The sequence below is a fragment of the Paraburkholderia bryophila genome, from assembly GCF_003269035.1.
GTDB lineage: Bacteria > Pseudomonadota > Gammaproteobacteria > Burkholderiales > Burkholderiaceae > Paraburkholderia > Paraburkholderia bryophila.
In genome coordinates this window covers 283,601-398,943 of sequence record NZ_QLTK01000003.1, presented here as the reverse complement: position 1 = coordinate 398,943, position 115,343 = coordinate 283,601, and the positions used below count along the sequence as shown (strand labels likewise).

The 115,343-nt window shown below is 63.0% G+C and carries 89 protein-coding genes and 4 pseudogenes (1 of these 93 cut by a window edge); 30 read left to right on the top strand and 63 right to left on the bottom strand.

Annotated elements, in window-relative coordinates; all coding sequences use genetic code 11:
- Nucleotides 1-1,167 precede the first annotated feature (1,167 nt).
- Nucleotides 1,168-2,163 carry a zinc-binding dehydrogenase gene (locus BX591_RS08550; RefSeq protein WP_111930212.1) on the bottom strand — a complete coding sequence of 332 codons (996 nt, stop codon included), beginning with the start codon at nt 2,161-2,163 and terminating at the stop codon, nt 1,168-1,170.
- A 64-nt stretch (nt 2,164-2,227) separates the two neighbouring features.
- Here BX591_RS08550 and BX591_RS08545 point away from each other — a divergent pair, with 64 nt between their 5' ends.
- Both BX591_RS08545 and BX591_RS08540 read left to right on the top strand, forming a co-directional pair.
- Entirely contained in the window at nt 2,228-3,181 is a 954-nt protein-coding gene (locus tag BX591_RS08545) for a LysR family transcriptional regulator (protein ID WP_244146878.1), read from the top strand.
- Between the two features lie 150 nt (nt 3,182-3,331).
- Nucleotides 3,332-4,063 carry a hypothetical protein gene (locus BX591_RS08540; protein ID WP_244146877.1) on the top strand — a complete coding sequence of 244 codons (732 nt, stop codon included), beginning with the start codon at nt 3,332-3,334 and terminating at the stop codon, nt 4,061-4,063.
- Between the two features lie 134 nt (nt 4,064-4,197).
- On the opposite strand, the gene xylB is transcribed toward BX591_RS08540, so the two are convergent.
- From xylB to BX591_RS08495, 9 genes are all read right to left on the bottom strand, one after another.
- Complete coding sequence (gene xylB / locus BX591_RS08535) at nt 4,198-5,658, bottom strand: xylulokinase (protein WP_111930210.1); 1,461 nt, start codon at nt 5,656-5,658, stop codon at nt 4,198-4,200.
- Between the two features lie 56 nt (nt 5,659-5,714).
- A complete protein-coding gene (locus BX591_RS08530) occupies nt 5,715-6,593 on the bottom strand; it encodes an AraC family transcriptional regulator (protein ID WP_111930209.1) in 879 nt (292 codons plus the stop codon).
- Nucleotides 6,594-6,634: 41 nt separating this feature from the next.
- On the bottom strand, nt 6,635-7,810 hold the full coding sequence (locus tag BX591_RS08525) for an ABC transporter ATP-binding protein (protein WP_111930208.1): 1,176 nt from the start codon (nt 7,808-7,810) through the stop codon (nt 6,635-6,637).
- A 3-nt stretch (nt 7,811-7,813) separates the two neighbouring features.
- Nucleotides 7,814-8,848: an NAD(P)-dependent alcohol dehydrogenase gene (locus BX591_RS08520; protein ID WP_111930207.1), complete on the bottom strand. Its 1,035-nt coding sequence runs from the start codon at nt 8,846-8,848 to the stop codon at nt 7,814-7,816.
- A gap of 10 nt (nt 8,849-8,858) precedes the next feature.
- Nucleotides 8,859-9,671 carry a carbohydrate ABC transporter permease gene (locus BX591_RS08515; protein WP_111930206.1) on the bottom strand — a complete coding sequence of 271 codons (813 nt, stop codon included), beginning with the start codon at nt 9,669-9,671 and terminating at the stop codon, nt 8,859-8,861.
- The gene (locus BX591_RS08510) at nt 9,659-10,537 is read right to left on the bottom strand and encodes a carbohydrate ABC transporter permease (protein WP_111930205.1); all 879 of its coding nucleotides are present in this window, start codon (nt 10,535-10,537) and stop codon (nt 9,659-9,661) included. The genes BX591_RS08515 and BX591_RS08510 overlap by 13 nt, the downstream gene beginning before the upstream one ends.
- A gap of 114 nt (nt 10,538-10,651) precedes the next feature.
- Entirely contained in the window at nt 10,652-11,959 is a 1,308-nt protein-coding gene (locus tag BX591_RS08505) for an ABC transporter substrate-binding protein (protein WP_111930204.1), read from the bottom strand.
- A 214-nt stretch (nt 11,960-12,173) separates the two neighbouring features.
- Complete coding sequence (locus tag BX591_RS08500; RefSeq protein WP_111930203.1) at nt 12,174-12,710, bottom strand: chromate transporter; 537 nt, start codon at nt 12,708-12,710, stop codon at nt 12,174-12,176.
- A 34-nt stretch (nt 12,711-12,744) separates the two neighbouring features.
- The gene (locus BX591_RS08495; RefSeq protein WP_176343029.1) at nt 12,745-13,287 is read right to left on the bottom strand and encodes a chromate transporter; all 543 of its coding nucleotides are present in this window, start codon (nt 13,285-13,287) and stop codon (nt 12,745-12,747) included.
- A gap of 337 nt (nt 13,288-13,624) precedes the next feature.
- Here BX591_RS08495 and BX591_RS08490 point away from each other — a divergent pair, with 337 nt between their 5' ends.
- Nucleotides 13,625-14,083 carry a zinc-finger-containing protein gene (locus tag BX591_RS08490; RefSeq protein ID WP_111930201.1) on the top strand — a complete coding sequence of 153 codons (459 nt, stop codon included), beginning with the start codon at nt 13,625-13,627 and terminating at the stop codon, nt 14,081-14,083.
- A 68-nt stretch (nt 14,084-14,151) separates the two neighbouring features.
- Here BX591_RS08490 and BX591_RS08485 read toward each other — a convergent pair whose 3' ends face one another.
- From BX591_RS08485 to BX591_RS08475, 3 genes are all read right to left on the bottom strand, one after another.
- Nucleotides 14,152-15,519: an MFS transporter gene (locus tag BX591_RS08485; protein WP_111930200.1), complete on the bottom strand. Its 1,368-nt coding sequence runs from the start codon at nt 15,517-15,519 to the stop codon at nt 14,152-14,154.
- A gap of 4 nt (nt 15,520-15,523) precedes the next feature.
- Nucleotides 15,524-16,276, bottom strand: coding sequence for an alpha/beta hydrolase (locus BX591_RS08480; protein ID WP_111930298.1), 753 nt, complete (start codon nt 16,274-16,276; stop codon nt 15,524-15,526).
- Between the two features lie 162 nt (nt 16,277-16,438).
- Nucleotides 16,439-17,575, bottom strand: coding sequence for a C45 family autoproteolytic acyltransferase/hydrolase (locus BX591_RS08475; protein ID WP_111930199.1), 1,137 nt, complete (start codon nt 17,573-17,575; stop codon nt 16,439-16,441).
- A gap of 239 nt (nt 17,576-17,814) precedes the next feature.
- On the opposite strand from BX591_RS08475, the gene BX591_RS08470 reads away from it, so the two are divergent.
- Entirely contained in the window at nt 17,815-18,693 is an 879-nt protein-coding gene (locus BX591_RS08470; RefSeq protein WP_244146876.1) for a LysR family transcriptional regulator, read from the top strand.
- A gap of 66 nt (nt 18,694-18,759) precedes the next feature.
- Here BX591_RS08470 and BX591_RS08465 read toward each other — a convergent pair whose 3' ends face one another.
- From BX591_RS08465 to BX591_RS08430, 8 genes and pseudogenes are all read right to left on the bottom strand, one after another.
- Nucleotides 18,760-19,515 carry an SDR family NAD(P)-dependent oxidoreductase gene (locus BX591_RS08465; protein ID WP_111930197.1) on the bottom strand — a complete coding sequence of 252 codons (756 nt, stop codon included), beginning with the start codon at nt 19,513-19,515 and terminating at the stop codon, nt 18,760-18,762.
- Between the two features lie 136 nt (nt 19,516-19,651).
- On the bottom strand, nt 19,652-20,695 hold the full coding sequence (locus tag BX591_RS08460; RefSeq protein ID WP_111930196.1) for a sulfonate ABC transporter substrate-binding protein: 1,044 nt from the start codon (nt 20,693-20,695) through the stop codon (nt 19,652-19,654).
- 224 nt (nt 20,696-20,919) lie between these two features.
- Nucleotides 20,920-22,992: a family 2A encapsulin nanocompartment cargo protein cysteine desulfurase gene (locus BX591_RS08455; RefSeq protein ID WP_111930195.1), complete on the bottom strand. Its 2,073-nt coding sequence runs from the start codon at nt 22,990-22,992 to the stop codon at nt 20,920-20,922.
- Nucleotides 22,967-23,899, bottom strand: a complete 933-nt coding sequence (locus BX591_RS08450; RefSeq protein ID WP_025495879.1) for a family 2A encapsulin nanocompartment shell protein — start codon at nt 23,897-23,899, stop codon at nt 22,967-22,969. Before BX591_RS08450 ends, BX591_RS08455 begins: the two co-directional genes overlap by 26 nt.
- Nucleotides 23,900-24,049: 150 nt before the next feature.
- Complete coding sequence (locus BX591_RS08445; protein ID WP_111930194.1) at nt 24,050-24,328, bottom strand: helix-turn-helix domain-containing protein; 279 nt, start codon at nt 24,326-24,328, stop codon at nt 24,050-24,052.
- Nucleotides 24,325-25,305, bottom strand: a complete 981-nt coding sequence (gene epsC, locus BX591_RS08440) for a serine O-acetyltransferase EpsC (RefSeq protein ID WP_111930193.1) — start codon at nt 25,303-25,305, stop codon at nt 24,325-24,327. Before epsC ends, BX591_RS08445 begins: the two co-directional genes overlap by 4 nt.
- A 44-nt stretch (nt 25,306-25,349) precedes the next feature.
- Nucleotides 25,350-25,817 carry a rhodanese-like domain-containing protein gene (locus BX591_RS08435; protein ID WP_111930192.1) on the bottom strand — a complete coding sequence of 156 codons (468 nt, stop codon included), beginning with the start codon at nt 25,815-25,817 and terminating at the stop codon, nt 25,350-25,352.
- Between the two features lie 252 nt (nt 25,818-26,069).
- Nucleotides 26,070-27,011 (bottom strand): annotated as a pseudogene (locus BX591_RS08430) (aliphatic sulfonate ABC transporter substrate-binding protein); the annotation flags it as partial.
- Between the two features lie 330 nt (nt 27,012-27,341).
- On the opposite strand from BX591_RS08430, the pseudogene BX591_RS08425 reads away from it, so the two are divergent.
- Both BX591_RS08425 and BX591_RS08420 read left to right on the top strand, forming a co-directional pair.
- Nucleotides 27,342-28,589 (top strand): annotated as a pseudogene (locus BX591_RS08425) (acyl-CoA dehydrogenase family protein); the annotation flags it as partial.
- A gap of 39 nt (nt 28,590-28,628) precedes the next feature.
- Entirely contained in the window at nt 28,629-29,486 is an 858-nt protein-coding gene (locus tag BX591_RS08420; RefSeq protein WP_111930296.1) for a TauD/TfdA dioxygenase family protein, read from the top strand.
- A gap of 126 nt (nt 29,487-29,612) precedes the next feature.
- On the opposite strand, the gene BX591_RS08415 is transcribed toward BX591_RS08420, so the two are convergent.
- From BX591_RS08415 to BX591_RS08370, 11 genes and pseudogenes are all read right to left on the bottom strand, one after another.
- Nucleotides 29,613-30,695 carry a substrate-binding domain-containing protein gene (locus BX591_RS08415; protein ID WP_111930191.1) on the bottom strand — a complete coding sequence of 361 codons (1,083 nt, stop codon included), beginning with the start codon at nt 30,693-30,695 and terminating at the stop codon, nt 29,613-29,615.
- 51 nt (nt 30,696-30,746) lie between these two features.
- On the bottom strand, nt 30,747-32,129 hold the full coding sequence (locus BX591_RS08410; protein WP_111930190.1) for an LLM class flavin-dependent oxidoreductase: 1,383 nt from the start codon (nt 32,127-32,129) through the stop codon (nt 30,747-30,749).
- 37 nt (nt 32,130-32,166) lie between these two features.
- Nucleotides 32,167-33,405: an SfnB family sulfur acquisition oxidoreductase gene (locus BX591_RS08405; protein WP_111930189.1), complete on the bottom strand. Its 1,239-nt coding sequence runs from the start codon at nt 33,403-33,405 to the stop codon at nt 32,167-32,169.
- A 125-nt stretch (nt 33,406-33,530) separates the two neighbouring features.
- Nucleotides 33,531-34,595 (bottom strand): ABC transporter permease, encoded by a 1,065-nt coding sequence (locus BX591_RS08400; protein WP_111930188.1) that lies wholly within the window; start codon nt 34,593-34,595, stop codon nt 33,531-33,533.
- Nucleotides 34,592-36,064, bottom strand: a complete 1,473-nt coding sequence (locus tag BX591_RS08395; protein ID WP_244146886.1) for a sugar ABC transporter ATP-binding protein — start codon at nt 36,062-36,064, stop codon at nt 34,592-34,594. The genes BX591_RS08400 and BX591_RS08395 overlap by 4 nt, the downstream gene beginning before the upstream one ends.
- Before the next feature lie 126 nt (nt 36,065-36,190).
- Nucleotides 36,191-37,780, bottom strand: a complete 1,590-nt coding sequence (locus tag BX591_RS08390) for an ABC transporter substrate-binding protein (RefSeq protein ID WP_111930186.1) — start codon at nt 37,778-37,780, stop codon at nt 36,191-36,193.
- A 141-nt stretch (nt 37,781-37,921) separates the two neighbouring features.
- The gene (locus BX591_RS36395; RefSeq protein ID WP_167444510.1) at nt 37,922-38,086 is read right to left on the bottom strand and encodes a hypothetical protein; all 165 of its coding nucleotides are present in this window, start codon (nt 38,084-38,086) and stop codon (nt 37,922-37,924) included.
- Nucleotides 38,079-38,886: pseudogene (locus BX591_RS08385) on the bottom strand (phosphate acetyltransferase); the annotation flags it as partial. The pseudogene BX591_RS08385 and the gene BX591_RS36395, both read right to left, overlap by 8 nt.
- Nucleotides 38,887-38,992: 106 nt before the next feature.
- Complete coding sequence (locus BX591_RS08380; protein ID WP_111930185.1) at nt 38,993-39,502, bottom strand: hypothetical protein; 510 nt, start codon at nt 39,500-39,502, stop codon at nt 38,993-38,995.
- A 57-nt stretch (nt 39,503-39,559) separates the two neighbouring features.
- Complete coding sequence (locus tag BX591_RS08375; RefSeq protein ID WP_111930184.1) at nt 39,560-40,915, bottom strand: sigma-54-dependent transcriptional regulator; 1,356 nt, start codon at nt 40,913-40,915, stop codon at nt 39,560-39,562.
- On the bottom strand, nt 40,900-42,369 hold the full coding sequence (locus tag BX591_RS08370) for a sensor histidine kinase (protein ID WP_111930183.1): 1,470 nt from the start codon (nt 42,367-42,369) through the stop codon (nt 40,900-40,902). Before BX591_RS08370 ends, BX591_RS08375 begins: the two co-directional genes overlap by 16 nt.
- Before the next feature lie 457 nt (nt 42,370-42,826).
- Between BX591_RS08370 and BX591_RS08365 the strand changes: the two genes are divergently transcribed.
- From BX591_RS08365 to BX591_RS08335, 7 genes are all read left to right on the top strand, one after another.
- Entirely contained in the window at nt 42,827-44,089 is a 1,263-nt protein-coding gene (locus tag BX591_RS08365; RefSeq protein WP_244146875.1) for an efflux RND transporter periplasmic adaptor subunit, read from the top strand.
- 12 nt (nt 44,090-44,101) lie between these two features.
- Entirely contained in the window at nt 44,102-47,173 is a 3,072-nt protein-coding gene (locus tag BX591_RS08360) for an efflux RND transporter permease subunit (RefSeq protein WP_111930181.1), read from the top strand.
- A gap of 4 nt (nt 47,174-47,177) precedes the next feature.
- Nucleotides 47,178-50,426, top strand: coding sequence for an efflux RND transporter permease subunit (locus tag BX591_RS08355; RefSeq protein WP_111930180.1), 3,249 nt, complete (start codon nt 47,178-47,180; stop codon nt 50,424-50,426).
- A complete protein-coding gene (locus BX591_RS08350; RefSeq protein ID WP_111930179.1) occupies nt 50,423-51,937 on the top strand; it encodes an efflux transporter outer membrane subunit in 1,515 nt (504 codons plus the stop codon). The genes BX591_RS08355 and BX591_RS08350 overlap by 4 nt, the downstream gene beginning before the upstream one ends.
- Nucleotides 51,938-52,323: 386 nt before the next feature.
- Complete coding sequence (locus BX591_RS08345; protein ID WP_111930178.1) at nt 52,324-53,385, top strand: SagB/ThcOx family dehydrogenase; 1,062 nt, start codon at nt 52,324-52,326, stop codon at nt 53,383-53,385.
- Between the two features lie 10 nt (nt 53,386-53,395).
- Entirely contained in the window at nt 53,396-54,988 is a 1,593-nt protein-coding gene (locus tag BX591_RS08340) for a carbamoyltransferase C-terminal domain-containing protein (RefSeq protein ID WP_111930177.1), read from the top strand.
- Complete coding sequence (locus BX591_RS08335; protein WP_111930176.1) at nt 54,985-56,214, top strand: MFS transporter; 1,230 nt, start codon at nt 54,985-54,987, stop codon at nt 56,212-56,214. The genes BX591_RS08340 and BX591_RS08335 overlap by 4 nt, the downstream gene beginning before the upstream one ends.
- Before the next feature lie 83 nt (nt 56,215-56,297).
- On the opposite strand, the gene BX591_RS08330 is transcribed toward BX591_RS08335, so the two are convergent.
- Complete coding sequence (locus tag BX591_RS08330; protein WP_111930175.1) at nt 56,298-56,501, bottom strand: hypothetical protein; 204 nt, start codon at nt 56,499-56,501, stop codon at nt 56,298-56,300.
- A 420-nt stretch (nt 56,502-56,921) separates the two neighbouring features.
- Between BX591_RS08330 and BX591_RS08325 the strand changes: the two genes are divergently transcribed.
- Nucleotides 56,922-57,815, top strand: a complete 894-nt coding sequence (locus tag BX591_RS08325) for a glutamate/aspartate ABC transporter substrate-binding protein (protein WP_111930174.1) — start codon at nt 56,922-56,924, stop codon at nt 57,813-57,815.
- Between the two features lie 80 nt (nt 57,816-57,895).
- Here the strand turns inward: BX591_RS08325 and BX591_RS08320 are convergent, their stop codons facing one another.
- The 4 genes from BX591_RS08320 to BX591_RS08305 form a co-directional block, all read right to left on the bottom strand.
- Nucleotides 57,896-58,342, bottom strand: coding sequence for a hypothetical protein (locus BX591_RS08320; RefSeq protein ID WP_111930173.1), 447 nt, complete (start codon nt 58,340-58,342; stop codon nt 57,896-57,898).
- A complete protein-coding gene (locus BX591_RS08315) occupies nt 58,339-59,919 on the bottom strand; it encodes a phosphatase PAP2/dual specificity phosphatase family protein (protein WP_111930172.1) in 1,581 nt (526 codons plus the stop codon). Before BX591_RS08315 ends, BX591_RS08320 begins: the two co-directional genes overlap by 4 nt.
- Nucleotides 59,916-61,679: a bifunctional alpha/beta hydrolase/class I SAM-dependent methyltransferase gene (locus BX591_RS08310; protein ID WP_111930171.1), complete on the bottom strand. Its 1,764-nt coding sequence runs from the start codon at nt 61,677-61,679 to the stop codon at nt 59,916-59,918. The genes BX591_RS08315 and BX591_RS08310 overlap by 4 nt, the downstream gene beginning before the upstream one ends.
- A 65-nt stretch (nt 61,680-61,744) precedes the next feature.
- Nucleotides 61,745-62,341, bottom strand: a complete 597-nt coding sequence (locus BX591_RS08305) for a CDP-alcohol phosphatidyltransferase family protein (protein WP_111930170.1) — start codon at nt 62,339-62,341, stop codon at nt 61,745-61,747.
- Between the two features lie 266 nt (nt 62,342-62,607).
- On the opposite strand from BX591_RS08305, the gene BX591_RS08300 reads away from it, so the two are divergent.
- Both BX591_RS08300 and BX591_RS08295 read left to right on the top strand, forming a co-directional pair.
- Nucleotides 62,608-63,237 (top strand): lysophospholipid acyltransferase family protein, encoded by a 630-nt coding sequence (locus BX591_RS08300; protein ID WP_111930169.1) that lies wholly within the window; start codon nt 62,608-62,610, stop codon nt 63,235-63,237.
- A 36-nt stretch (nt 63,238-63,273) separates the two neighbouring features.
- Nucleotides 63,274-64,206, top strand: coding sequence for a phosphatidate cytidylyltransferase (locus tag BX591_RS08295; protein WP_111930168.1), 933 nt, complete (start codon nt 63,274-63,276; stop codon nt 64,204-64,206).
- A gap of 46 nt (nt 64,207-64,252) precedes the next feature.
- Here BX591_RS08295 and BX591_RS08290 read toward each other — a convergent pair whose 3' ends face one another.
- The 3 genes from BX591_RS08290 to BX591_RS08280 form a co-directional block, all read right to left on the bottom strand.
- On the bottom strand, nt 64,253-65,875 hold the full coding sequence (locus tag BX591_RS08290; protein WP_244146874.1) for a TIGR04222 domain-containing membrane protein: 1,623 nt from the start codon (nt 65,873-65,875) through the stop codon (nt 64,253-64,255).
- A 380-nt stretch (nt 65,876-66,255) separates the two neighbouring features.
- Entirely contained in the window at nt 66,256-67,347 is a 1,092-nt protein-coding gene (locus BX591_RS08285; RefSeq protein ID WP_111930166.1) for a zinc ribbon domain-containing protein, read from the bottom strand.
- Between the two features lie 261 nt (nt 67,348-67,608).
- A complete protein-coding gene (locus BX591_RS08280; protein ID WP_244146873.1) occupies nt 67,609-67,938 on the bottom strand; it encodes a hypothetical protein in 330 nt (109 codons plus the stop codon).
- 238 nt (nt 67,939-68,176) lie between these two features.
- Between BX591_RS08280 and BX591_RS08275 the strand changes: the two genes are divergently transcribed.
- A complete protein-coding gene (locus BX591_RS08275; protein WP_111930292.1) occupies nt 68,177-70,045 on the top strand; it encodes a glycoside hydrolase family 15 protein in 1,869 nt (622 codons plus the stop codon).
- 19 nt (nt 70,046-70,064) lie between these two features.
- Here BX591_RS08275 and BX591_RS08270 read toward each other — a convergent pair whose 3' ends face one another.
- Nucleotides 70,065-72,617, bottom strand: coding sequence for a penicillin-binding protein 1A (locus BX591_RS08270; protein ID WP_111930164.1), 2,553 nt, complete (start codon nt 72,615-72,617; stop codon nt 70,065-70,067).
- Between the two features lie 248 nt (nt 72,618-72,865).
- Between BX591_RS08270 and fabV the strand changes: the two genes are divergently transcribed.
- Nucleotides 72,866-74,062 carry an enoyl-ACP reductase FabV gene (gene fabV, locus BX591_RS08265; protein ID WP_111930290.1) on the top strand — a complete coding sequence of 399 codons (1,197 nt, stop codon included), beginning with the start codon at nt 72,866-72,868 and terminating at the stop codon, nt 74,060-74,062.
- 106 nt (nt 74,063-74,168) lie between these two features.
- Here the strand turns inward: fabV and BX591_RS08260 are convergent, their stop codons facing one another.
- From BX591_RS08260 to tssB, 14 genes and pseudogenes are all read right to left on the bottom strand, one after another.
- Nucleotides 74,169-74,651: a hypothetical protein gene (locus tag BX591_RS08260; protein WP_111930163.1), complete on the bottom strand. Its 483-nt coding sequence runs from the start codon at nt 74,649-74,651 to the stop codon at nt 74,169-74,171.
- Nucleotides 74,652-74,655: 4 nt separating this feature from the next.
- Nucleotides 74,656-77,349, bottom strand: a complete 2,694-nt coding sequence (locus BX591_RS08255; protein ID WP_111930162.1) for a glycoside hydrolase family 19 protein — start codon at nt 77,347-77,349, stop codon at nt 74,656-74,658.
- Nucleotides 77,350-77,615: 266 nt separating this feature from the next.
- A complete protein-coding gene (locus tag BX591_RS08250) occupies nt 77,616-78,257 on the bottom strand; it encodes a TetR/AcrR family transcriptional regulator (protein ID WP_111930161.1) in 642 nt (213 codons plus the stop codon).
- 249 nt (nt 78,258-78,506) lie between these two features.
- Complete coding sequence (tssJ, locus tag BX591_RS08245) at nt 78,507-79,037, bottom strand: type VI secretion system lipoprotein TssJ (RefSeq protein WP_111930288.1); 531 nt, start codon at nt 79,035-79,037, stop codon at nt 78,507-78,509.
- A gap of 13 nt (nt 79,038-79,050) precedes the next feature.
- Entirely contained in the window at nt 79,051-80,151 is a 1,101-nt protein-coding gene (gene tssG, locus BX591_RS08240) for a type VI secretion system baseplate subunit TssG (protein ID WP_111930160.1), read from the bottom strand.
- Nucleotides 80,148-81,968: a type VI secretion system baseplate subunit TssF gene (gene tssF, locus BX591_RS08235; RefSeq protein WP_111930159.1), complete on the bottom strand. Its 1,821-nt coding sequence runs from the start codon at nt 81,966-81,968 to the stop codon at nt 80,148-80,150. Before tssF ends, tssG begins: the two co-directional genes overlap by 4 nt.
- Before the next feature lie 11 nt (nt 81,969-81,979).
- Nucleotides 81,980-83,667 (bottom strand): annotated as a pseudogene (tssA, locus tag BX591_RS36750) (type VI secretion system protein TssA).
- Entirely contained in the window at nt 83,667-86,507 is a 2,841-nt protein-coding gene (locus tag BX591_RS08220) for an ImcF-related family protein (RefSeq protein WP_338068884.1), read from the bottom strand. The pseudogene tssA and the gene BX591_RS08220 overlap by 1 nt, the downstream one beginning before the upstream one ends.
- A 300-nt stretch (nt 86,508-86,807) precedes the next feature.
- Entirely contained in the window at nt 86,808-87,215 is a 408-nt protein-coding gene (locus BX591_RS37225) for a hypothetical protein (protein WP_338068883.1), read from the bottom strand.
- Between the two features lie 35 nt (nt 87,216-87,250).
- Nucleotides 87,251-88,516 carry a hypothetical protein gene (locus tag BX591_RS08215; RefSeq protein WP_111930157.1) on the bottom strand — a complete coding sequence of 422 codons (1,266 nt, stop codon included), beginning with the start codon at nt 88,514-88,516 and terminating at the stop codon, nt 87,251-87,253.
- A gap of 10 nt (nt 88,517-88,526) precedes the next feature.
- Nucleotides 88,527-88,775, bottom strand: coding sequence for a PAAR domain-containing protein (locus BX591_RS08210; RefSeq protein ID WP_111930156.1), 249 nt, complete (start codon nt 88,773-88,775; stop codon nt 88,527-88,529).
- Nucleotides 88,776-88,833: 58 nt separating this feature from the next.
- On the bottom strand, nt 88,834-91,170 hold the full coding sequence (locus BX591_RS08205; protein ID WP_111930155.1) for a type VI secretion system Vgr family protein: 2,337 nt from the start codon (nt 91,168-91,170) through the stop codon (nt 88,834-88,836).
- A 114-nt stretch (nt 91,171-91,284) separates the two neighbouring features.
- Nucleotides 91,285-92,820 (bottom strand): type VI secretion system contractile sheath large subunit, encoded by a 1,536-nt coding sequence (gene tssC / locus BX591_RS08200; RefSeq protein WP_111930154.1) that lies wholly within the window; start codon nt 92,818-92,820, stop codon nt 91,285-91,287.
- A gap of 65 nt (nt 92,821-92,885) precedes the next feature.
- Nucleotides 92,886-93,398, bottom strand: a complete 513-nt coding sequence (gene tssB, locus BX591_RS08195; RefSeq protein ID WP_111930153.1) for a type VI secretion system contractile sheath small subunit — start codon at nt 93,396-93,398, stop codon at nt 92,886-92,888.
- Between the two features lie 551 nt (nt 93,399-93,949).
- On the opposite strand from tssB, the gene tssK reads away from it, so the two are divergent.
- The 5 genes from tssK to tssE all read left to right on the top strand — a co-directional run bounded on the left by tssK (nt 93,950) and on the right by tssE (nt 99,084).
- Nucleotides 93,950-95,299: a type VI secretion system baseplate subunit TssK gene (gene tssK / locus BX591_RS08190; protein ID WP_111930152.1), complete on the top strand. Its 1,350-nt coding sequence runs from the start codon at nt 93,950-93,952 to the stop codon at nt 95,297-95,299.
- Nucleotides 95,296-96,030 carry a DotU family type IV/VI secretion system protein gene (locus BX591_RS08185; RefSeq protein ID WP_244146872.1) on the top strand — a complete coding sequence of 245 codons (735 nt, stop codon included), beginning with the start codon at nt 95,296-95,298 and terminating at the stop codon, nt 96,028-96,030. Before tssK ends, BX591_RS08185 begins: the two co-directional genes overlap by 4 nt.
- A complete protein-coding gene (locus BX591_RS08180; protein WP_244146871.1) occupies nt 96,027-97,919 on the top strand; it encodes an OmpA family protein in 1,893 nt (630 codons plus the stop codon). The genes BX591_RS08185 and BX591_RS08180 overlap by 4 nt, the downstream gene beginning before the upstream one ends.
- 105 nt (nt 97,920-98,024) lie before the next feature.
- A complete protein-coding gene (locus tag BX591_RS08175; RefSeq protein WP_111930150.1) occupies nt 98,025-98,510 on the top strand; it encodes an Hcp family type VI secretion system effector in 486 nt (161 codons plus the stop codon).
- Nucleotides 98,511-98,628: 118 nt separating this feature from the next.
- Entirely contained in the window at nt 98,629-99,084 is a 456-nt protein-coding gene (gene tssE / locus BX591_RS08170; protein ID WP_111930149.1) for a type VI secretion system baseplate subunit TssE, read from the top strand.
- 48 nt (nt 99,085-99,132) lie between these two features.
- Here the strand turns inward: tssE and BX591_RS08165 are convergent, their stop codons facing one another.
- The 3 genes from BX591_RS08165 to BX591_RS36040 all read right to left on the bottom strand — a co-directional run bounded on the left by BX591_RS08165 (nt 99,133) and on the right by BX591_RS36040 (nt 100,633).
- Nucleotides 99,133-99,411, bottom strand: coding sequence for a hypothetical protein (locus BX591_RS08165; RefSeq protein WP_244146870.1), 279 nt, complete (start codon nt 99,409-99,411; stop codon nt 99,133-99,135).
- 309 nt (nt 99,412-99,720) lie between these two features.
- Nucleotides 99,721-100,344, bottom strand: coding sequence for a glutathione S-transferase family protein (locus BX591_RS08160; protein ID WP_111930148.1), 624 nt, complete (start codon nt 100,342-100,344; stop codon nt 99,721-99,723).
- Nucleotides 100,310-100,633, bottom strand: a complete 324-nt coding sequence (locus BX591_RS36040) for a hypothetical protein (protein ID WP_146749741.1) — start codon at nt 100,631-100,633, stop codon at nt 100,310-100,312. Before BX591_RS36040 ends, BX591_RS08160 begins: the two co-directional genes overlap by 35 nt.
- A 1-nt stretch (nt 100,634) precedes the next feature.
- Between BX591_RS36040 and BX591_RS08155 the strand changes: the two genes are divergently transcribed.
- The 3 genes from BX591_RS08155 (at nt 100,635) to BX591_RS08145 (ending at nt 104,237) form a co-directional block, all read left to right on the top strand.
- Nucleotides 100,635-101,984 (top strand): glutamine synthetase family protein, encoded by a 1,350-nt coding sequence (locus BX591_RS08155; RefSeq protein ID WP_111930147.1) that lies wholly within the window; start codon nt 100,635-100,637, stop codon nt 101,982-101,984.
- Between the two features lie 56 nt (nt 101,985-102,040).
- Nucleotides 102,041-103,399, top strand: coding sequence for an aspartate aminotransferase family protein (locus BX591_RS08150; RefSeq protein WP_111930146.1), 1,359 nt, complete (start codon nt 102,041-102,043; stop codon nt 103,397-103,399).
- Nucleotides 103,400-103,589: 190 nt separating this feature from the next.
- Entirely contained in the window at nt 103,590-104,237 is a 648-nt protein-coding gene (locus tag BX591_RS08145) for a GntR family transcriptional regulator (protein WP_111930145.1), read from the top strand.
- Nucleotides 104,238-104,261: 24 nt separating this feature from the next.
- Here BX591_RS08145 and BX591_RS08140 read toward each other — a convergent pair whose 3' ends face one another.
- A complete protein-coding gene (locus BX591_RS08140; protein ID WP_111930144.1) occupies nt 104,262-105,158 on the bottom strand; it encodes a LysR family transcriptional regulator in 897 nt (298 codons plus the stop codon).
- Between the two features lie 173 nt (nt 105,159-105,331).
- Here BX591_RS08140 and tam point away from each other — a divergent pair, with 173 nt between their 5' ends.
- The 3 genes from tam to BX591_RS08120 all read left to right on the top strand — a co-directional run bounded on the left by tam (nt 105,332) and on the right by BX591_RS08120 (nt 108,022).
- A complete protein-coding gene (gene tam / locus BX591_RS08135; RefSeq protein ID WP_111930143.1) occupies nt 105,332-106,108 on the top strand; it encodes a trans-aconitate 2-methyltransferase in 777 nt (258 codons plus the stop codon).
- Nucleotides 106,109-106,329: 221 nt separating this feature from the next.
- Entirely contained in the window at nt 106,330-106,695 is a 366-nt protein-coding gene (locus BX591_RS08130) for a hypothetical protein (protein WP_111930282.1), read from the top strand.
- 391 nt (nt 106,696-107,086) lie between these two features.
- On the top strand, nt 107,087-108,022 hold the full coding sequence (locus BX591_RS08120; RefSeq protein ID WP_111930142.1) for a LysR substrate-binding domain-containing protein: 936 nt from the start codon (nt 107,087-107,089) through the stop codon (nt 108,020-108,022).
- Between the two features lie 113 nt (nt 108,023-108,135).
- Here the strand turns inward: BX591_RS08120 and BX591_RS08115 are convergent, their stop codons facing one another.
- The 4 genes from BX591_RS08115 to aldA form a co-directional block, all read right to left on the bottom strand.
- Nucleotides 108,136-109,797 carry a GMC family oxidoreductase gene (locus BX591_RS08115; RefSeq protein ID WP_111930141.1) on the bottom strand — a complete coding sequence of 554 codons (1,662 nt, stop codon included), beginning with the start codon at nt 109,795-109,797 and terminating at the stop codon, nt 108,136-108,138.
- Between the two features lie 106 nt (nt 109,798-109,903).
- Nucleotides 109,904-111,121, bottom strand: a complete 1,218-nt coding sequence (locus BX591_RS08110; protein ID WP_111930140.1) for a mandelate racemase/muconate lactonizing enzyme family protein — start codon at nt 111,119-111,121, stop codon at nt 109,904-109,906.
- Nucleotides 111,122-112,444, bottom strand: a complete 1,323-nt coding sequence (locus BX591_RS08105) for an MFS transporter (protein WP_111930139.1) — start codon at nt 112,442-112,444, stop codon at nt 111,122-111,124.
- A gap of 133 nt (nt 112,445-112,577) precedes the next feature.
- On the bottom strand, nt 112,578-114,014 hold the full coding sequence (gene aldA / locus BX591_RS08100) for an aldehyde dehydrogenase (protein WP_111930138.1): 1,437 nt from the start codon (nt 114,012-114,014) through the stop codon (nt 112,578-112,580).
- 284 nt (nt 114,015-114,298) lie between these two features.
- Between aldA and BX591_RS08095 the strand changes: the two genes are divergently transcribed.
- Nucleotides 114,299-115,343, top strand: the 5' portion of a protein-coding gene (locus BX591_RS08095) for a porin (protein ID WP_111930137.1). Its footprint extends 131 nt past the window's final position; only the first 1,045 of its 1,176 coding nucleotides appear in the window; its start codon is at nt 114,299-114,301; the stop codon falls past the right edge of the window.

The following is a 115,343-nucleotide window of genomic DNA, read 5'->3' as shown; positions in this document are numbered from 1 at the left end:
AACACTGAGCCAACCGAGCCCGCTGAGATTGCCGCTACGGGAACCCATAAAGCCTCGATAAAAAATTTTTCGGATGTCCGTCGCCGTACCGACTGCACGGTAAGCGGGAGCCATGCTGACGCCATGGGACAAGTGCACCACACTCAATGCAATGCTTACGAAAACCATGTATCGACGGGTTTCAAAACGAGGTACACCATGAAACAATTCAAATACCCCCTGATCGCCGCCCTTCTGGCAATGGCCGTCATGAGTGGGCCCTCACGGGCGGCAAGTCGAAAAAACAGTTTCCGCACGCAGGTGATATTGGCCAGCTCACATCCCCGTACCACTCGGTGGAGACATTTACCGACTGGCTGCGTACCAGCTTTAACCGCCCCGGCACACCCCTCCGCATAGCTTTGATCCGGCCGCGCTCGCCGATGCGTGCATGGCCTCCAAGGCGTCGAAGCAGCTCTTCTTGTTGGATGCATGCCGCAGCACACCTCCAGAGCTGCGGAGCAAATACAAGACACCCACGCCCCCGGAGTTGCTTACGCCGAACGTGCATTCCAACCAAGGAAGTCACCAGCAAGCAGAATTGTGCGCAAGCGAGCTTGGCGCCAGCGCGTTTGGCGTAGACGACGACCCCTCGGTCTTTATGGCTTCGCTCCTGACTTCCATGAAAGGCACGGGCGCGCTCCAAAACGATGACGAAGATTGGGTCGTTGGAACTGCTTCGCTGCGTACAGGCTTGGATTGGCTTGTGAAGCGGGCATACGGCAAGGACCTTCAGAGGGTGGCATTCGGCAAGATGTCAGCCGACTTTGCGCTCCACACCGTTGTCGGCACTCCCTCTGTCGCGGTGACCGTAAAAACCAGGCCCCTGGCAAAACTTGCGGAGCTGCATTTGCAGACGGACTGTCCTCAGTACCGTCCAGTGCCCGACGGAAAGCCGTGGTATATAGACGTGCCGGCCGGCAATCGCTCGTTTTATGCCGCAGACGCCGCGAATCCAAAAGCAGTTCTCACACCACGAGCAACTCGCACCTCAGTTTCGGGTCATCTCGATTCTCTGCGGAGACGACCAATGACCACCGAACTCGTTCCCGACTTTGAAAAGGTCCGTGACTCTGATGAGCGCCGACTTGCACGCTGCTGGTGTTCATTGACGAGGCCGCAACCGATCTACCCAACCAGCACCGCCTTCGCCCCATCCACCGACTCATACGCCATCGCAAGTTCAATCTGATCGTAACGGAATTCCCTCCCGATTCGGGTCGTGAAAATAGCCCCGTCGATCACGCCCGCAAGTGCTTTCAGCGCGGCGATAAGTTTCGCCTGCTCCTTCACTGTCCGGCTTTCGAAATTGCTGAATCGCTTCATGCTCAGATTCTTCATCATGAACTGGACGGACTGAATGGACACGGGCACGGCGCCGCCCAGAAACCCGTAAAAATAGATTGTCGAATTCATCGGCAAGCTGGGGGCAATTCTCGTCAGCAAGTCGCCGCCCACGCCGTCGAATACCGCCGTCGTTCCCAGTTCGGCGGCCAGTTTGGCGAGCGTCCCGGTGAAGCCTTCGGTGGTGACGATCACGTGCTCGGCGCCCGAACGGAGCAGCGCGTCGCGCGCGGCAACGGTACGCACCAGCAAAATCGCGGGAATGTTCCGGCTGCGCGCGAGCGACGCCAGCGCCTGGCCGGTAGCCGAATTTCCGGCCGTGACGATAACGCCTTGGTGGCCCGCGTCGACGATCTCTTCAAGAAAGGCGTAAGCCGTCATGACGTTGACGAGCGAGCCGCAATAATCGCGCGCACGAACAGGGTCCGGCAAGATCAGGCAGGTCGTATAAGGCACATGTGCCCGTTCACACCAAAGTCCGACACTCTCGGGGCTTCTTTCGAGCGATCGATAGATCGCCACCTGCCTGCCCTCATACTCCACCGGAACGCCCTCGCCCACCACCACGACCCGCCCCGCTCCCGATGCCCCCCACACCGCATGCCGACCCGGCGCAGCCGCAGGACCGGCCGCGCTGGGCATCTTCAGGAACGTCTTGTCCCCATGGTTGATCGCCGAGGCATCCATGTCGATCAGCACGTGGCCGGGTGCAGGCGCATCCGGCGTCGGGACGTCGCGAACTTCGAGTTCCCGGTCAGGCGTTACACAAATTGCTTTCATCGTTCAGCTCCTTCGGTGTCGGTATGGGTGATGGCACAGCCCGTAACATAAGCAACTTCATCCATTGCCGAAACGCTGCATCAGGGCATACCATCCATTCCTCACTGGAATGAATGCCGATACCCATATGGACCGAGTGAACGCGATTCGCCTGTTTGTACGCCTTGTCGAATGCGGTAGTTTTTCCGCCGTGGCGCGCGAGGAAGGAATTGGGCAACCTGCCGTCAGCAAGCAGATCGGCGCGCTGGAACGGCATCTTGGCGCGCAGCTCGTTTTGCGGACTTCGCGACAGGTCGTGATCACCGACGCGGGACAAACCTTCTACGAGTCGGCCCGGCAACTGGTGGACGATTTCGATGCGCTGGAGTCATCCGTGGGAGAGCGTCAGCAATCGCCGCGCGGCGTGGTCCGGGTCAATACGGCTCCCGCGCATGGCCGGCTTTGCATCACGCCGCTGCTACCTGGGTTCTTCCAGCAGTACCCCGACGTCACGATCGAATTGTCGGTATCGGAGCGACAGGTCGACCTCGTTGGCGACGGAGTCGATCTGGCGGTCCGTCATGGGCGGCTGGTGGATTCGTCCCTCACCGCGAGGAAACTGTCCGAGACGGCTTTCGTGCTCGCGGCGAGCCCGCATTATCTTGAGGCTCACGGTGCGCCGACACGGCTCGAAGACCTCGACAAGCACATTTGCATCGTCTTCGCGAAAGGCCGCGAGCGTTACCCTTGGTCGTTCGAGGTCGGCAAGGAGCGGGTCGCTTACGTGCCGCACGGTTCGCTGATTACAGGCGACGCCGAGCATATTCGCGCGGCCGTGCTGTGCGGCCTCGGCATTACTCAGGCGCCGTACTGGTTAATCGCCGAAGAAATCCGCTCCGGCAAGATCGAGGTATTGCTACCCGATTTACAACCCGAGAATGTGCCGATTCACCTGGTCTATCCGGCGGGACGTCGGGTACCGATGCGGGTGAAAGTATTGATCGACTACCTCGTTTCGGCATTTACCCATTCGGAATAGAACCGCGACGCCGATGCAATGGGCAATCTAAAGTTCATGCCAGCAGCGCCGATAAACAGCTCACCCGTGTCTGAAATATCCGTGGGACGAACCTAACCGAGGGCACTGGGCAATAACGCGTCCGCGCATACAAACCACAAATAAAAGACCATGAATCAAATAAGACTTTCGAACTCAGCGCTTGCGGGTCTCACCATTGCAACACTGCTGGCGGGTTGTACTTCGCTTCCGAAAACCGATCTCGCCGCCGGCAATCGCGAAAAGCTTCACACGATCGCCATTCTCGATGTCAAGGAACCGCGCGGAGAGAGCGTGGTCAACTTCGGCGGCGCTGCCGGGGCGTTTGGCTTGATCGGCGGATTGGTGCAAGCCGGCGTCAACTCCAATCATACGAGTACGTACACGCAGCAGGTAGCGAGCCAGAAGATTTTCTTCGCCCCCGTTGTGAGCGACGGCCTGACCACTCGACTGGCCAGCAACGGCTACACGATCGTTGCGTTGCACGACCAGCACGTCAAGACATCGAGCGACGGCAAATCCGACGACTTTTCCGACATCAAGACCGACGCGGACGCCATCCTGAGCGTATGGATCACGTCGTTCGGTTATGCCTCGCCGCCTGAAACCAGCGATTTCATTCCGTGGGTGGTGGTCCGCGCTCGCCTGCTCGACTCGAAGTCCAAAGCGGACATGTACTACAAGACTTTTGCCTGCGGCTGGGACATCAAGGCCAACTCCATTCACCTCCAGGCGGAAGCCAAATATCACTATGGCAGTTTCGGTACGTTGATCGACCATTTCGACGACTCGGTCTCCGGCCTCAAGGATTGCGAGCAGGCCGTCGTCGCGGCAATCGGGCAGGATCTGACGAAGCAGCAGTAAGCGCCGTCATGAACGCGGCTACCCGCGACGATTCCGGCGTGCAGTATCGACCCGTCGGGATCGTCGCGGGCGGTCGTCGCGGGTGGTCGTCGTTAGGGTCGTCGTTACGGACGCTGGCGCAGCAAGCTCGCCCCCTACCGCGCAAACTCCCCCTTAAGCGCCGCATAAATCCGCCGATACCGCCCCAGCCGATCCTCGGCCAATGCTCGCTTCACCGCCTCGGGCTCACACACCTCGACCGTCGCCGGCGGCGTACACACCAGCCCGACACTTTCCTTCGTCACCGCCAACCGCGCCAGGCGCGCAGCGCCCAGCGCCGCCCCAACATCCCCACCGTGATGCCGTCGCATCGCGACCCCAGTCGCGGTCGCACATAGCGTCGCCCAAAACCGGCTACGCGAGCCACCGCCAATAAACGACGCCGTCTTCAGCGACGTCCCCGCGCCTTGCAATGCCGCGTACCCATCGGCCATCGCGAACGCCACGCCTTCCATCACGCTATACGCGAGATCGGCGTCGCCGTGAGCGCCCGTCAAACCCCAGAACACGCCCTTCGCATTCGCGTCGTTGTGCGGCGTGCGCTCGCCGCTCAGATACGGCAAGAACAACGGCGCCCTCTGCGCATCCGCCCTCTCCGCGCAAGCGGCCAACTCCGCCACGTCCTTCCCAAGCAGTTCCGACAACCACGCCAGACTCGACGCCGCCGACAGGATCACACTCATTTGATGCCAACGTTCCGGCAAGCAATGGCAAAACGCATGCACCGCCTGCGCGGGATTCGGCGCAAACCGGTCGGTCCCGGCGAACAACACGCCAGACGTTCCCAACGAAAGGAACGCGCTACCCGCATCGGCCACGCCCATCCCGATCGCGCTCGCCGCGTTGTCGCCCGCTCCACCGCACAGTGTCACGGGGCCCGCAATGCCCCACTCGCGCCGCAATCCGTCGTGCAACTGCGCCGCCGCGTCGCTGCCTTCAACGAGCCTCGGCATATGCTCGCGCGACAAGCCGGTCGCCGCGAGCATTCTGTCCGACCAGTCGCGCTTTGCGACATCGAGCCACAGCGTGCCCGACGCATCGGACATGTCGGACACGAACTCGCCGCTGAGCCGCCACGCCACGTAGTCCTTCGGCAGCAGCACCTTGTGCGCGGCACGAAACACGGCCGGCTCGTACTTCGACAGCCACAGCAGTTTCGGCGCCGTGAAACCCGGCATGGCGAGATTGCCGGTGATCGACCGCGATTCGGGCACCAGCGCTTCGAGTTCGACACATTCGGCAAACGCGCGGGTGTCGTTCCAGAGAATCGCCGGTCGCAACACCTGGCCCGCGCGATCGAGCAGGGTCGCGCCGTGCATCTGCCCGGACAGGCCGATGCCACGCAACGCGGCAAACGCGCCGGGATCGGCGGCCCGCACCTGCGCGATCGCGTCGAGCGTTGCATGCCACCACGCCTGCGGGCTCTGCTCGGACCAATGCGGATGAAGCTGCTCGACGTCGAGTCGCGCGCTACCGGTGGCGATCGGCGTCGACGCGTCGTCGGTGAGGAGTGTTTTTACCTCGGAGGTGCCGAGGTCGATGCCAAGGAAGGTCAAGAGTGTCGTCCTCGTGTGGGCGGCCCAACCGTCATGTCATGCAGACAGGCGCACGGTCAAGCCGCGATCATGTGTTCGTTGAGCTGATGCAGCGCGCGAAATTTCGACGGCGGCATCGCCTTCGTGGCCAGGAATTGACGATTGAAGTTCGACAGATTATTGAAGCCGACGCGATAGCAGATTTCCGTCACGCTAAGCGTGGAGCACATCAACAACTCACACGCCTCGTTGATGCGCAGCCGGTTCTGGTATTGCACAAAGGTGCAGCCAGTGTGCCGCCGGAAAAAGCGCGTGAACGTGCTGACGCTCATACCGGCGAGTTCGGCGACATCCGCTTCGCGCAATGTGCCAGGCAGGTTCTGTTGAATGTAGGAAAGCACCTGATTGATCGTCGACTGCATGTAGCGATGCGCGTTGACATCGTACGAAGGTCCCGCGAGCAATCTGCGCTCACTGCACGACGACAGACGGTCGAAGATCGACATCAACAGTTCGACGCGGCGGCAACCGTGCGAAACGGCCAGCTCCAGCATCTTCGGCGCAATCGCCAGACCCACCGCATCCGGAAACTGGATGCCGCGCGCGGCGTCGTCGATCAGGCCGACGAGGGCATGCAGTTCGGTGAACGCGGCCGCCATCCGTTCCATCGCGTCGCGCGAAAACTGCAGTACCACGTCGCGCGACGGCACGGTGTCGCCCTCGCCTACCTCGCTGATCCAGTTGTGCGGCAGATTCGGCCCGGTGATCACCAGGTTGCCCGGCGCAAAATCGCCGATGAAATCGCCGACAAAAAACTTGCCGGTCGACGCCCGGATCACGTGAATCTCATACTCCGGGTGAAAGTGCCATTTGGCCACCGTGTGCGGGTAATCGTGCGCCCACGCGCGAAACGACTCATCGTGCCGCGTGTGCACCAACTCCAGGTCTGGATTCATGCCGTGTCTCCTTCTCGCCCGTTTCGGCGCCGCGTTTTTTGTCAGTGCAAAGCCGCGCCCTGCACGCCTGTGTCCTGACGCGGTGCACTGCCGGACTTTTGCGCGGCGCGCCGTGCAACGGGCAAGGAAACGTTCTGCTCCGTGCCCGCATCGAAAACATGCAGGTCGGCGACCTTGAACTGGAACGTTACCACGCTATCGCGCTGCGGCAAGTCGCTCGCCGGTATCAGCGCGGCCATCCGTTCACCGGCGAAATCGAACGTGACAAGCGCCTCCGCGCCCAGCAGTTCGATCAGTTCGACGTTGCCGCTAAGTCTGAGCACGCCAGGTTCTTCTTCGGCAGACGCCAGCTTCAGATAGTTCGGCCGGATCCCCAGCTTCACCGCCTGACCCGGCTGCAATCCAGCGAACCGCGCACCGGCAAGCGGCCAACGCTCGCCCTGCACATCGACGAAACAGGTGTCGCCGACTCGTTCGACCACACCGGCGACGAGGTTCATCGCCGGTGTGCCGATGAAACCCGCCGCAAACAGCGTCTGCGGAAAATGGTAAAGATCGGACGGCGTACCGGCCTGTTCGATCCGCCCGCCGCGCATCAGGATCACCCGGTCGGCGAGCGTCATCGCCTCGAGTTGATCGTGCGTGACGTACACCGTGGTGGTTTTCAGGCGCTGATGCAAACGCTTGATATCGCCGCGCAGTTGCGCGCGCAACTTGGCGTCGAGATTGGACAGCGGCTCGTCGAACAGAAACACCTCGGGCGTTTTGATCATCGCGCGGGCGATCGCCGCGCGCTGCTGCTGGCCACCGGACATGGCGCGCGGTTTGCGGTCGAGCAACGCGTCGAGGTTCAGCATCGCGGCCACTTCCCGCACGCGACGATCGATCTCCGCAGCCGGCACCTTGAGACGGCGCAGACCGAACGCGACGTTGTCGTACACAGTCATGTGCGGATATAGCGCGTAGTTCTGGAACACCATCGCGACGTTGCGCTCGCGCGCCGGCAAGTCGTTCACGACCGTCGCGCCGATCGCCAGATCGCCGCCGCTGATCCCTTCGAGACCCGCGATCATGCGCAGCATGGTCGACTTGCCGCAACCGGACGGCCCGAGCAGGACGACGAACTCGCCGTCGTCGATTTCCAGATCGAGCGGATGCAGCACGGGCGGCCCGCCGTCGTAGTGTTTCGTCAGACCTTTGCAAACAATTCTGGCCATGGCTCAATCCATTTCGATCTGAATCTTGACGTCGTTGGGGTGCCCCGCCGCCGCCTCTTCGAATGCCTTGAGGCCGTCGGTGAACGCGAATTTGCGCGAGATAAACGGCTTCACGTCGATCATGCCCGAGCTGATCAGCGCCAGCGCGCGCGGGAACACGTTCGCGTAACGGAACACCGATTCGAGCCGTGCCTCTTTCGCCTGCATCGCGACGACGTCGAGCGGTACGCGATCCACCGGCATGCCGACCAGCACCGCGCAGCCACCAGGGCAAAGCAGATCGAACAGATCGTCATACACCTTCGCGTTGCCGCTCGCTTCGAACACGACGTCGGCACCCCACCCTGTGGTCACGTCCTGAACGACGTCGGTCAGCTTCCGCTCGCGGACGTTCACCGTCGTCACGGCCGGATTGCCGGCGAACAGCGCAAGCTTTTCCGCGATCACGTCCGCGAGAATGACGCGCGATGCGCCGCCCGCCAACGCGGCCAGCGCCGTCATCGCGCCGATCGTCCCCGCGCCGATCACGACCGCGACGTCGCCCGGTTTCATGGCCGCCTTCTTGGCGGCCTGCAAACCGATCGACAACGGCTCGACGATCGCGCCCTCCGCGAACGACACGTTGTCGGGCAAGCGGAACGTAAAAGCCGCCGGATGCACGACGTACGGCGTCAGGCAACCGTGAACCGGCGGCGTCGCCCAGAAACGCACGGCAGGGTCGAGGTTGTAGAGACCCCGCATCGTGGCCGGCGAATCGAATTGCGGCACACCCGGCTCCATGCATACGCGGTCGCCCACCCGCAGATGCGTGACCTCGCTGCCGGTTTCGACCACCGTTCCGGACGCTTCGTGGCCCAGCACCATCGGCGCTTCGACCTTGAAAGGACCGATGCGCCCATGCGTGTAGTAATGCACGTCGCTGCCGCACACGCCGACCGTATGAATCTTGATCCGGACATCGCGCGGCCCGACGTCGAGCGGCAGATCGATATCGCGCAGTGCGAGCTGGCGCGCTTCTTCGAGTACGAGGGCTTTCAAAACATTCTCCTTACTTGCCTTTGAGCATTGAGTTCAACAGCCGGCTCAGCACGCCGACGAAAATAATCGGCGGTAACGCGAGCAGCACCGTGGACGCGTTGATCACGCCCCACGGCACTTCCTGCCCAAGCGACGTGAACGCGGAAGCCACCACCGGCAGCGTCGCGCTTCGCGACGAGGTCAGCGCCAGCGCGATCATCAGTTCGTTCCAGACCAGCACGAAACTGAACACGATGCCGCCCATCAGCGTGGTCGCGCTGATCGGCAACGCGATGCGCCAGAACACGCCGTATGGGCCGTAGCCGTCCAGCGTGGCCGCCTCTTCGACTTCGCGTGGTAAGCGCTGGAACACCGGGATCGACAACCAGGTGATGGTGGACAGCGTGACCAGCAGATAGGTCACCACCATCGAAAGTTTGGTGTCGTACAAGCCCAGATCGACCCAGATCGCAATCAACGGAATCGCGACCGCCACCGGCGGCAAAAACCGCAACGACAGCAGAAAGAACTGAATGTCGCGCTTGCCCGGCACGTGATAACGCGCAATCACATACGCAGCCGGCACGCCGAACAACGCCCCCAGCAGCACCGCGAAGCCCACGATCGACAAACTATTGCCCAGGCCGATCAGCACCTCCGGGCTCGACACGACCTGGCGGTAGTTGTCGAGCGTCGGCGTGAAGATGAAGCGCGGCGTCGGCGTGACGATGTCGAGCAGATTTTTCAGCGAATTGAGGAACGCCCAGAAGATCGGAAACACGGCCACCAGCGCAAGCGCCACGCCGAACGACCAGGCGGCGCCGCGCGAAATCAGTCTTCCCATTTGTTCACCCGCTTCCAGATGAAAGTGAAAATCAGCGTGGTCGCCACCATCATCAGCACCGCCATACTCGACGCGTAGGACACTTTCCCGGACAAGCCGATTCCTTGCGAATACGCGTACATGTCGAGGGTTTCCGTGGTGATACCCGGTCCGCCTTTGGTCATCACGTAGACCAGATCGAACGAGCGCAGCGATTCGACCATCTTGATGAACACCAGACTCATGATCGGCACCTTCAGCATCGGCAACGCGATATACGCGTAGACCTGCCATGTGCGGGCGTAATCGAGCCGCGCCGCTTCGAGCGGTTCGGGCGGCAGCGTCTCCAGCAGCTTCAGCACGACGACCGCGAAGAACAATCCCCATTGCCAGATGTCGACGAGCGCCACCGCGTACAACGCGAGATGCGGGTCGGACAGAAAGGCCGTGTTGTCGACGCCGAGCAGCCCGAGCAACCAGCTCAGAATGCCGGTGAGCGGCGAATACATGAACTTCCAGATAAAGGCCGCCGACACGCGCGGCAACAGCACCGGCACGATCAGCAACAGCGAAATGACGCCGCGCATCCGGCCATGAATCTGTTCGAACAGGTAGATCGCGATCAGCACACCGACCGCGACGGCGCCCACCACGGTGACGATTTCCCAGATTGCCGAGACCTCGATCGAATTGACGAAGCGCCGGTCCGAGAACAGCCGCACGAAATTGCGGAACCACACGTACTCGCTGTCCGGATAGCGCAGCACGCGGTTCTTCAGCGCGAGATTGATGGCCGCGATGGTGGGCACGAGACCCAGCACCGCCATCACGGCAAGCGGCGGCCCAAGAAACACGAACGGCAGGCTGGTTTTGCCCCGATTGAACATTGATGCCTCCAACAGCGAGGTCACGCACGAAGCCTTGCTCGCGCGCCACCCCGATCCGATCTGCAGTGCCCCAGCGGCACGCGGCATGCAAGCCACGCTCAGGGGGCGGCCACGTTACTTCTTCGCGCCGTGCTCCATCGCGTCCTGCGCGTACTGCACGGCGTCGTTCAGGGTGGCCTGAACATCGGGCTGCGTGCCGGTGAATATCTCCTCGAGTGCAATGCCGAGGTTGTCGCCGATATCGGGCCACTGCGGGCTCGACCAGATCGTGACCTTGGTGACCGGATTGGTGTCGTTCAGCCCGGCGAGAATCTGCGGCTTGACGTGCTTCTGGAAGTAATCGCTCTTGATCGTGCTGGTGCGGTTGTAATCGCTAAACACGTTGTCGCGCAAGCGGGCCTGTTCCTGGTCCTTGCCGGTCGCCCAGGCAATGAATTTACCGGCGGCCTGGCGCGTGCATTCGTCCTTGGCGCCCACCGACGAAATCGCCAGACCGTGACCATAGGCTGCGGACGGCAACGGCGCAGGCGGTCTGACGTAGCCCACCTTGTCCGCCACGCTCGACTTGGTCGGGTCTTCCATCCAGTCGGCGAACGGCGTCGATTCGATCATGAACGCCACCTTGCCGGAACGGAACGCTTCGAGCGCGTTGCTCCAGTCGTAAGTGGCCGCGCCGGGAGGCGCGTATTTGAACAGGTCGCGATACAGCAACGTGGCCTTCACCGCGTCCGGCGAATTGAAGGCGGCCGCCTGATTCTTGTCGGTCCACGTGCCGCCTTCGGCGAGCATGAACGGCGCCCAGCGCCATACGTTCATGCCCGAGCCGCGTTGCCCGCGTGCCACCCAGCCGTACATGTTTGGCGGCGCATTGAGCTTCTTGATGTCGGCGACGAGTTCGTCGAGCGTTTTCGGCACCGGAAGATGCGCCTTCTCCAGCAGGTCGCGGCGATAGAACAGGAAGTCGCCGCCGCCGATCAGCGGCGCAAAATAAGCGACGCCTTTATAGCTCGCCACCGCGCGCCGGCCCGGCAGGAAGTCGTCGTAATCGGCGTCTTTCGGGTAGTACTTCAGCAGCGGGACGACCCAGCCGGCCGAGGCAAACTCGGCGACGTTCGCTTCGTCGACGTAGTAGATCTGATAGGAACCCGCGCCCGTGGACGCATCCAGGCGCGATTTGGAGCGCCGGTCGTTTTCGCCAAAGTAATTGATTTCGACTTTGGTGCCGCTGCGCTTTTCATAATCGGGCAGCGACTTCTCCATGACCGTCAGGCCGAGGCTCTTTTGCGCCAGCACCTTGAGCACGGGAACGTTGCAAGTCTGCGCCGTCGCCAGCACGGGAAGGCTCGCGCCCACCACCGCGCACGCTGTCAACCATTGAATGGATTTCACGCTTGTCTCCGCTTTTTGAATGTTCTTTGGCATCGCCGTACGGGTGCTGCATTGGGCAGCAGAGCCTGCGTACGGTGATGAGAACTGTAGTGGCCGGGGCCCACGGCCAGCCACTGCAAAAGGCGGAAAGCGCCGATACTTTTTGCGCGCACATTGGATGCGCTGCACAAAATGCGTCAGTGAGGGAAGCGGCTTTGGTGCGAGAGCGAGGCGTGGGTCTTTCGAACCACAACGAATACAGCGAGACCTACAGCAGACCCGCGTAATGCACCGCGACGAACAACGCGGCGCCGCCCGCGATCAGCACGATCGCGTTGATGCGCGTTTTCATCACGAGCACGGTGGCGCCCGCCGCAGTGAGCCAGGCGATCCAGCCGCCGTCGAGTTCCTTCATCAGCACGTAGACCGCCGCGAGTATCAGACCCGCCGCGACCGGCCGCAAACCGGCCTGCAACGCGTTCAGCCAGCGCGCGCCTTCATGCCGGTTCCACACATGCACCACGCCGTACATCAGGAACGCGGTCGGCCCGAACAGGGCCAGCGTCGCGACGAGTGCGCCACCGGAACCGCCGACCTGCCAGCCGATCAAGGTTGCCAGCAACGACGCCGGTCCCGGCGCGAGTCGCGCAATCGCGAAGTCGCTGAGGAACTGCGCGTGCGTCATCCAGTGATGCACGTCGACCACTTGCCGCTGAACCTCGGCGATGATGCCCTGCCCGCCGCCGACCGTGACGATGGAAAGCGGAGCGAAGACGGCGAACAGGGCGGCTAGATTTCTGGACACGGGATAGCGCTGAATGAAAGTGGACGGACGCCCGTTACTGCTGCTGCGCTGGTGACGAACGGAGATATTCGTAGCCGACGCTCAGCGCGCCGGCAATCAACACGGTCCATACGAGCGACACGCGGAACAACGCCGCCGCCGCGAAGGTAGCGATCAGCACGAGGTACGGAAACAGCCGGCGCGGCAGTCGGCGGGCCGCCGTGATCGCCATGCTCAGCGACAGACCGATGGCCGCTGCCGCCGCGCCGGCCAGCGCGATATGCGTGAGCGGCAGATAGGCGATCGCGGAAAAGAACACGCCGAGCAGCACGATCGTCACCGCCGGCGGGAACACGATGCCGCAAAAGCCGGCAACCGCGCCGCGCCAGCCCAGCAGGCGATAGCCGATCCAGATGGCCAGATTCTTGACGTTGACGCCCGGCAGCGCCTGCGACAACGCGAGGCCGTCGAGGAATTCCTCTTCGGTCAGCCACTGCCGATCCTGCACGAATTCGCGCATAAACCAGCCGCTCAGGCCGCCGCCGAAACTCGTCAGGCCGATGCGGGTAAAAATCAGGAAGAGCCCGAGCGTGCTCACCTCGCCGGACGATGGGCCTGTGCGTGACGCGAGACCGTTTCGCTTCGCGGCCGGGTTGTCCGTTTCATGCCGGTCTGTCTCGTCTGTGCCCTTGGCCAAGGTCTTCTCCCTACGCGCTGTGCAAGGCGGGTGAAAGTTAAAAAGACGTCGTTGCCTCCCAACGACGCGAATGGATTGAATCATATCCGCACATGCTCGCCCGCAGGGCTGCAAGCGCGCAAATTGGATTCTGGGCATGGGCGCCGCCAAGCCCGTTAAAATCGCGGGAATGCGAGTCTGAATCCACGGGGCCAAACCCGTGGGTGCAAACCCATCAACTCACCCGGAGATCGAAGTCTTGCGTGTAGGCCGCCCCGTCAAAGCCCTTCCCCAACCCGATTGCGATTACTGCGGCACGCGTGCCGTGCTCGCGCGCAGCGGGGACGAGAGCTATCCGTATCGCGACGATCACGGCCCGGTGTGGATCTGCGCCGCGTGTCAGGCGTGGATCGGCATTCACGCGCGCAGTACGCGCAACGTGCCGCTGGGGCGGCTCGCCGACGCCGCGCTGCGCGACGCCAAAAGCCGCCTGCACGATGTGCTCGAGCCGCTGGTCGCGGGCAAGATCCGGCGTGACCAGGTGAATCCGTTCGAAGCGCGCGCGAAGGCAATCCGCTGGGTGGCCGAACAACTCGGGTTCGATCCGCTGCCGGCGTCGATCCATCACCTGTCGCTGGAACAATGCGAGCAGGCGATCGCTCATGTCGAGGTTTTCATCGCGCAACGCCGCAGCGGGGCGCCGGACGAGCGCGGTTAAGCGGGCTAAAGCAGCGGGCTAAAGCAGCGAGCCAAAGCAGCAAGTCCAGACACCAGATCCACGCCGACTCAAACCGCGTCTCCCGTCGAATTCTCGCGCTGCATGCCCGCCTCGCGCGCCGTGCGTTGCCCGCGTTCCTCCCGGTCGGCCTGCAACACCCGCCGCCCGGTACGCGTACCGAGAACCAGCAGGATCGCCAGCACGCCGGTGCCGAACAGGTAGCTCGGCGGAATGAAGCGCGCGTCGGTGAAGTGCGCCACCAGCGAGATATAAAACGGCGCCAGCCCGCCGAACAGCATGACCGACGTGTTATACGAAATGGCCACGCCGGTAGAGCGCCCCTGCACGGTGAAAATCTTCACCAGCATCCCCGGATGCGCGGCGCCCTGCAGCGTCAGGAACAGAATGCCGATCAGTCGCACGACCATGAGACTGCTCTCGGTGGGCTCGGCCAGCAGGTACGCGAACAGTGGAAACACGCAGACCAGCCAGCCCGCGATAAAGAAGAAAAACAGCCGGTACGCGCCGACCCGATCCGCCAGCAGGCCGAACACCGGCGACAGCACGCACATCACGATGCTCGTGACGAACACCCCTTGCAGCGACGAACTCAACGACAGATGCAACTGCATCTGCGCATAGGTCGGCAAATACGCATTCCACACGTAGTTCAGCGAGGTGCCGGCGATCATCACGCCCATCGCGCACACCACGGCGTCGCCGTTATCACGCACAAAGTCGCGCATCCGTTCGCGCACCGGCGCCCGCGCCGCGGGGCGCGCCTGCATGCGATGAAACTCGTCCGACTCGTCGACGTGATGGCGGATATAGAAGCCGATCGGTCCGACCAGCGCGCCGATCAAGAACGGCACGCGCCAACCCCAGGCCGTCAGATCCGCATGCGACAGATGTTTCGACAGCAGGAAACTGCACCCTGACGACAGCATCGCCGCGACCCCGATCGACAGCATATTGAAGCTGCCGTAAAACATCTTGCGCCCGGGCGGCGCGACTTCGTAAATCGTCACCGACGACAGCGCGAACTGCGCACCCACCGCAAAGCCCTGCACCAGACGGCCGACCACCACCAGCAGCGGCGCGAGCAGCCCCAGGGTCGCATACCCCGGTGTCAGCCCCAGGATCAGCGAGCCCATCGACATCAGGACCATGATCCACGACAGCACCCGGACCCGTCCGACGCGATCCGCCGCCATGCCCATCAGCACACCGCCGAGCGGACGCACCAGGAAGCCGACCGCGAACGTCGCGAAGGTCAGCAGCAACGCCCCGCTGCGATCGACGGTAGGAAAAAACACCCGCGCGATCATGCTCGAAAAATACGAGTACACCATGAAGTCGAACCACTCGAACGTGCCGCCGATCACGGTCGATACGATGGTTTTCCAGAGCTTTCCGGCGTCGCTTGGGGTGGGCATGGGTCTAACCTCCGGCTCGCAGCATGCGCAACGCCTGCGCGAAGAAATCCTGAACCACGTCGACGACCTGCATGCCGTTGTGGGCGATATTGGCCAGCTCGTCGAAGCGCACGCGCACGCCGGCGGCTTCGAACGACGCCTTCAGCGTACGCAAGCGTTCCGGACGTGTGGCGCCCGCGTCGTTGATACCCGGCAGATACATCGCACTATCTTCGGGCACCGTGATTTCCCAGGTCTCCAGATCCGCCCGGCCGACGATCATCTGCACCGGCACACGCTGCAAGGCGGCCAGATCGAACGGCTTGCCGAAGTGGCGCTCGAAACCGCCCAGGCCTAACCACCAGTCTTTCGAATGATCCAGCACGGTCACATTGCCCGGCGCGCCGATCGACACCGCCCACAGCCGCTCCGGATGCGCGTACGCAAAGCGGTTCACGTACTGCCCGCCGCCCGAATAGCCGAACAGCGCGAACCGCTCGAAGCGTTTGCCATACCGCTCACCCACTTCGCCGACCATGTCGAGCAGCACCTGGTCGTAGCGGATATCGCCGTCGATCAAGCGCTTGAAGCCGTTCCGATCACCGTCGCCGCGCACGCCCACCGGAAACAGCGGGCACAGCACGATGCAGCGGTTCCAGCGGCCGAACGGCGCGAACGCGTCGCGGTATTGCGTGAACTGGCGGCCGGTGCCATGCATCGCGACCACCAGTTGCACGTCGTTGCCGGGCGTCATGACTTCAGGCGGCACGTACAGCACGTAGGGAAAGCGCGCGTCGTGACGGCTCGCGTAGACGGTGGTCGACCCCAGGTCGTAGAGCGCCTGCGCTTTTTCATGACCGGGTGCGGAGCGCTTTTCTGCATCGAACATCTGTCATTCCTTTTTAACTAATTCAGAACCTGCCGCGCGAACCGATACCGCTCAAGCCACCTCGGCGAGCGGCTCGTGGTGCAGGCTGTAACGCGTGAAAACGCGATTCAGCGCGGGCATCGGCGCGACATCCATTTCGCCCGCGGCGGGCTGCATGACGATCATCGCGACCGTCGCCGTCAGGTTGTGGCGCGTGCCCGGACGCGGCGGACGGCACACCGAATACGGCGTGCCGAAGGCGTCGAACAGCGCGGCCTTGACGGCGTCGCGGTCCACCTTCGGCGTGGCGTTCAGCAGTTGACGCACGCGCCAGTCGCGGTAGTAGCTGTCCGGCGAACTCTCGCAACCGGTGTCCAGCAACTTGGTGCGCGCCACCGGGCTGACCCAGTGGTTCGCGTGCACGATCAGTTGATCGTCGCCCGGATAGATCGGGAACGCCTCGTTCGGCGCGCATTCGAAGTCGATGCCGAAGCCCTCGGCCATCCCCAGCATGATGTTGTTCGAACACGATTTCGGCGTGGTGGCGATCACCCGCAACGCGTTCGAAAACACCGGTTCTTCCAGCACGCGGCGGCGCAGCAGCGACAACGGCACGCCCATCTGCATGAAGTCGCGCTCGGACTCCAGATAGTTCGCGGTGATCGACACGCCCGCCGCATTGAGCCCGCTGCGGGCGAGGCCACCCGCTTCGACGAAGGTCAGAAAGTCGGGGCCGTCGTCGTTACGCACCCGCAAGACGATGCCGGTGTCGACACAATCGGCCTTCCAGTCCCAGTTCTGCGCATGAATCAATTGCCCGTTCGACGAACGCGAGGGCAGCACCAGCACGCCCGTGCAACCGTCTTCGTCGTCGGCTTGCAGGGCCATTTCGGCGCGCGCTTTGGCCAGCACCTCGGTGCGGGCGTTGATCATCACGATGTCTTCGAACGGCACGTCCGCGCCTTCGGCGATGCCGCGCATTTCGTCCAGATAGGCCGGCTGGAATTCGCCGATCACCTGTTCGAGCGAGCGGATCAAGGCCGTTTGCGACGCCTCGCTATAGCCGAGATTGCGCAGCGTCTGACCGTAACGGGACGCGCTCAGGCGCACCCGCGCCGCAGCCGCGCGGCCGTATTGCACGCCGCGCGCGTGCGGCGTGCCGGACACGCTGATAAAGGGAAACTGCGAAAACTGCTGGTTTTGCGACATGTTGGGTTTCCTCGCCCTGGCTGCCAACGACGCCGCCACGCGGCTTGCGACCCCGCGCTGACGACATCGATTCGATTTATGACAGATCGATTCTCATGAGCCACAAATAAAATAAAAAGCGTTATTTTCTTTACCGAAAGGAAAGAATTTTTTTGTTTCGTGCGATCATCGGGCTTAGGCGAATGAAGAGAATTCGTGCTCCGCGCGCACGTCCCAAAGGCCTTTGAGGAGAATCCGGCATGAGTGAAATTCGAATGCTGCGCACGTTTCTCGCCATCGAGAAACACGGCACGATGGCGGCCGCCGCAGACCGCATCGCGCTGACGCATGCGGCGGTCGGCGCGCAAATGCGTACGCTGGAGCGGGTGTGCGAGCGGCAACTGTTCGACCGCAGCGGGCGCAGCATCCAGTTGAACGACGCCGGCCGCTCGATCATCGAACAGGCGCGCGCGGTGGTGGCCGCGTACGACTCGCTGTTGCGCGGCGTAGCGGACGAACTCAGCGTGGAAGGCTCGATCACGATCGGCTCGACGGTGTCGTCGATGGGCTTTCTGGCCGCCAACGTGATCCGGCTGAAGGTCTCGTATCCACGTCTGAAGGTACGCCTCGCGCACGGCGACAGCGCCCAACTGGCGCGCCAGGTGCGGGCGGGGGAAATCGACGCGGCGGTGATCGTCAGCGAACCGCGCGTGACCACCTTGCCCGAGTTATGGGAACGTCTTTACGACGAGCCGCTGGTGCTGCTGGTCAATCCCGCGAGCGCGCCGGACGACGCAACGGTGAGCACCTTGCTCAAGCGTCTGCCGTTTATCGGCTTCGAGACGTCGTCGCTGACCGGCACGCATGTCACGAGCCTGCTGCGGCGCTTGCGCGTCGACGTCAAGCCGATTCTGGAAATGAATTCGATCGCCGCGATTGCCGATCTGGTCCGGCAGAACGTGGGCGCGTCGATCGTGCCGCGTCTGCGGCATGCCGCGTGGGACGACGACCCGCTGTTGTCGGTCAGGCCGATTCCGGGCACGGCGTGGCGCCGGCACATCGGCTGGTATGAGTTTGGGCGGCAGCCGCTGGCGACCGCGATCGTGAAGAATCAGTTGCTCGCGGCGCTGGCGGAGTGAGTGTGAGGGCGTGTTTTTAGCGGTGTTTCGTAACGCGCACCGCTCCCCGCCCGGAAGCCCGTCGACTCAAAACGATTCGTTGAACGGCCGCAGATCGATTTCCTGCGACCACGCCGTGCGCCCCTGCTGATGCAAATGCCAATAAGCGTCGGCGATTTCGTCGGGGTTGAGCAGACCGTCCGGGCCACGCTCGGCAACCCGCTGCGGCGCGGACGTGCGCAGACGTTCGCCGTCGATCCCGCCATCCACCACCACATGCGCCACGTGAATATTGCGCGGACCGAATTCGCGCGCGAGACTTTGCGTGAGCGAACGCAAGCCGGCTTTGGCGGACGCGAATGCGGCAAACGGCGGACGGCCGCGCAGCGCCGCCGTCGCGCCGGTGAATAGCAGCGAGCCGCGACCGGCTGCGAGCAACGGCTCCAATGCCGCACGGGCAAACAGAAAGCCGCCTAGCGTCGTGACGCGCCAGGCCGCCTCGAATTGTTCCGCGCTGAGTTCGAGCGTCGGTGCACGGGTCGCGCCTGCCGCGTTGAAAATCGCAACTTCAAGCGTGCCGTGCTTTGCGAGTTGCCGTGCGATCGCATTCAGATCGCGCTCACTGGTGACGTCGCCGGGAAACGCCTGCGCTTGCCCGCCCGCCGCGCGAATCTCGTCGACGACGATCGCAAGACGCTCGTGCGAGCGGCCCGTCACCGCCACGCTGAAACCTTCGCGTGCAAATCGACGCGCCAGCGCCGCGCCGAGTCCGGCGCTCGCCCCCACACCCGCGATCCACGCAAGACGCGCGTGCGCCGGGTTCGATACGACCGTTTCACTCATGATGTTCTCCATTCAGGCGCGGTGATATAGAGACGCGTCAAAGCGACCAGACGAAGCTGACGCGACATCGGCACGCTTCAACGAATCGAGGCAGATCGCGCCAGTGTAATCGCGCTGCGCCGAGCTTGCTGTCACATCACGCCGCGCGCCATTTCGCATCCGACACGATCAGCTTCTTCGGAATCAGCTTCAACTCGCTGAACGTATCGGCGATCTGTTGCTGGTAATCGAGCGTGGCGGCGTTGATGGGTTGCACGCCGAAACTGGCGCGATTCAACGCGAGTTCGAGCGTCGGCGCGTCGAGTCCGACGAGCGGCGACAACTGGTTCGCGGCCGCCGGAATATGATCGCGGCTCCACTTGTCGACCTGATCGAGTTCGGCCAGCAGTTCGCGCAGCAACTGCGGCTGCGCGTCGGCGAATTTGCGCGCGGCGACGTAGTACTGCGTGTTGCGCACGAGCCCTTCGCCATCGACGATCACGCGCGCGTTGGCCTGCCGTTCGACCGCGGCGAGATACGGGTCCCAGATCACCCAGGCGTCGATACTGTTCTGCACGAAGGCGGCGCGCGCGTCGGCCGGCGTCAGATAGACCGGCTGGATGTCGGTGTACGACAGGCCCGCGTGCTGCAAGGCCTTGACCAGCAAATAATGAACGTTCGAACCGCGGTTCAGCGCGACCTTCTTGCCGCGCAGATCCGCGACCGAGCGAATCGGCGAGTCGTGCGGCACGACGATCGCTTCGCCCTTCGGCGCGGGCGCCTCGTTGGCGAGATAGACAAAGTCGACCCCGGCGGCCTGCGCGAAGATCGGCGGCGTTTCGCCCACCGTGCCCACGTCCACCGCGCCCGCGTTCAGACCTTCGAGAAGTTGCGGACCGGCGGGGAACTCAAGCCACTGCACCGACGCGCCCTGCGCGGCGAGACGCCTTTCCAGCGAGCCGCGTGCCTTGAGCACGACGAAGTTGCCGTATTTCTGAAAGCCGATGCGCAAGGTTTTACCGTTGGACGGCGTTTGCGCCCGCGCCTGTTGCGAGGGCAGCAGCGTGCCCGCGGCGAAACTCGCCACGCCGGCGGCGGCGGCTTTCAGAAGCGTGCGCCGGCGCGGGTCGCTAAGGTCACGCGGGTCGCTCAAGTCGATGAGAGCCGGGGTGTCGGTGTGAAACGGGTCGCGGGATGTCATACGCTGGCCAGTAGAGAGGTGGACGCTAAACCGCTGAAGTTAGCGGCTCGCACCGCGCCGGGCAACCAAGCAAAGTTCATAAGGTTATGCACCGTTGCCCCGCCTGCTGGCAAAACGTTCATGCCATGCAAAAAACGCCGTCAGGTGGCCACCAAAGCAGCCACCTGACGGCGTCGACACGGCCCCGTCAGAGCGAAGAACCGCGAAGCCTGAAACGCCAGCCGTCAGCGTCGCGACGAAAGCCGCCGCACCACCGACACCAGCGCATCGACCTCGTCGCAGGTGTTGTAGAACGCGAGCGAGGGCCGCACGGTCGCCTCCACGCCGAAGCGTCGCAGGATCGGCTGCGCGCAATGATGCCCCGAGCGCACGGCGATGCCCTCCTCGTTCAACGCCTGACCGACTTCTTCGGTCTCATAGCCCTTCAACACGAACGACAGCACGCTGGCCTTGTCGCGCGCCGTGCCGATCAGACGCACGCCCGGCACCGGTTGCAGCACGCTCGTCGCATACGCCAGCAGATCGTGTTCGTAGCGCGCGATATTCTCGATGCCCACCCGCAGCACGTAGTCGATCGCCGCGCCCAGACCGACCGCGTCGGCGATATTGCCGGTGCCGGCTTCGAAACGGTTCGGCGGCGGCTGGAACACCGTGCGCTCGAAGGTGACGTCGGCGATCATGTTGCCGCCGCCTTGCCACGGCGGCATGTCCTCCAGGATCGCGCGCTTGCCGTACACCACGCCGATACCGGTCGGACCGAACAGCTTGTGCCCCGAGAACACGAAAAAGTCCGCGTCCAGCGCCTGCACATCCACCCGCATATGCGACACCGACTGCGCGCCGTCGACCAGCGCCTTGGCCCCCGCGCGATGCGCGAGCTCGACGATTTCCTTCACCGGCACCACCGTGCCCAGCGCGTTCGACACCTGCGTGACCGAGACGATCCGGGTCCGGTCGTTGAGCAAACGCCGGTATTCGTCGAGCAGTACCTGGCCGTTGTCGTCGACCGGAATCACGCGCAGTTTCGCACCGGTTTGCGCGGCAAGCTGCTGCCACGGCACGATGTTCGCGTGATGCTCCAGATGCGAGACGATGATCTCGTCGCCCTCGCCCACGTGCTTCACGCCCCACGTTTTGGCGATCAGATTGATCGCCTCGGTGGTGCCGCGCACGAAGACGATTTCCTCCGGCGACGCCGCGCCGATGAAACGCTGCACCTTGCTGCGTGCCGCTTCGTACGCGTCGGTGGCGCGGCCGGCGAGCGCATGCGCCGCGCGGTGAATATTCGAGTTCTCGTGCGCATAAAAATACGCGAGCCGGTCGATCACCGCCTGCGGCTTGTGCGTGGTGGCGGCATTGTCGAACCACACCAACTGACGGCCGTTGACACGCTCCTGCAGAATCGGGAAGTCGCGCCGGATCGCATTCACGTCGAACGGCGGGTGGGCAGACAGTCCCGCATGCGGCACGTCGTCCGCGGCAGCCGGTCCACGCGAGGCTTCGCTCAGATCGAGAAAGTAATGCGAGCCACCCGCAGGCGACGTTGCCGTGCCGGCCGGCACTGACGGCGACGCCCCCGGCCGGTCGTACGGAAAACGCTGCCCGGCGAGCGGTTGATCGACGGCGGGCAGACCGAAGGCCTGCCCGCTGACCTCTTGCCAGCCCGGCACGACGATCTCCGGCGACGCGACATGCGAGCCGCGCGCCTGTTCAGCCTCGCCAACAAAATAAAACGGCGAGGCCGAAGCCGGCGAAGCAGACGCAGCCGACGAAGCTGACGAAAGCGGCGCACCGCCCACCGACGGCCGCTGCGCCCCGTGCCCTTCCGGCACGCCCAACGTGGCGCCGCCGAAGCGCGGATCGAGTGCGGGCGCAACCGTCACGACGCTATCGGGCAAGCCGTTCTGCGCCACCGCGTGCGGCGCGAGAGCCGGCGCGCGGTTACCCAGCGACAGCACCTGGGTCGGTGCCGAGGGCAGCAGGTTGCCGCCCGGCAGATGCCCCTGCGGCAACGCCGCGCCCGGCACCCCGGTGCCCGTGCCGCCCGGCCCCGCGAGCGGCGAACCGGCAGGCGCCGGATTGCCGATCTCGCTGGTGACCGGCGCCGTGAGCGGCAACGTGCCCGCCACGCCGGGCACACCGCCCGCCTGCGCGGACTGCCCCGGCAGCGCCGCGAAGAACGCATTGGCGAGCGAGGCCAGCACGGCCGGATCGGGCAAGCCCGCCGGCGGACCGCTCGGCACGTCGTGCGGCAGGACGCTCTCCATGGGCTTACTTGTAGGTGTCTGGGTAGTCATGGTACTTGCCGATCTCCACGTCATCGAGCACTGCCAGCGCGTCCGGCGAATGCACCGCCAGCGAGCAATAGAGCGAGATCAGATACGACGCGATCGCGTGGTTGTTGATGCCCATGAAGCGAACCGACAGCCCCGGACCCTGCTCGCCGGCGACACCCGGCTGGAACAGACCGACCACGCCCTGGCGCTTGTCGCCGACGCGCAGCAGCAGAATCTTGGTTTTGCCGTCGGCGACCGGCACCTTGTCCGACGGAATCAGCGGAATGCCGCGCCACGTCAGGAACTGCGAGCCGAACAGGCTCACGGTCGGCGGCGGCACGCCGCGGCGGGTGCATTCGCGGCCGAACGCGGCGATCGCGAGCGGATGCGTCAGGAAGAACGCCGGCTCTTTCCAGACCCGGGTCAGCAGTTCGTCGAGATCGTCGGGCGTCGGCGCGCCGGTCAGCGGAAACACGCGCTGTTCTTCCGCCACGTTGGCGAGCAGGCCGTAGTCCGGATTGTTGATCAACTGGCTTTCCTGCAACTCCTTGATCGTCTCGATCGTGAGGCGCAGTTGTTCCTTGATCTGATCGTGCGGGCTGCTGTACAGATCCGAGATGCGCGTATGCACGTCGAGCACCGTGCTGACCGCATTCAGGAAGTATTCGCGCGGCTGCTCTTCATACGGCACGAAGGTGCGCGGCAGGATGCTCTCGTCTTCGCGCGCGGTGCAGGCGGCTTTCACGGCTTCCGGATTCTTCACCTGATTCAGGCGATAGATACCGGCCTCGACCGGCAGCCATTGCAACAGATGCGTGAGCCAGCGCGGCGTGATCGTGGCGAGTTGCGGAACGGTTTTAGTGGCATTGGCTAGTTGCCTTGCTGCGGTATCGCCGAGCGCCGTCAGGCCGCCCACGGTTGCTGTCATCTGGAAGAGCTCCGGGTTTGATAGAAGAAAAACGGGAAAGCTTATGAACGAAAGCGATTATCGGGAGCGCGGCGTGGCCGTTCAACATGCTATAGACGGCAAACGAGGGCAAACAGCGGCGAGTCCGATCTAGCCGGCAGCGAGTCCGATCTAGCGAATTGCAGCGGGACCGGCAAGCGCGGCGTGGGTCAGCGCGGCGGCGTCGGGCGGCACGCTCGCATCGCCGAGCAGACGTTCCACCGGCACGCCGAAGGCTCGCGCTAGCTTGTCGAGCGTGACGATCGACGCGATCGCGGAACCCCGTTCGATCTCGCCGACATACGAGCGGTTGAGCCCGGCATATTCGGCCAGTTGCTCCTGCGACCAGCCGGACGCCTCGCGCAGGCGCCGCACCGCGGCGCCGAATTCCCGCACGAGCAGACCACTCATCGCGGCGCTCCGGCAGCCACGGCGTGCGCCACGCTACGTACCGAGGACGGCGTGAGTTCGTGGACCACGGCCGGACTCGTGCCTTCGTTGCGCGACACGGCCTGCGTGACATGCGAACCCGCCGCAACGTCCTGCGTGAGCCACACATTGCCGCCGATCACCGAGCCCCGGCCGAGCGTGACGCGGCCGAGAATCGTTGCGCCTGCATAGATCACGACGTCGTCCTCGACAATCGGATGGCGCGCGTGGCCTTTCTCCAGATGCCCTTGCGCGTCGCGTGGAAAATGCTTCGCGCCCAGCGTGACAGCCTGATAGACGCGCACCCGTTCGCCGATGACAGCCGTCTCGCCGATCACCACGCCGGTCCCGTGATCGATGAAGAAACCCGCGCCGATCCGCGCGCCCGGATGAATGTCGATGCCGGTCTGCGCATGCGCGTGTTCGGCCACGATGCGCGCCAGCAACGGTAGCCCGAGGCCATAGAGCTCATGCGCGAGCCGATGATGGATCATCGCCAGCACGCCGGGATAGCACAGCAGCACCTCGTCGACGCTGCCCGCGGCGGGGTCGCCGTGAAAGGCCGCCAGCACGTCGCTGTCGAGCAGGCCGCGGATCGCCGGCAGACGCGCCGCGAATGCGCGCACCACGATGCCGGCCTGCGCCTCGATCACCGCCGCGGGCGGCGGGTCGTGGCGGCTGCGGTAATGCAGCTCCAGCCGCGCCTGGCTCAACAGCCCATGCAGCGCGGCGTCGAGCGCGTGACCCACGTAGAAGTTCTCGCTCTCCTGACGCAGATCGGGCGGCCCGAGCCGCATCGGAAACAGCACGCCCTTGAGCGTATCGACGATTTGCGCGAGCGCTTCACGCCCCGGCAATTCGCGCCCGCCCGGTTCGAGCGAACGCTTCTGCACTTCACGCCATTGCTGGCGGACCGTCTGCAACGCGAGAACGATCTCGTCGACATCAAACACAGCCATAGCGATGACTCCCCGTAAAGTGCGACGTGGATCTCAAGGACGCTTCAGTCCTGAATCCACGGCAGCCCGTGAAAGCGCCAACCGTTGCTGGCGCCGCGCCGTTGCGCGTCGTCCAGCTCCCCTTCGAATCCTTCCAGTACATTGAAGACCTGCGTGAAGCCGGCCTTCGCCGCTGCTTCAGCGGCCTGCGCCGAGCGGTTGCCGCTGCGGCACAGCAACAGCACCAGCGCGTCCTTGCCGGTCTTCGCTTCCAGCTCGCGCACGAAGCGCGGATTGCGCGTCAGGCTCGTGCCGGTCGCCCAGGCCACGTGCACGCTGTCCGGCACGAGGCCGACGAATTTGCGTTCCTCGCCGCTGCGCACGTCGACCAGCACCGCGTCGCCGGCCTGTACCAGCGCCCACGCGTCCTGCGGCGACAGACCGCCGGCGTAGGGCAAACCCGCTTCGGCGGCACGGGAACGGGCGCTGTCGAGCAGCGCGTGGCTGGTTCGTTCTGCGAGTTCAAGCGTCATGACGTCTCCTTCGATATCGCGCGATTCATTACGCGCTGGTTCGAGCCGGCGGCGAAATCAACCGCCTATAGCCATCAGGAGACACTATGCGAGAGAGCCGGCCGCCGCCGAACCAATTTATTGTGATTTCCAAAGAAGCATCGGTTTGGTCGCTGCGGCCTAGTCGGTCGACGCCGTTGTCGATTTCGCTGTCGATTTCGCTGTCGATTTCGCTGTCGATGTCGCTGTCGATGTCGCTACCGACGCGGACGCGGCCCGCTTCGCGCTGAAATTCCAGCGCAACGCACTCGCCGTATCGACCGGCGCGGGCAGCAGACCCGCGCGATAGAACGTATCGGCGATCTTCTGCTGCTCGCCGAAATTCTGGGGTTCCACCGCGCGTACGGCATAGCTGCGGCGTGCGTTAGCGCGCTCGATGGTGGCCGCGTCGAGCCCCCAGATCGGCGCGAGCAGCTGCGCCGCGTCGGCCGGGTGCGCGCGCACCCAGTCGCCCGTCGCCGTCAGTTGCGCGAACACCGTACCGATCACGTCCGGATGCGCCGCCGCAAAGCTCGTGGACGCCAGGTAGTAGCGTTGATACGACGCGAGCCCTTCGCCGTTCGCGAGGATGCGCACGTCCGGCGCTTTGTCCACCGACGCGACATACGGGTCCCAGGTGATCCAGGCGTCCACGCTGCCGCGCTCGAACGCGGCACGTCCGTCGGCGGGAGTCAGATAGCTGATGCGCACGTCCGCCGGCGTGAGGCCGCCTTTGGCGAGCGCGGCGAGCAGCAGATAGTGGCTGCCCGCGGCTTTGGTCACGGCGATACGCTGGCCTTTCAGATCCGCCAGCGTATGCAGCGGCCCGTCGCGTTTCACGATGATGGCCTGCGCCCCGGGCGACGGCGCTTCCTGCGCGACATACACGAAGCTGGCATGCGCGGCCTGGGCAAACACCGGCACCGTATCGGCCACGTCGGCGCTGAAGTCGACCGCGTCGGCGTTGAGCGCTTCGGTCAACGGCAAGCCGCTGGCGAACTCGTTCCACGTGATGGTCACGCCGAGCGGCGCCAACGCCTGTTCGAGCGAGCCGCGCGCTTTGAGGATGGTGATGAGCGTGGAGGACTTCTGGTAGCCGATGCGCAGTTTTACCGGCGCCGGCACGGGTTTGGCGGTCTGCGCGTGCGCCGCGCTGATATTCAGGCTCAGGCCCAGGCTTGCGCTCACGCTCACGGCCAACAGGGAGCTCAACGTCGCGCGGGCGAGCGAACGATAGAGAGAACGAAAGAGCGAACGAAAAATGGAGAGGGTCACGGCCTGAATGTCCAGTCAATCAATACGACGAAGCTCCGATCCTAACAACGCCGGATCGCCGGGATAAACGAGCGTTTTAGCTATGCTTAGCAGGTACCCGGATAACGGCGAGAGTCGCTGCCGACGTCGATCTCCCGTCGCGGTTCGAGATATTCATATGGCGTTTCGTTGTTTGTTCATTGCGTTCGCCGTGCTTATGTTTACGCGTTGCCACGACCTCCCTCGCCCAGCATGACGACCCTTCCGCAGCAGCATCTCGACGCGCACATTCCTTCGTCGCACGCCGACGGCGACCGTGACGCCGCCTTGCAGGCACGTTTCGCCGACGTTTTCCAACGCATCGCGGTGGGTGCCGTGGCGCGTGAACAGAAGCGCGAACTCGCCCACGAAGCGGTGCAATGGTTGCGCGAAGCCGGCTTCCCCGCGCTGCGCGTGCCGCAGCGTTATGGCGGTGGCGGCGTCACGCTGCCGCAATTTTTCCGCCTGCTGATCGGTCTCGGCGAAGCCGATTCGAATCTGCCGCAAATTCTGCGGCTCAATGTCGGCTTCATCGAAAACCTTCTCGAAGGGGATGACGAGGCGACCCGCGAGCGCTGGCTCACGCGCGTGGCGAATGGCGAACTGGTTGGCGCGGCACTGTCGGAACGCACCGCGTCGACGCACAATTCCGTCACCCTCACCCGCGATCCGCACGACCCACGCCTCTGGCGCCTGAACGGCGAGAAGTACTACAGCACCGGCTCCCTGTACGCGGACTGGATCAACGTCAACGCGCACGACGGCGAACACGACGTCAACCTGATGGTGCGCGGCGACGCGCCCGGCGTGAACCGTATCGACGACTGGGATGGCTTCGGCCAACGCCTCACGGCGAGCGGCACGACGCGTTTCGATAACGTCGAAGTCACGGAAGAACAGATCCTGCTGCGCCATCGTTTATCGGAGCCGCAGCACGACACGTTCCAGATCGCGTTCTATCAGAACGTGCATCTCGCGACGCTGGCCGGCATTGCCCGTGCCGCGCTGCGCGATGCCACGGCGTTCGCGCGGGCGCATACCCGCACGTTCGGCGTGCCCGGCAAATCGAGTCCGCGCGACAACCCGCTGGTGCAACGTGTGATCGGCCGGCTGGCAAGCTTGAGTTATGCAGCGGACAGCCTGGTCAATGCGCTCGCGCAGAGTCTGGAGCGCGTGTCACAGGCACGCGCGGCTGGCCGCGCGACTGAAGCCACCTACATCGCGCTCGATATCGAAGCCTACCAGGCGCAACAGATCGTGATCGCGCAGGTGCTCGAGGCGACCACGCTGCTGTTCGAAGTGGGTGGCGCGTCGGCAACCAGCGAGCGATTGCGGCTCGATCGTCATTGGCGCAATGCCCGCGTGATCTCGTCGCATAACCCGGCGATTCAGCGCGAGCAGGCCATCGGCGCGTTTCATCTGAACGGCACGTCGCCCAGCGAACGCTTCAGCCTGGCGCATGGAAAGGACGCGAAGCCGGCCACCGTACAGGCGGGCTCAGTGAAGTTTTCCATCACGCGTCCCGACGGCGTCGCGCTCGGCGCGCAAGTGAGCGGACTGGATGCCGCACGCGAGCTCGACGCGCAACATATCCTCGCCCTCAAGCAAGGACTGCTCGACCATCGCATTCTGGTGTTTCGCGGCCAGCAACTGGACGACACACAATACCGCCGCCTTGCCGGCTATTTCGGCTCCATCTACACACCGCCGCGTAATGCGCCGGTGCTCGGTTCGGATGCGGCCGGCGCGGTGCCGGACATCGTCGTGGTATCGAACGTCGACGACGGCCTGCTCGGCAATCACGATCTGCCCGCGCATTCCGATCACCACTGGACGCCCGAGCCTTCGTCCGGCTCGCTGCTCTATGCGCTCGAAGTGCCGGAGCAAGGCGGCGACACGAGCTGGTACGACCTGGTCGCCGCGTACGAGGCACTCGATGAAGCCACCCGCGCACGGATCGACGGTCTGAAGCTGATCACCTATAACCCGTTCCTGCGCCGCAAGTTTCCGCTCGACGGCGGCGCTCCGCTCTACCGCACGCCGAATATCACGCCGCTGGAACCGTGGGTTGCGCATCCGCTGGTACGCACGCATCCGCAAAGCGGCAAGCGGCTGTTGTACCTGGGCCTGCGCACCGAAGTCGAAATCGTCGATTACGATCCGGTCGCGGGCGCCGCGCTGATCGAAAAGTTGCGCGCGCATCTGAGTTCGCCGCGGTTCTTTTACACGCACAAGTGGCAGGCCGGCGATATCGTCTACTGGGACAATCAGGCGACGTTGCATGCGCGCACGGAGTTCGAGCCGTCGCAGCGGCGGGTGCTCAAGCGCATCAGTCTGGCGGGCAGCCGGCCGTTCTGAGGAGGGGGGCCGGACGAAAGTCCGGCGCGACGAGCGTCGAGCCACGCCATTGCTTCAAGCTCAAACAAAAGCGGCCACGTGAGAACATCACGTGACCGCTTTTTGCATCGCGCTTACTCTTCCCTCCTACTCCGCCGCCGGAATCCACCCCGCCGTAGCCGCATCGCTCGAACGGAATGCTGGGAATTTCTCGCCCAGTTCGGCAATCGTCCGGATGTTGTTCTTCACCAGATCGTCGCGCGTGATCAGGGTCGGCTTGACGACGATCCGATGCGCGGGCGCCTGCCCGGCCAGCAACAAGGCGGCGGCGCGCACAGACACCGCGCCGACCACCGCCGAATTGGTCGCCGCCGTCGCCACCCAGGCGCTGTTCGGCGCGCGAATCGCTTCGATGTCGGAGGTCGAGATATCGGCGCTGTAAATGCGCAATTTTGACGACAGGTTCGCTTCGTCCGCCGCGAGCTTCGCGCCGCGCGCGAATTCGTCGTAAGGCGCGAACACCACGCGAATGTCAGGATGCGCGCGATACGCGGCAGCCGCCTGATTCGCCACCGATTGCGCGATCGGGTTGTCCACGGTGCCCCAACGCGCCTTTTCCTGCACCTTCGGGTGAGCCGCCTTGAAGTCGCGCCACACCGCATCGCGCCGGTCGAGCGGCGCGAAACCGGCCACGTAGACATAGCCTGCGGCAAAGCCGTCGCCATTGTCCTTGACGGCCTGATCGAGCAACAGCGAAGCCAGATCGCGATCGCTCTGTTCGATCTGCGGCACCTTCGGGTTGCCGAGATCGACGTCGAATGCGACGACCTTGATGCCCTTGTCCAACGCGCGCTGCACGACGTCCTTGAGCGACTCCGGCAAGCCATGATTCACGATGATCGCCGAGACACCCAGGCTGATCGCCTGCTGGATCTGCTCGCGCTGTTCGGCGGCATCCTGACGGCCTTCGTAGATGCGCAGATCGATGCCGAGCGCTTTCGCCTGCTTCTGCGCACCGGCTTCATAGGCCTGGAAGAAATCGCCGGTCGACAGATAGTTGACGAGCGCAACCTTCACGCCGCCTTTGTCGAACGGCGCGGGCGCGCCCTTGAGCGGCGCGGCCTGGGCGATGACGCTAACAGCAGTATTGGCCACCAGCGCCGCGGCCAGAACAGCGAGCGTCGCCGATTTGAGTTTCACATCCAGCTTGCGACGAAACAACGATCTCATCGATGATCTCCAACCTGTTGGTGAGTGACGTTCCAGATAAACCGGCAGGCGCTAGCCGGCATGCGCGGGCGTTCGCACGCGATACGCCGCGCCCGGATGCGGTTCGGCGAGCCGTGGCCCCTTGCCATGCAGCTTTTCGCGCAGCGAGCCGCTGGCGTAGTCGGTTTTGTAGACGCCGCGCCGTTGCAGTTCCGGCACGACCAGATCGACGAAGTCGCTAAAGCTCTCGTGCGTCAGTGCATAGGCGAGATTGAAACCGTCCACGTCGGTCTCCTCGACCCACGACTGCAATTCGTCGGCGATCTCTTGCGGGCTGCCCACCGAGAGCGGCCCGAGCCCGCCTATGCCGCCCCACTTCGCGATCTCGCGCACGGTCCAGACGCGTGTCGGGTCCGCGCTGGAGAGCGCCTCCACGGCAGACTGCACCGCATTGCTCTCGACATGGCGCAGCGGTTCATCGAGGTCATACTTCGACAGATCGATACCGGTCCAGCCGGACATCAGTGCGAGCGCGCCTTCGTCACTGGTATAGCAGCGATAGTCCGCGTGTTTCGCATGCGCCTGCGCCGAAGTCTTGCCGGTGATCACCGTGTGCAGATTGAAAATCAGCACGTCGTGCGGATCGCGGCCGAACGACTTCACGCGCGCCCGGATATCGGCTACAAAGCTCTTCAGAATCGTGCGCGACGGCGCGGCGATAAAAATGCATTCGGCGTGCTGTGCGGCGAAATTCTTGCCGCGCTTCGATGCGCCGGCCTGATAAATCACCGGCGTACGCTGTGGCGACGGCTCGCAGAGATGGATGCCGGGCACGTTGAAAAACGGTCCCCGGTGATTGATCGGATGCACCTTCGACGGTTCGGTGAAGACCTGGCGCGCCGTATCGCGCACCACCGCATCGTCTTCCCACGAGGTTTCCCACAGCTTGTAGCAAACCTCGAGATAATCCTCGGCAAGCGCATAGCGATCGTCGTGATTCGCCTGCGCCGGCAAGCCGACATTACGCGCGGCGCTATCCAGATACGACGTCACGATATTCCAGCCGACCCGGCCGTTGGTCAGATGATCGAGCGTCGACATGCGGCGCGCGAACGGATACGGGTGCTCGTACGACAGCGAGCAGGTCACGCCGAAGCCGAGATGCGTGGTCACGTTCGCCATTGCCGAGACCAGCAGGATCGGATCGTTGACCGGCACTTGCGCCGCCTGGCGGAGCGCGGCGTCGCCGTTGCCGTTGAAGACGTCGTAAATACCCAGCACGTCGGCGAGAAACAGCCCGTCGAACTTGCCGCGTTCGAGCAGCTTCGCGAGATCGGTCCAATAGTCGAGTTGCCGGTAACGCCACGACATGTCGCGCGGATGCGCCCATAAGCCCGGCGACTGATGGCCCACGCAGTTCATGTCGAACGCGTTCAGGCGAATTTCTCTGGCCATGATGGTGTCTGTTTGAGAATGTGGCGTGGAAACCGCGTCAATTCCACGGGTGACGCGCCGGCTTGACGCCGTTCAGGTAGTAGTTGCCCACCAGGTGATATTTCCAGCGCACGGGGTCATGCAACGTGTGAACGCGGGCGTTACGCCAATGGCGATCGAGGTTATGTTCGGCGAGCGTCGATTGGGTGCCCGCCAGCTCGAACAGTTTTTCACCGGCCAGCAGCGCGACTTCCGTGGTCAGTACCTTGGCCTCGCCGACCGCGACCGAGGCGCGCGCCACGTCGTCCTCGCTCGTTTCAGCTTGCGCGGCGATCGCGTCGATCACGCGCGCGGCCCGTTCGAGCAACGCCTCGGCGGCATGCAGTTGAATATGCAGATGGCCGATCTCGCGCACGGTCAGCGGATCGTCGCTCGCGCGCTCGACCCCACTGTCGAGCCACGGCCGCGAGCGCGAACGCACGAAGCCGAGCGTGTCGTCGATCGCGGCTTTGGCGATGCCGGCGTCGATGGCGGCCTGGATGATCTGCGAAACCGGCCCGTTGAGGGTCGGAAACTCGGACACGCGGTGCGCCGGCAAGACATGCGAAGCCGGTACACGCACGTTTTCCAGCACCACCGTGCCGCTCGCCGTGGTGCGTTGACCGAAACCCGACCAGTCGTCGATCACGGTGAGGCCCGGCGTGCCCTTCGGAATGTAGGCGAGCCAGCCTTTGCGTTCGGCGTCGAGTCCCAGCACCGGCACGAAGTCGGCGAACAGCGCGCCGGTCGAATAGAACTTGGTGCCCTGCACGACGTAATCGTCACCGTCGCGCGTCACGCTGGTTTTCAGGTCGAGCACGTTCTTCGTGCCCTTCTCCGAAAAACCGTTGCCAAAGCGCTTGCCGTTCAGCACCTGCGCGAAGAAATACTGTTTCTGCGCTTCCGAGCCGGTCAGCGCGATCACGTCGACCAGACCGAAATGATTCTGCGGCAACTGCCCGAGCGACGGATCGGCTGCCGCGACGATCTTCACGACCTCCGTCAACGTGACGAACGACACACCCGCGCCGCCATAGGCCTTCGGTACCGTGATCGCCCACAGCCCCGATTGCGAGAACCAGTCGATCTCTTCGTACGGCAAGCGGCGTTCGCTGTCGCGCGTGGCCGCGCCTGGCGCGAGGCGCGCGGCCAGTTCGTGCGCGACCGCGATGGCCTGCGCGTCGTCGACGATGATACGCACCGCCTGCCGGTTCACGTCGAGCGTGTTCGATGATGCCGCTTCGTCAACCTCTGCCATGGGAGTCTCCATATGAATGACCGTTCGCTCAATCTATCAGCGGGCGTCGCACGCGCAAACTGAACGATTCGGCAATCGATATTCCTTCGGATGGCAAACGATGGTTGCCGCGTGCGCAGCGCCATCTACCCACGCGAGTCGCCGCGCCGGCCGACGCTGAACGTGAACGCCAGCGCCAGCACCAGCAACACGCCCTTGATGAAATCCTGCATGTAGTACGGCGCGTTGAGCATGGTCAAGCCATTGAGCAACACGCCGACGAACACCGCGCCGACCACGGTGCCGAACACATTGGGCCGCTTTGCGCCCCACACCGCGTAGCCCATCAACGCGGCGGCAACCGCATCGAGCAGCAGCGAGTGCCCCGCGCTCACATCGCCGCGTCCGACGCGCGCGGCGATCAGCACGCCGCCCAGCGACGCGATTGCGCCCGAGGCGACATAGGCCGCGATCCGGTAGCGCGCGGTCGGCGCGCCGGCGAGTCGCGCCGCCGTTTCATTGCCGCCGATCGCATAGATCACGCGGCCCCAGCGGGTCGTTTCCATCGCGATGCAGGCCAGCACCGTGACGGCGACCAGAACCAGCACCGGCAGCGGCACCATGTCGAAAACACGCAGGCGGCCGAGCGCCAGAAACGCGTCGGAGAACAGGCCGCTCGCTTCCGTACCGTCGGGCAGCACGGTGCCGGTGGCGAGCGAGCGGCCGCCGGTCGGAATCAGTTGCAGACCGGCCAGCAGGAACAGCGTGCCGAGTGTCGCCAGTTGATCCGGCACGCGCAGGCGCGTGATCAGCAGGCCGTTGAACAGACCGGCCGCGACGCCGAGCGCCACGCATGCGGCGACCGCGCCGAGCGCGCTGCCATGCCAGACAATCAATACGTAGCTGGCCGCCATCTGCGCGGACGCGGCCACGCTGCCCACCGACAGATCGAAGCCGCCCGCGGCTAGCGTGATCGTCACGCCAATGCCGAGCAACGCGACGATCCACACTGCCTGCAGAATGCTGAGGAGGTTGTCGAGATTCAGAAACGCGGGTTCCTTGATGGCGAACACGGCGATCAGCAAGGCCAGCACGAGCAGGATGCCGGTGCGCTCCAACTGATCGCGCAAACCGCGTAAGCCACGCAATGCAGGACGGGCGTGTTGGGCGACCGAGGTCTCGCCGGCAACAGAAGGCGTGGCGGTTTTCATGACTGCCCTTCGGGACTCAGTTCGTGAGTGGGTAAACGTTCGAGCGTCGCGCGATCGAACCGGACGACGCGGTCGGCCACCTCCAGCGCTTCCTCGAGGTCGCTGACGAATACGAGCGTCGCGCGTTCCGGCGCGTGCCGCCGCAAGGTATCGACGATATCGGCGCGCGCGCCGGCATCGACGCCTTGAAACGGTTCGTCGAGCAGTAACAGCCGCGCGGGTTCGACATGCCAGCGGGCCAGCACGACTTTCTGCTGATTACCGCCCGATAACCGCGTCGGGCGATCGTCGGGACCGGTGCAGCGAATGCCGAAGGTTTCGATTGCTTCGCTTGCGGTAGCACGCTCCGCGGCTTCGCGAACCACGCCGCGCCGGAACCAGCGCGACAGGAACGGAAAACTGAGCGTGCCCGCAATCGACGCGAACGGCACGCTGTCGGGAAACAGCGAACTGCGCCAGCGATCCTCGCCCGCCAGAAAGACGCCGGCGCGAATCGCGTCGGCGGGAGAACGTGGACGCCAGGGTTTGCCGTCGAACGTCATTCGGCCGCCGCAACCATGGGCCGCGCCTAAGATCGTCCGTGCGAGCCGCGATTTGCCGCCGCCCACCGGCCCCGCGATCGCCACGATTTCGCCGCGCTGCAGGTCGAGGTCGAAAGGAACGCTGGTCGGCGTCAACTGAAGACCGCGCGCGCTGAAGCACGGTTCGAGCGACGCGGCCGGTTGTGTCGTTTGGGTGCGTGCGGACGGCAGCGGCCGGCCGATCATCGTCTCGACGGCAGCGTCGAAATCGATCGGTGCGCGCAGATCGGCGACAAGGCGCCCGTCGCGCACAATCGCCACACGGTCCGCCACGCGCCGCAAATCGCCGAGCCGATGCGACACCAGCAGGATCGCGACGCCCTCGTCGCGCAACGGCGCGAGCCGCGCGAACAGCCGGTCGGCTTCGGCAGCGGACAGGCTGGCGGTGGGCTCGTCGAGTATCAGCACTTTGGGACGCGACGCCAACGCGCGCGCCAGCGTCACGAGTTGCTGACTCGCGAGCGACAGCGAGTCGAGCGGCGCAGCCAGATCGACCGCCAGTCCAACGCGTTCGGCCAGCGGACGCGCCGCCTCGCGACGTGCCGCCGGCGGCACGCGCCATGGCGAGCCGGCATCGCACAAGCGGTCCAGCAGCAGGTTGTCCGCGATCGACAGCGACGGCACGACCGCGTCGGCAATCGACTGATGCACGGTGGCAATGCCGAGTTGCTTCGCCGCTTGTGGCGAAGCGGGTCGATACGCTTGCCCGGACAGCGTCAGCGTGCCGCCGTCCGGCGCGTACACGCCGCTGAGTATCTTGACGAGCGTCGATTTGCCCGCACCGTTGGCGCCCATCAGCGCGACGACCTCACCGGTGTGTATCGACAGATCGAGGTTCGACAACGCGAGCGTCGCGCCGAACTGCTTCGTGAGCCCGAAGGTCCTCAGAACCGGTTCGCCCGGCGCACGACGTGTGGCTTGCGGGCCACCGTTCGCGACACCGCCGTCGCATGCCTTTACTTCGATACCGTTATGATCCAACACGCCTGAGTTCATAAGACTCGTCACCCCGTGCTACGGTTGAAGGCTCAGATCGGCAAAATTGCCGCGCAAACCTTCGCCGGTCGGCGCATAGTCCCTCACCTTCTTCGACACGATGGTGATGTTGGGATTCGCACCGAACTCGATCGACGGAATGTCGTCATGCACCGCCTGCTGGAACTGGATGAAGAGTTGCTTGCGCTTTGCCTCGTCGGTTTCCACCGAAGCGGCTTCCAAGAGACGGTCGACCTCCAGGTTCGAGTAATGCGCGGCGTTGGAGAACGGCAAACCGATCTTGAAGTTCTTCGACCAGAACACCCGCTGTACGCCGACGGTCGGATCGAACGCGTTGGACAGCGCCTCCAGCGTGATATCGAAGGCGCGGTCGGTGTAGGCCTTCTTCACGTAGGTCGCAAAGTCGTAGCTCTGGATCTCGGCGTCGATGCCGATCCGCGCCAGCGACTGGCGCACGAAATCCGCCGCGCGCGGATCCTGGAACGGATTGAACAGCAGCCGCAGTTTGAAGCGTGTGCCGTCGGCGCCGCGCTTGAGACCGGCGGCGTCGAGTGCGGCATTCGCCTGCGCCAGGTCGTACGGAAAGTAATGAATGCCGGCGTCGTGATACTTCGTGTTGGCCGCGCCGATCGCCGCGGCCGATACCTGGCCATAGCCGTACCAGACCACCTTGTTCAACGCGTTGACGTCGACCGCCTGCGAAATCGCCTTGCGTACCGCCTTGTCTTTCAGAACCGGCGTGTCCAGGTTGAAGATCAGTTGCTGGTGATTGCTGACGTATGGCCAGTTGGTGGTGTCGACCGTGAAGTTCGGCAACGCGCTGAACCGCTTGACGTCCGCGAGAGGAATCGCCTGATCGGCGAGATCGGCCGCCCCCGATTCGAGCGCCGCGGCACGCGCCGCGCCGTCCGGCAGGAAGCGCACGACGATCTTGTCGACGTAGGGCTTGGGCTTGTCCCAGTAGTTCGGGTTGCGCTCCAGCAGAATGTAGTTGCCGCGCACGAACGACTTGAAGACGAACGGGCCGGTGCCGACCGGCGCGCTGTTGTACGGGCTCGACGCGATGTCGGTGCCCTCGTACAGATGCTTCGGGATGATCGGCGACTCGGAGCCCGACAGCGCGGTCAGCAGAAACGGTGCGGGCTTCGACAGTTCGATGATCGCGGTGTACGGGTCCGGCGTCTTCACGCCAGTTACGTTGGCGAACGTGCTGCGTCCGCGCGGATGCACCTGCTTGAGCGTCAGGATCGAAAACGCGACGTCGGCAGACGTAAAGGGCTTGCCGTCGTGCCATTTGACGCCTTGCCGCAACGTAAAGCGATATTGCAGACCGTCTTGACTGACCGACCATGCGGTGGCCAGCAGCGGTTTGGGATTCAGATCCTTGTCGTAGGTAAGCAGGCCTTCCACGACCTTCGGACCAATCTCCGCATTGCCGCCGGCGGTCGTGGTCAGCGGCACGATCGAAGCCGGCTCCGGCGCGACGATCCAGGTCAGGGTCCCGCCCTGGGCCGGCGCCGCTGAAGCGGACGCGATGCTGCCGGCGGTTAGCGCGGCGGTTAGCAGCGTCCCGGCGGCATAGCCGCGCAGCCTGTTTCGCAAGCTCATACGTATCCTGATCGTCATAAGAACTACGGATACTAAGGCGCTTCGAAAGGATCGAAAAACAAGCAAAAGTGATTAGCTATGCAGTGATCCGCGCTGATGTTGGCGCGCGCAAGCGGGCCGGGTCGGTGCGGAACCTGGCCGCTAATCTGACCGCAGCGTGCCGCGTTGCGCACCCCATATCGTTGTGTCGATCTGTTCGACCGCGCCATGCGCGCCGGCCACGAGCGAGCGATCCACACGCGTTTCATAGACGGAGAACGCGAGGCTCGACGATCCCGCGTTCAAAACCAGCAGCGACTCACGCATGCTGGATGTCCCAGATGGCGTCCTGCGCCTGCGTGACCACGCGATTGCGGTGCACATACAGCGCCGCGACCGCGCAACTCGCCAGGCGGGAACGCGGGTTGTCGGCGCGGCTCGTCAGGATGATCGGCACGCGCGCGCCGAGCACGATGCCGGCCGCGTCCGCCTTCGCCAGATAGATCAGCTCCTTGGCGAGCATGTTGCCGGCTTCCAGGTCCGGCACCAGCAGAATGTCCGCGTCGCCGGCCACGGGCGATCAGATGCTTGATCGCCGCCGCGTGCGCGCTGATCGCGTTGTCGAACGCCAGCGGACCGTCGATGATCGCGCCGCCGATCTGGCCGCGATCGGCCATTTTGCAGAGCGCGGCGGCGTCGAGCGTCGAGGGGATTTTCGAGGTGATGGTTTCCAGCGCGGACAGCACCGCCACTTTCGGCAACGCAATACCCAGCGCGTGCGCGAGTTCGACTGCGTTGCGCACGATATCGGCTTTCTGTTCCAGCGTCGGGAAAATATTGACGGCCGCGTCCGTGATGAACAGCGGCTTCGGATAGCTCGGCACATCCATGATGAAAACGTGACTCAGACGCCGTTCGGTGCGGATGCCGGTGTCCTTGCGGACCACTTCCTCCAGCAGTTCATCCGTGTGCAGGCTGCCTTTCATCAGCGCGTCCGCTGCGCCGGCGCGCACCAGTTCGACGGCTTTCGCGGCGGCCGCGTGACTATGCGGCGCGTCGATCACGCGGCAGGCAGCCAGATCGACTTCGAGCGACGCCGCCAGACGACGGATGCGGACTTCAGGCCCTCCTCGTGCCGCCCCTCAACCCCACGGAGAAGGAATGGGCGCATGCACAGCCGCGAAATCCGCTCGAAGATCCGCGGCGTGTCCGCGACCCGCGGTGTTCAGTGGTTCAGCCGTTCAACGAATCCAGATTCAGCGTAATGATCTTGACCGACACGTCCTTGCAGGTCTTGTCGCGGCAGATGCCGCTGAACCAGACTTCGCCGCCGCCGATCATCACGCCCTGATCGCGGGAGAACAACGTCGCATAGGTCTGATGCGCGACCAGATCGACCAGCTTGGGCGTGAAGATCGCGTCGTAATGCGCGACGAAGTCGCGCTTCGTGCGCAGCGTCACTTTCTTGCCGTGCAGCGCGACGGTGATCGGATATTTCACCATGCCCGCGACAGCCGGTTTGTCGGCACGCGCCACGGCCTGCTGCAACTGGTCGAAGAACTGGCGGTACGGCACGTGGGAGCCGAACAGAAAGTCCATTCGCGCGTCGACTGCCTGATCGGTCTGGGCATCGCTCTGCGCGACAGCGGAAGGTATGGAACCGAATGCGAGGGCGATGCCAAGCAGAGCGCCGGCGATCGATGCGATGCGAACCGGGCGACGGTGTGGCGTGATGCGTTTCATTGCGGCGTTCTCTCTTCTCGTCAAGTTATAAAAAGAACGCCATTATCGCCGCTCTCCTCACCCCGCCTCCATATCCCGCCCCGAATCCGCCACATCGATCCCGTAGCGCTTGAGCTTGGCATACAGCAATTGCCGGTTGACGTTCAGGCGCCGCGCGGCATCGGTGCGATTGTTGCCGCTATGGCGGAGCGCGCGGCGGATCAGCATCTCTTCGAGCCTCGCCAGCGCGGAAGGCAAGTCCTCATCCGGCCAGTCGAATTCGAGCGACGAATCTTGCGAGGAGCACGCGTCCTGCAAAAACGTCAGGTCCGTCGCGTGGATGTACTCGCCGCGCACCATCACGGCGGCACGTTCCATCGCGTTCTTCAGTTCGCGCACGTTGCCGGGCCACGCGAAGCGGATCAGCATCGCGGCGGCATCGGCGGACAGGCGCTTGCCCGCAGCCACGCGCGTCAGGAAGTACTCGGCGAGCGGCACGATATCGGCAATCCGTGCCGACAGCGGCGGCAGATGAATCGGCACCACGTGCAGCCGGTAAAACAGGTCCTCGCGAAAACTCCCGTCGCGCACGCTGCGCAGCAGGTCACGGTGAGTCGCGGCGATCACGCGCACGTCGACCGGCACCGGTTTGCCGCCGACCGGCACCACCACCCGCTCCTGCAACGCGCGCAGAATCTTGGCCTGCATCGCCATGTCCATGTCGCCGATCTCGTCGAGAAACAGCGTGCCGTGCGCGGCCTGACGAAACGCGCCGTCGCGGTCGGCGGTGGCGCCGGTGAAGGCGCCGCGCGCGTGACCGAACAACTCGCTCTCCAGCAGATCGACCGGGATCGCCGCGCAGTTCACCGCGACGAACGGTCGGTCGTGACGCAGCCCGTGTTCGTGGATCGCCCGCGCCACCACCTCCTTGCCGGTGCCGGTCTCGCCGGTGATCAGCACGGTGGCGTCGCTATCGGCGAGCACGCCGATGGTCTTCTGCACGGTCCGCATCGCCTCGCTCGAGCCGATGATCGCCTCGGCCTCCTGCGCCGGAAAACTCGCGCCCGGCTCGGCGACGCTCGACAGCATGCGCTGCAGCACCCGCGCGAGATCCGCGCGGCCAATCGGCTTGGTCAGGTGATCGAACGCGCCCAGGCGCATCGCCTCGATCGTATTGGACGCGGTGGCGTGCGCGGTCAACACCGTCACCACCGGCGCCCTGGGCCGCGCGCGCAGCCGGCGCAGCACCTCGAGTCCGTCGATGCCGGGCATGCGCAGATCGAGAAACATCGCGCTGACCGGCTCGGTGTCGAGCAGTTCGAGCGCGCTCAAGCCGTCGGCGGCGAGGCAGGCGGTGTGGCCGAGATCGATCACGACTTCGGCGAGCGCGTCGCGCATGGTGGCGTCGTCGTCGACGATCAGGATGTGGGGCATGGCAGCGTGATCTCGAAAGTAGTGCCGTGGTCGGTCGATACGAAACGTGCGGTGCCGCCGTGCGCCACCGCGACTTCGCGCACGATCGACAAACCCAGACCGGTGCCGTCGGGCCGTCCGGTCACGAACGGCTCGAACAGATGATCCTGAATATCGGCGGGCGGGCCGGAGCCGCCGTCGCGCACGGACAGCACGAGCGCTTCCGTGCGACGCAGCGCGGCGACCTCGATCCGGCTGCCGGCCGGCGCGGCGTTGATCGCGTTCAGAATCAGATTGTCGAGCGCGCGCTGCACCTGGTCCGGGTCGAAGCGCGCCTCCTGCCAGTCGGCCGTGCTCGATATCGTCAATTGTCTGGCGGCGGCGCGCTCCGTATGTTGCGCGACGCAGGCCTCCAGAAACGCGCTGACTTCGATCAGCTCGCGTTTCGGTTCGTCGTGTTCGGTGATGCTCAACAACCGGCGCACCAGCGCGTCGAGCCGTTCGATCTCGCCGAGAATCACGCGCAGCGCCTGCGGTTGACGCTCCGCGCCGCCCGCGACCGCGCTTTCCGCTTTCAGCCGCATCGCCGCGATCGGGTTGCGGATCTCATGCGCGACGCCGGCGGCCACCCGGCCGATCGCGGCGAGACGCTCGGCGGTCGCCATCTGCCGCGCGAGCGTGTCGCCCCGCTGTCGCGCGACCGATAGCCGCCGCCCGGCCTCGTTCAGCGCGAGGACGATCCGGTCCAGCTCACGCTCGCGGGTGGGCGGCAACACCGGCAGGTCGGCCACGTCGTACGAACTGAGCGCTGTCTCGATCTGCGACACATGCCGCGACCAGGTCATGGTCAGCTGCGTCAGCAACGCGGCCGCGATCAGCACCGTCACCAGCAGCACGGCTTGCCCGGCCATCAACTGATAGTAGCTGCGGCCCGCGAAGGTGAAGGTCCATGTCATGGTCCAGGCCGTCAGATGCGGGATCGGACCGGGCAACGGGCAGGCCGAGATCAGCAGGGTCTGCGAGCGCGCGCCGTAGCGGTGGCTGGCCGCGCGGTCGCTGCTGAGCGCGGCGGCATTGATCTCGCGGATGCGCGGCAGTTCGCCGCCCGGTGGGTCGGTGCGCGGCGCGGCGCCGTCGTAGGTCGGAAACGCGTAGGCGAGCGAGCCCGTGTCGCCGTGCCAGATGCCGCCCTGCACGCCCGGCCGGTTGCGCAACGCGTTCTGCACGACGGCGCTCAGACGGCCGCGCGCGGCGGTGTCGTCGGGCGCGGGCGGCGCGCTCCCCCAGTCGGCGCTGTGCAGACGGTAGGCCGACGCGATCGCGTCACAGGCGCGGGCGTTTTCCGCGGCGGCCTGGCCGACCTGCGCCGCCGCCGACTGATGGAACAGCCCCACCATCAGCCAGGCGGTCGCGCCCGCCGCGACGACCAGCAGTGCAAGCAGCACGATCAGCCGGCCGCGTAACGATCGAAGCATGGTGTTGTCCCGTGTTTTATCTCTGGCGGCGTCCCTCTGCCGCACTCCCTGATGCGAATGGTATGCCAGAGCGAAGCCATCCGGCATGGGAAGGCGCTTTCGCGGGCCATCCGTGGCCATTTCAAAGGCGGGGCGCGGGGTGCGGTCCGACGCAACGGCCGTTCAAGACTGCGCCGTCGCTTGTCCTGCGCGCGACGTTGTCGTGATTTGCGACACCTTGCGTCGTGAATCGCGACAAACGGCCTCGGCTTCAACGAGTGCGAACCAGACGGCATCGGCACCGCATCGTTGGCACGGCAGTTGCAGAGCATGGTCCACGAACCACCCGCCGCTCGCCTTTGATTCGCGCTCGCGCTCACGTCCGCGCTCACGTCCCCCTTGACACGGACCGATGCGGATCGACACACGAGATACGGCGGCCGGCCGCAACCATCCTGTCCGATCGAACGAGGCGTACGTGAAAAGAACCCACCTGAAATGGCCCGCGCTCATCGTCCTCGTGCTGCTGATCGTGCTGGCCGTCTGGTTGCTTTTCTTCCGGAATCCCGCGCGCAAGGCGCCGGCCGTGCCGCCGGGCACGCCGGTCTCGGCGGTCGCGGCGAAACTGGCCGACGTACCGGTCTATATCGATTCGCTCGGCACGGTCACGCCGACGCGCACCGTCACCGTCATCACCCAGGTCAACGGCATTCTCGATTCGGTCGATTTCAAGGAAGGCCAACGGGTGCATCGCGGCCAGGTGATCGCGCGGATCGATTCGCGTGCGCTCGAAGCGCAACTGGTGCAGGCCCAAGGCACGCTGACGCACGACAAGGCCGCGCTCGCCAACGCGCAGCTCGATCTGCAGCGCTACCGCCAGTTGATCAAGGTCGGCTCGATCACGCAGCAAACGCTCGACACCCAGCTCGCGACCGTCAACGAAGACCAGGGCACGGTGGTGTCCGACACCGGCAACGTGAAGAACCTGCAGGTGCAGGTCAGCTACTGCACGATCACCTCGCCGGTGGACGGCGTGGTCGGTCTGCGCCTGGTCGATCCGGGCAACTACATCACGACGACCAGCACGACCGGCGTCGCGGTCATCACGCAACTGCAGCCGGCGACCATCGTGTATGCGGTGCCGGAGGACTATCTCGGCCAGATTCATCGCGCCATGTCGCGTGGGGCGGTCGCCGTGCTCGCCTACGACCGCGACAAAAAAACGCTGCTGTCGCACGGCACCCTGCTGGCCGTGGACAACCAGGTGGACACCGCCACCGGCACGGTCAAGGTGAAGGCGGAGTTCCCGCAGTCCGGCGACGCACTGTTTCCGAACCAGTTCGTCAATGCACGGATGCAGGCGGACACGCTGAAGCAGATTCCGGTGATTCCGACCGCGGCGATCCAGCACGGCACCAACGGCGACTTCGTGTTCGTGGTCGGCGCGGGCAACAAGGTGGCGCTGCGCAATGTGAAGGCCGGGCCGGTTAGCGGCGACAACACGGCGATTCTCGACGGTGGTGTGAAAGCCGGCGAGCAGGTCGTGACGGATGGCGCCGACAAGCTCGACAACGGCTCGGCGGTGCGGGTGGTGGCAGCGACGCCGGCGGGGGCGTCGGGAGCGAGCGCGTCGGCGAGCGCTTCAGACGCGGCGGCATCCTCCGCGACTGGCGCCACCAGCGCGTCAAGTGCCTCGGGCGCCTCAAGCGCCTCAAGCGCCGCCGCTTCCGCCTCCCACTAACAGTCGGTCTCCATGAATATCTCGCGCCCCTTCATCGAGCGGCCGATCGCGACCACGCTGCTGATGATCGCCGTGCTGCTGGCCGGCCTGCTCGGCTATCACCTGCTGCCGGTCTCGGCGTTGCCCGAGGTCGACTACCCGACCATCCAGGTCTACACGCAGTATCCCGGCGCGAGCCCGGACGTGGTCAGCTCGTCGATCACCGCGCCGCTCGAAGTGCAGCTCGGCGAAATGGCCGGCCTGAAAACGATGAACTCCACGAGTTCGAACGGCGTCTCGGTCATCACGCTGGAATTCGACCTGTCGCTGTCGCTCGACGTCGCCGAACAGGAAGTGCAGGCGGCCATCAACGCGTCGGCCAGCTACCTGCCGGCCAACCTGCCCTACCCGCCGGTCTACAGCAAGGTCAATCCCGCCGACGCGCCGGTGCTGACCTTATCGCTAACTTCGAACACGCTGCCGCTGACGAAGATCGAAGACCTCGCCGACACCCGGCTCGCGCAGAAGATTTCGCAGATCTCCGGCGTCGGCCTCGTGACGATCAGCGGCGGCCAGCGCCCGGCGGTGCGCATCGAAGCGAATTCGGGCGCGCTGAATTCACTCGGCCTGTCGCTCGACGACGTGCGCACCGCGCTCGGCAACGCCAACGTCAACCAGGCCAAGGGCAATCTGGACGGCAAGTACCAGGCGTATTCGATCGGCGCGAACGACCAGTTGCAATCGGCCGATCAATACCCGGACGTGGTGCTCGCCTACAAGAACGGCGCGCCGATCCGCCTCGCGCAGATCGCCACCTCCGTGCAGGCCGCCGAGGACGTGCAGCAGGCCGCGTGGACCGACAGCACGCCCTCGATCGTGCTGAACATCCAGCGGCAGCCGGGCGCCAACGTGATCGACGTGGTGGACCGCGTGCAGAAGCTGCTGCCGCAATTGCGCGCGAGCCTGCCGGCCACGCTCAAGGTCGCGGTGCTGACCGACCGCACGCAGACCATCCGCGCGTCGGTCACGGACGTGGAATACGAACTCGCGGTGGCGGTCGCGCTGGTCGTGATGGTGATTTTTATCTTCCTGCGCAAGGTGGCCGCGACCGTGATCCCGGCGGTGACGGTGCCGTTGTCGCTGATCGGCACGCTCGCCGTCGCGTACGGCCTCGGCTTCTCGCTGAACAACCTGACGCTGATGTCGCTGACCATCGCGACCGGCTTCGTGGTGGACGACGCGATCGTGATGATCGAAAACATCACGCGCTACATCGAGGCCGGCGACACGCCGATGGAAGCCGCGCTGAAGGGCTCGAAACAGATCGGCTTCACCATCATTTCGCTGTCGGTATCGCTGATCGCGGTGATGATTCCGCTGCTGTTCATGGGCGACGTGGTCGGCCGGCTGTTTCGCGAATTCGCGCTGACGCTGGCCATCGCGATCGTGATCTCGGCATTCGTCTCGCTGACGCTCACGCCAATGATGTGTTCGCGCATGTTCAAGGCGCACGAGGAAGAACACCGGGTCGATTTCTTCGACCGCGTGAATCGGCGCTACGTACAGGGGCTCGGCTGGGTGCTGGAGCATCGCGGGCTGACGCTGCTCTCCGTGGCGCTGACCGCCGCGCTGACCTTCGCGATCCTGCTGCTGATGCCCAAGGGTTTCTTCCCCGAACAGGACACTGGCCTGATCGAAGGCATTTCGCAGGCGGCGCCGGGCATCTCGTTTCCGTACATGGTGCAGAAGCAGCAGCAACTGGTAAGCGATCTGCTGAAGGATCCGGCGGTGGCGAGTCTATCGTCGTTCGTCGGTATCAATCAGACGAGCCCGACGCTCAACCAGGGCACCGTGCTGATCAACCTGAAGGACAAAGGCGATCGCGACAGCAGCGCGGCCGTGATCCGGCGTCTGTCGGATGCGACCGGGGGTCTCGCCGGCATGCGCCTGTTCCTGCATCCGGTGCAGGATCTGACGCTCGACGACACGATCTCGACCACCAGCTACCGCGTCGGCCTGCAGGCCACCGACCCGGCCGTGCTCAACGAATGGACCGGCAAGCTGATCGACGCGCTGAAAAACGACCCGGCCTTCGCCGACGTGCAAAGCCAGGCATCGCAGCAAGGCAACCAGATTCAGTTGACGTTCGACCGCGCCACTGCCTCGCGCCTGGGCGTCACGCCGCAAGCCATCGACGACGTGCTGTACGACGCGTTCGGCCAGCGCCAGGTGTCGACCATTTACACGCAGCTGAATCAGTATCACGTCGTGCTGGTCGCCGACAAAACCTCGGGCAACCTGTCCGATCTGCTCTCCGGCCTCTACGTGGATACCTCGTCGGGCGGCGTCGCGCCGCTTGCCAGCATGGCGACGATGAAGCTGATCCATGCGCCCGTCACGATCGACCGTCAGGGGCAGTTCCCGTATGCCGATGTGTCGTTCAATCTGCAGCCCGGCTACACGCTCGGCACGGCCGTCACGCGGCTGGCCGACATCGAGAAGCAGATTGGCCTGCCGCTGACCGTGCAGGCGTCGCTGGAGGGCACGGCGGCGACCTTCCAGTCGTCGCTGTCGAACGAGGCGTTTCTGGTCGGCGCGGCGATCATCGTGGTGTATCTGATGCTCGGCGTGCTGTACGAAAGTTTCATTCACCCGGTGACGATTCTGTCGACGTTGCCGTCGGCTGCGCTCGGCGCGCTGCTCGCGCTGGTGATCACCGGCACGCAGTTCGACATCATCGGCCTGATCGGCATCGTGCTGCTGATCGGCATCGTCATGAAAAACGCCATCATGATGATCGACTTCGCGCTGGAGCTGGAGCGCAACGAAAAACTCCCCGCCGTGGAAGCGATCCGCCGCGCCGCCGAACTGCGGTTCCGGCCGATCCTGATGACCACCATGGCCTCGCTGTTCGGCGCGGTGCCACTCGCGTTCGGTACCGGCATGGGTTCGGAATTGCGGCATCCGCTCGGTATCGCGATTATCGGCGGCCTGGTGATCAGCCAGTTGCTGACGCTGTTCTCCACGCCGGTCATGTATCTCGCGATGCATCGTGTGGAAGAGCGCTTCAGCAAACGCGACCGACCCACGGCCGCGGCGGAGTGACGCGATGAACCTGTCCGAACCGTTCATCGCGCGCCCTGTCGCGACCGGTCTGCTGGCCATCGGCATCGCGCTATTCGGCGCGCTGGCGTTCAAGCTGTTGCCGGTGGCGCCCTTGCCCGAGGTCGATTTCCCGACCATTAGCGTGCAGGCTACCTTGCCGGGCGCCGATCCGAACACGGTGGCGACCTCGGTCGCCACGCCGCTGGAGCGCCAGTTCGGGCAGATCTCCGGCATCACGCAGATGACCTCGGTGAGCTCGCTCGGCGCGACCCGCATCACGATGCAGTTCGATCTGAATCGCGACATCAACGGCGCCGCGCGCGACGTGCAGGCCGCGATCAGCGCCGCGCGCACCAACCTGCCGGCCAATCTGGACGGCAATCCGACCTACCGTAAGGTCAATCCGGCCGATGCGCCGATCCTGATCGTCAGCCTCACGTCCGACTCGGCCACGCGCGGCCAGTTGTACGACGCAGCGTCGACCGTGCTGCAACAGAAGTTGCTGCAAACGCCGGGCGTCGGCGATGTCACGGTAGGCGGCGGCGCGCTGCCGGCGGTGCGGATCGAACTGAATCCGGACCGCGTGAACCACTACGGCGTGAGCCTCGAACAGATTCGCAGCGCGATCGCCACGGCCAACGTCGATCTGCCTAAAGGTTCGGCCGCCGTCGGGCCGCTGAAGTACAACCTCGGCGCGAACGACCAGCTCTACAACGCCTCCGACTACGCGCCGCTGATCGTCAAGCAGAGCGGTAACGACGTGGTGCACATCTCCGATCTCGGCTATGTGCGGCAGGACGTCGAGAATCTGGAGAACTACGGCCTGTCGAACGGCAAGCCGGCCGTGCTGCTGATCGTCTACAAGCAGCCGGGCGCGAACGTGATCGACACGGTCAACAACGTGAAAGCCGCGCTGCCGTTTCTGGAAGCGTCGATCCTGCCGACCATCAAGCTCGACATCCTGATGGACCGCACGTCGACGATCCGCGCGTCGCTGCTCGACGTCGAGATCACGCTGGCGATCTCGGTGCTGCTCGTGACTGCCGTGACCTTCGCGTTCTTCCGCAACTGGCGCACCACGCTGGTCCCGGCGATCGTCGTGCCGCTGTCGCTGCTCGGCACCTTCGGCGTGATGTACTTTCTCGGCTTCAGCCTGAACAACCTGTCGCTGATGGCGCTGACCATCTCGACCGGCTTCGTGGTGGACGATGCGATCGTGGTGGTCGAGAACATCATGCGTCACATGGAACGCGGCGAGCCACCCATGCAGGCGGCGCTGAACGGTGCGCGCGAAGTGGGCTTCACGGTCCTGACCATCAGCGTCTCGCTGATCGCGGTGTTCATTCCGCTGCTGCTGATGGGCGGGATCGTCGGGCGGCTGTTCCGCGAGTTTTCGGTGTCGCTCTCGGTGGCGATCATCATGTCGATGGTGATCTCGCTGACCGTCACACCGATGCTCGCCAGCATCGCGTTGCGCAGCACCGGCCACGCGCACGCTGAGAACGACGGGAACGAATACCCCGACTCGCGTTTTCACCGCTTTTATGCCCGCACGCTGGGCTGGGTGATCGGCCATCCGGTGCTGATGGGTCTCGTGACGATTCTGGTGCTGGCGCTCAACGTGCTGCTGTATATCGTGATTCCGAAGGGCTTCTTTCCGCAGGAAGACACCGGGCGGCTGATCGGCCAGGTACAGGCGTCGCAGAGCATTTCGTACCACGCGATGCAGCAGAAATTCCTCAAGATCAATCAACTGGTGCTGAAGAATCCGAACGTGCAGGCGGTGGGCGGTTTCGTGGGCGGCTCGAATTCGGTCAATACCGCCCTGATGTTCGTCACGCTCAAGCCGCTCGGGCCGCGCAAGGCAAGCGCCGATCAGGTGATCGCGCAGTTGCGCCGCTCGCTCGCCAATATACCCGGCGCGCGCCTGTTCCTGCAATCGGCCCAGGACATTACCGTGGGCGGCCGGCAAAGCGGCGCGCAATACCAGTTCACGATGACCGCCGACGAGCAGACCGATCTGGACAAATGGGTGCCCAAGGTCGTCGCCGCCATGCACAAGCTGCCGATGCTGCAGGACATCAACACCGACCAGCAGGACAACAGCATGCAGGCGAGCGTGGCCGTCGATCGCGATACGGCGGCACGGCTCGGCGTCAATTTCGCGTCGATCGATCAGGGGCTGTACGACGCATTCGGCCAGCGCCAGGTATCGACCATTTACAAGTCCGCGAACCAGTATCACGTGGTGATGGAACTCGCGCCCGAATACTGGACCGATCCGGCCGCGCTGAAGGCGATCTATGTGCCGGCCGGTGCGGCCGCCACCTCGGGCAGCGGCTCGACCGGCGGCGGCACGTCTGCTGCGCCGAGCGTCGCGACCTCGGCGCGCGCGGCCTCGACGGCGGCGGCAGCGGCGAGTGCGGCGGCCGTGGCCGGTCCGGGCAGCCGTACGGCGACGCCCTCGGCCGCCGTGCTGTCCAACGGCAACGCCCTCGTGCCGCTGGCCGCGATGGCGCATTTCTCGATCGCGCAAACGGCGATCTCGATCAACCATCAGGGCACCTTCCCGGCCGTCACGGCGTCGTTCAATCTCGGGCCGGGCGCGTCGATCGGTCAGGCCACGCAGCAGGTCGACGAGGCCGTCGCGCAACTGCGCATGCCGGCCAGCATTGTCGGCAGCTTCGCGGGCACGGCGCAGGTGTTTCAGCAGTCGGTGGCGAGCGAGCCGATCCTGATCGTCGCCGCGCTGCTCACCGTGTATATCGTGCTCGGCATGCTGTACGAGAACCTGATGCATCCGCTGACGATTCTGTCGACGCTGCCCTCGGCCGGGGTCGGCGCGCTGATCGCGCTGCTGGTCACCAACACGGAGTTGTCGATCATCGCGTTGGTCGGCGTGATCCTGCTGATCGGGATCGTCAAGAAGAACGCGATCATGATGATCGATTTCGCGATCACCGAGGAACGGCAATCCAGGCTGCCCGCCGAACAGGCCATCACGCGCGCCTGCCTGATCCGCTTTCGGCCGATCATGATGACCACCAGCGCCGCCATTCTCGGCGCGCTGCCGCTCGTGTTCGGCTCCGGCTACGGCTCGGAATTCCGCAAGCCGCTGGGTATTTCGATTATCGGTGGACTGATTTTCAGCCAGATGCTCACGCTTTATACGACGCCGGTCATCTATTTGTGGCTCGACCGCGCGTATCAGCGTCTGCGCCGTCGACGTCACGGGAAGGAAGCAACATCATGAAGAGCAGAGTGTTGAGCGCGGTTGCGGGCGTGGGGCTGGCGACGCTGTGCCTGACCGGCTGCGCGGTCGGCCCGGATTACACCCAACCCACGGTGGCGATTCCCGCGACCTTCAAGGAAGGCGTGGACTGGCAACGTGCGCAGGCCGATCCGCAAGCGGCGCTGTCGAGCACGTGGTGGCAGGTCTATCAGGACGACACGCTGACGGATCTGATCGGCCGCTCGCTCAAGGCGAATCAGTCGATCGCCGCGGCCGAAGCCGCCTACCGGCTCGCGCAGGCTACCGTCGACGCCAACCGCGCAAGCCTCTTCCCGGTGATTACGGCAGGTCTCTCGGCCACGCGCAGCGGCACCGGTAACGGGGCCGCAAGTTCGGGTATCAGCAGCACGACGGGCAGCACCGTGGCCGGCATCCGGAATTCGGTGAGCGCGACGGCCACGGCGAGCTGGGAACCGGACTTGTGGGGCGAAGTGCGGCGCGAGGTCGAGTCCGCGAAAGCCAGCGCGCAAGCTAGCGACGCGCAGTTAGCCGGCGAACGCCTGTCGATCGCGGCCACGCTCACCAATGATTATTTCGCACTACGCCAGGCCGATCTGGATATCGACTCGCTTAAACAGCAGCAACAGATCGACGCACGCATTCTCGACATCACGCGCACCGCGTTTCTGCAAGGCACCGCGTCGAACGACGACGTGCTGACCGCGCAGGACACGCTGGAAATCGTGGTGGCGCAGTTGCAGACCACCGAAACCTCGCGCGAACAGGACGAGCACGCGATCGCCGTGCTGATCGGCGTACCGCCCTCCGGCTTCTCGCTGCCGCCGAAGCACGACTACGCGTTCGCCAATCCAGCGGTGCCGCTGGCGTTGCCGTCGCAATTGCTCGAGCGGCGCTACGACGTGGTGAGCGCGGAACGCACCGCCGCCGCCGCGAACGCGAAAATCGGCGCGGCTGAAGCGGCGTTTTTCCCGGTGCTGGATCTGTCGGCGCAAGGCGGCTTCGAGCACAACGCGTTCGCGCACCTGTTCTCGCTGCCGAGCCGCGTGTGGACGCTGGGACCCGACCTGGCCGCGACGATTTTCGACGGCGGCGCACGCAGCGCCGCGGTGCGCGAAGCCCGCGCGACTTACGATGAAGACGTGGCGAACTATCGCGGCGCGGTGCTGACGGCGTTTCAGAGTGTCGAGGACAGCTTGTCGAACATCAATCATTTGCAGCAGCAGGCGGCAGCGTATGGCGAGATTTATCGGCGCAACCAGCAGTTGTTCGCGAGCCAGCGCGCGCAGTTGCTGGCGGGGACCGCGAGCGAGGAAAGCGTGTTGACGCAGCAACTGACGCTGTTGCAGGCGGCGCAGTCGTTGACGGATAGTCAGTCGCTGCTCGCGCAAGGGAGTGTGACGTTGATTAAGAATCTGGGGGGTGGCTGGCAGTGGGATGGGAGTGGGCGGACGGTGGCGGGTGAAGCCGGCGCGTCTGCGGTGAGGGCTACCTCCACGCCTGCGGCGGAATGACTCTGTACGTGCATCCATTCAAAATAATCAATATCCTGATGCGGAAACAGAAATAATCCATCCGACATTTAAATTATCCATTATTAATTACTTATATCGATAAAATAAATAAAACATCGAAATCTTGTATTGCCGCACGACGATGTGAGAGTATTTTCGTGCGGCGACGATTGATTGAATCTTGAGTTGGCCGCAATTTGTCAATCCTTCTGGAGAAACAAGATGAAGCAAATCAAACTCGAGCCAACACTCTCGTATCAGTCGAATGACGCCTACCAGTCGCCAATTGGTGCGTCGGGTAGACCGAAAACGGACTGATAACAGATAAAAACGCCGCGGCGGCCGACGCGGCGCATCCATCACCTACGGTAAATACAGGAGTGGTCGTGACACCATCCGTATTCTTGCGTATTGTAGATGGGCACCTGATCTTATGGGATTATCTCCATCATCGCCAGTTCGAGATTCAGACAGCGCACCTTAATAGGCTTATCGAAATTTCCGCAGGCGATTCACCGCGCGACTCCGAGATTGATTCAGATATCGCGGATTCAAGGGTGCTCGACAATCCTGAACCAGACGAATGGGGTTGGGACTATTTGTCCAGAATTTTTCATGTCGGAACACAGATTGGCAGAAACGAGCAGGAAAGCTTCGACAACGAAAATCCGTATCGCGGATATATCGAGTACTGCGCGTCGATCGCCGATAAAATACCCGATATGTTCCCCACCCCCGAAGGGAACATATCGCCGCTTCCCCACCCCGAGCTGGAAAAGCTGGAGTCGGTTTCCCTGAAGTCGGCTTTATGGAATCGTCGCACCCATCGCTGCTTTCGGCACGAAGCGCTCGATCTGACAACGGTATCCAATGCACTCTACGCGACATTCGGAGCCGTTCATGGCCGCGAACGCGGCGACCTGAAGGATCTCGGTTTAATGCCAGTAGGCTACCGGCGGACCTCGCCCTCCGGCGGCGGCCTTCACCCGAGCGAGCCCTATCTGGTCGCCGTGCGCGTGAACGGACTGGAGCCGGGCATCTACCATTACAGCTCTGGCGGCCATTACCTCACGGCCGTCGGGCCAGCACTGCGGCCGGGCCAGTTGGGCAAATTGTTGTGCGCGCAGAATTTCGCGGAAGATATCTCCTACGGCATCTTTGTCGCGTCGACCTTCAGCAAGATGTGGTGGAAGTATCCTCACTCGCGTGCCTATCGGGTTGCGTTACTCGACATCGGCTGCCTGACTCAGACGTTTCAACTTGTCTGCACGGCGCAGGGCGTCCAGTCCTGGCCGACCGGCTATTTCAACGATCACCAGATCAACGCGCTACTCGGACTTGATGGAAAGACGAGTTCGGTCATCTTTTTTCTGGGTGCCGGTCGCGGAGACGGAAGTGTCGCGCCCGAGGCGCTTGCGGCAATCCATGACATGCAGTCAGGCGACTGAAGGTTTCCCCATGCGAATTCTTGGACTCAAACCCGGACACGATGGTCATATCGCTCACCTCATCGATGGCGTGCTGGACTTTTCGATCGAGGCAGAAAAGGATTCCGGGTATCGATACGCGCAGGTGGACGGCTTGGGATTGGCCGACGCACTGGCAAGGTTGACCGCACCGCCGGACGTTTTCGCTGTCAGCGGATGGGCCTCCGGCATGGAGCCGAGAGGGCGGCCCATCGGAGCCGGCTATATGGGAATCTCCGGCAATGTGCAGGGATTGTCCCAGATGAACGGTTCGCCAATGCGCTACTTCTCGTCGTCTCACGAGCGATCCCATATTCTTTGCTCCTACGCCCTTTCCCCATTCCCGCAGGGCACGCCCTGCTATGCCCTGACGTGGGAAGGCCATATCGGCGCCTTCTACGAAATCGACCGTGGCGTCAAAGTCCGCCGGCTCGCGCACATCATGTACGGCCCCGGCATTCGGTACGCCTATGCCTATGCCATTTGCGATCCAACGTTCAACCTCCCTGGCGGACATATTCGTCTGAGCGACGCCGGCAAGCTGATGGCACTCGCGGCGTTCGAAGAAAACCCGACGGCCACTTCCGAAGAGCAGGATCTGCTGGCGCGCTTAATGGCCAATCCGCACGAAACGCCCAAGTTCGATAAAAACCACTTTCGCGCGTTTTCTGCCTATAACAGCGGCGTCGAGTCCATACCGTCCAAGCGTCTTGCCCGGCTCGTGTCAAATCGCCTGCTTGCCCATTTCATTGATGGCATGTCCCGGCTTGTCGAAGACAAGCGCCCGTTGCTGATCAGCGGAGGCTGCGGGCTGAATTGCGACTGGAACCGGGCGCTGCTCGATTCCGGTGTATTTTCCGACGTCTTTGTCCCTCCGTGTACTAACGACACGGGCTCCGCCATCGGCACCGCCGTGGACGCACAACTGGAATTGACCGGACATGCCAAGCTTGAGTGGAATGTCTATAGCGGCAGCCACTTCATCGACGACATGGCCCTTCAGTCGAATCGGCAAGCCGGTTCCTTTGCGCGTGTTGCAGGCAACACCGCAACCGCCGCACGGCTGCTGCAAGCCGGCGCAATATTGGCGTGGGTTTCAGGGCGAACAGAGATCGGTCCGAGAGCGCTCGGTAATCGCTCCCTTCTCGCCGAACCGTACCGACGCGAAACGCAGCAAAGATTAAACACCATCAAGCAACGAGAGCATTACCGCCCTATCGCGCCGCTCTGTCTGGAAGAAGATTTCGCCCTTCACTTCGACCTGACCAGAGCGAGTCCCCACATGCTTTACTTCGCCAGGGTCAGAAACGACCAGCTCAAGGCAATAACCCACGTCGACGGTTCGTCGCGCGTGCAAACTGTCAACCCGGAACAAAACGGGCTCATGTACAAGCTGCTTCGTGCATTCAAGGAAATCAGCGGCGCAGGCGTGCTTTGCAATACATCGCTTAATTTCAGCGGAAAAGGGTTTATCAACCGGGCATCCGATCTGGTCACGTATGCGGACACTACAGGGCTCGACGGCTTCGCTGTCGAAGGCGCGCTATTCCTTCGATCTCCAGAGAAATACACGGGCTGTCTATGAAACCATTCTCATCGCTGAAGGCGACTGCCGGTTACCCCTATCTCCTGCTTGCGAGAGCAACGAGTTCGATCATACTGTGGGTCGATTTCACGCTGATCTTCTCGAACCTCAGCTATTTCTGGCACGCCAGTGCGTCGACCATCGGCATTGCATCCGCGCTGTATGGCCTGCCCGGGCTGCTACTTGGGCCTTTTTTTGGACGTTTTGCCGACACACATCATCCGTTGTCCGTCTTGCGGAGCAGTTACGTCTGCCGCGGCGTGACCTCGCTGCTGCTGATGTTCGCGCCCAATCAGTTCGTCTTCGTGCTGTTCGTCTTTCTGAAAGGGCTCAGCAATCTCGGCGCAATGCCTGCCGAGCAAATCCTGGTCCGATCGATGCTAACTCCTAGTCAGTTGGTGGATAACGCGCGCTGGATGACCACCATCGATCAGCTCGTGAAAATAGCGGCGCCGCTTCTTGGTGCGGTCATGGCGAGCCTGTACGAACCTGTCGCGGGATTTGGCTTGTCCGCGACACTCTCGGTAGCCGGAATCGTGTTTCTGCTTCTGCTGCAGCGAGCCCATCCGTTTGAAAGCGCGGTATCCGGGCCCCGCAAATCGCCTCGCCTCGGCGCGCTCGCCGGTCTGCTACGGACGCACGCCGGGTTTCGACATGCGTTTATCGCGTCTCTCGTTCAAACCGCCGTGCTGGGGCTCTACGATCCTTTGCTCGCCCTGTTCCTGAGGGCGCAGGGATTTCCCGCCGCAACGTTCGGGGCGATCGTCAGTTGCACGGCAGCGGGAGGGATCGCTGGCGCCATGCTTTTCAAGCGCGCCTTCTCTTCAGGCAATACAACGCGAGTGCTGGCCATCGGGCTGATCGGTTTTGGCGTGACCGTGTTCGTACCTGGAACATTCGCCGCGCTGCATGTCCCGGTGTCGAAGTATGTACTGTTCGCATCGTGGCTTGCAAATGGTGCTTGCTACGGTGTCACGGCAATGAGCTTCGGTGTGGTGCTGCAAGCCGCCTCACCGGTTCATGCCCTGGGGACAATCAGTTCGACCGCGCGAAGCGTGCAGCTTGCGGCGCTCGTACTCGGGCCGCTGATCGGCTCCAACGCGGCGCGTTGGATCACCATCCCGATGGTCTTCATCGTCAGCGGTATCCTTGCCGTGCTGGCGGGACTACTACTCTGCGCCAGCCCCACCTCTTCGCGCTCGGCTCTCGAGGCGGAAACGCGGTAAGCCTCCCGATAGTGCGATTGAGACAACAAATATCGGCGCCAAACTTTGGGCGCCGAGCTCAGTCGACTATCCGCGCCTTCCGCTCACGCCTTCCCGCCCATCTGCAACCGCGCCAGCAACTCTCGCCCCTGACGGGTCAATTGCAAGGTCGTTTCATCCGCCTGACGCTGCCGCACTTCGACGAGCGCATAGCGGCGTAATGCCAGCACGTCGGGGTCCAACGGCTCGATACGTCTCTCCGTGTCGCGAAACAGCATCAGCGTCGCGAGTTCATGATGGCTGAGCATCCGGCACCTCCGTTCATCAATGCGTGGCGATGAAACGATAGTAGTCAGGTGCCGCGACGGTTTGGCTACAGACACGTTTCCGCGTCTTACGAGCACGCGGGCTTCGCGGCGGCCAATCCGCCCGCAGGCCCGGCGTAGTTCGCCCTACGCCCTCAAGCACGCGTAACCCGGCGTAACTCGCCGCTATTCCGGCGGCAAAAAGCTCACGACCGTGCGCAATCCGCGACGATCCGCGTCGCGATCCGTCGAAACCTGTCGACTCCCTGTCGAACTCGAACGTCACCCCGCCTGGCCACAACGGCTAAAAAACGTCGAACGTAGGGAGTTAACATATGTTGTTATTATTTTGTTTACTGCAACATATGAATCACGGCGCCGTGGCGTGCCGCTAACGATCGTTCGATAACACAGGGAAATGCGATGGTCCGGGAAAAACTGATGATGTTGCTGGTGCTGGCATCGGCCGCGCACGGTGTGCTCGCGCAAGATGCAACGCCGACCATGACGAAGATTCAAACCAACGGCCTGATTTCGATCGGCCATCGCGAGACGTCGGTGCCGTTTTCCTACGTGGACAGTGACAACCAGGTCATCGGCTTTTCTCAAGACCTGTGCAACAAGGTCATCGACGCGGTCAAGGCGAAGACGAAACGGCCGGATCTGCGTATCCGTTTCATTCCGGTGACGTCGCAAAACCGAATTTCGCTGGTTCAGAACGGCACCGTGGATCTGGAATGCGGCGTGACGACGAACCTTGCCGCGCGGCAAAACCAGGTCGCGTTTTCCGACACGTTCTTCGTGGCCACGACCCGGTTGCTGACGCGCAAAGACTCCGGCATCAAGGACTTTCCGGATCTCGCGGGCAAGACTGTGGTGACCAATCAGGGAACGACGTCCGAGCGCATCCTGAGAAAGATGAACGAAGAGAAGAAAATGAACATGCAGATCATCAGCGCCAAGGACTACGGCGAGGGACGTCTGACGCTGGAAACCGGCCGCGCCGTCGCCTACATGATGGATGACGTCTTGCTGGCCGGTGCGCGTTCGCTGACGGCGAAGCCCGCTGACTGGGTGCTGGTCGGCACGCCGCAATCGTCCGAGGCTTATGGCTTCATGCTGCGGAAAAACGACCCCGAGTTCAAGAAGGTCGTCGACGATGCGATGCAGCAGGTCATGAAGGGCAAGGAGATCAACGCGATGTACGACAAATGGTTCATGAAGCCGGTCCCGCCGAAGAACCTCACGTTCGACTTCCCGATGAGCGACTCGTTGAAAAAGGTCTACGCGAATCCGAACGATGCGGCGTTTGAATAAGGTTCGGGGCGTCGGCGTTGCGCGGTCGCGGGTGCGTGTTCGCGCGGTTACGACTGCGCGTCATGGCGTGCGCGGCCGGTTCAGAACGCGCCGGTCAGTGCCGCGAGGGCTATGACGAGTACTTGCACGACCGCGAGTATCGTCACCAGCCGAACGAGACGGGCGACGCCGCGCACACGCGCGTCGAGCGTGCGTCCGGTCTTCGTTTCATCGATCCAACCGAGTCGCTGCAACGCGTGGTCGAGTGCCGCGAGCGCATCGTCTTCGTTCGTCGACGCGGTTGAATGCGCGAGCATAGTGAACAGCCGGTGATCGATCGCGAGGCGAATCAGCAGCCATAGCGCGAGTACGGCCACCGCGCCGCTCGCGCACGCCATCGCCACGCACGGCCACGACGCCAATCCGAAAGCGAGCGCGAGTCCTACCCACGCTGCCAGATGCGCGCAGATCGCGAGGATCAGCCCAGCGTCGAGCAGTCCGCGCGCCGCGGCGATTTTGAATTGCACGCTGGCGGGTGTGTCGTTCATGGTCGAACCTCCGGGCCGGGGCGCGGGTCGCGTGGCGTTTCATCGTGCCGCGCTTCGAGGTGCGGCGCTTCGCCTCGCGCTCCATGCGGAGTGTCGCGCGGTGCTTCATCCGGCGTTTCATGCGATCCGTCATGCCCTGCTTCACGCACCACTTCCTGCCGCATCTGCACGCGCCAGTCGATATACCGCTGCAACAGCGCCACACCCGGCGCCCGCAACATCACCTGCGGACGCGCTTCCCGCAGCAACGCCAGCGCAGCCTGCGCATCGTCCAGGTGCAAATGCGCGGCGAGCCACGCGGCCACCGTCAACGCACTGCGCGAATAGCCGAGCGCACAGCACACCAGCACCGTATGCCCCTGCTCGCGCAGCCTCTCGATGGCGGCGACGGCCTGCTGTAACTGTGCGAGCGTCGGTGGCAGCAGGTCGAGTTGCGGCACGCACACGTAGCGAATCGTGGGATCGCGCCGGGCCCAGCCGGGCATTTCGGCGGTCAGATCGACAATCGCGGTGGCCCGCGCCAGCCTCGCCTCGCGACGCGTCGGCGTACGTCCCACCAGCACCGAGTGACCAAGCGGTGAAGACGCCGCGTGACGAAACGTCCATGCGCGCGAGTTGACGAACATACCGATCACAGTTGGCAGGAACAGCGCCGCAGTCGCCCACGCAAAACCGCCCGCTTCGTTCTTCTGATACAGCGCGGCATCCACGCGCCAATAGACAATCGCGACGCACAGCACGGCCAGCGCGATCCAGCCGAGCAGCAACGCTGCGAACGGTGAATGTGGAATCGCCACGCAAGCGGCAATCAGAAACACCACCGCCAGCGCCGCATAGCGCCGTGCAATGCGGCGGGCATGCGCCAGCACCGCGGGCGCGATCGGTTGGTCGGCGGCACGCGAGCGGGACGGTCCTACGCCTCGTCGCAGCGGAAACAGAAACAGCGCGAAACACCCCACCGCCGCGCCGGTCGGCACATCGATCAGATGATGCTGATAGGTGGTCAGCACGGAAATGCCGATCAGCGCGAACCAGCCGTGCAGCAACCAACGCCACGCGCCGCGTGCATACAACGCATACACGGCCCACAACACGACCAACAAACCGATATGCAGCGACGGCGCCTGATTGAACGGTTTGTCGAAGCCGGCAAGCAACGTGAACAGCGCTCCGCTCATGCCGCCGGCGGCCGGCCGCTCGAAGCTGAAACGCAGCGGCCATGCGATGAAACACACCACCGAAATAACCTGCACCGTCAGCAGCCGCTTGACGTGGTCGAGTAGTTCGTGACGCCAACGCCACAGAAAAAACGACAGCGCGTACAGCAGATCGATCGACCAGTACGGCACGATCGTCCACGGCCAGAAAGGAATGGCATGCTCCCAGCCGAACGCGAACGACGGCACCTGCGCGTGCCTGCCTGCCAGCCAGTTCGCGAAGCCATAGGTCGAGAAGAACACGAGGCCCATGCCCGCCAGCAGCACGCATTTCAACGCGAAAGTCGCCGGCCGCGCAGCGGCTGCGGCCGCGTCGTGGGGCCACGCGCTTGCATCGGTGCGCGCGCCGTTGCCGCTCATACGTCCGCGACCCGTTGCGCGACGCTGACGGTGAAGATGCCCCACTCGTCGATACGTTGCGCGATCTTGCGAAAGCCCGCGCTCGCCACCAGTTCATCGAGCTCGGCTTGCGAGCGACGACGCATCACCCACGCGGCCTCGCCGCGATGGTTTTTCAGCGTACGCGCGATGAATTCCAGCTGCGGATGCCACGGCTGCCCCGTATAAACCAGGTAACCGCCGGGTGCGACGGAACGCGCGAGGCCGCCGAGCGAAGCGCGGATCATCGTGTTGTCGCTGAACAGTTCGTATAGCCCCGACACGATGGCGAGATTCGGGCGCGGTTCCAGCGTCGCGAGCGCTTCGGCATCGAACGCGTCGCCCTGTTCGAAACGCGCCTTCGTGCCGAAGCCTTTCTGGATGATCAGCGCGCGGCCCGCTTCGACGTTCGGCGGACTGTAGTCGCGCAGCAGAATATGTTCGATGCCGGTCCGGCCGAGCGCGGCCGCGCCGATCGCGTCGAGCACATAGCGCCCGTGCCCTGCGGCGATATCGACGATCCGAACCGGCTGGCCCTGCTGCCGCAGCCGCGCGATGGCATCGGCGATCAGCGCTTCGATATGAATCTTGCGCTGCCGGATACCGCGCCAGCCAATCGAGTCGAGGTAGTTGCGGTCGATCAGCCGGCCGAGCGGCGAGCGCCCTTGCGCGCGGTTGCGGTACACATAATCGAGCGACGAGCCGGAATCGAAACCGCGCTGAAACCCGAGCGCGATCCCCGAGGAGAACCACGACGACAGCCGCAAGCCGCCGCGCACCATCGCCCAATAGGCCCCTTTCAGCGGCTGCGGCGGCTGCTTCAAACCCGCGAATTCGTCATAAAACGGCCCGCGTTCATGCGCGTCGAGCAACGAAACCGGCGCGCTCGGCGCATCGTATTCCTGCAGGACGAATGCGCGAATCGGCGCGATGGCGCGGCTGCGCTCCAGCTCGCCGAGCGTGTCGTGATGAAAACCGTCGAGCACGAGGCGCTCCTTGCGCGTCGAACTCAGGCGTTCGTAAAACCGATCCTGCGGCTGGCGATGCACGACCCAATCGGCGCCGGAGATCAGCACCTGCGTCGGCACCTTGATCGCGGCGGCGTCGGCCACCACGCGTTGGGCCATGTCGTGCAGATCGAGCAGCATGTTGACCGCGATCGCACGCGCGATCAGCGGATCGGTCCGATAGCTCGCGACGCGCTCGGGGTCGTGCGTCAGGAGCTTCGGCTTCACGTAGCTATTGACGAAAAAGCGCCCGCGCAGCCGGTACATGAGCCGCAACGCCGGCAACGCGAGCGGCACATACAGCTTGATGCTGAAGGCCGGTGCGGCCAGCACCAGCGCGCGCAGCGGCGGCGCGTAATCGTGCACCCACGCGGCGGCCAGCACGGCGCCGACACTCTGGCCGATCACCGTCATGTTTTCGATCGCGATGCCGTGGGTGTCGCGGATATGCTCGGCGAAGGTCTGAACGTCGCGCACCGAGGTCGCCGCGCTCGGGCTATAACCGCGTTCGCCCGGCGAGTGGCCATGACCGCGCGCGTCCCATGCGAAGAACGCATGCTCGGGCAGATCGAGCTCGTCGACCAGATGAGCCATGCGCGCCGAGTGTTCGTGCCCACGATGAAACAGCAGCACGGCGCCACGGCAACGCTCGCCGGCCACCGGCCAATGGCGATAGAACAGCGCCTCGCCGTCGTGCGTGACAAACGTGTGTTCGCCGGCAGTGCGGATCGTCATGGAAGTCCCCTCGAACGTTGGAATGGGTCTCGCGGCCCGGCTGCGTGCCCCGCCGGGTTTCCTGGTCAGCGCGTCTCGGCAACCCCGTTGCGCACCCGTTGGACTATCGTCACGAGCGCCAGCACGACCAGCGCGCGCCACCACCACGTGGCCCATGGCGCGACCGTCAGGCCGAGCCCGATCCACAGGCCGAACGCACCGATCGCCACCGCGCGATCGCTCTTGCCGAGCGGGCCGTCGTAGCGGCGCGTGGCGCCGGCCAGCGGCCCGATCAAGCCCGCGCATTCCACCACCGCGGCGGCCAGCGCGAACGCCCAGATATCCGCGGCGTTGAATGCGGGAATGACCAGAAACGGTAAAACGAGTGCAATGTCGGAAATCACATCGCCTAACTCGTTCAAATAGGCGCCGAGGGCGCTCTTCTGTCCGAATTCACGCGCCAGCATGCCGTCGATCGCATTGAGCGCCATCCGCAGGAACAGCCAGATCGGGATCAGCAGGAAGAACCGGTAAAAGCCCGTGGCCGCCAACGCGCCCACCACGATCGAGCCGAGCGCCGCGCTCAGCGTGACCTGATTGGCCGTCACGCCGGCACGCGCGAGTTGCCGCACCAAAGGCCGCAGCAGATTCTGGAACTTCGGTTTGAGTGCGTAGACGCTCATATTGATTTAACAGTTCAAGCGGGTTGACCGGCCGATACACCCGGCTGATATACCTATTACCCGGAAACGGAATTGTCGCGAGGCTATTTTTTCGAGCGATTAGATCGAACGATTAGAAACAGCGACATCGTCATTTAAATGGGAGGAAAGGTCAAGAATCGCCCCGCTCTTTAAATCGATGTGGTGATCGACGAAAAAAATCGTCATAATGCCGCGACCGAAACGCCACCGGCGTTCAGAATGGCGCAATCAATGAGTCGGATTCAATGAGTATCTGGCACGCATGGCAACGCGACTGTCTGCTGGGTGTGGTGCGTCTCGTCGCGGGCGCCTATCCGGTCTGGCATCACGGCACACCGAACGCAACGCAAAAGATCTACTTCTCCAATCACACCAGTCACGTCGACACGCTGGCGATCCTCGCCGCGCTGCCAGGCGAGTTGCGCTCGCAGGTGCGCCCCGTCGCGGCGCGCGACTATTGGGAGCGCGGCAGGGCCAAGGTGCATATCGCCACTCACCTGCTCAACGTGGTGCTGATCGACCGCAAGAAAGAAGGCGACGGCGATCCGCTGGAGCCGGTGCGCGAAGCGTTGCGGCTCGGCTATTCGATCATTATTTTTCCGGAAGGCACGCGCAGCGCCGAGGCCTTGCCGCAAGCGTTCAAGAGCGGCCTGTACCGGCTCGCCGGCGAATTTCCAGCGGTCGAGTTATGCCCGGTCTACCTGGAGAACCTGCAGCGCATCATGCCGAAAGGCGCGATCTGGCCGGTGCCGCTGATCTGCAAGGTGCATTTCGGCGCCACGATCACGCTGGCCGAGAACGAACCCAAGGCGGATTTTCTGCAGCGCGCGCGTGAGCGCATCGTCGAACTTTCGCCGGTGCGCCAGACGGATTGACGGGACTCGCATAACAACAACGGGGAAACACACACGATGAGAACCGCGTTCTGGGAACTCGTGGCCGGCCTGACCGGCTTTCTGGCGATCGCTTCGGTCATCGGCGGCCTGCTCGCCTGGCGCGACGGCGGCCGCAGCGCGACCATCGCCAATCTGAATCAGCGCATTCGCGCGTGGTGGGGAATGATCGCGATCATGGCGATCGCGATCGGGCTGGGGCCGAGCGCCACTTACATCGTGTTCGCCTTCGTGTCGTACATGGCGCTGCGCGAATTCATCACGCTGACGCCCACCTCGCCGAGCGATCACACCACACTGTTTATCTGTTTCTTCATTGCGATTCCGGTGCAGTACCTGCTGCTGTGGGTGAACTGGTACGGCATGTTCTCCATCTTCGTGCCGGTGCATCTGTTCATCACGTTGTCGCTGGTGTCGGCGCTGACGCAGGATACGCATGACTTCCTCAGCCGCAGTGCGAAGATTCATTGGGCGCTGATGGTGTGCGTCTACGGTCTGAGTCATGCGCCCGCGCTGCTGATTCTGGATATCCCCCGCTATCAGGGCGAAAACGCGCTGCTGCTGTTCTTCTTCCTGCTGGTGGTGCAGATCAGCGACGTATTCCAGTACGTGGTCGGCAAACTGTTCGGCAAGCGCAAGATCGCACCGAGGCTGAGTCCCTCGAAAACCGTCGAGGGGTTTATCGGCGGTGGGCTGCTGGCTACCCTATCGGGGGCCGCGCTTTACCGGATCACGCCATTCAGTTTCGGTGCGGCGTTTCTGATGTCGCTCGCTATCGTGCTGGCGGGGTTCGTCGGCGGACTGGTGCTGTCCGCGGTTAAACGCTCGCTCGGCGCGAAGGACTGGGGCGCGATGATCGCCGGGCACGGCGGTGCGCTCGACCGGGTCGATTCGATCTGCTTTGCCGCACCGGTGTTTTTTCATTTGGTGCGGTATCTGTATGTGAATTGAGGGATGGGGCGGCTTCGTGGCGCATTCGTGTCGGTTTCTTTGCGGCCTAGTTGTTCGAGCAACCGCCGCAACTGCTTGAACTGCAACTGCTGGAACTACAACTGCTCGAACTGCTGCAACTGCTCGAGCTGCACCCGCTGCCGTCGACGCCACTGCCGGAACCGCTGCTGCCGACAACCGCCGGGACGTTGAGCGCACGCCCATAACTGGCCCATGCCGTGCCCGACAGCGCGCCGACACCGAGGAGCGCCGTGCGCCATAGCAAGGCGTCGGATAAACCCGTGTCGTTCGATGCGTGCTTTTCGTGCGATTGGCGCGCCTGTTTTTGCAGGCCCTGTTGCTCCGACCGATCCCGCGCCGCCACAAAGCGCGCGCGGCACTCGGCGAGCGCCTGCTGACCGCCCTTCGTCGGCCCGCTGCGGCCGAGACCCGGCAGCCGCCTCATCACGATCACGTAGGCAAGCGCAAACAGGATCACGCCGATCATCAGCAGCATGACCGGCCGGTCCCGGCTCATGCCGACGCAAATTTTCGCGCAGCCGAGTGCAGTCACACACAGCGCCAGCACGCGCGCGACGAACAGCAGGCCGCGCATGCCGCCGCGTTTCCATAGCCAGCCGCTTTCGATCAACTCCGCGTCGAACGATTTCTCCTGCAGCATCAATTGCGCGCGGAATGCCACGTAATCGGCCCGGCCGTCTTTTCTCGCTCGCAACCATTGCCACTCCGACGCATAACGGCCAGCCATGGCGGCATTTTCGGCCTTCACCGAGGGCTTCTTGGTCGGGTAAGGCGAAAAACTGATCGCGCCGGCATCGATCAGCGTGAGCGTCGCGACGCGGGCCATGCGTTGCACGCCGCCGGTGAGGAACGCGGCCTGGTCGGGTGTCATCGAGCGGATTGCGTGAGGCGCGCCGTGGACTCCCCACGTGTGTCGACGGTATTCGAGTTTCTGCGCCCAATAGATCAGCAGCAGAACGCCGAAACACAGCGCCAGATAGAACTGCAGGAAATCTCGTCCTGCGTAATTCAGGAGGTTGAAATCGATCGTGGTGACGTCGCCCGCGTACGCGCATGTGGCAACGGCCGCCATGAGCCAGGCCAGGCCGCCGAGCGGCAACCGGCGCTCGCGGTAGGCGCTCCAGTGGTGTGACAGACGGGTGATGACGTGGTCTGTTTGGTCTGTTTGGTCTTTGTACGTGGCGTGCGAGATTGCATCGTCCGGCTGCGTAGTTTGCGCGGCGTGAGCCCGTGACGGCAAACGCGGCCAGACCGCCACGGGTGGCTCCGTGCCGAACAGGCGCCGGTAGTCGTCGAGCGTTTGTGCGTAGGCCTGCGCGTAAGCCTCGGCCTCGCCGGGTGCGCCATTGCCCGGCGTGTGATGCAGCGGCGCGCCCAACACCTGGGCGCAAAAGACGTCCCAGTATTCCCGGGTGTATTCGAGGTGCAGATGCCACGCGGCATCCACCGCTTTGGACGGCGTCGCGATCTGCCCCGTCGACACCGCGAGAAACGTGAAACGCTTGTATTCGGCGATCACCTCGGCCGTATGGTCGCTCGACCAGCCTTCGCGCTGCGCGAGGCGCACGCTGTACGGCAGCGCAACATTCGGTGCATCGGGCGAATAGGCGTCGAGGCGCTCGATCAGCGCGCATTGGGCGGTGCTCATGGGCTGCGGCGAGACCGCGTTTATGGTGGTTAGCGCAGGCGCAGTGAGTGCGATTGGCGGCGTAGCGACCGGCAACGTAGGGTTTGAATATCGGCGCATGGATCGGTATAAATCGCGCGGCGCAATCATTCGACAAACACGCGCCGAACTGTTTGGAAGTGGCCGCCGCTTGAACTGAAACGAGCACGCCGTTTTTCAGCCGGTTAATCGCATTGAATTCTAATCGAGCAAAACCCCAAAAGTATAGCGTTTCGGCGGCATTGCCAAAGCCGCTAAGCAGCTGGGGATTAACCCGCCGCGCGATTGTCGGATGAGCGGCATTGCGCCGTTTATTTCCGGCTCATATCCGATAAACCGATTCGCTCAGAAGAACGTTTCCGCTATTGAATGCGCGGCAACGCGCCGGATTCGGAAGCCGGCGCAGCATTGTCCTGCGCGGCGCCGCATTGATGGCAATGCGGAAAGAAGAAGAAATTCCGGCCGAGGCATGCACATATATTGAAGAGCTTCAATCCGCAATGCACGCAGAACGTGGAGTCGTCGCCGCCGAGACTCCACTGCTTGTCGCACGACGGGCAGCGCTTCTTTTCCAGCGAGCGAACCGCCTTGTCATAACCGATGGCGCGTGCCCGCACGCCTTGATCCTGCTGCAACTCGATACGCTTGCGCTCGGCGTAGCGCTGGAACGCCCTCATCATGTAGAGCCCGGCGAACACGGTCAGCGCGATGCCGACCAGCACCCGCACATAGCCGCCGAAATCTGGCAGATACGGGACCAGTTCGATAAAAAACGCGCTCAACGCAAACAGGCCGAAACCGTAGACGAACGGCCAGTAACGCGCTTTGCGGTAACGGATAAACAGCCAGATCCCGATCAGCAGAACCGGCAGCGTCAGCGCAAGCCGCAGACCGAACACCTGCAATTCATAGCGCCGCGTCGCCTCGTCGAAGCGGCGTTCAGCCGCCGCGTCCGCATTGGCGCTTTGCGTGTCCAACTGCGCCTGCCGGGCTGCCAGCGCGCGTTGCTGGTCGTCGAGCGCATCGATCTGATGCTGCCAGTCGATCGCCACCGCCTGTGACGCATCCAGCTTGCGCGTGCGCGCCAGCAGGTCCGGGTCGCGCGTGCTGTCGCCCGTCACCGAGCGGGTCGCCAGCCAGTTGCGGAAACTTTCTCGCGCATCCGCGTAGTCTTTGACGGCGCGGCGATGCGCCACTTCGAGGGTTTGCGCCTTCCCGTCCAGTGTGTCGTGCTGCGCCTGCAAGTCGCGTTTCGCTGCGTCCAGCCGCGCTTTGGCCGGAACGTCCGCGAATTGCTCGATTGCCGGCGGGCCGCCGCCCGGCGCGAAATCCATGTCGCGAATCACCAGACTGCCGAGCATGTTCAGAAACACGGCGAACAGGATCGCGATTGCCCAGGAGGCGAGTTGCAGAAGCCGCGCTGGACGGGTCAGGCTATCGCTGGAGGTTGCCATTGCTGTGTGCCTTTGGAATAGTTTCGACTTTGCACGAAAGAATACCGAACAGTTCTATCCTCGCCAACGCAAACCCTGAAAATGATGCCCATTGGCAGGGAATGAATCGAGTCGGCACGATTAAAATCTGCCCGCGGCCAGCATTTTTTATTCGCCGTGAGTACGACATATTCAGCGGTTCTGCAACGGCAATCTCATCGTCGGTCGTGCCGATGAAGTCGCGATAGAAAGTCAACGAGGGGCGCGGCCGTTAATCCGCATTCAGAACTTCGGATGGCACTCGAAATTAACCGACGACCCATGCTCGGTCAGCATCTGCACGCCGCTCACGCTTTCCATCGTCACGCTGGCCATCATGCCGCGGCTTTCGCAATAGTCGCGCGCCTCGGTCATGGCGTGCTCGTGCGCGCGCGCCCAGGCCATCCGGCCGCCGGTTGCGCTCGCAGCCACCGTGTAGGTGCCGGGTTTGTCGGTGGCAACGACGTCGGTTGCCGACGCACAGCCCACGAGACTCGCGCACGCGAGCGCGGCGGCGATCAGCGCACGCCAGCCGCTCGCCGAGGAATGTTGGGAGCCACGCCCGCCAAACATAACGGAGGCTGCCTGCCGTTCAGGGCGCCGCTGCGGGACCGTGTTGAACATATATCACCTGCACTTTTTATCCGGTTCATCGAGGGTGAAATTATCCGCAATCGCGTGACGAAGATCAGCCTCATCGACTGAAAACACTGTTGCGAGGGGCTTAACAATGTCACCGGATGTAAGTGGAGGTGCGCGGCACGAGGTTTGCTGAAGGATCGCATCGTGGCTTTCTATGGAGCGTGCCGAGATGGCCGTTCGGCAATCCATTGCACCGGAACCAACATTGCCCGCCGACGCCCGCGGCATGATCGGCAATATGATGACCACCGCGCTGGTGTCGCTGCGCGGCGCGATCGACTTCATGTGCTTCCCCCGCATCGACTCGCCGGCAATTTTCGCCGGCCTGCTCGAACCCGAGCGCGGCGGCGCCTTCTCGATCGAACCGGCACTTGCGGCCGTCCACGTCAACGTCAAGCAGATGTACCTGCCGGACACCAACGTGCTGCTGACCCGCTTCATGACGTCGGATGGCGTATGCGAACTGCTGGACTTCATGCCGGTGCCTGAAGATCGTCCCGCCGGCGACACCGAACCCGCCGCGCCGCTGCCGAACTGCGTGATTCGTGTCGTGCGAATGGTGCATGGGCGCATGACACTCAGACTGCGATGCGCGCCGCGTTTCGATTACGCGCGCGGCGAGCACACGCTGCACCGGGAAGAAGGCGCGGTCGAATTCCATCCGATCGACGGCAGCTTGCAATTGCGGCTGAACAGCACGGTGCCGCTGTCCGTCGACCAACACGACCAACAAGCCGCCCATGCCGAATTCGAACTACGCGACGGCGAGTCGGCCGGCTTTGCGTTCGGCGAAGCCGCTGCGTTGCGCGAGAAGACGTTCGATTGCGACACGCTGCTGACCAGCACGATCCGTTACTGGCAAGCCTGGTCAGCGCAGTCCACCTATCGCGGCCGCTATCGTGAAGTGGTGATGCGCTCCGCGTTGACGCTCAAACTGCTGAGTTCGCGCGAATATGGCGCGATCGTCGCCGCGCCGACTTTTGGTCTCGCCGAAGCGCAGGACGGTTCGCGTCGCTGGGACTATCGCTTCACGTGGATTCGCGACGCGGCGTTTTCCGTGTACGCGCTGCTGCGGCTGGGCTATACCGGCGAAGCGCGGCACTTCATGAAATGGATCGCTGAGCGCAGCCGTCATTGCGACTCGGACGGCTCGCTAAACGTGATGTACACCGTCGACGGTCTGGCGCCGCCCGAGGAAACCGAAGCCACCGCGCTTGCCGACGGCTCGCGAAATGCGCCGCTGATCGGCAACGCCGCGCGCGATCAGACGCAGCTCGACGTTTACGGGGCGTTGCTCGACGCGGTCTACCTGTACAACAAGTACGGCGCCGCGATTTCCTACGATGGTTGGCGTGACGTCACGCGCACTGTCGACTACGTGGTCGCGCACTGGCGCGAACCGGATCACGGCATCTGGGAATTTCGCAATGGCCGGCGGCCGCTGCTGCATTCGCGGCTGATGTGCTGGGTCACCGTGGACCGCGCATTACGGCTCGCGGAAAAGCGCTCGCTGCCCGCCCCGCTCAAGCGCTGGTTCGAGACCCGCGACGCGATTCACCGTGACATCCATGACCACTTCTGGAACGAGGAACGGCAAGCGTTCGTGCAGACGCCGGATTCGGCGACGCTGGATGCGTCGGCGTTGATGATGCCGCTCGTGCGCTTTATCGGCCCGACCGATCCGCGCTGGCTCGGCACGCTCGACGCGATCGGTCGCGAACTGCAGGTCGATCCGCTGATCTTCCGCTACACGCGCGGTGCCGAACTCGACGGCCTGCCCGGTGTCGAGGGTGGGTTCAGCGCCTGCTCGTTCTGGTACGCCGAAGCGCTGGCGCGCGCGGGCCGCGTCGATGCGGGCCGTCTCGTGTTCGAGAAGATGCTCGCCTACGCGAATCACGTCGGCCTGTTCTCCGAGGAAGTCGCGACCAGCGGCGAGGCGCTCGGCAATTTTCCGCAGGCCTTGACGCACCTCGCGCTGATCAGCGCCGCCTATCAACTCGACCGCAATCTGGACAAAGTTCACGTGCCGTGGACTTGAGGGCGGCGCGCTGGTTTCGTCAAGGTGAAGCGTTACCGCCCGTCGGCGCGTTGACTGGCGCGCCGCCCCCCTCCGGCGATCCGATATCGTCCGGCGTGGGGGTCGGCGAGGAAGCGGCTTCGCCATTCCCGCGCGCTTCGCCATCGACCGGTCCGCTCGCGGCCAATGGCGCCGATGCAGGCAAGCCGAGCAACGGCGGCAACTCGCGCGGCGCGGACGCCGCAGCAGACGCCGCCGAAGTCGAAGCCGAAGACACTGAAGACGCCGAAGAAGAGGCCGAAAAAGAGGCCGAAGAAGACCCCGCAGTCGAAGCCCCGGCCACCATCGCCGCAACTGGCGCCCGCCGCGTCGTATTGCGCGTCGTCACCGGCGCCTCGGCCTTCTCCGGCGACGACAACACCTGCTCGAACCAGTCGCGCAAGCGCCCGGCGCGCTCGGCAAACCAGCCCGGCTCCTGCTCCGTCGCAAACTTGACGCGGCTGTCCACCAGCTTCGAGCGCTGCGCACGCTGGAAGAAATCGCCGACGATCGGCAGCGCGCTATGCGCGCCCTGCCCCCAGTAGTCGCTGCGCAAGGTCACGCGGCTGTCGTTGAAGCCGACCCACGCGCCCGCCACGAGCTGCGGATGAATCAGGATGAACCAGCCGTCCGCATTGCCCTGCGTCGTGCCCGTCTTGCCCGCGACGTCGCCGCGCACGCCGAAGCGGCTGCGAATGCTCGACCCGGTGCCCCGATTCACGACGTCGCGCATGATGTCGATCAGCATGCGGTCGGCGTCGGCGGGCAATTCCTGTTTCGGCGACACCGGCGCGAACTCGGCCAGCACGTCGCCCTTGCGGTTTTCGATCCGCGTGACCATGACCGGCTCCACGTAGCCGCCGAGGTTGGCGATCGTGCCGTAGGCCGAGACCATTTCCTTCAGGGTGACCGGGCTCGTGCCCAGCGCGAGCGACGGCACCGCGTCCAGTTCGCTGTCGCGCACACCCATCGCACGGGCCAGTCGCGCGACCTTGTTCGGGCCAACCGTTTCCATCAGTTGCGCGGTGATGCGGTTGCGCGAAAACGCCAGGCCGTCGCGCAGGCTGATCGCGCGATCGCTGGGCTCGTCCTCGTCGTTGGGACGCCAGACTTCGCCGCCGGCCAACTGGATGTCGACCGGCTTGTCGACGAACGTGTCGCTTGGTTTGGCGCCCGCTTCGAAGGCCGCCGCGTAGACGAACGGCTTGAAAGTGGAACCCGGCTGGCGGCGCGCCTGCTGCACGTGGTCGAACGGGTCCTGGGTGAAGTCGCGGCTGCCGACCCACGCCCTGATCTGGCCGTTGCGCGGGTCCATCGCCAGAAAATCGGCCTGCACGCGGGTCTTGGATTCGCACAGCGACTGCACGAAGCCGCGGTCGGCGGAGACGTGCTTCAACGCGTCCTCATCGCTCAGGCCAGTGGCTTTCGCAGCCTGAAACTCCGGCGTTTCGCGCAGGAAGGTTTGCAGCAGATCGCGGCCATTCGAGCAGCCCGAGCGCGCGCCCCACGCCGAGTTGGCGATACCCTGCAACTGGTTGCCCTGCAGCGTCACCGCCTGGGTGGCCATGGTCTGCAGACGCGAATCGATCGTGGTGCGCACCACGAGGCCGTCGGCATAAAGGTTGTAGTCGTTGCGATCGGCCCACGCGGCGAGCCACTTGCGCAACTGTTGCGCGAAGTGCGGCGCGGGGCCCGGCGGCTCGGTCTGACGCTCGAAATCGATCCGCAACGGTTTGCGCTGTAACGTCTGATACGCGGCAGGCGTCAGCTTGCCGTACTTGACCATCTGCCCGAGCACCGTATTGCGCCGCAGCAGCGCGCGCTCGGGGTTCAGCACCGGGTTGTAGTAGCTGTTGCCCTTGAGCATGCCGGTCAGCGTCGCGCTTTCCAGCACGGTCAGGTCGGACGCCGATTTGTCGAAATAGGTGCGCGCCGCCATTTCGATGCCGTAAGCGTTATAGAGGAACGGCACCGTATTCAGGTAGGTCTCGAGGATTTCGTCCTTGGTGTAGAGCGCCTCGATCTTGAACGCCGTGATCGCTTCCTTGATCTTGCGGGTCAGCGTCGGCGCGCGGCCGATTTCGTCCGGATAGAGATTGCGCGCGAGTTGCTGGGTGATCGTCGAGCCGCCCTGGCGGTCGCCGGAAAACGTATGCAGCGCGGCCGACGCCGTGCGGCGCCAGTCGAGGCCCCAATGCTGGTAGAAGCGGTGATCTTCGGTGGCGATCAGCGCGTTCACGACGTTCGGCGAAATGTCCTGGAGCTTGACCCACTCGCGGTTGGACGGCTTGAATTCGGCCAGCAGCTTGCCGTCCGCCGACAGAATCTGCGCCGGCTGCTCGATCTTGGCCTTGCGGATATCGCCGATGCTCGGCGTGAACGGAATCAGCACCAGCGCGTACAGCACCAGCAGCAGCGGACTGGCCGCAAGCGCCCATGCGAGGCCGCGCCGGGTCGGATGGCGCACATGCCACAGGGCACGCGCGAGGGGCGCGTTCACTCGGGTCAGGCCTTTGTCCAAAGCCGCCAGGAGGGGGGTGATCAGGCGCGTCAATCTGGCTTACCGTCTGCTGGGAAAGGCGCAATCCTACCAAGACGGCGGGCAGCGGCTGGGTTTTTGCGTTTTTCTGGGCGCCGGTGCGAGTCGCTGTGGCTCGTTCTGGTGCGTTGTATCTCGCGGCGGCCGGCTTTGGCGGGCCGGGAACGGCGGCGCAAGGACTTCGCACGGACTTCGCACGGACGTCGCATGGGCAAACAATCGCGGCCCACTATAATGTCGGCAATTCCGACAAGAGGTGCTTCATGATCATCAAACCGCGCGTGCGTGGCTTCATCTGTGTTTCGACCCATCCGACCGGCTGCGAAGCCAACGTCCGCGAACAGATCGACTACGTCAAGGCACGCGGCCCCATCGCCAACGGCCCGAAGAAGGTGCTCGTGATCGGCGCCTCCACCGGCTACGGTCTCGCCGCCCGCATCAGCGCCGCGTTCGGCGCCGAGGCCGCCACGCTCGGCGTGTTCTTCGAGCGCGCCGGCAGCGAAACCAAGGCCGGCACGGCCGGCTGGTACAACACCGCGGCGTTCGAGAAATTCGCCACGGCGCAGGGCCTGTATGCAACGAGTATCAACGGCGATGCATTCTCCGACGAAGTCAAGCAACGCACGATCGAGGTCATCAAGCGCGACCTCGGCCGGGTCGATCTGGTGATCTACAGCCTCGCCGCGCCGAAGCGCAAGCATCCGAAGACCGGCGAAGTGTTCAGCTCCACGCTGAAGCCGATCGGTAAGTCCGTGACGTTCCGCGGCATCGACACGGACAAGGAAGTCATCAAGGAAACGATCCTCGAACCCGCCACGCAAGCCGAGATCGACGACACTGTCGCGGTAATGGGCGGCGAAGACTGGCAGATGTGGATCGACGCGCTGCTCGAAGCCGGCGTGCTCGCCGACGGTGCGAAGACCACGGCGTTCACCTATCTCGGCGAGAAGATCACGCACGACATCTACTGGAACGGTTCGATCGGCGCGGCCAAGAAAGACCTCGACCAGAAGGTGCTCGGCATTCGCGAGAAACTCGCGGCCCACGGCGGCGACGCGCGCGTTGCCGTACTCAAGGCGGTCGTCACGCAGGCAAGTTCCGCGATTCCGATGATGCCGTTGTATCTGTCGCTGCTCTTCAAGGTCATGAAGGAGAAAGGCACGCACGAAGGCTGCATCGAGCAGGTGTATGGCCTGTACAAGGACAGCCTGTACGGCGCGGCGCCGCACCTCGACGACGAAGGCCGTTTGCGCGCGGATTACAAGGAACTCGATCCGGACGTGCAGGCGCGCGTGCAGGCGCTGTGGGGCCAGGTGACGAACGACAATATCTACGAACTCACGGATTTCAGCGGTTATAAGACGGACTTCTTGCGTCTGTTCGGCTTCGAGATCGCGGGCGTGGATTATGAGGCGGATGTGAATCCGGACGTGGCGATTCCGGGGTTGGTGCAGGTCTAACTGCGCGGGGGGTGGCCGTGTGGGGTGGCCGTATTGCGATGCGATGATTCGCGCTACGTGGTCGCCCCTCCTGTCCCTGCCATCCCTGCCGGCGACACTTCATGATTTATTCCCGATCGATTCCTTTATAGGTCTCTTCGCGAAGATGCTCGTATGCGGTGGCATGTATGGATGCATCGTTCGAGCATCGAAAATTTTCGACGCTTTTCCCGTCTTTCTCCGCAACAACACCCGCGCCAGTTTCAAAGGACTCGCGAGTGGTCAGGTTTTTGTCGTAGATGAAATACGTATAGCCGTTTTTAGTAAATTTCACGTGTCCTTCTCCGCCTCCAGGATAGGGTCTGCTACTGACGAAAAATTCACCACCCGGGCCGGACATTTTCTCCGGATAAGCAAGATAGACTTTATTTCCAGACCTGAACCTGTAAATGAAGCTATTCGTGTCTTTCGAATAGCACAGTTCGGCGATCTTCTGGTTATGCTTGCAGTTAAAGGCAACCTCTTCGTTAGTCCGGCAAAATTCACCTGCCTGAACGTAGTCCAGCAATCCACACGATAGAAATAGTGACACCGCCATTCTTTTGATCATGACTCTAATTATCCTGCGCCACACCGAGCAAAGACGCGACTCGATTAAATGAATTTTTCCTCTCGGCGTACCCATTGAGGCCACCATTAACCAGATTCGTTACGTTAGCGACTGTTGAACCGGGATCGTCGCAGATCGAATTCGCGCGAATATTTTCCCAGTAGAAAAATGCCGTCTCGACACCATAGTCAAGGCTGGAAAGCACACTATCCGGATTCGCGACGAAATCCCGCTGATCAGCCGGGAACTTTTGATTATGAGAATTCTTGAATTGCGTGTAGTTCCGTTTGCCGGTCAATTGGATGATTCCTCGCCCCCGATACTTATAGCCGTCGCCGGTCTCCTCGCCCCCGTTATCCATCCGGTTGGCATAGACGTAGTTCGCCAGGCGTTCGGGTTGATGCGAATAATAGTCAGCCTGCGTCCATAGCTTGCTTCTCAATTGACCGAAGTTGCAGACAATGTCGAGTGGCGTTTCATGAAATCTGGCCGTATGGGCCTGATTGGGCGCAGACTTGCAACCAAACTTCTTTTTCATTCCCCTGGCGCTGTAGCTCAATCCCTCCTCCAGATTTTTAAAATGACTTTCCACCGCAATCTGGGAGAGAAAATGGGCGATCCGTTTCGGTCTATCTATTCCGTACTTCCGGGCCGATCTATTCAGGTAAGGCAAGACTTCCCGATGATATGACTCGGATGTATCGGGATCGACTATTCTCAGCATGGGCAATGTGATCAGGTCGTCAGCTTCGGCCAACCCGTCGAGGAACGTCAGCGGGTTGAAATGCCAAACGTTCGACGACGCCGGAAAGTCGTCCACCCCTTGAATCTCATCCCACCAGGAAAGCCGATCGATCCGCTCGAGCTCGTGCTTAAGCCGCTTCGGATCGCTCTTCAACAACGCGTCGTTTTGCGCCAGCACGTTCCACTTAGCCGCATCGGACTTCCCTTGCCATTCGCTCGGATGTCTGGCGACGACGTGTGCAAGCGCATGCCGCACGACGGGGTTGCGATTCGCCGCGGCAAGCTCGTCGGGCGTGATGTCGCTATCCGGATGCTGATCGATGAGCCGGTAGATCTTCCTGAAAAATTCCGGCACGCTCTCCGGATCCATGTAGCCGTTTGCAGCCGCGTTCGTCTCCTCGATCTGCCGGAAACCCAGCTTCACCCAGTCGTATTGCGCGACATCCTGAAGGCGACTCTCGGCCACCCAGCCGGTCAACACGCCACCTTCTCCGATACCCTCGACCGGAAACCATTTCCTGTGCTGCATATCGAGCTTCGCCAGCGACGCAGTCGTATCGACCACGACCGGTAAAAGCAGCGGCTGCGTGCCGGGCGTAAAAGTACACGCGCCGGAAGCCGATACCGCCTCCCTTGCGGGCGCGCCCTCCGTGCCCGCAACCTTGAATTTCCGGCCTTCGGTCACGCCGGCCGCATTCGCAAAGAAGTCGTTGAAGTTCGGATCGCCGGTGAATATCTCAAGGTGAACCTGCTGTCGAGTCGCCTTGTCGTGATCACCTGGGCCGGGCGTTTCGTACAGGCCGAGGTGGCCGATGGTGTCGCCGGCTTCGATCGGAATCGGCGGATTGCAGGTCACGACGTTGAATCGATCGGGGATCAGCGGGTCGCGTGACAGACTCGACCCGGTCGCGCTGATCCACACGGTGGAACCTACAGCCACCGGCCCCGCGTTGCCCGAGCCGAGCGTGAGTATCGTCACCTGAGCGAAGGGTTTCATCTTGTTGCCGTGCCTAAGCAACTTCTCCTGCTCGATCTTGACCGTCGTTCCCCCGGGCACGGTGTGGATGACTGCGCCCGCGATATTCTGGGCCGCCGGTTCGCCTCGTGCGCTGACTTCATGCAGCAACGTTCCAGTCGCTTTCCGGCTCGACCTCCAGTACGCCGGTCGCTTTCGGGTAACGGCACCGGTGCGGGTCTCGAGCTGGACGCCGTTCGTTTCGATCCAATAATGCCGTCCGGCAGCGATCGCCTGCGATGTCGGGTTGCCTGACTCCGGTACCGTATCGACAACGACGTAAAGCAGCTTCGTTAAATGATTGCCGGCCACCGATTGCACTTCATCCAGCACCGACAACTCCGTACCCGAAGGCACTGCTATGGCCGGATTCACCGACGGTACGTCATGGAGGCCGGAGAGTGAAGCGAAGCCCGACACCGCCATCGCACCAGAATCCGACGACGTTTCCACCATGGCCGGACACGTCCCGTACGCCACCGCAGACGTTCCCTGCACCACGACATGCTGTGCGTAGCCGCTATACGGCAGCAGATGCATATAGAGGCTGTAGAAAACCAGCGTATTCCGCGCCCCCGGCGATGCGGAACCCGAGGTAGACGACTTGGGCGGCGACTCATAACGATGCCGCACCAGACAGAACGACGTTGAGTACTTCAAGGTCTGCGCGTTCGCACCTTCTCCCCAGGTCGACGTGGGATAGTCGTCGTTCAGACGGTAGGCCACCACCTCGCCTGTCGCCATGGCACGGATCGGCCGGGCGTCGGCCAGATAGCCGCAGGTGGCGTCGCTGATATGCAGTCCGCCGTGCCAGAAGCCATGAGCACCCAGCAGGTAAAAACCGGCGGGTTCGCCATCCAGATGGTCGAACAGTTCCTTCGCCGACTTGAACTCACTGCCGTCTGATCGCGTAAGCGGGTACTTGAAGCTGAGAGACATGGGAATACTCTGGCTTTTACTGGTTTCGAATGACGCGCTTAGTGGCGCTTAGTGGCGCTTGGCGGCGATCGCATGTGCTTGCTGACTGCGTGGCATCGGACGACCGCGGCTGTGCTCCCCTATGCCAGCTTTGCCTTCCCCACCAGCAGCACTGTCGAAAGATTAAGCCATATTCCTCATACTGATCTGTCAACTTTCCCAAATTTCTCTGTGGAAATTTCGGCATCCAAATCAAGACAGAAAAGCCGCTATTTCTGGCTCTTTTCTTAACCTAACGCGTCTTCGTCCAGGCTCTGCGACTGCGCCATGTAGCCATCCACCGCGCGCATCACGCGCACCTCGAGCGCAGCCGCATCACCTTCTTCGCGCTGCCCGGCGGCGTCGACCATGCCATGCACGATCGCCAGCAAATCGTGCGCAACCAGACTGGCGTCGCTCAACGCAGGCGCGTCCGGCTTCTCCGTCAATGCACTCATCAGCACCGCGTGAACCAACTCCGCCAGCCGCTGATGACGTTCGCCGAGCGGCAACCTGCGCTCCTCGAAATCGATGACGCGCGCCAACGCCGGGCGTCGCATCTGATGCGTGACCGCCGCGCGCACCATTGCCTGCACGCAGCCGCGCGAACTCGCCACCAACGACGCCGCTTCGATGTCCACGAGCAACTGCGCCGTCTCGCGCTCGATCAGCGCCACCGTCAACGCGTCGCGATTCGGGAAGTACTGATACAGCGAGCCGATGCTGACACCGGCACGCTCGGCGACCGCGTTGGTCGTGCAAGCGACGAGCCCCTGCGTCTCCAGAATGCGCGCAGCGGCTTCGAGTACGGCTTCGACGGTTTGCGCCGAACGCCGCTGAACCGGCGCCTTACGGGGCTTCAAACGTTGTGCCGCAGTGGACTTGGCCATGGCTAAAAGGCGAGTTTTTAACGTGAGTGATCGCTCGTATTCTAAGCCTGTTTTCGCGAAGACCCGATCAACCCCTTAGCCCTCTTAGCCCTCTTAGCCCTCTTAGCCCTCTTAGCCCTCTTAGCCCTCTTAGCCCTTTAGCCCTTTAGCCCTTTAGCCCTTTAGCCCTTTAGCCCTTTAGCCCTTTAGCCCTTTAGCCCTTTAGCCCTTTAGCCCTTTAGCCCAACGTAGGCCACGCCCTAGCCGGCGTCAATCGGCCTTCATTTTCACCAGCCCGGATAGCGCCATCAGCGTCCGATCGATCAACTCCAGTTTCAGTGGCTTATCCGCCTGGAGTTTTTTCTTCGGAATCACAAGGCGCCACTGTTCATCCAAGCCCGGTTCGCGGTAGAACGCCACGATCGCGATATACGCCGTGTCCGCCTGAATCGGCTCAGAAAGACTGACGGCGGCACCCGGACTCACCACAGCCGCCGCGCTCGCCCGCAAGTCCTGTGCGAGCAAGGTTTTGTCGCGCGTCAGCAGGTCGCTGTACGACGCGGCATCGAAGCGCTTACGGTCCGTCAACTGATAGACGCGCACGACGACTGAACAAGGCCGGTTGGCTTCGTCCGGATTGATGGACGCCCGCGCCACGAAATCCACCTCGACCGTCTTGATCTGTCTGTAAAACATCGCGCGATAAGCGCCCGCGGTCGTATCCGAAACGCCTTGCCACGCGCCGCAACTCGAGAGCAGCACGATCGATAAGAAACCATTGAAAATCAGGCGAAAAAACACGAACACTCCGGATTCAGGTGACGCGTTCAGCGTCGAGAAACGGGTTGTCAGCGGACGATGGAAACGCCTCGCAAACGCCGAGCGGAATCGTCATCAGGCGCTCCGCCGAAGAAGGCAATACGACGGTCCATGCCAAGCGGGGCGCGGGCCCCTCATACGACGCGCCGACAACAGGCGCAGGCGCCCAGCACGACGACATTTCCATCTGTAGCAAAACGTCGGCCTTGACGCCGACATAAAGTTTTAGACACGCCGTCAGTTCCCGATGCAACGCGGCCCCCGGCAGAAGCTCATGCGACTGGCGTGCGTCCGCCGGCCGCAGCGTCACACGAACTGCGCCGCCGCGATACGCCAGACGTGTGCCAAGCACGACTCCCCCGCCAAGACCTGGCGGCGCCCGTCCCGCCTCGGCGACGCAACCCAGCGGGGTGGGTTTGCCCACCGGCTTGAGCGTCGCGTGAAACTCGTCGACACGCACCTCGACGCCCGGCGCGGCCAGCGCGACCACGCCCGCGAGCCCCTCCGACGTGCGCGTTCGCTGGATCAACAGGCCGAGCAGCGCCAGCGCGCGCGAATCCGGCAAACCGGCACGCGCTGGTTTGCCGCCCCAACCAAAACCCGCGAGACACAGCAGATTCCGCGAATGGTCGTCGACACCGCCGGCACGAAAACCGATCGGATAGCGATACTTCTTCCACGCGCGATAGAGCAGCGTGGCGAAACGATGGTTGAACTGATCGAGAAAGGCTTCGACGGCTTCATGTCCTTCCTCGCGCAGCACGATATCGTCGATCAGATGCGACGGCATTGCCGCGTCCACGCCGTAGAGACCCATGAAGGTGGTACGCACCGTCGGGGCCGAGCCGGGACGTTCATCGTCGAGATCGACACACGCCACCTCGCCGGCCGGAAAGCCCACACGCTGACGCGGCCGGAAGCGCACCGGTTCGAATTCCGGCGTGCCTTGGGTGCCGAAACCCGGCCGATCCGGCATACGCAGTTCCAGCAGCCGGCACAACTGCATGAAGGTCATGGCCGGCGCGCGGGCGAGCAGCGACGCGACGAACGGGTCAAGCACCTGCGTAACACCCTGCGACGAAACCCGCGCGGTCATGACGGACAGCGCAGCGCCTTGCTGCGCGGCCAGACGGTGCGGGCCTGCGAAGGCAGGCTGACTATCTGGAGTTGCGTGAACAGATTGATCTCGGCATACAGCGCAAAAAACCGGTGCAGCAGTTCGCCGAACAGCATCAGGTCACCCTCGCCCGCGAACGCGTGGCTATCGAGCGTCACGTCGATCTGCACGCCACGTTCGACCGCGCCCCCCGTCACCTCCTCGCGCAGTGCCTCCGACACATGCAGAATGCCCGCGAGACGACGCCGGTTCAATTCGTCGCCGGTCCAATCGTACAGCGCCAATGCCCCGCGCAACACCTCGGCGTTCATCATGGAGAGAAAGTTCGGTGCGAGATGGGACAACACCCGCCATTGAAAGCGGTCGCTGGTAGGCGGATACAGAGGCAGCGTCGGCGCGACAAGATTTCGCACACTGGAGACATTCGGCACACCCGCGCCGAGTTCATCGAGACGCGCCTCGCGCAGGCCTTTTCGCGGCACCATGCCGTTCGTGCCGGTCAAGCGCAGGGACAGGCTTTCTTCCGGAAGATCGGTCATGCTTTCCCATGCGTGGCCGCCCAGAACGATCCACGTTTCATGCCGCCCCGCGCCGCTCTGGCGCACCCGTGTATGGAAATAGCGCTCGGGCGCTTCGTGCCGCAGCATGCCGCCGCGGTGCCGGAAGGTCGCGAACGGCACGTACTGGTAACGCTCGGCGTTGTCGTGATCGATCGCTTCGATCGCATCGACGGAATACGTTTCGACGTGTCCCGCCGCGTGGCCGGCCGGCACGACACGGTATTCGGTCTGGTGGTGATCGACCTGGATTGTTTCGGCTTCCAGCGGAAACAGATTGATGACCGGCGCGCAGAACAGGCGCACGTTGTCCGCGGTAAACCGCTGGTCGGACGGGTAACTGTGCGTGAGGAGGATCTCGAGTTCGAAGCCTGTCGTGTCGGCAGGCAGTGCGGTCGCATCCAGACCGCACAGATCCACGAACAGGAATTTCTCGCGAAAACTGAAGTATTCGAGCAATAGCTGATAGCCCGAGAACGCCGCGTCCGCCTTCGGCCACAATCGTTCCTCGAGCGTGAATCCCGCGGCTTCGATGCTGACGCCGTCGAGCGGCAGCGCATCGCCGCCGCGCACTTGCGGAATGCGCCACGCGATCGACGCCACTTGCCGCGTCAACGCGAGGTGCATCGCGAACGCCGTCGGCAAATCGGCATTCAGATAGAGCGGCAGGCGCGAGAGATCGGTCGCGTCGCGGCGCGCCGACCGGTCGAGCTCGAACTGCAGGCCGATCACCGAACGTCCGTCGTGACGCACGGCCGGCGCGGCGCTGACGAGTCGGATCGGTTGCAGACGCACGGCCCGGGTCGTGCGATACAGACATTGCACGGCCTTCGGCGCCGAACCCGCATCGTGAGAGGCCGCCGCTGGCGGCGTGGCGATCGGCGCCGAGCGCACCGGCACGCCGGCGGGCAGGCATTCGGTTTTCTGCAATTTTTCGGCGATCGGCGTGAATTCAACGATCGAAAGCGACGGAATCATGCGCAGGTAATGCGGCCATAGCAGACTGACGAGTCCTTCAGTCAGCTCGGGCAATTCGTCGTCCAGTTTTTGCTGCAGACGCCCGCTCAGGAACGCGAAGCCCTCGTAGAGACGTTCGACGTACGGATCCCGATCGCCCACGCGATCGAGATTGAGCATGCGGGCCCGGTCGGGATACGCCTCTGCGAACTCCTTGCCGGCCTCTCTCAGATAGCGCATCTCGGCGTCGTAGTAGCGCAGGATCGGATTGTCGTGGTCCATGGAAACTCGGGTTATGAGAGGATCAGTGCGCGGGCGGGATCGAGCACGATCATCTCGCCCCGCAAATGGTCGATACGGCGAGCCAGTGCCGGCTTGTCGGCGCCCTTGCGGCTGACTAACGTTTCGAGCGACTTGAGCAACTGGTGCTTGATGTCGAAGGCGAGCGCGGGCTCCCAGTGAATCAGTTTCAGCGATTGCGCGGTAGCGTCCAGTTCGCCCAGCAGCGACAGGGCGACTTCCGGTCGGCCGGCGTGCGCGGCAAGGCGTGCCATGACCACGCGTTGCAGATAGCGCCCGCGCTCGGTCCTGACGCCGGGCAGCGACTCCAGCCAGACGAAGGCTGCCTCGAGCGTCTGGTTCGTACTCAGCTCGCGTGCCTGCGCTTCGATTTCGGACCAATCGCCGCCGGTGTCGACACGTTGATCCGCCGTCACCGGCAACGGTGCCATCGCCTCGCCGGCTTCCAGGTCGCGCACCACCGCATGCCGCGCGATCCATTCTCGAGTCGTGTCGTCGGCGAACGGTGTGCCGTCGTTGAACGCCAGCCGTTCGATGCCGGGCAAGCGGTCGAGAAACAGCGCGATGTCGGCCCGCAACAGCTCGCGCCAGGCGCTGTACGGTGTGCCCAACTGATCGAGCGCGATGTGCTGGAAATACTGCAGATCAAGCCACAGATGGTTTGCACCCTCCATGAACGCGCCTTCCACACGTTCGACCATTTCATGCCACTGTTTTTGCAGAACAAGCCGCCTCATCTGCTGAAGTGACTCCGGGCGTGGCGGCATAAGACGCGTGCGTGCCTCGATGTCGGCGGGTGGCGTCTCATGCAACGTATCCCAGCGCACGCCGCGCACGAGCCTTGCGGATGGCAGATAGCCATTTTCCTGGTCGCGCAGATAGGCCGCCATTGCGCGGGCCTGATCGAGCAGGTCGCGTCTGGAGGACACCGCGCCGGCGGTTTGTGCGTTGTGTGCGTTGTGTGCGTTGTGTGCGTTGTGTGCGTGTGTGCTTGCTGTGTGCCGTGTGCGTTGTGTGCGGTCGGTGCTTGCTGTGGGGTTTGCGTGGTCCTTGCGCGGGCTGGCGCTGCTGTGTGGTCTGCTTCAGGGTCGGGCCCAGGTGTGTCGTGGCGCTCGAAGCGGGCAATCAGCGCCTGGAGGTTCGGGCGAGCTGCCTCACTCCACAGGCTCGTTGCCGTGGTCAGCAAATTCAGCGCGACGCTCACGCGTTCGAAATCCGCGGGCGCGAACGCGCCATGACTCGCAAGCGAATCGATAATCCGCGCCGTGGCAAACCACTCGAGCGCGGCCCTTTTTGCTTCAGGACGCACGGGCAGCAAAGCGTCGCCAAAACGGTCGATCAACGCCGCCGTCAGATCCAGTCCGTCCGCGAAGCCCGCCGGTCCGTGCTGACGCAGTTGGGCGAATGCATGGTAGCCGGCGACGCGCAGATCCTTGCCGACCTCCTTGAGCAACTGCTCGCAGGTGGCGACGATAAGCGCGTCGTCGATACCGGAAAGCCGCGTGACCTCGTCCTTCAGCATAAAAAAAGCATCGTCGTAACCGGGATCGCGACCCACGCCGGCCACGTTGCCGCCAGCAATGGGTTGCAGCCATGCGTCCCAGCGGACGTAGCGCTCGCGCACCGGTTGCTCGGCGTCGCGCGACGACAACAGGCCTTTTTGAAGAGTCGGCAGCATGATCATTCGGACTCCGGCGCGGTGCCTTGCGGCAATGGCATGGTGGCGTGATGCGCCGCGGCGATCGCAGCAGCCGGTAGTGGAGGCGGCGACGCGTCGGCCAGTTTTTGTGCAACCTTCGCGCCGCCGCCGACGAAGATTCGCGACGGCAGCGAAAAGTGACGCAACGCGAGGACTTCGAGCGGCCCTCTCCCCGCCTCACTGCGCAACTGCACTTTCAGCGGCAGGCCCGCGCCTTGGTCCGGCGACCAGCTGATGAGATAGCGGGCGCTGTCCTGCGGCGTCACTGTCGCGTGTTCCAGCAGCCGGATCAGACCAAATCGGCCCGCTGCGTCCAGCGCGCTGCGTACACCGCCCTGGTCGGTTTGCCACTCGATGCGCGAGAGGTTTTCCAGCGCGTCGCCAGGCCAGACGAAGGGCGTCCACGCCGCCTGCTGGTTGAAGTAGTGCAACTCGCGGCCCGAGAGCACGAACCTCGTGTCGGTCACGCCCGCGGTGGGGACGCCGCGCAACTCGAAATGCACCTGGGCCTCGCCTGATTGGAACAGCACCGTCGACACCTGCGTGAGCCTGTTCAGCGCCGTGAGAAAGATGGGATCGACCGTCAACGCACCGCGATTCGCCCATTGCGCCAGCACCCAGCGATCGCCCTGCCGCTCGACGATACCGGCGAGTTGCGTCGCCACGAACTGCGCGATCACACCGTTGTCCACGCGCATGAAACGGCCCATTTCCGGCAGCGATGCGTCGTTGTCGGAATCCGCAAACGGATAGCGGCCGGCGAAAACCTGGTTCCAGTCGGCCACGACACCGGTGCGCCAGACGTCGTTCAGGCTCGCCGCGGCCGGCTGCAGCACCACCCGCCACGTCTGGTCGAACGGTTGTTGCAGCAACTCGCCGAAGCCGGCCCACTGCACGCCCAGACTCGCGGCCACCCGATTGGCGTAATCGCGACTGTCGGCGATATCCGACGTGCGCCCTTGCAGCACGGCTTGCGCGGCCGCACGGGACATTGTGTCGGGATCGCCGCCGGTCATGATCTGCTGCAACTTCAAGCGCATAGCCGTGACCCGCTCGAGGTAGCGTTGCACGCTGAGGTCGCCCGTTACGGCGAACTGCGCGGGCGGTTTATCGTTGTTGCCCGAACCGCCAGGATCGTCGCCAGTCAGCCGCATCAGGGGTCCGAATGCGGTGGCGAGCGGCGTCGCGGTGCGGGCATTGATGAGCTTCGACGGATTCGCTTCTGCGGCGCCGACGAGATGTTGCGCCTTGCCGACCAGCGTGTCGGAGAGCGACGGCCCGAGCGCGCCGACATGCCCCTGATAGACGATCACCTTCATCAGCACGCCAAGCGGCGAGCGCTGCGGATCGGCCAGCAACGTCAACTGGTCGATCGTGCCGGATAGCGTGGCGTCCCGTTGCCAGCGAATGCTATTGAGGAACCGCTGCCAGGCACCCGCGTAGTCTTCGAAATAGCGTTGCCGCAATTCGGCCTTGAGCGTCGAGCGGAATGGCTTGCCCGAGCGCGTGTCGGACAGCACCCAGTCGCCGCCGACGTTGCGCCGTTCGTCGGCTTCGTCGATCGCTTTCGAGATGCGCTCGTCCCACGCCGTGCGGGTGAAGACGCCGGGCAGCGCGACCGTGGTGTTGAACAGGCCACGACTGCTGGTGTCGCCCAGCAACGCGGCGAGTGACAGCGGCGGGTACTTGCCGCGGTTTTCGTCCAGAATCTGCCGGTAGAGCGCATCGGTCGAATTCTGCAGGCCGATGACGCCGATCAGGGTTTGACGGGCGGCACGGATAAGCGACGCGTCGGGGACGATGGCTGGCATCCCACCACGACTCGACACACGACGCCCGAGGTGAGCCGCGTAAAACCGAAGGAGACGCTGCCGAAGGTCTTGCCACGCACCGTCGCTCAGAGCCGAGCGTTGCGCGCGCGTGGGTGGGTCCATGGCGAGCAGTTGCGCGGTGAGAAATTTTGCGTCAGCGTGTTCCGGCCGCGCGAGCATCAGGTAGGTCTTGAGCGTTGCGTAGGCCGCCTGGGTCTGCCGGTCGCCGCCGCTGGCGATTTCAGCATCGGAGAACGAGCTGAGTTGCCGTAGCTGGGCCTCGAGCACGGTGCGGATTCGCTGAACCAGAATACGGTTGGTCGCGACCTCGTAGACTGGCCAGAGCGCCGCGAGCAGTTCGACGTTGCGATTCAGGCCGAAACGGGTGTACCAGGGCGCGCCATCGCGTTGCATGACTTCCAATGTGTCGAGTTGCTTTTGCAGGTTGTCGAGCGCAAGTGCGGCATCGCGCGGGTCTTGCGTGGGCGAAAGTCTGACGGTCGTCGCGGCGGCCGTCCGGATAGCGGCGGATTGGGTAAAGCCCGACAGGTTCATGCCGACGATCCAGCAAGCAATGCAGGCCGTCGCGATCCAGGCAGCGCAAGTGGACGCCGACAAACCGATCCGGCGACCGTGGATGCGGCGGCTGTGGATGACGATCGTTTGCCAGATTGCAGGCGAAACGTCGCCGCGGTCTGCAGCGAGCGGCAATGTATTTTCAGAATCGTAGTGGTCTGGTTTGCTCGCGTATTCGTCTTGCGGGGCCTCTTGCGGGGCCTCTCGCTGGACCGACGTGGATACGGGATTCCCTTCGTTGAAACGTGGCGCGAACAGAACGCCGTGAATCGATACACGCCCGCCGCGCCCCCGCCCGATCTGCACGACGAACGCGGACAACGCCGCTCGATACCGTGCGATGTGCGCGGACAATGCGGCCGGATAGCTGTCTGCCACATTGTTCGTCAGACGCATCACCCCGCGCTCGGCCAGGTCGTCAGCAAGGCGGTGCAAGGAGGCCTCGACTGCGTCAGGCCGTGCCCGTGCGCTCGACCAGGTACAGCCGGTGACTTCGTCACCTGACAACGTGTCGCCTCCGATCCCGGTCATGCTCACGACATACGCCGGTGCGGACCAGCACAATGCGCGAGCGTGACGCGCCAGGCACTGGACAAGCTGCGCATCGTCCTGCATCTGCTGCCGGCCGATCCGCGTTTCCGTGACGACCGCCGTGGCATCGACCGGACGACGACGGCGTGCTCGCCGGATCCGTTCGAGCCACGCGATGTCGGGTCGATCGCCAATTTGCCGCGCTCAAAGCAGAACGGTATCGCCGACGATCGCATAACCCGACTGCGTCAAACCCGGCGCAAGACGCTCTATCAGCACGATATCTCCGACCACCATGACCCAACGATCGCGATAGCGCCATCGCCAGCCGTGACGGTTTATTAACGTCAGCTTCAGGTTTTCGAAGCGGTGTTCGATGAGATCGAATTCCGGCAATTTCGCCGCGCCCACCCTTGCCGACGGTTCCCGCTCATACAGCGTCTTGTTGCGCCCCGGAGCGTGGTGCGCGGCAAACCGCCATGCGGAGGCGAGGTGCGCACGCGCGAGCAATGCGATCACGCCGACGATCAGGACGGCGCCAACTCGACGATAGGGCGAGGGATCCCGTTCGGCTCCGTCGAAGTATGCGAAGAGCGCAACGAGCGCCGTCAACGTGACGACCAGAATCCAGTAGCCTGAGATTTTTCTCAGAGGCATGGCGCGGGCGCCCTCTCTGTTGGGTCGCAGGCGTGCCTTGCAACCGGATTCACCACGGCCAGCTGGAGCGATCCGGCCCGATACGCGACGAGTTGCGGTGTATGGGCTTGCGCTACGTGTTCGACGGCAAAGGCGGTCGCAAGCCAACCGGCTGCGACTCCGGCATGGCCCAATGTGGTGTCGATATCGTGTACGCCGGACAGGTTCCAGGACTTTGAGAGACCCAGCGACAGAGCCGACGCGCTCTGCAGGATGGCGGGTTTGTCGTCGGACGCGAGGCCGGCCTGCCATAGGTCACCGAGCTCGGGGGCCGTCGATCGTCCCCAAAGCAGCGCCTTGAGAAGCGCATCGTCAAGCGCACCGGTTCCAGCGTCCGCCGGACGGTGCAGCATCGCGAGCGGTTTCAGCCCACGCCGTTCGAGTAACGGCGGCCATCCCAGCAGCAACGCCACGGCCGCTTCCGCGCTGTTGTGCGGCGGCGTGGCGTGTAGTTGCGCACAGACGTAGAGCGTGACTTTCTCCAGTGCGACGTCACCTCGAACGTCCAGCCAGCCGTCCAACGGCATCAATCCCTGTTCTGCGAAAAGCCGCGATGCTTTCGCCGGTCGCAGGCCGCTCTCTCGCCAACAGCTCTGCCAGATCGCCGACAAATCGTCCTGTTCCAGATTTTCCGGATTGACTGGCAACGCAAGGCAGATGTTGAACGGCACGTCTAGTGGCAAAGTGGCAATGGCAGGGCCGATTTCATCCAGCAATTCAAGGAAACACGCGCGATAGCGTTCGGGAAGGCTCTGAAGCTCACCGAATTTCAGGGCCGTGTGCCGCACTGCGCTGCCGCCTGAATGTGGCACCCGGGCGTTTAAGATCGAATGTGTAGCCACTATCTGTTTGGCGGCCTGTCCGATTTGTAGCGCGCTTAGATAGCGACATTCCAGCACGGCCAGGGGCTCGCTTGCGAATAGCAGCGCTTTCGCCTGATCGTCCTTTAGCGTTGCTACTTCGGCGCGCACCCGCTCCGATTCCTGCTCGTAATAGAACAGTCGAAGTCCAAATGCAACGCAGAATCCCAGTGCCGGTAGAACAAGCAGTTTCGTCCAGAACCAGGGCGAGCCGGTGGGCTCGCCTTGGGGCCAGGTGAATAAGGTGCCCCCTGCTCCGGCCAGCATGACGAGCATCAACAGGCCCAGCCAGACGACGAGGCGTGGCGGCACAGGCGGCGCATCCGTGAACGATGCAATAGGCAGGTCTACCGGCATGGCGGTCGATTTATAAAAGACTTGAAATCAAACGGCATCCGCACATGGCCCGGCAACCATGTCGCGCGACCGGCACGCCGTGGTCCGTGGTCGACTCATCGCCCTCAATGATCAAGTTAGGGCGGAGGTCGTGTTTGGGACAGCACACCCGATCACCTTTGCGCGCGACGAATCGTCCGTCGTAACGCATGACGGATGACGCGCTGATGACCCGGCCTCCGTGGTCGGTGGGGTCGCCCAGGCGGATTAGGTTTGGCATGGTTTGTCCTGTTTGTCGGGGGTGGGGCACTCAATCTGATCAAGGAACAACGCAACGGCTACTGGGAAAAATTGAAGAATCCTTTCTGATTCGGCCGATTGTTCTGCGGAGGTGGAAAGCCGGGCTTGATCCGCATCGAGTTGGCGCCTTGCTTGTCCCACGCCGCGCACTTTTCGAGGATGTCGCCAGGCGTGCCGTTCTCTATACCCTGCGGCGTGATCCGAATATAGGACCCACCCGCACCGATCCAGACTTCCTTGCCGGCGGATAGAATCAATTTGCCGTCGGTACTCGTGATCGATATGTCTTTTAAGGCGGCAAGGTTCATCGCGTCGCTTTGGGCTTGAATGTCGACCTTTCCTTTCGCAGCAAAGAGCTTCATTCCCAACCTTTGCGCAAACAGCGACACTGCGTCGCCAGCCGAGGCTGTGAACCGTTTGACGGCACCGATATCAACGTTGCCGCTCGCCGTAGCGATCAGATTCTGTCCAGCGCTCATCTGCAGATGACTGCCGCAAACGAGGCCCATGCCCGCCGGAGCCGCAAGCAAAACAACCGCCTGTTTCAGATCGGTCAACTTGTCGTGAAGCAGCGTTTTCTGTTTGGCGCACTCCGCGGCAATCGCCTGTGCAGCCAGGGCGGCGTCCGCAAGCGTTTCCATCTGCTCAAGCGCCTGCTCCAGCAATAATTGCGCAGCCTGCATGTCGAGCTGCTTGCCGCTTGCGGCCGGCTGCGCGTCGGCCGAGATGAGAATCCCTCTCCCGCCACGGATCGCAACGTGTTCGTCCGTGCGCAACTCCGCCCCCTGCCCGCGCTCCTTGTGCTGCTCGTCGACCAGATGACCCAGGTTCAGCTCGCTGGACTGGAACGGCGTTGTCAAATGGATATGCTCGCTCCCCGACCTGTCCTCCATCCGCAGTTCATTCCGTGCGACCGTGCGAATAAGGTTGCGCGTGTGATTCAGGTTGTTCACCAGATCCGGATGCAGACTGTCGTGCATCGCACCGACTATCACAGGCCGGTCCGGGTCGCCCGCTGTAAAGGCGATTGCCACCTCCGCGCCATCGATCAACGGGAAATGGTGACCGTAGTTCTCGCCGCTATAGGGTTTCGCAAGTCGGACCGGCCGGCTCGTGCCACCGGGACTCCATGCGTCGAGATCGAACGGCAGCCTGATCACGTACCAACCCTCTTCCGTCAGATACGCGCGTGGGTAGTTCGCCGGCGATGTGATCCGCGCCGGCAGGATGCCGTGGATCACCGGCCGCTTCTCAGGCACAACCGGCGTACGCCAGACACGATCGGACGGAATTGCCGTGAACGTGTTCGAGTACGCGTCGCTGCGGCCGCCGCACGATTCGACCGACGTAATCAGCAGACCATGCGGCGCTTCCGCGGGATTACTGTCCAGTCCCAGCACCTCTCCCGCTTCCAGCCCGAACGCGTTACCGTTGCCCGCGTAGCTAATCTGTTGCGACAGATGCGCCTCATGACGCAACCCAGCTAGCCACCGGCCTTCTTCCACCGTCTCGTAATGCTCGCCCCAGCGCGATTCGACGGCATTCGTCGTCCGCTCATCCTTCGCGGCATTCTGCTCGACGAGCAGCGGCATACCCGCCTGACGATGGTTGTAGTCGTTCAGTTGAACCGCTTCGGGCACCCGGCGCATATGCCGCGCAAGCGATTTGACGGACTCCGCCCCGACGCTTTCCAGACCGGCATCGCGCCGCAACGGCGCAACCCGTTGACGCCGCGCGTAAGCGTCCAGATCATCACCAAAGACGATGACCTCATGTCCCTTCGCCTGTTCGAAACGAAACCAGATGCCCTCGTCCGCCGCGATACGCTGGATGAACGCCAGCGTCGTCTCGTGATATTGCGTGATGTAGTCGTGACGCCTGTATCGCGCACGCAGGCTGAACCGGAAGTCGACACCCTCGCGGAATTCGCCGTGCCTCAGCGCGTCGGCGATGATCTCCCGTACAGACTGTTTCTGGAACAGCCGGCTGGTGACCGCGCGCGCCAGATCCGCCGTGCGTGGCTCGATGACCAGACGGTAATGGGTCTCATCGGCCGACGTGCCGAACTGGTCGAATTGCGTCACGATGCCGTGCACCGTCTGCGCCGTGGGCAGCCCACTTAAGTTCGCCGCCTGTTCGCCGATCCACTTCTGCGGACAACCCGCGCTCGGATCCAGCGGCTTGACCATGAACCGGGCCGGTCGCCCCAGCACCTGATCCATCGGGATATCGGCAATCGGACTCGTGAACTCGATTTCGTAGCGGTACAACTGACTGAGCGCGTCATGGCCTGCAAACTTCAACACTGAAAACGGCGCCGGTTGCGGCGCCAGCTTCAGCGTGTATGCCTGCTTTGGCAAAACTATCGATCCCATTGCACACTCCTCACGACTAATGCATCCAGTTCACAAGCAATCACGCGGCGGTCCTCAACAGAAACTCGGGGTCCCCTCCACCATGCTTCAGCCAACCGCACGCCCCACGTCCGGTTAGCTCTTTGCCTTCGGCATCTGCGACACCAAGGACAAACCGATATCCATTCCTTCCACCTGAAAATGCGGCACGATGAAAAGCTTGATGCGGAAGAACCCCGGGTTATCGTCGATGTCCTCCACCATCACTTTCGCCTCGCGCAACGGATGCGACGACTGCAGTTCATCGCCAGGATCTTTCATCTCGGTCACGAGACCCTTGATCCAGCTATTCAGCTCAAGTTCGAGCAGACGCCGGTCTTTGGTCGTGCCAATGTTTTCGCGCTGAATCAGCTTGAGGTAGTGCGCGATACGTGAAAGCAGAAAAATGTAGGGCAGGCGCGCGTTGATACGACTGTTCGCAGTTGCCTCCGTGGTCTCGTATCGAGCGGGTTTTTGCGCCGAACTGGCTGAGAAGAAGCACGCGAAGTCGTGGTTCTTATAGAACGACAACGGAATGAAACCGAGGTTAGCGAACTCGAATTCCCGCGTTTCGGGAATCAGTACTTCGGTCGGAATCTTCGGCTGATAACCGGTGCCGAGGTCGTACAGATGAACCGGCAGGTCTTCGACCTTGCCACCGGCCTGAGGCCCGCGAATCTGCACGCACCAGCCGTTGCTCACGAAACTTCGCACCATGTTCGCGGCAAATGCAAACGACGCATTGACCCACAGATAGCGGTCATGGTCCGCGCCCTTCACTGCTTCCTCATAGCTGAAACTACGTACCGGCGTGGTGTCCGCCCCATAGGGCAAGCGCCCGAGCACGCGCGGCATGGTCAGTCCGATGTAGCGCGCGTCGTCCGTGTCACGAAAGCTCTTCCATTTGATGTACTCGGCGCGGTCGAGGTAGTTGCCGATATCCTGGATCGCGGCAACTTCTTCCATGGTTTTCTTACCGAAAAACTTCGGCCCCACCGAGCCGACGAAAGGCATATGCGCAGCCGACGCCACCTTGGAGAGATTGCGCAGCAAGCTGATATCTTGCGGCGAATTCGTGAACTCGTAGTCGCCGATCATTGCGGTGATCGGCTGACCGCCGGGCGTGTCGTATTCCTCGATGTAGGTGTGGCGGTACAGGCCGCTCTGAACGAGCTCAGGCGTATCTTCGAAATCGCGCAACAGACATTCTTTCGATGCATCGAGCAACTCGATCCTCACGTTCTTGCGAAAGTCCGTGCGGTCGACCGTGAACTTCAGGCCCCGCCACCGGCTTTCCAGCGCCTGAAATTCTCGGGCGTGCATCACGGCGTCGAGTTGCCGGCCGATCTGCCGGTCGAGCCGCCCAATGTGAAAATCGAGCAACGACTTGTCGAGACGGTCGACCTGCCTGCTGCCCTCGCTCACCAGATTGAGGAACACGCTCATCGCTCGCGCAAGCCGTTCGTCGGCCGACGACTCGGAGAGCAGATCGTAATCCTGGAAGGCTTCTACCGGGCGGGCTTCGTTGACCGGTCTCAGGTTGATCTTGCTGCAAAGCGATTCGTAAACGTTGGGGCACGCCAATACTGCGATTCCCGTTGCACCGGATTGCTGTGGTTCGTTGCGTTCCATGAGATGTCCTGTCGCGATGGTGGTCCAAAATGTGCCGGCAGCGAGCCGCTTTGCACTGACTCGCCTCAGGCATGGCCTGCAGGCTGTGATGCTGCCGTGGCGATCTGACCGAGTTCGCCGCGCAGCCGCTCCGAGAGCGGCTTGTCTCTCAGGATTTTTTCGAGCTCCCGGCGGAACGTAGCGTTATCGAGAAGATTCGACTTCAGGTCACGCAGCAAATTGCGCATGGCAAGCAACGCTTGCAGTTGGGGAATCTGACGCGCAACCTGCTCTGGCTCGAAGTCTTTCATCGACCTGAAACTAAGCAAAACCGCCAGTTCGGACCCGTCATCCGCCAACGTGTTCTCGGTCGTGATCTTCAGTTCAGGGCTGAGGTCGGACAGAACCGAGTCGAAGTTGTTTTTGTCGACGTTGATCTTCTTGCGCTCCGCGAGCGGCACCTGCTCGTTGTTGACGCTGAAGTCGCCAGCCATTAGCAGCTTCAGCGGCAATTCGACCTTTTTCTGCGCGCTACCCGTGTGGAGGTCGAGCGTGATCTGCACGCGGCTCTTTGGAATTTCTCGCTGAAAACTGTCCATGGGGGCTCCTTGGAAAAGGTTGGGTCACAGGGAAGAACAGGAGGAGATCGTGACCGGCATGCCGGACAACACGACCATTAATTCACGCAAACAATAGACACACTCATTACGTGCCTTCATATAAGCCATGTCGACAAAAAAACACTATCAATTTCGCTGATTTTTCCGCCACCAATTAAACGACCAAAGCGTCATCCGGTCAATCAAAAATGCTTATCTCAATTCATATTTATTCTGAATACATTTCAATACCACAATCGGCATAATTTCTCAAAATAAGGAAAATTTCCAACTCAATTTGGAGACACTTTATGCGCATAGAAGACAATACAGAAGGCATTTCAATTCATGAAATCCATCAACATTCACACAAATTCAGCAATAAAAACTCTTAAGTCAAAAAAAATACACTAAGAATCCCTTGACGATTTTTTTCAATTAAATTTACACACCCAATAGAACATGAAATTAAAATAATCACGTACGTCGCCCCGCCTAACGACATATACAATCCGTCCTTAAAAACAGGCGAAATAGCAAAGAACCTGCTCATGCGAATCGACAAACCTTTGTGGCACGACGGCCTGATACTCACTCAGCAGCATTTCCAGCAGCAGGAACGCTGGGGGGACTTCGCGCACCGTCAACTCACATCGGTGGCAGTGTGCGAACCGTGGGGAACGCTGGGTGTCGAAATCGACGAAGAGGCGCTCGCCACCGGCCGGCTCAAGCTCACAAGGCTCAAAGTTCGCTTTCCTGACGGCACGCCGGTCGATACGACGTTGGCCGGCGCGTTGCCTCACGCCCGCGACCTGACGCGCGGGATACCGAACGATCTGCAGAGTGCGGTCGTACACGCCGCTATCCCGCTGCTGAACGCGACCGGCAGCAACTGCCGTTTTGATGGAACAGCACTAGCGCGCCCGCGTCGTTCATATCGCGAGTTTGTCCGCGTCATGGATCTGAACGGCACAACAGAAACGGAAATCGCTGTCGAACGCCATGCAGTGCGACTGCTCTTCGATTTCGAATCGCATGCGGACGACACACTGTGTCCAATCGCAAGGCTCATACGGGGTACCAACGGCCAGTTCCAGGTGGACCCGCTTTATGTACCGCCATGTCTGACGTTGTCGGCCCACCCGCTGCATCTGGAGCGAATGACGCGACTTGCGGACATCCTGCTCGCGAAGAGCGAGGCACTCGGCGCGCGCAAAAGGGAACGTATGGAACAGGTGATCGAATATGGCGTCGCAGACGTCTCCCTGTTCTGGCTTTTGCACAGCATTCACAGCTACTGGCCGCAACTTCGATTACTTGCAACGCATTCGAATCAGCCGCCTATCCGGCTCTACAACCTGCTCGCTCAGTTGGCAGGCGTGTTGACTACGTTTTCGACCGGCGCGCGGCTTACCGATATTCCGGTGTATGACCATGCGAACCAGAATGAGATTTTCGGGAGGCTGGAAACACTGATACGCAACCTCCTCGACACGAGCATTCCCTCGCGCGTGATCCCGATCGCGCTAACGCGCAAGAACGCCACGACATGGCGCGGCCAGTTCCTCGACGAGCGGCTGACTGCCGCTGCCGACTACTACCTGTCGGTCAATGCGTCGCTGCCACCGTTTGATCTGATCGACCAGGTCCTGCAACTGTGCAAGCTCGGCGCGCCCGACGACGTCGAAGAGATTGTCAATGCTGCACTCGCGGGCATTCCTATTAAGGCCGTTCAGCGCGTGCCGGCGGCCATTCCCGTACGACTGGACAATCACTACTTCGCAATTGAGGCGCGCAACCCCGCTTTCACGAGAATGCTGGCCGCACGCGCATGCCAGATTTACCTGCCGGGTTCGGTGCCGGACGCCTCGCTCGAACTCTACGCGGTGCTTCATTCATGAGCCGGTTCATGGACATTTTGTGTGATGTCACCCCGATGGGAAACCCGCCAGTAGCACACCGCGGTTCGGGCACCAGTATGCGGGGTTTGCTCCGAGACACCGCGCTGCAGGTAAGCATGCTCAATCAGGGTGGCATAGCTGAGCCCGTGCCAATCCTGCGTAAGCGCTGCCTGGAACTGGTAGTGGAATTCGCGGCGACCCTCGAACAACGCGGTATTGCCGCAGACGTGCGGGAAGACGCACTGTATGCCCAGTGCGGCTTGCTTGATGAGACGATCCTCAGATATCTGCCGTTGGACCAAAGACATCAGTGGGACGCGCAGCCCTTGCAGGTCGAACAGTTCGGTAAGCACAACGCAGGCGACCATGTCTTCGAGCGACTTATTGAGCGTATGCGCGAAACGCCGCCGAACATCGATCTGCTCGAATGCTATTCCGCCGTGCTTGGACTCGGTTTCACAGGGCGTTACGCGCGAGAGGGCGAAGAACGGCGTGCTGCGTTAATCGCCGCACTCGAAGCGCAGATCGCCAAATTTCGCCCCGCGGTGAGTCACGGTTTCATCGGCGATTGCAGCAGTGTGCGGCTGACCGACTGGCTGCGCTATGTGTCGCCGTGGGGCATCGCGGGCGCCAGTTGTCTGGTTGCCGTACTCGTCTACATTGCCTGGAGTCACGCGCTCGACGCTCAACTTGCCCGTTTTCTCACCCCCCTGGCGGCTGTCAAATCGTGACAGCCAAAATTGCACCCCAAATTGCACCCGAAATTGCGCCTCTACGCACGCTGAAGCGCGCCCCTCTCGTGGGCTTTGGCTATCCTTTTCACCTGGTGACGCGCTTTGCAACCATGTTGGCGATGGCCTACGTCTTTGTGCTGCCGCCGGGTAGGCCGGGGCTGACGTATTCGCTCGCGGCAGCTCTGGTGTTAATCGAGTTGGTGGCAATCGTCGCGCGCACCTGGCAGCTCAGCCGCGTACGCGCGCGGAGCCGCGCCGTGATCGCTGCATTGGGCTCGACGACGGCCGACCTCCCGCTCGGCCTCCCCTTCGATCTACGCGCGCGTATGCCGGTCGTCATGGTGATAGGCGACGCGCTCGCCAACCTGTTCAATCGCGAAGGCCACGAAAATGGTCTGGCGCAGATCGGCGACGGGGCCATCTGGCTCCGGGTGGACCGACTGCAGGATTTGCCATCGCTGGCGATCGCCATCAGACAATGGCGCGACGGCCGCGCCCCCGATGCCGTCGTGTTGTCGATCGCACCGGCGCTCCACGCCACAGAAGACGCGTTGAAACAGCAACTCAGCCGCGCGCGTCAGGCTGTCTCCGACGCTTCGCGCATGCTTGGCGAACGGCTGCCCGGCTATATCGCGATGTACCAGCGTCTAACGGCGATCGGCGCTAGCCACGGCGCGCCGTCGTGGTACGGCGTATCGTCGGCCACACGACTTCAAAACGCCCTGCGCTTCGAAGCCGTGATTCGTGCAGCGGAGACCAAAGCGTCGGCCACCGGAGCTCAAGCCCAGCCTCAACCGGCCGAACCTCCTCAAGCCGAACCTCAACAGATCGAACCTCCTCAGGCCCAATCTCCTCAAGCGGAACCTCAACAAGTCGAATCTCCTCAAGCCAAACCTCAACAAACGCTCAGCAATCCGATCCCCGCCGCTCGTGCGGCGAGGCTGGCCTCACTAATCGACTGGACGGATCGCGTGGTGATCAGCGCACTTGCCGACCGGCGGCACCCTGCCGCGCCGTGGGCGCTTTACGGCGCGGGCTGGATTGACTGCGGACCGGCAAGTCACCCCGACGCGCCGTGGATGCGCGATATGGCGGTTCGAACCCACGTTCACCCCGCGCCCCTCCCCGCATCGAGTTCACCGTGGCCACTGCCTCAGCCATTGCTCGAAGCGCTACCCAAGCGCCCGCGGACATCGCCTAGTCACGCGGCACTGCTGCACGCGTTCGCGCTGCTCGCCGTCGCGATTGCACTCGCCATGTCGAGCGCGGCGCTCCAGAACCAACGGATAGTGGCCCGCATCGGCGCCGAACTAGGCCGGTTTGAAGCGATCCCGGCCACTCACGATAATGCGCGTCGCGACGCGCTGCAAACGCTCATTGCGGAGCGCGACCAGTTCGATCGGTACGCACGCATGGGCGTACCGCTGAGTCTGTCGTTCGGCATGTATCGGGGAGCGGCGCTCATACCCGTGCTCGAGAACGCGATCGCGTCCTATCAGGCGCCGCTTTCGCCGCCGCCCGTCGTCACGCTCGACAGCATGTCGTTGTTCGACAGTGGCCAGTCGGCGCTCAAAGCGGGTTCCACACGCGCGATCGTCGCAGCGCTCGACCTGATCAAAGCGCATCCGGACAAGCGGATTCTCGTCGCAGGCTACACCGACAACGTCGGCAATCCGGACAGTAATCAGAGGTTGTCGGTTGCTCGCGCGAGCGCGGTGCGCGACTGGTTGATCGATGCCTCGGGTCTATCGGCCACGCGCTTCGCCATTCAGGGCTATGGCGAAACCCGGCCACTCGCGAACAACGGCACCAACGCGGGGCGCGCCAGAAATCGCCGCGTGGAAATCACCCTCGTGCCCGACACGTCGGCAGCGACGGGCACCTGAAAGCTTAACGTTCATGGTTTTTTTCCGCCCGAAGCATGCCGCTTCGGGACTGGCAGGCTCGGACCGACCGGGCAATGTTCACAGTCATAGACAAGGAGTCACGCAATGGCAATTCCCGCCTACATGTGGATCAAGGACGACGGTGGCGCCGACATCAAAGGTTCGGTAACCGTGCAGGGACGCGAAGGTAGCGTCGAAATCGTGGCACTGGACCACGGCGTGAGCATCCCGACCGATTCGAATACCGGCAAGCTGACCGGCACGCGCGTGCACAAACCCATCACTTTTACGAAAGAAACCGACGCGTCGACGCCGTACTTCTATAAAGCGGTGACAAGCGGCCAAACACTGAAGTCGATCGAAATCAAATGGTATCGAATCGATGACGCGGGCAAGGAAAAAGAGTACTTCAACACGAAGCTCGACAACGTGAAGGTGGTCGCAGTGAATCCGAAGATGCTCGACATCAAGAATCCTGCGTACGAGAAACACAACCATCTTGAAGATGTGGAGTTGCGCTACGAAACGATCACCTGGTCGTACAAGGACGGCAACATCATCCACAAGGACACCTGGAACGAACGCTCATGACGCAACGCTTTCCAGACTGCCTGTCGGTTCGACCGGGCGCAATCCGATCACCGGTCCACTTCACGCGCCGGTACTTTCATTCACGCTTCGTCGTCGCATACATCTAAGCACGCACATCATGCCGACCGGTCCATCCTTATACGACATGCTGCTCGGGCACATCGGCGGCGAACCGCTCAGCGCACACAGCGCCTCGACGCTTGAAGTCATGAGCGTCATGCGTAATGTCGAGCGGATTCTGAACACGCGAGCCGGATCACTCAAACATGTTCCGGGCTTCGGGCTGCCCGACCTGACGAATATCTACAGGGCGCTACCAGCTTCCGCGCATCTTCTCAAGCAACAGATGGAAGCCACGTTGCTCGCTTACGAACCGCGAATCGGCTCGGTCGACATAGAAATCGACGACGCCCTCGACGAGGAACCCGATCCGGGCATCACGGTGCGTTACGTGATGACCTGCCACCTGAGAAAGACCGGGCTCGTGCGCTTTGGCACGTACTTCGAACCGACGGGACGCCTGCGTCTTCAGTACAAACCGCGGCAACGCGTTGAACACGGAAAGCCACGATGAAACGACATCAAGCAAGATCACAGCCGGTTCGCCCGAAGCGCCTGGACGTCAGCAGGGAAAGGCTGCCTGCAGTGAACGAAGGATCGCGAGACCGACCGGAAAATCGTCGGAAATACCGGGATGATTGGTAAAGAATTCGTCGAGCAACGGATAGACGTTCTGGTTGCCGATAGCAAGGTCGGTCGGCGGGCAAAACAGCGGCGCGCGTTTCTTCGCGACCAGATCGCCGTTCGCCCAACCCAGCGCGTTGATCGTGCCGGTAATGTAGGCCGCGTAAACCGAGTTGTTGTCCGTGTGAGCCCATTTCCGGTATTGGGCGGCCGTCATCTCGGCGTTCGCGTTGAGAGTGAAACACGCTGTCAGCAGTGCCAGCGCCAATGTCGATACCCGCATCGTTGAACCTTCAGGCTGTGTCGCAAAAACGGCCATTGTAGGCGAGCCGGGTCATCCCGCGCAGATGCCCGCTCCATGGTGGTATTCCGCAAGCATTACATTGGGTTTCTGTAAGCGGCGCAGAACATCGTTGCGCTACGACAAAACGTACCGAGACCTGCGTTCAGGCATCGAAATTCAGGCATCGAAAGAGAGGAAGAGTCCGAAAGAAAGCCGGCTATCAAGTACTCCGCGTTGCACGCCTCACGGCGTGCCGTTACGACAATACCGGCGGTAGCCCTCCCGCGTGGCAAGGCGCGCCATATAGGCCGTGACCGCAGGGAAATCGTCATGCCGCAGCGGCGTTTCCAGCCAGCGATTAATGGACAGCGCGATCGGAATATCGGCCAGCGAAAACGACGGCCCCGCGATAAACCCACTCGTGCGCGCCAGTTGCTGGTCCACCAAGCCCATCTGCCGCGCCCAGTTCGCACGCGACAGTTCGATCTGCCGCGGGTCCTGATGAAGCGGCGACTGCCTGACGAGCGCCAGAAACGCGTAGCTCCAAGCGCGGTTCAGTTCGCTCGCCTGCCAGTCGATCCATTGATCGCATCGCGCGCGGGCGCAGGGATCGGTGGGGTACAGCGACTCGCCGTGATAGCGGCCGGCCAGGTAGCGGATGATCGAGTTCGATTCCCACAACACAAACTCGCCGTCCTGGATCACGGGGACCATTGCATGGGGGTTCAGCGCGAGAAACTCCGGCGCCGTGGTGGCGCGAAAGCCCGAGCCCCAGTCTTCCTGTTCGAACGCCAATCCGAGTTCGGCGCAAGTCCAAAGCACCTTGCGGACGTTAATCGACGAGGTCTTGCCGAGTATTTTTAGCATGCTTCAAAGCGTAGCCGCGATTCGCCGTCGACAACATGGACAGTTGGCATGCGGCGCACCAGGCCAGCGCACGCAATGCAACGAAAACAATGAAACGCAACGGAACGAAAACAACGCCACACACCGCAGGACACGCAATACCCAAACGCCCCTTTCCATCGCCATTTTGATCAGCCAACCCAAAACCCGAAATCCATGCGATGATTTGATCAAATCCCACGATACAAAAAACCCAGCTTCCCGACCCGGCAGCGCGCCGCGCCGCCTTCATCAACCGACTGGAGTTCATCTTGCCAAGCGACCTACGCGACGATCTGCGCGAATTTCTGGAGCATCACCGAATCCATGAAGTGGAATGCGTGATACCGGACATGACGGGCGTCGCGCGCGGCAAGATCGTGCCGAAGAACCTGTTCCTCGCGCAGGGCAAGATGCACATGTCGAACGCGTTGCTGATGATCACCGTCAACGGCGAGTTCGCGGATTTCGAGCGCTTCGTGGGGCCGAGCGATCCCGACATGGTGTGCATCCCCGATCCGAACACGGTGCGGCTCGTGCCGTGGGCGATCGAACAGGTCGCGGTGGTGATCCACGATTGCGTCGGACTCGACGGCCAGCCGATCGGCATCTCGCCGCGCGCGGTGTTGCGGCGCGTGCTGAAGCGCTACGAGGCGCGCGGCTGGCGGCCGGTGGTGGCGCCGGAAATGGAGTTCTACCTGATCGCGCAAAACAAGAATCCGCACGAACCGCTGCGCTCGCCGCTCGGTCGCGCCGGCCGCCACGAGGCCGGCCGCCAGTCGTTTTCGATCGATGCGGTCAACGAATTCGATCCGTTCTTCCAGGATCTGTCGCGTTTCTGCGAGATGACGCAGCTCGGCGTCGAGACGCTCGTGCATGAAGTCGGCGCCGGGCAGATGGAAATCAACTTTTCGCACGGCGACGCGCTCGATCTCGCCGACCGCGTGTTCCTGTTCAAACGCGCGGTGCGTGAAACCGCGTACCGTCACGGCATTTTCGCCACCTTCATGGCCAAGCCGATGGAGCAGGAACCGGGTAGCGCGATGCATATTCATCAGAGCATCGTCGATCGCGAAAGCGGCCGGAATATCTTTTCGCAGCCGGACGGCTCGGCGAGTCCGCTGTTCTTCAACTACATCGGCGGCTTGCAGAAGTACATGCCGCAAGCCATGCCGATGTTCGCGCCGTACGTGAATTCGTACCGGCGCCTGTCACGCTTCACCGCCGCGCCGATCAACGTGCGCTGGGGCTACGACAACCGCACCTGCGGCATCCGCGTGCCGAACTCCGATGCCGACGGCAGGCGACTCGAGAACCGCGTGCCGGGCGTCGACGTGAACCCGTATCTCGCCATGGCCGCCACCCTCGCCTGCGGCTACCTCGGCATGGTGGAGCAGCAGGAAGCCTCGGCGCCGATGGTGGAAAGCGCGTACGACCTCGAATACGAATTGCCGCGCGGCCTGGAAGACGCGCTCAAGGCGCTGATGAAATGCCCCGAACTCGCCGACGTATTGGGCGAGAGTTTCGTGCATGCCTATTGCTCGGTGAAGGAAAAGGAATTCGAAACCTTCTCGCAAGGTATCACCGCGTGGGAACGCGAGCATCTGCAACTGCTCGTCTGAACTTCCGAACGTCAGAACACCGGCCACGCATGAAATCATCATTGGAGAGCCAGCCCTTGAATACCCGTCACGGCATCAACTGGGCGCGGGCTCAGGCACTTGCCCAGCGCGAACGTCACGCGTTCGTCGAGGCCATGCCGAAGTCGCGCGCGTTGTCCGAACGCGCGGCGCGCCATTTACTGTTCGGCGTGCCGCTGCACTGGATGAACGACTGGTCCACGCCCTTCTCGCTGTACGTGGATGAAGCGCGCGGGGCGTCGTTCACGGACGTGGACGGTCATCGCTACGCCGACTTCTGCCTCGGCGACACCGGCGCGATGTTCGGCCATTCGCCGCCGCCCGTGGCGCGCGCGCTGGCCACCCAGGCGGCGCGCGGCTTGACCACGATGCTGCCGGGCGAAGACGCTGCGTGGGTCGGCGAAGAACTCGCGCGGCGCTTCGGGCTGCCCTACTGGCAGTTCGCCATGACCGCGAGCGATGCCAACCGCTTCGCGCTGCGCTGGGCGCGCGCGGCGACCGGACGCAAGCAGATCGTCATTTTCAACGGCTGCTATCACGGCACGGTGGACGACGTGTTCGTCGACCTGGTCGACGGCAAACCGGCGCAGCGCGACAGTCTGATCGGCCAGGTGCACGACCTGCTCGAAGCGACCCGCGTCGTCGAATTCAACGACCTCGCCGCGCTCGAACACGCGTTGAAAGACGGCGACGTCGCCTGCGTGCTGGCCGAACCGGCGCTGACCAACATCGGCATGGTGCTGCCCGAGCCGGACTACTGGCGGCAGGCCCAGGCGTTGATGCGGCGCTACGGCACGCTGCTCGCGATCGACGAAACGCACACCATCAGTTGCGGACCGGGCGGCTATACGCGAGCGCATGGGCTCGAACCCGACCTGTTCGTGCTCGGCAAGCCGGTGGGCGGCGGTTTTCCGTGCGCGGTGTACGGCTTCAGCGCGGAGCTCGCGGAACGCGCGCAGCGCGCCAAGCGCGAGGCGCCGCCGGGTCACTCGGGCATCGGCACCACGCTCACCGCGAACATGCTGGCCATGAGCGCGATCCGCGCCACGCTCGCCGAGGTGATGACGGAGGCCGCCTACGCGCATATGTTCGCGCTTGCCGGGCGCATCGAGAGCGGACTTCGGGACGTGATCACGCGGCATGGGCTCGCGTGGTGCGTGACGCGCGTAGGCGCGCGCAGCGAATTCCAGTTCATGCCGCAGCCGCCGCGCAACGGCGCCGAAGCCGGACGGCAACTCGACCCCGAACTGGAGCAGATCGTGCATCTATACCTGCTTAACCGGGGCGTGCTGATTACGCCGTTTCACAACATGATTCTGGTGTGCCCGGACACGTCGTTGCAAGACGTGGACCGATTGATCGGCGCGTTCGATAACTGCCTGGGCGAATTGACGTGAAACGGGCTGCATATGCCCTCTTGCGAAGTCGCGCAGCCTCGGGCAACGAGGCTCGCGCACGAGGCGCAAGAAACACGAGAAGTAAAGGAAGCGCACCAACCACGCAAACCGCACTAACCGCACAACGGCCCACCACGCTAACCTTCCGCCCTTTTTCCTTACCCTTTCCACGGCGCGCGCAACAGGCTCCATGAAAACTTCGCTTCATCAGACGCTGCAGGATCAAACCTATGACACGCTACGCCAATGGCTAACCATCGGCCGCTTCGTGCCGGGCGAGCGCATCAAGATCCGTCACGTGGCGGCTGAACTCGGCGTCGGCGAAATGCCGGTGCGCGCCGCGCTGCAACGGCTCGCGGCCGAATCGGCGCTGGTCAACGTGCCCAATTGCGGCGTCACGGTACCGCGTCTGTGCAAGGCGCAATTCGACGACGTGCTGCGCGTGCGCCTGATTCTCGAAGGTCAGGCCGCTGAACTGGGCGTGCCGCATCTCACCTCGCACGAACTGGCCACGCTGGCGCAACTGAACGCGCAAATGATCGACGCGCTACGCGCCGCGAACCCCAAATGCTATCTCGACGCCAACGAAGCATTCCACCTGATCCTGTACCGCGCGGCCGGCTCGCCGCTGCTGCTCGATCTGATCGAAACGGTGTGGCTACAGGTGGGGCCGATTTCGAATCTGCTGTTCGGCGACGCGCACTTTGCCGGCACGCTCAACGACGCCCACGACGAACTCCTGAACGCCGCGACCGCGCGCGACGCCGCCGGCGTCCGCCGGGCGATCGAACGCGATTTAAGCCACGCGGCGATCTGTTTGCGCGAACAGTGCGATTAACGGCGAGTCCATCAAATCAAACCTTCAAACCTTCAGCGTCGCCTGTTCGAGAATCATGTCGTAAAGCGCTTGCGCCGCCGGTGACAACTGCGCGGTTTTACGCGCGACGAGAACCAGCGTGCGCGACACGACCGGATGCGTGAGCTCGACGGTCCTAACCGTCGGATAAGCGCCCTTCTGCAACGCCAGCGCCGGCACCACGGCGGCGCCCACCCCTTGGGCGACCAGCCCCACCGCGGTCGAACTGCGCTGCACTTCGTAGAACGAGCGCAAGGCCAACTCGCTCGTCTCCAGCGCAACGTCGAGCAACGCGCGGTTGCCGCTCACCTCGCCGGCAAAGATCAGCGGATACGATTGCAACTGGCGCCACGCGAGGCGCCGCCGTTTCGCGAGCGGATGAGCCTGATGGCAAATCAGCACGTAGCGGTCTTCGGTCAACGGCACGCTCGCCAGATCCGGGTGATGATCGCCCGCGATATTGATGCCGAACTCGACTTCCCGTCGCAGCACCGCCGCCTCCACCGCCGACGACGCGTGATCGAGAATCTTGATGCGGTTATGCGGATACCGGGCGGAATACGCTTGCAGAATGCGCGGCAAATATTGCACGCCGACGGTCGGCACGCAGGCGATCGATACATCGCCCCGCCGCGCCACACCCGTTTCGCGAATTTCGACCAGCGCGTCGGCAAGCTCACCGAGCAGACGGCGCGCTTGCGGCAGAAACCCGCGGCCGATTTCCGTCAGCGCCATGGAGCGCGTGGTCCGTTCGATCAGCGTGACGCCGAGAAACGTTTCGAGCTTGCGTAGACGCTGCGTAATGGCCGTTTGCGTGACATGCAGCGAATCGGCCGCGCTTTGAAAGCTGCCGCGATCGGCAATCGCGACGAAGGCCTGAACGCCGAGCGTGTCGATTTTCATTAGAAAAATGAAGGAATCGGGAAGATAAATTCATTTTACTCTGCGTACGACGCCGCCGAGAATAGCCGGATCGGATCGGTTCAAGATACCCACACGGACCGGCGACCAGCGGATTATTCCGCCATCGACACCGGCCAACAACGCGAATCCCCACGCACGAAAAGGAGCGTCACATGACATCGACGACGGATTGGTATGCGAAGCAGTACGTGCTGTTCGAAAACGAGCGCACGCGCCCGGTCAAGGATCTGCTGGCGGCCGTGCCGGCCACGGACGTGCGGGTTGCGGTGGACATCGGCTGCGGGCCCGGCAATTCCACCGAAGCGCTGGCCGCGCGTCTGCCGGGCGCGGCGGTCAGCGGCCTGGACAGTTCCGCCGACATGGTCGCGGCCGCGCGCAAACGCCTGCCGCAATTCCAGTTCGACATGGTCGACATTTCCACGTGGGACGCGCCGGGACCGTACGATCTGATTCTCGCCAATGCCGTGCTGCAATGGGTGCCCGACCACGAGCGGCTGTTCCCGTCGCTGGTGACGAAACTCGCGGCGGGCGGCAGCCTCGCGGTGCAGATGCCGGACAATCTCGACGAACCGGCGCACCGCCTGCTGCGCGAAATCGCGGTGGATGGCCCGTGGGCGCCGAAGCTGGCGGGCGTCGAACGCACCATGCGGCATGGCGCGGCCTGGTATTACTCGCTGCTCAAACCGCTGTGCGCGCGGGTCGACGTGTGGCGCACCGTCTACCACCATCCGCTGACGGGCGGCGCGGATGCGGTGGTCGAGTGGTTCAAGGGGAGCGCGCTGCGGCCGTTTCTGGCCCAACTCGACGACGCCGAAGAGCCGGCGTTTTTGCAGCGCTACCGGGACGAGATCGCGCGGGCGTATCCGGCGCTGGAAGACGGCACGGTGTTGCTGCCGTTTCCGCGGCTGTTTGTCGTCGCTACGCGCTAGATTTTGCGGGGTTGCGCGCTGGTCGCCCGGGTGGCGAAAACGCGCGCCGGCGGCCGGTTTCGTGCGCTTGGGCGCGTCCGGCATGACGCGCTGCCGGGAAAGGTGCGCCAGGGTACGTCAGACATTGCCGCGCGCGAATTCTGCGTGATATTGTTCAGTGAAAGCGGAGGACGGTGGTTGCCGTTCTCACTGACATGCCCATTACCGCAGCGAGCGTCGCCATGAGTGATGTACGCCACCATCTAAGTCCACGTGACCGTCTGGAGCTGTTGTGCTGGCTCACATGCGGGAGTCTTGGCGCTTATTACCTGAATGAAGATTGGCCCGATGCGGCGTTTCATGTGCAGGCCGCGCATAAGTGGCTCGACCGGCGGTCCCGGGAGGCGGACTGGCTGAGTATTGCCAGGTTGTCGGCTACCGCTGTTGAGATTGCCAGGCGGCATGCCGGGTTTGTCGAGGCTGACTGGGCTCGGGATGCGGTTGAGGAAATTCTCGATACGGATGAGTTGGATCCTCAGGCGAGGCTGGTTCGGCAGGTTTTTGGGGATTGTCAGAGTGCGTTGGGGGATCGGCGGGTGGCCGATTAAGGGGTTGGTTTCGTGGGGTGTTGGCCTTTCCTTGATTTCCTGGTGGTCTATTGGCGTTGCCCCTGTGCGGGGCGGCACTTACTCGCTTTGCCGCGGCAAAGAGAGCAAGCAGAGAAAGCCGCTTCACACCGCCAGCCCATAAGCGGGTCCCTCGCGCAGCCACGGTAGTGGTGCATCTGAAATCCGTGTTCTCGCGCATTCTGCGTTCGTGACAAGGCAGTCATTCTTTCGGCGGCGCTGCGCGCGCCCCACGGTCGTTCTTCAACCCTCGGGCGTTTTTTGGCTTTCCTGCTCTTCGACTGGCTTGAACGGGGGGCCGCGCTGGCGGCTAAAATACCGGACACCGCGCTGTCGCGTGTCACGTACCCGGTCGAATACCTTGAAACGCAAAATGCCCGCGCTGAACGCGCTCAAAGCCTTCGAAGTCGCCGGCCGTACGGGCAGCTTCACCCGTGCCGCGGAATTGCTCAACGTTACCCAAAGCGCGGTCAGCCGGCAGGTACGGCAACTGGAGACGCAACTCGGTGAGACGCTGCTGCAACGCCATCATCACCATCTGGAACTCTCCGCCGCCGGACGGATCCTGCTGCAAGCGCTGCAGCACTCGTTCGATCGCATCGAACTCACGGTGCGCAGCCTGCAGGATAAAACCCACCGTAACCGGCTGCGCATCAATGCGCCGCCCACCTTCACGAGCCGCTGGCTCATGCCGCGTCTAAGCCGCCTGCGTGACGCCTATCCGCATCTCGAACTGAGCCTGTCGACTCGCGTCGACGATAACCTCGCGGAGTCGGGCGTGCTCGACTGCGCGATCCGCTTCGGCAACGGCGAATGGGAAGGTTTCGACAATCGGCTGCTGATGAACGAGCGGCACATTGCCGTCTGCGCGCCGGGTTTGCTCGCGCGTCAGGCGGGCCGCACGGCGCTCGACCTGAACCAGTTCACGCTGCTACACGTGCTCGCCAGCGCCGATCAGCGGTATCTCACCTGGCAGCATTGGCTGAAGGCGGCGGCCATCGACAACGTCGACACCAGCGGCGGCTACGAATTCGATCTGCTCGACCACGCAATCCGCGCAGCGATCGACGGGCTCGGCGTCACCATCGCCGACCGTCACATGATCGGCCGCGAACTCGCGGAAGGCCTGCTCGTGCCGGTGCTCAACGTGCATGTAGATGGGCACCAGTCGTACTGGTTCGTCACGCGCCAAGGACAAGACGATCTGCCCCACGTGGCGCTGTTTCACGACTGGTTGCAGCAGGAAATCTGGCTGAGCGGCATGGCGCTCGATTCGTCGGAGTCGGCGCCGCTGGGCGATACCCTTTGATCCGTACCATAGCGATAGTGCCGCGCGAGCGAACATGAAAAAACCGCGCCGATACGAAAGTATCGGCGCGGTTTTTTATGGCGTTGAAGAACTCAACTCGAACCCGTCGGCATTCAAGCCGCCGCGGCCAACTCCGCCGCCTTGGGTTGACGCGCAGCTTCCTGCGCGGCGTCTTCGAGAATCATCTCGGCGCCCTTTTCGGCGACCATCATGGTCGGCGCATTGATATTGCCGGACGTGATGTTCGGAAAGATCGACGCATCCACCACCCGCAAGCCGGCCATGCCATGCACGCGCAAACGCGCATCGACCACCGAGGTGCGCGGATCGTCGCCCATCGCGCACGAGCCGCACAGGTGATAGATCGAACCCGACTGCTCGCGGAAGTACTGCAGGAAGCCTTCGCGGGTATTCACCTGCGGCCCCGGCGAAATTTCCTCGACCGTGATCGCCTTCAGGGCCGGTGCCGACATCACCTGGCGCACCAGTTCGCAACCCTGGATCACCTCGTCGATGTCCTTTTCCGTGGTCAGTGCGTTGATGCGAATCTTCGCGGCATCCTCGGCACGATTCGACGCGATCTCGATCGAACCACGGCTGGTCGGACGGCACGGATTGAAAGCCAGCAGGAAACCCGAATACGGTTCCGGTTCGAGACTCGCCTTGTTGCTCTTCGGAATGCGATACGACAGCGGATTGAAATAGAGCTGCAGATTCGGCTGCGTCTCCTGTTCGTTACCTTTGAAGAATCCGCCCGACTGGTTCACGCTCATCGCGAGCGGCCCCTTGCGCGTCAGCAGATACTGCAGGCCGAGTTTCAGCTTGCCGAGCAGCGGCCGCATCTCGTCGTTCAGCGTCTTCATGTTCGCGCGGTAGTAGAAGCTCACGCACAGATGGTCCTGCAGGTTCTGGCCCACCGCGGGCAGTTCCTTGACCATCGCGATGCGATGCTTTGCGAGCAACGCGCTGTCGCCCACGCCGGACAATTGCAGCAGTTTCGGCGAATCGACCGCGCCGGCCGACAGAATCACTTCACGGTTCGCCGTGAATTGCCGCGCCGTGCCGTTTTGGGTGACGCTCACGCCGATCGCGCGCTGATTGCCGTCGAATAGCACGCGGCTCACCAGCACCTCGCGTTCGACCGTCAGGTTCTTGCGGGTCAGCACCGGATGCAGATACTCGAAGCTGCTCGACGAACGCTGACCGTTACGCGTATTCACGTCGTAAATGCCCGCGCCTTCGAAGTTCGCGCCGTTGAAATCGTCGCTGCGCCGATAACCGGCCTGGTCGCAGCCTTTCAGGAACACGTGGCAAATCGGGTGCACGTCGTCTTTCATCGGCGAAATACGGATCGGGCCGTCCGCGCCGTGATATTCCGTGTTGCCGAGCGGATGCGATTCGAGCTTGCGGAAGTACGGCAGCACGTCGCGAAACGCCCAGCCGGTGTTGCCCGCCGCGGCCCAATCGTCGAAATCGTGCGGCTGGCCGCGCACGTAGATCATCGCGTTGATCGAACCCGAGCCGCCCTGCACCTTGCCGCGCGGACAATAGATCGGCCGGTTGTCGAGTTCTTTTTCGGGCTCGCTGTAGTACATCCAGTTGTAGGTTTCGTTGTAATACGTCTTGGTGAAACCCACCGGAATCTTGAACCAGAACGAGCTGTCCTTGCCGCCCGCTTCCAGCAGCAGCACCGAATATTGGCCCGACGCCGACAGGCGATTGGCGAGAATGCAGCCCGCCGAACCCGCGCCGACGATGATGTAATCGTAGTTCATGCTCTATGTCGCCAGACGGCGCCCAATCCATTGAATACCGATGCCACGGTCAACCGGGGCCCAACCACTTCAGTCACTTCAATCACTTCAGTCACTTACAACCACTTCAACCCTTGGCCGGCGCGAGATCCTTCACGTCGGCGGGCTGTGCGGCCATTTGCAGATGCAGACGCTCGCCGGTGTACGGCGTGTGCTGCCTGACGACGTCCATGTTCAATTCCACGCCGAGACCCGGTTCCTGCGAGGCAATGATGTAGCCGTCTTCCCATTGAATCGGCTTCTGCAGCACCGCCGCATGGAAACCGTCCCACGTGCCGATGCTTTCCTGAATCAGGAAGTTCGGCGTGCAGGTCGCGAGCTGAATACTGGCCGCCGCGCCGATCGGCCCGTTGTACAGATGCGGTGCGATCTGCGCGTAATACACCTCGGCCAGCGTCGCGACTTTCTTCGCTTCGAGCAGGCCGCCCACGCGCGCCACGTTCAGTTGCAGAATCGACGCCGCGCCCGCTTCGAGCAGCTTGAAAAACTCGTATTTGGTGGTCAGGCGTTCGCCCGCCGCGATCGGAATACTGGTGTGCCGCGAGACTTGCGCCATCGCACCTTCCTGGCCCGGCGGCACCGGTTCCTCGAACCACAACGGGTCGTATTTTTCGAGGCGCTTCGCAAGGCGAATGGCCGACGACGGCACCATCTGACCATGCGTGCCGAACAGCAGATCCGCCTTGCTGCCGACCGCTTCGCGCACGCGGCGGCAGAATGTCTCGCAACGGTCCAGCACTTCCATGGACAGTTGATGACCCGAATACGCGGTGTACGGACCGGCCGGATCGAACTTGACGGCGGTGAAGCCGCGCTTCACGTTCTCGAGCGCGCATTCGGCCGCAAGATCGGGATCGTCGTAGTCGTATTCGCCTCGGCTGTTCTTCGGATACAGATACGTGTACGAGCGCAGACGCTGATTCACCATGCCGCCCAGCAACTCGTACACCGGCTTGTTGGCCGCCTTGCCGATAATGTCCCAGCACGCCATTTCAAGGCCACTGACCACGCCCATCATCGTCAGATCGGGGCGCTGTGTGAAACCGCTCGAATACGCTTCGCGCCAGAGCCGCTCGATATGATGCGGGTCCTTGTCGAGCAGATAGCGGCCGAATACATCGTCGATGATGGCGGTCATCGCCTTCGGGTGAAACGTCGCCGAATAGATTTCGCCGACGCCTTCAATCCCGCAATCGGTCTTGAGCTTGACGAAGATCCAGTACATGCCGCCCACGTGCGGCGGCGGAACGGCGACGATATGCGTTTCGAGCGAGACAACTTTCATTTACGCACCCTCTTTTCTGTTGAGCATGTTTCTCAGCGCGAGCCCGGCGAAGCCACCGAGCGCCGCCATGGCGGCCACATAGCCGAAATACAGTTGATAGCCGAAGACGCCCGGGAAGGTCTGCGTCAGATAGCCGTTGATGAGCGGCAGGAACACGTCCGGCGAATAACCGAGCACGGAGATCAGGCCGATCGCGAGGCCCATCGTGGTGACCGGAATATTGCAGCGGTCCAGCAGCGACCAGTAGAGGCCGCGAATCGCGTACGTCAGAATGCCGATGAACAGCACGAGGAACACCAGCAGCACGTGGCTCGAAATGCGCGGCGCCGCCATCAAACCGAGCAGCGACAGCGCCGCGAGAAACAGCGCGATCACCAGCACCGACACCTTCGAGTAGCGGTCGCCGAGAAAGCCGCCGCCAATGCCGCCGATCGGCCGCATCCACAATTTGAGCGTGGTGATCGTGCCGGCCATCACGACGCTCAGGCCGATCCCGCCTTCGTGCAGATACGCGGAGAAGCTGTACGTGGCCCAGAACACCTGATAGCCGCAGAACACGATCGCCGCGACCAGCCAGAGTTCGGGAATCTTCGCGAGCGTTTTCAGATCGACCAGCACGTTGCTGCGTTGACGCGAGGCGCGATTGGCCGCCGCGTCTTCCGCGCCTTGCGGGTCTTTGACCAACGCCAGGATCACGCCCAGGGCGATACACAGAAACGCGTACAGGTAGACCACCAGCTTGAAACCGGCCGCGACCGGTTCGCCTTTGGTCTGCGTCACCCACGCGAACAGCGAGATCGCGATGGTGGCGAGCATCGCTTCGATCAGGCCGCGGCCACCGTCGAGCAAGCCGAAGAAGCGGCCCTGCTCCTGCGCGCCGGCAATCATCGTCACGCGTTTGATGACGGCGGCCCAGAACGTCAAACCGGTCGACAAACCCCAGCCGCCGAAGATCAGCATCAGCATCGGGAACGACGGCGCGGTCGAATACCACAAGCCCAGCACGCCGGTTGCGATCAGCGAAAAGCAGATCAGCAGACGCGGTGCGATACGGTCGGCCAGCCAGCCGCTCGGCAGATAGCTCACCAGAAAAATCGTGCCCAGCGACGAATACAGATAACCCAGCTGGCTATCCGTGATGTGGAACACGTCGAGCATCGTCGGCTGATACACCTGCCGCAGATACAGAATCGGATAGATCGCGCCGGCGGCGATCACCAGCAGCATGAGCTGGATATAACGCTGGGTTTTATTCTTTTGCAGTGCGGCTTCGGCGTCGCTTAATGCGAGCGAGGCGGCTTGACGAACGGGTTGCGATGACACGTGAGCGCTCCTCGGAGACACCGTGCCGGCGTGAACGGCCGCCGGGTCTCCAGATCTATTTTTTATGGATTTAACTGCGGATGGATAAAGCGCGCGCCGTGCTTTTCGGTGTGCGGCGCGCGCCGGTTCTGCTTCAGTACTTCATGACCACGAGACGGGTCTGCGTGAATTCGAGCATGCCGTGCTTGCCGTCGTCGCCGCCCAGGCCCGAGCGTTTCCAGCCGGCGTGGAAGCCTTGATATGGATCGGCCGGCGTGCGGTTCACGTACAGTTCGCCCGCTTCGATGTGGTTGGCGATCTTCATCGCGGCGCGATAGTTCTCCGTGTACAGCACCGACGACAAACCGAACTGGTGGTCGTTGGCCATCTCCAGCGCTTCGTCGAGCGTGCGGTATTTGACGACCGGCATGATCGGACCGAAGGTTTCTTCCTGGATGATTTCCATGTCCTGACGGCAATTCGTCAGCAACGTGGCCGGATAAAAGAAGCCCGGGCCGGACGGCAGCTTGCCGCCGGTTTCGAGCGTGGCGCCGGCCGCGAGCGCGCGTTCCACCATGGCGTGAATCGACTGGCGCGAGGCCTCGTTGACGAGCGGCCCCATCAGCGCGGGCTGTTCGCTGCGGTCGCCGCTTTCCACCGCGCTCATCTGTTTCTTCAGCAGCGCGACGAAGCGGTCATGCACGCTTTCCTGCACGTAGACACGTTCGATCGCCGTGCACAACTGACCGCAGTGCGTGGTCTTCGACGCCACCAGATCGCGCGCGGCTTTCTCCAGATCGGCGTCGGCCTCGATGATCGCCGGCGTCTTGCCGCCCAGTTCGAGCGACGGCTTGGCGATGTTCGCCTTGCAGTAATCGAGCACCTTGCGGCCCGCGCCGACGCTGCCGGTCAGCGTGATCATGCCGACCTTCGGGTGCGTGCAGAGCGCTTCGGCGGTGGCGTGATTCATCGCGAGAATGTTCACGACGCCGGCGGGCAAGCCGGCCTTCTCGACGGCTCGCGCGATGTCGAACGCGGACGTCGGCGTGTTGTTACTGGGGCGCACCACCACCGTGTTACCGGCGATCAACGCGGGCGCCACCTTGCGCATGAACGTGTAGACCGGGTAGTTGAACGGAATCAGGCAAGCCACCACGCCAATCGGTTCGCGATGCAGCACCAGGTTTTCGTCGGGCGTATCGCTGGGAATCACTTCGCCTTCGATGCGGCGCGCCCATTCGGCGTGATAGCGGGTGATCTGGCCGGCGTAGATGGCTTCGTTGGTGGCGTCGGCGACACTCTTGCCCGACTCCAGCGCGAGCGCCGCGCCGATGGCGGGCGCGCATTCGGTCAGCGCGTCGGCCAGCTTGTGCAGGTAAGCGCCACGTTCGGCGGAAGGCAGCTTGCGCCAGCTCTTCTGCGCGGCAGCGGCGGCATCGACCGCGGCCAAAGTCTCGGCCGGCGTGGCGGCCGTGACGTGCGCGATCACGGCGCCGGTGGCCGGGTTGTGGACGGCGATGAGTTCGTCGCTCGCGGCTCCGGTGGCGGGTTCGTTGAACCGGCCGTTAGAAAAATTCCGCTCGATTCGCATGGTCGTCTCCTGAATGGCGTGGTGCAAAACGCATGGCTTCCGGCTATCGCCTTCATGCCTAAGTTGCATGAACGGAATTTTTCTCCTCGTCAGGTCGACCCACAAGCGAATAATTTGCGGGACAAACATTCGAAAAAATCATGTTTATCCAGGGATCGACCTTATACGCCGATCCCCGTTCCGAATTGCAGAATCCGGGCTTCGCCAAAAAGCAGCGGCCTTGCGGGCGGCGTTCCCGCCGTCCGGACCGAAGGCCGCTCACTACCAACGTCTGGAGCTCGACCATGAAAAAGAACCGCCTGGCCACCGCCACCACCGCCACCCTCGCCGGCTTCGCGGCGCTTGCCTCGCTGGCGGCGGCGCCGGCTTTCGCGCAAAGCAGCGTGACCCTGTACGGCGTCCTCGACGAGGGCATCGACTACACCAACAACGCCGGACGTGGCGCGGTCTGGGAAATGGCCAGCGGTTATGCGCAAGGCAGCCGTTGGGGCATGAAGGGTTCGGAAGACCTGGGCGGCGGCATGCAGGCGGTGTTCCAGCTGGAAAACGGCTTCGACGTGAGCTCCGGGCGGCTGGGCCAGGGTGGCCGCATGTTCGGCCGCCAGGCCTACGTGGGTCTGAGCGATAACCGTTTCGGCACGGTGACCTTGGGCCGTCAGTACGACTCGGTGGTCGATTACCTCGCGCAGACCACCGCCAACGGCAACTGGGCCGGTTATCTGTTCGCGCATCCGTACGACAACGACAACACCGACAACTCGTTCCGTCTCGGCAATAGCGTGAAATACGCGAGCCCGGACATCGCGGGCTTCCAGTTCGGCGGCGTCTACAGCTTCAGCAACGACACCAACTTCGCGAACAATCGCGCGTACAGCTTCGGCGGCCAGTATGCGAACGGCGGCGTGCTGATCGCGGCGGCCTATTTGCAGGCGGACAACCCCGGCGTGGGCGCGACCGGCGCGATCACCGCCAACGACGCGAGCTTTATCGCCGGCCGCATGCGGGTGTTCGGCGGCGGCATCAACTACACGTTCGGCTCGGCGACCGCGGGTTTCGCGTACACCAACTCGAATTACCAGAACCCGACCGGCAACGGCTATATCGGCATTCCGCTGGCCGCGGCCGGCGTCACGCTGAACACGCTGAAGTACCAGAACTTCGAAGTGAACGGCAAATACCAGTTCACGCCGGCGTTCTTCGTCGGCGCGCAGTATGTTTACACGATGGAGAACTACGACGCGTCGTCGGGCAGCGTGAAGCCGAAGATTCACTCGGTCGGCCTGATGGCGGATTACAACCTCTCCCGACGCACGGACGTCTACGTGCAGG

Bases quoted from the DNA above. Each gene is read 5' to 3' on its own strand.
- BX591_RS08550 (WP_111930212.1), bottom strand. From the start codon at position 2,163: ATGAAAGCAATTTGTGTAACGCCTGACCGGGAACTCGAAGTTCGCGAC.
- BX591_RS08540 (WP_244146877.1), top strand. From the start codon at position 3,332: ATGAATCAAATAAGACTTTCGAACTCAGCGCTTGCGGGTCTCACCATT.
- BX591_RS08530 (WP_111930209.1), bottom strand. From the start codon at position 6,593: ATGAATCCAGACCTGGAGTTGGTGCACACGCGGCACGATGAGTCGTTT.
- BX591_RS08525 (WP_111930208.1), bottom strand. From the start codon at position 7,810: ATGGCCAGAATTGTTTGCAAAGGTCTGACGAAACACTACGACGGCGGG.
- BX591_RS08515 (WP_111930206.1), bottom strand. From the start codon at position 9,671: ATGGGAAGACTGATTTCGCGCGGCGCCGCCTGGTCGTTCGGCGTGGCG.
- BX591_RS08510 (WP_111930205.1), bottom strand. From the start codon at position 10,537: ATGTTCAATCGGGGCAAAACCAGCCTGCCGTTCGTGTTTCTTGGGCCG.
- BX591_RS08505 (WP_111930204.1), bottom strand. From the start codon at position 11,959: ATGCCAAAGAACATTCAAAAAGCGGAGACAAGCGTGAAATCCATTCAA.
- BX591_RS08485 (WP_111930200.1), bottom strand. From the start codon at position 15,519: ATGCCCACCCCAAGCGACGCCGGAAAGCTCTGGAAAACCATCGTATCG.
- BX591_RS08475 (WP_111930199.1), bottom strand. From the start codon at position 17,575: ATGTCGCAAAACCAGCAGTTTTCGCAGTTTCCCTTTATCAGCGTGTCC.
- BX591_RS08470 (WP_244146876.1), top strand. From the start codon at position 17,815: ATGAGTGAAATTCGAATGCTGCGCACGTTTCTCGCCATCGAGAAACAC.
- BX591_RS08465 (WP_111930197.1), bottom strand. From the start codon at position 19,515: ATGAGTGAAACGGTCGTATCGAACCCGGCGCACGCGCGTCTTGCGTGG.
- BX591_RS08460 (WP_111930196.1), bottom strand. From the start codon at position 20,695: ATGACATCCCGCGACCCGTTTCACACCGACACCCCGGCTCTCATCGAC.
- BX591_RS08455 (WP_111930195.1), bottom strand. From the start codon at position 22,992: ATGACTACCCAGACACCTACAAGTAAGCCCATGGAGAGCGTCCTGCCG.
- BX591_RS08450 (WP_025495879.1), bottom strand. From the start codon at position 23,899: ATGACAGCAACCGTGGGCGGCCTGACGGCGCTCGGCGATACCGCAGCA.
- BX591_RS08445 (WP_111930194.1), bottom strand. From the start codon at position 24,328: ATGAGTGGTCTGCTCGTGCGGGAATTCGGCGCCGCGGTGCGGCGCCTG.
- epsC (WP_111930193.1), bottom strand. From the start codon at position 25,305: ATGGCTGTGTTTGATGTCGACGAGATCGTTCTCGCGTTGCAGACGGTC.
- BX591_RS08435 (WP_111930192.1), bottom strand. From the start codon at position 25,817: ATGACGCTTGAACTCGCAGAACGAACCAGCCACGCGCTGCTCGACAGC.
- BX591_RS08415 (WP_111930191.1), bottom strand. From the start codon at position 30,695: ATGAGATCGTTGTTTCGTCGCAAGCTGGATGTGAAACTCAAATCGGCG.
- BX591_RS08410 (WP_111930190.1), bottom strand. From the start codon at position 32,129: ATGGCCAGAGAAATTCGCCTGAACGCGTTCGACATGAACTGCGTGGGC.
- BX591_RS08405 (WP_111930189.1), bottom strand. From the start codon at position 33,405: ATGGCAGAGGTTGACGAAGCGGCATCATCGAACACGCTCGACGTGAAC.
- BX591_RS08400 (WP_111930188.1), bottom strand. From the start codon at position 34,595: ATGAAAACCGCCACGCCTTCTGTTGCCGGCGAGACCTCGGTCGCCCAA.
- BX591_RS08390 (WP_111930186.1), bottom strand. From the start codon at position 37,780: ATGAGCTTGCGAAACAGGCTGCGCGGCTATGCCGCCGGGACGCTGCTA.
- BX591_RS36395 (WP_167444510.1), bottom strand. From the start codon at position 38,086: ATGCGTGAGTCGCTGCTGGTTTTGAACGCGGGATCGTCGAGCCTCGCG.
- BX591_RS08380 (WP_111930185.1), bottom strand. From the start codon at position 39,502: ATGAAACGCATCACGCCACACCGTCGCCCGGTTCGCATCGCATCGATC.
- BX591_RS08375 (WP_111930184.1), bottom strand. From the start codon at position 40,915: ATGCCCCACATCCTGATCGTCGACGACGACGCCACCATGCGCGACGCG.
- BX591_RS08370 (WP_111930183.1), bottom strand. From the start codon at position 42,369: ATGCTTCGATCGTTACGCGGCCGGCTGATCGTGCTGCTTGCACTGCTG.
- BX591_RS08360 (WP_111930181.1), top strand. From the start codon at position 44,102: ATGAATATCTCGCGCCCCTTCATCGAGCGGCCGATCGCGACCACGCTG.
- BX591_RS08355 (WP_111930180.1), top strand. From the start codon at position 47,178: ATGAACCTGTCCGAACCGTTCATCGCGCGCCCTGTCGCGACCGGTCTG.
- BX591_RS08350 (WP_111930179.1), top strand. From the start codon at position 50,423: ATGAAGAGCAGAGTGTTGAGCGCGGTTGCGGGCGTGGGGCTGGCGACG.
- BX591_RS08340 (WP_111930177.1), top strand. From the start codon at position 53,396: ATGCGAATTCTTGGACTCAAACCCGGACACGATGGTCATATCGCTCAC.
- BX591_RS08335 (WP_111930176.1), top strand. From the start codon at position 54,985: ATGAAACCATTCTCATCGCTGAAGGCGACTGCCGGTTACCCCTATCTC.
- BX591_RS08330 (WP_111930175.1), bottom strand. From the start codon at position 56,501: ATGCTCAGCCATCATGAACTCGCGACGCTGATGCTGTTTCGCGACACG.
- BX591_RS08325 (WP_111930174.1), top strand. From the start codon at position 56,922: ATGGTCCGGGAAAAACTGATGATGTTGCTGGTGCTGGCATCGGCCGCG.
- BX591_RS08320 (WP_111930173.1), bottom strand. From the start codon at position 58,342: ATGAACGACACACCCGCCAGCGTGCAATTCAAAATCGCCGCGGCGCGC.
- BX591_RS08315 (WP_111930172.1), bottom strand. From the start codon at position 59,919: ATGAGCGGCAACGGCGCGCGCACCGATGCAAGCGCGTGGCCCCACGAC.
- BX591_RS08310 (WP_111930171.1), bottom strand. From the start codon at position 61,679: ATGACGATCCGCACTGCCGGCGAACACACGTTTGTCACGCACGACGGC.
- BX591_RS08305 (WP_111930170.1), bottom strand. From the start codon at position 62,341: ATGAGCGTCTACGCACTCAAACCGAAGTTCCAGAATCTGCTGCGGCCT.
- BX591_RS08300 (WP_111930169.1), top strand. From the start codon at position 62,608: ATGAGTATCTGGCACGCATGGCAACGCGACTGTCTGCTGGGTGTGGTG.
- BX591_RS08295 (WP_111930168.1), top strand. From the start codon at position 63,274: ATGAGAACCGCGTTCTGGGAACTCGTGGCCGGCCTGACCGGCTTTCTG.
- BX591_RS08290 (WP_244146874.1), bottom strand. From the start codon at position 65,875: ATGAGCACCGCCCAATGCGCGCTGATCGAGCGCCTCGACGCCTATTCG.
- BX591_RS08285 (WP_111930166.1), bottom strand. From the start codon at position 67,347: ATGGCAACCTCCAGCGATAGCCTGACCCGTCCAGCGCGGCTTCTGCAA.
- BX591_RS08280 (WP_244146873.1), bottom strand. From the start codon at position 67,938: ATGTTTGGCGGGCGTGGCTCCCAACATTCCTCGGCGAGCGGCTGGCGT.
- BX591_RS08275 (WP_111930292.1), top strand. From the start codon at position 68,177: ATGGCCGTTCGGCAATCCATTGCACCGGAACCAACATTGCCCGCCGAC.
- fabV (WP_111930290.1), top strand. From the start codon at position 72,866: ATGATCATCAAACCGCGCGTGCGTGGCTTCATCTGTGTTTCGACCCAT.
- BX591_RS08260 (WP_111930163.1), bottom strand. From the start codon at position 74,651: ATGATCAAAAGAATGGCGGTGTCACTATTTCTATCGTGTGGATTGCTG.
- BX591_RS08255 (WP_111930162.1), bottom strand. From the start codon at position 77,349: ATGTCTCTCAGCTTCAAGTACCCGCTTACGCGATCAGACGGCAGTGAG.
- BX591_RS08250 (WP_111930161.1), bottom strand. From the start codon at position 78,257: ATGGCCAAGTCCACTGCGGCACAACGTTTGAAGCCCCGTAAGGCGCCG.
- tssG (WP_111930160.1), bottom strand. From the start codon at position 80,151: ATGACCGCGCGGGTTTCGTCGCAGGGTGTTACGCAGGTGCTTGACCCG.
- tssF (WP_111930159.1), bottom strand. From the start codon at position 81,968: ATGGACCACGACAATCCGATCCTGCGCTACTACGACGCCGAGATGCGC.
- BX591_RS08215 (WP_111930157.1), bottom strand. From the start codon at position 88,516: ATGCCGGTAGACCTGCCTATTGCATCGTTCACGGATGCGCCGCCTGTG.
- BX591_RS08210 (WP_111930156.1), bottom strand. From the start codon at position 88,775: ATGCCAAACCTAATCCGCCTGGGCGACCCCACCGACCACGGAGGCCGG.
- BX591_RS08205 (WP_111930155.1), bottom strand. From the start codon at position 91,170: ATGGGATCGATAGTTTTGCCAAAGCAGGCATACACGCTGAAGCTGGCG.
- tssC (WP_111930154.1), bottom strand. From the start codon at position 92,820: ATGGAACGCAACGAACCACAGCAATCCGGTGCAACGGGAATCGCAGTA.
- tssB (WP_111930153.1), bottom strand. From the start codon at position 93,398: ATGGACAGTTTTCAGCGAGAAATTCCAAAGAGCCGCGTGCAGATCACG.
- tssK (WP_111930152.1), top strand. From the start codon at position 93,950: ATGCGAATCGACAAACCTTTGTGGCACGACGGCCTGATACTCACTCAG.
- BX591_RS08185 (WP_244146872.1), top strand. From the start codon at position 95,296: ATGAGCCGGTTCATGGACATTTTGTGTGATGTCACCCCGATGGGAAAC.
- BX591_RS08175 (WP_111930150.1), top strand. From the start codon at position 98,025: ATGGCAATTCCCGCCTACATGTGGATCAAGGACGACGGTGGCGCCGAC.
- tssE (WP_111930149.1), top strand. From the start codon at position 98,629: ATGCCGACCGGTCCATCCTTATACGACATGCTGCTCGGGCACATCGGC.
- BX591_RS08165 (WP_244146870.1), bottom strand. From the start codon at position 99,411: ATGACGGCCGCCCAATACCGGAAATGGGCTCACACGGACAACAACTCG.
- BX591_RS08160 (WP_111930148.1), bottom strand. From the start codon at position 100,344: ATGCTAAAAATACTCGGCAAGACCTCGTCGATTAACGTCCGCAAGGTG.
- BX591_RS36040 (WP_146749741.1), bottom strand. From the start codon at position 100,633: ATGAACTCCAGTCGGTTGATGAAGGCGGCGCGGCGCGCTGCCGGGTCG.
- BX591_RS08145 (WP_111930145.1), top strand. From the start codon at position 103,590: ATGAAAACTTCGCTTCATCAGACGCTGCAGGATCAAACCTATGACACG.
- BX591_RS08140 (WP_111930144.1), bottom strand. From the start codon at position 105,158: ATGAAAATCGACACGCTCGGCGTTCAGGCCTTCGTCGCGATTGCCGAT.
- tam (WP_111930143.1), top strand. From the start codon at position 105,332: ATGACATCGACGACGGATTGGTATGCGAAGCAGTACGTGCTGTTCGAA.
- BX591_RS08130 (WP_111930282.1), top strand. From the start codon at position 106,330: ATGAGTGATGTACGCCACCATCTAAGTCCACGTGACCGTCTGGAGCTG.
- BX591_RS08120 (WP_111930142.1), top strand. From the start codon at position 107,087: ATGCCCGCGCTGAACGCGCTCAAAGCCTTCGAAGTCGCCGGCCGTACG.
- BX591_RS08115 (WP_111930141.1), bottom strand. From the start codon at position 109,797: ATGAACTACGATTACATCATCGTCGGCGCGGGTTCGGCGGGCTGCATT.
- BX591_RS08110 (WP_111930140.1), bottom strand. From the start codon at position 111,121: ATGAAAGTTGTCTCGCTCGAAACGCATATCGTCGCCGTTCCGCCGCCG.
- aldA (WP_111930138.1), bottom strand. From the start codon at position 114,014: ATGCGAATCGAGCGGAATTTTTCTAACGGCCGGTTCAACGAACCCGCC.